At 41.4% G+C, this 115343-nt stretch carries 113 protein-coding genes and 3 tRNA genes (2 of these 116 running past the window's edge); 42 read left to right on the top strand and 74 right to left on the bottom strand.

Translation table 11 applies throughout. The annotated features are described in order from the left end of the window. A protein-coding gene (gene nhaD, locus C727_RS0108215; RefSeq protein WP_017445148.1) for a sodium:proton antiporter NhaD crosses the window boundary here: on the top strand, positions 1 to 218 show its 3' end. The gene continues 1240 nt to the left of window position 1, outside the view; only the last 218 of its 1458 coding nucleotides appear in the window; its start codon lies beyond the left edge, outside the window; its stop codon occupies positions 216 to 218. 51 nt (positions 219 to 269) lie between these two features. On the opposite strand, the gene C727_RS0108210 is transcribed toward nhaD, so the two are convergent. Continuing rightward, positions 270 to 1460 carry an MFS transporter gene (locus C727_RS0108210; RefSeq protein WP_017445147.1) on the bottom strand — a complete coding sequence of 397 codons (1191 nt, stop codon included), beginning with the start codon at positions 1458 to 1460 and terminating at the stop codon, positions 270 to 272. Positions 1461 to 1697: 237 nt separating this feature from the next. Here C727_RS0108210 and C727_RS0108205 point away from each other — a divergent pair, with 237 nt between their 5' ends. Beyond that, on the top strand, positions 1698 to 2075 hold the full coding sequence (locus tag C727_RS0108205) for a hypothetical protein (RefSeq protein WP_017445146.1): 378 nt from the start codon (positions 1698 to 1700) through the stop codon (positions 2073 to 2075). Beyond that, positions 2062 to 2856 carry a glutathione S-transferase family protein gene (locus tag C727_RS0108200; RefSeq protein ID WP_017445145.1) on the top strand — a complete coding sequence of 265 codons (795 nt, stop codon included), beginning with the start codon at positions 2062 to 2064 and terminating at the stop codon, positions 2854 to 2856. Before C727_RS0108205 ends, C727_RS0108200 begins: the two co-directional genes overlap by 14 nt. 69 nt (positions 2857 to 2925) lie before the next feature. On the opposite strand, the gene C727_RS0108195 is transcribed toward C727_RS0108200, so the two are convergent. The 7 genes from C727_RS0108195 to nudF all read right to left on the bottom strand — a co-directional run bounded on the left by C727_RS0108195 (position 2926) and on the right by nudF (position 9639). Next, on the bottom strand, positions 2926 to 4506 hold the full coding sequence (locus tag C727_RS0108195) for an FG-GAP repeat domain-containing protein (RefSeq protein WP_017445144.1): 1581 nt from the start codon (positions 4504 to 4506) through the stop codon (positions 2926 to 2928). A gap of 24 nt (positions 4507 to 4530) precedes the next feature. Beyond that, positions 4531 to 5166 (bottom strand): glutathione S-transferase family protein, encoded by a 636-nt coding sequence (locus C727_RS0108190; RefSeq protein ID WP_017445143.1) that lies wholly within the window; start codon positions 5164 to 5166, stop codon positions 4531 to 4533. A 176-nt stretch (positions 5167 to 5342) separates the two neighbouring features. Next, positions 5343 to 7235 carry a DNA topoisomerase IV subunit B gene (gene parE, locus C727_RS0108185; RefSeq protein ID WP_017445142.1) on the bottom strand — a complete coding sequence of 631 codons (1893 nt, stop codon included), beginning with the start codon at positions 7233 to 7235 and terminating at the stop codon, positions 5343 to 5345. 3 nt (positions 7236 to 7238) lie between these two features. Then, on the bottom strand, positions 7239 to 7820 hold the full coding sequence (locus tag C727_RS0108180; protein ID WP_026052631.1) for a YqiA/YcfP family alpha/beta fold hydrolase: 582 nt from the start codon (positions 7818 to 7820) through the stop codon (positions 7239 to 7241). A gap of 1 nt (position 7821) precedes the next feature. After that, positions 7822 to 8562 carry a metallophosphoesterase family protein gene (locus C727_RS0108175; RefSeq protein ID WP_017445140.1) on the bottom strand — a complete coding sequence of 247 codons (741 nt, stop codon included), beginning with the start codon at positions 8560 to 8562 and terminating at the stop codon, positions 7822 to 7824. Next, a complete protein-coding gene (locus C727_RS0108170; protein ID WP_017445139.1) occupies positions 8562 to 9002 on the bottom strand; it encodes a DUF1249 domain-containing protein in 441 nt (146 codons plus the stop codon). Before C727_RS0108170 ends, C727_RS0108175 begins: the two co-directional genes overlap by 1 nt. After that, complete coding sequence (nudF, locus tag C727_RS0108165; protein WP_017445138.1) at positions 8995 to 9639, bottom strand: ADP-ribose diphosphatase; 645 nt, start codon at positions 9637 to 9639, stop codon at positions 8995 to 8997. Before nudF ends, C727_RS0108170 begins: the two co-directional genes overlap by 8 nt. 92 nt (positions 9640 to 9731) lie before the next feature. On the opposite strand from nudF, the gene C727_RS0108160 reads away from it, so the two are divergent. After that, entirely contained in the window at positions 9732 to 11051 is a 1320-nt protein-coding gene (locus tag C727_RS0108160) for a TolC family outer membrane protein (protein WP_017445137.1), read from the top strand. A gap of 17 nt (positions 11052 to 11068) precedes the next feature. On the opposite strand, the gene htpX is transcribed toward C727_RS0108160, so the two are convergent. Next, positions 11069 to 11941, bottom strand: a complete 873-nt coding sequence (gene htpX, locus C727_RS0108155) for a protease HtpX (protein ID WP_017445136.1) — start codon at positions 11939 to 11941, stop codon at positions 11069 to 11071. 231 nt (positions 11942 to 12172) lie between these two features. On the opposite strand from htpX, the gene C727_RS0108150 reads away from it, so the two are divergent. Then, positions 12173 to 14077: a metallophosphoesterase gene (locus C727_RS0108150; protein ID WP_017445135.1), complete on the top strand. Its 1905-nt coding sequence runs from the start codon at positions 12173 to 12175 to the stop codon at positions 14075 to 14077. A 54-nt stretch (positions 14078 to 14131) separates the two neighbouring features. On the opposite strand, the gene C727_RS0108145 is transcribed toward C727_RS0108150, so the two are convergent. The 15 genes from C727_RS0108145 to hemA form a co-directional block, all read right to left on the bottom strand. Beyond that, positions 14132 to 14530: an META domain-containing protein gene (locus C727_RS0108145; RefSeq protein ID WP_017445134.1), complete on the bottom strand. Its 399-nt coding sequence runs from the start codon at positions 14528 to 14530 to the stop codon at positions 14132 to 14134. Between the two features lie 93 nt (positions 14531 to 14623). Continuing rightward, positions 14624 to 15124 carry a chalcone isomerase family protein gene (locus C727_RS18220; protein WP_017445133.1) on the bottom strand — a complete coding sequence of 167 codons (501 nt, stop codon included), beginning with the start codon at positions 15122 to 15124 and terminating at the stop codon, positions 14624 to 14626. Then, on the bottom strand, positions 15121 to 16365 hold the full coding sequence (locus C727_RS0108135; RefSeq protein WP_051008736.1) for an SAM-dependent methyltransferase: 1245 nt from the start codon (positions 16363 to 16365) through the stop codon (positions 15121 to 15123). The genes C727_RS18220 and C727_RS0108135 overlap by 4 nt, the downstream gene beginning before the upstream one ends. 1 nt (position 16366) lies before the next feature. Further along, positions 16367 to 17125, bottom strand: a complete 759-nt coding sequence (locus C727_RS0108130) for a DUF1365 domain-containing protein (protein ID WP_017445131.1) — start codon at positions 17123 to 17125, stop codon at positions 16367 to 16369. Next, entirely contained in the window at positions 17122 to 18372 is a 1251-nt protein-coding gene (locus C727_RS0108125; RefSeq protein ID WP_017445130.1) for an NAD(P)/FAD-dependent oxidoreductase, read from the bottom strand. The genes C727_RS0108130 and C727_RS0108125 overlap by 4 nt, the downstream gene beginning before the upstream one ends. Before the next feature lie 24 nt (positions 18373 to 18396). Then, positions 18397 to 19143 carry an SDR family NAD(P)-dependent oxidoreductase gene (locus tag C727_RS0108120; protein ID WP_040459253.1) on the bottom strand — a complete coding sequence of 249 codons (747 nt, stop codon included), beginning with the start codon at positions 19141 to 19143 and terminating at the stop codon, positions 18397 to 18399. A 1-nt stretch (position 19144) separates the two neighbouring features. Continuing rightward, a complete protein-coding gene (locus C727_RS0108115) occupies positions 19145 to 19579 on the bottom strand; it encodes a nuclear transport factor 2 family protein (protein WP_017445128.1) in 435 nt (144 codons plus the stop codon). Positions 19580 to 19586: 7 nt separating this feature from the next. After that, positions 19587 to 21038 carry a deoxyribodipyrimidine photo-lyase gene (gene phrB, locus C727_RS0108110; protein ID WP_017445127.1) on the bottom strand — a complete coding sequence of 484 codons (1452 nt, stop codon included), beginning with the start codon at positions 21036 to 21038 and terminating at the stop codon, positions 19587 to 19589. Continuing rightward, positions 21038 to 21991: a YbgA family protein gene (locus C727_RS0108105; RefSeq protein ID WP_017445126.1), complete on the bottom strand. Its 954-nt coding sequence runs from the start codon at positions 21989 to 21991 to the stop codon at positions 21038 to 21040. Before C727_RS0108105 ends, phrB begins: the two co-directional genes overlap by 1 nt. Before the next feature lie 110 nt (positions 21992 to 22101). Next, positions 22102 to 22650 carry an NAD(P)H nitroreductase gene (locus tag C727_RS0108100; protein WP_017445125.1) on the bottom strand — a complete coding sequence of 183 codons (549 nt, stop codon included), beginning with the start codon at positions 22648 to 22650 and terminating at the stop codon, positions 22102 to 22104. Between the two features lie 14 nt (positions 22651 to 22664). Further along, entirely contained in the window at positions 22665 to 23411 is a 747-nt protein-coding gene (locus C727_RS0108095) for a DUF2189 domain-containing protein (protein WP_017445124.1), read from the bottom strand. A gap of 10 nt (positions 23412 to 23421) precedes the next feature. Then, complete coding sequence (locus C727_RS0108090) at positions 23422 to 24189, bottom strand: tetratricopeptide repeat protein (protein ID WP_017445123.1); 768 nt, start codon at positions 24187 to 24189, stop codon at positions 23422 to 23424. Between the two features lie 48 nt (positions 24190 to 24237). After that, positions 24238 to 25077 carry a peptide chain release factor N(5)-glutamine methyltransferase gene (gene prmC, locus C727_RS0108085; protein ID WP_017445122.1) on the bottom strand — a complete coding sequence of 280 codons (840 nt, stop codon included), beginning with the start codon at positions 25075 to 25077 and terminating at the stop codon, positions 24238 to 24240. Next, positions 25077 to 26165: a peptide chain release factor 1 gene (gene prfA / locus C727_RS0108080; protein ID WP_017445121.1), complete on the bottom strand. Its 1089-nt coding sequence runs from the start codon at positions 26163 to 26165 to the stop codon at positions 25077 to 25079. The genes prmC and prfA overlap by 1 nt, the downstream gene beginning before the upstream one ends. Positions 26166 to 26175: 10 nt before the next feature. Continuing rightward, on the bottom strand, positions 26176 to 27429 hold the full coding sequence (gene hemA / locus C727_RS0108075) for a glutamyl-tRNA reductase (RefSeq protein WP_017445120.1): 1254 nt from the start codon (positions 27427 to 27429) through the stop codon (positions 26176 to 26178). 70 nt (positions 27430 to 27499) lie between these two features. Between hemA and lolB the strand changes: the two genes are divergently transcribed. From lolB to C727_RS0108060, 3 genes are read left to right on the top strand one after another with little or no spacing between them, the layout of a single operon-like run. After that, complete coding sequence (gene lolB / locus C727_RS0108070) at positions 27500 to 28096, top strand: lipoprotein insertase outer membrane protein LolB (protein ID WP_017445119.1); 597 nt, start codon at positions 27500 to 27502, stop codon at positions 28094 to 28096. Further along, positions 28093 to 28974 carry a 4-(cytidine 5'-diphospho)-2-C-methyl-D-erythritol kinase gene (gene ispE, locus C727_RS0108065; RefSeq protein WP_017445118.1) on the top strand — a complete coding sequence of 294 codons (882 nt, stop codon included), beginning with the start codon at positions 28093 to 28095 and terminating at the stop codon, positions 28972 to 28974. The genes lolB and ispE overlap by 4 nt, the downstream gene beginning before the upstream one ends. Before the next feature lie 42 nt (positions 28975 to 29016). Beyond that, on the top strand, positions 29017 to 29964 hold the full coding sequence (locus tag C727_RS0108060; RefSeq protein ID WP_026052628.1) for a ribose-phosphate pyrophosphokinase: 948 nt from the start codon (positions 29017 to 29019) through the stop codon (positions 29962 to 29964). A 50-nt stretch (positions 29965 to 30014) separates the two neighbouring features. On the opposite strand, the gene C727_RS0108055 is transcribed toward C727_RS0108060, so the two are convergent. Beyond that, positions 30015 to 30545, bottom strand: a complete 531-nt coding sequence (locus C727_RS0108055) for an outer membrane beta-barrel protein (protein ID WP_017445116.1) — start codon at positions 30543 to 30545, stop codon at positions 30015 to 30017. 232 nt (positions 30546 to 30777) lie between these two features. On the opposite strand from C727_RS0108055, the gene C727_RS0108045 reads away from it, so the two are divergent. Together C727_RS0108045 and C727_RS19890 are read left to right on the top strand one after the other, a co-directional pair. Continuing rightward, entirely contained in the window at positions 30778 to 31215 is a 438-nt protein-coding gene (locus C727_RS0108045; RefSeq protein ID WP_017445114.1) for an Rrf2 family transcriptional regulator, read from the top strand. 156 nt (positions 31216 to 31371) lie between these two features. Then, positions 31372 to 31497: a hypothetical protein gene (locus C727_RS19890; protein ID WP_017445113.1), complete on the top strand. Its 126-nt coding sequence runs from the start codon at positions 31372 to 31374 to the stop codon at positions 31495 to 31497. 98 nt (positions 31498 to 31595) lie between these two features. Here C727_RS19890 and tadA read toward each other — a convergent pair whose 3' ends face one another. The 11 genes from tadA to C727_RS0107985 all read right to left on the bottom strand — a co-directional run bounded on the left by tadA (position 31596) and on the right by C727_RS0107985 (position 45713). Further along, positions 31596 to 32129: a tRNA adenosine(34) deaminase TadA gene (gene tadA / locus C727_RS0108035; RefSeq protein ID WP_017445112.1), complete on the bottom strand. Its 534-nt coding sequence runs from the start codon at positions 32127 to 32129 to the stop codon at positions 31596 to 31598. Then, positions 32126 to 33829, bottom strand: a complete 1704-nt coding sequence (gene recJ, locus C727_RS0108030; protein WP_017445111.1) for a single-stranded-DNA-specific exonuclease RecJ — start codon at positions 33827 to 33829, stop codon at positions 32126 to 32128. The genes tadA and recJ overlap by 4 nt, the downstream gene beginning before the upstream one ends. 1 nt (position 33830) lies before the next feature. Then, positions 33831 to 34547, bottom strand: coding sequence for a bifunctional protein-disulfide isomerase/oxidoreductase DsbC (gene dsbC, locus C727_RS0108025; RefSeq protein WP_017445110.1), 717 nt, complete (start codon positions 34545 to 34547; stop codon positions 33831 to 33833). Between the two features lie 80 nt (positions 34548 to 34627). Then, positions 34628 to 36454: an ABC transporter ATP-binding protein gene (locus tag C727_RS0108020; protein ID WP_017445109.1), complete on the bottom strand. Its 1827-nt coding sequence runs from the start codon at positions 36452 to 36454 to the stop codon at positions 34628 to 34630. A 4-nt stretch (positions 36455 to 36458) separates the two neighbouring features. After that, on the bottom strand, positions 36459 to 36806 hold the full coding sequence (locus C727_RS0108015) for a HopJ type III effector protein (RefSeq protein WP_026052626.1): 348 nt from the start codon (positions 36804 to 36806) through the stop codon (positions 36459 to 36461). 118 nt (positions 36807 to 36924) lie between these two features. Continuing rightward, the gene (locus C727_RS19020; RefSeq protein ID WP_017445107.1) at positions 36925 to 38787 is read right to left on the bottom strand and encodes an endonuclease; all 1863 of its coding nucleotides are present in this window, start codon (positions 38785 to 38787) and stop codon (positions 36925 to 36927) included. A 90-nt stretch (positions 38788 to 38877) separates the two neighbouring features. Then, a complete protein-coding gene (locus tag C727_RS0108005) occupies positions 38878 to 41256 on the bottom strand; it encodes an efflux RND transporter permease subunit (protein ID WP_017445106.1) in 2379 nt (792 codons plus the stop codon). Between the two features lie 2 nt (positions 41257 to 41258). Continuing rightward, positions 41259 to 42101 carry an MlaA family lipoprotein gene (locus tag C727_RS0108000; protein WP_017445105.1) on the bottom strand — a complete coding sequence of 281 codons (843 nt, stop codon included), beginning with the start codon at positions 42099 to 42101 and terminating at the stop codon, positions 41259 to 41261. 141 nt (positions 42102 to 42242) lie between these two features. Further along, on the bottom strand, positions 42243 to 43466 hold the full coding sequence (locus C727_RS0107995; protein ID WP_017445104.1) for an MFS transporter: 1224 nt from the start codon (positions 43464 to 43466) through the stop codon (positions 42243 to 42245). Further along, the gene (locus C727_RS0107990) at positions 43463 to 44527 is read right to left on the bottom strand and encodes a sugar phosphate isomerase/epimerase family protein (protein WP_017445103.1); all 1065 of its coding nucleotides are present in this window, start codon (positions 44525 to 44527) and stop codon (positions 43463 to 43465) included. The genes C727_RS0107995 and C727_RS0107990 overlap by 4 nt, the downstream gene beginning before the upstream one ends. Positions 44528 to 44558: 31 nt before the next feature. Beyond that, on the bottom strand, positions 44559 to 45713 hold the full coding sequence (locus tag C727_RS0107985) for a Gfo/Idh/MocA family protein (protein WP_017445102.1): 1155 nt from the start codon (positions 45711 to 45713) through the stop codon (positions 44559 to 44561). A 128-nt stretch (positions 45714 to 45841) separates the two neighbouring features. On the opposite strand from C727_RS0107985, the gene C727_RS0107980 reads away from it, so the two are divergent. After that, on the top strand, positions 45842 to 46588 hold the full coding sequence (locus tag C727_RS0107980; RefSeq protein WP_017445101.1) for an AraC family transcriptional regulator: 747 nt from the start codon (positions 45842 to 45844) through the stop codon (positions 46586 to 46588). A 51-nt stretch (positions 46589 to 46639) separates the two neighbouring features. On the opposite strand, the gene C727_RS0107975 is transcribed toward C727_RS0107980, so the two are convergent. Then, positions 46640 to 46963, bottom strand: a complete 324-nt coding sequence (locus C727_RS0107975; RefSeq protein ID WP_017445100.1) for a metalloregulator ArsR/SmtB family transcription factor — start codon at positions 46961 to 46963, stop codon at positions 46640 to 46642. A gap of 96 nt (positions 46964 to 47059) precedes the next feature. On the opposite strand from C727_RS0107975, the gene C727_RS0107970 reads away from it, so the two are divergent. Genes C727_RS0107970 through C727_RS0107955 form a run of 4 tightly spaced genes read left to right on the top strand, consistent with a single transcriptional unit; the run spans position 47060 to position 50540 of the window. Beyond that, the gene (locus C727_RS0107970) at positions 47060 to 48004 is read left to right on the top strand and encodes a tetratricopeptide repeat protein (protein ID WP_017445099.1); all 945 of its coding nucleotides are present in this window, start codon (positions 47060 to 47062) and stop codon (positions 48002 to 48004) included. An 11-nt stretch (positions 48005 to 48015) separates the two neighbouring features. After that, positions 48016 to 48618 carry a PilZ domain-containing protein gene (locus C727_RS0107965; RefSeq protein ID WP_017445098.1) on the top strand — a complete coding sequence of 201 codons (603 nt, stop codon included), beginning with the start codon at positions 48016 to 48018 and terminating at the stop codon, positions 48616 to 48618. Further along, positions 48611 to 49654, top strand: coding sequence for an agmatine deiminase family protein (locus tag C727_RS0107960; RefSeq protein ID WP_017445097.1), 1044 nt, complete (start codon positions 48611 to 48613; stop codon positions 49652 to 49654). The genes C727_RS0107965 and C727_RS0107960 overlap by 8 nt, the downstream gene beginning before the upstream one ends. Before the next feature lies 1 nt (position 49655). Continuing rightward, the gene (locus C727_RS0107955) at positions 49656 to 50540 is read left to right on the top strand and encodes a carbon-nitrogen hydrolase (RefSeq protein ID WP_017445096.1); all 885 of its coding nucleotides are present in this window, start codon (positions 49656 to 49658) and stop codon (positions 50538 to 50540) included. Here C727_RS0107955 and C727_RS0107950 read toward each other — a convergent pair. Then, the gene (locus C727_RS0107950; protein ID WP_420196318.1) at positions 50537 to 52675 is read right to left on the bottom strand and encodes a TonB-dependent receptor; all 2139 of its coding nucleotides are present in this window, start codon (positions 52673 to 52675) and stop codon (positions 50537 to 50539) included. The two genes, C727_RS0107955 and C727_RS0107950, sit on opposite strands and share 4 nt — an antisense overlap. Positions 52676 to 52744: 69 nt before the next feature. Next, positions 52745 to 53818: a PepSY-associated TM helix domain-containing protein gene (locus tag C727_RS0107945; RefSeq protein WP_017445094.1), complete on the bottom strand. Its 1074-nt coding sequence runs from the start codon at positions 53816 to 53818 to the stop codon at positions 52745 to 52747. A 191-nt stretch (positions 53819 to 54009) separates the two neighbouring features. Between C727_RS0107945 and C727_RS0107940 the strand changes: the two genes are divergently transcribed. Next, on the top strand, positions 54010 to 56085 hold the full coding sequence (locus C727_RS0107940) for a TonB-dependent receptor (protein ID WP_017445093.1): 2076 nt from the start codon (positions 54010 to 54012) through the stop codon (positions 56083 to 56085). Positions 56086 to 56131: 46 nt separating this feature from the next. On the opposite strand, the gene C727_RS18210 is transcribed toward C727_RS0107940, so the two are convergent. Continuing rightward, positions 56132 to 57451, bottom strand: a complete 1320-nt coding sequence (locus C727_RS18210; RefSeq protein ID WP_017445092.1) for a DUF2254 domain-containing protein — start codon at positions 57449 to 57451, stop codon at positions 56132 to 56134. A 152-nt stretch (positions 57452 to 57603) separates the two neighbouring features. Between C727_RS18210 and C727_RS0107930 the strand changes: the two genes are divergently transcribed. Continuing rightward, on the top strand, positions 57604 to 59136 hold the full coding sequence (locus tag C727_RS0107930; RefSeq protein ID WP_017445091.1) for a tetratricopeptide repeat protein: 1533 nt from the start codon (positions 57604 to 57606) through the stop codon (positions 59134 to 59136). Here C727_RS0107930 and C727_RS0107925 read toward each other — a convergent pair. The 7 genes from C727_RS0107925 to dnaQ all read right to left on the bottom strand — a co-directional run bounded on the left by C727_RS0107925 (position 59128) and on the right by dnaQ (position 63080). Then, on the bottom strand, positions 59128 to 59715 hold the full coding sequence (locus tag C727_RS0107925) for a YqaA family protein (RefSeq protein WP_017445090.1): 588 nt from the start codon (positions 59713 to 59715) through the stop codon (positions 59128 to 59130). The two genes, C727_RS0107930 and C727_RS0107925, sit on opposite strands and share 9 nt — an antisense overlap. Positions 59716 to 59773: 58 nt before the next feature. Continuing rightward, the gene (locus C727_RS0107920) at positions 59774 to 60235 is read right to left on the bottom strand and encodes a carboxymuconolactone decarboxylase family protein (RefSeq protein WP_017445089.1); all 462 of its coding nucleotides are present in this window, start codon (positions 60233 to 60235) and stop codon (positions 59774 to 59776) included. A 188-nt stretch (positions 60236 to 60423) separates the two neighbouring features. Then, a tRNA-Asp gene (locus C727_RS0107915) sits at positions 60424 to 60500 on the bottom strand. Between the two features lie 33 nt (positions 60501 to 60533). Next, positions 60534 to 60610 (bottom strand) — tRNA-Asp (locus tag C727_RS0107910). Between the two features lie 50 nt (positions 60611 to 60660). Beyond that, positions 60661 to 60737 (bottom strand) — tRNA-Asp (locus C727_RS0107905). Between the two features lie 197 nt (positions 60738 to 60934). Further along, entirely contained in the window at positions 60935 to 62335 is a 1401-nt protein-coding gene (locus tag C727_RS18205; protein WP_017445088.1) for a TIGR03503 family protein, read from the bottom strand. Positions 62336 to 62351: 16 nt separating this feature from the next. Further along, positions 62352 to 63080, bottom strand: coding sequence for a DNA polymerase III subunit epsilon (gene dnaQ, locus C727_RS0107895; protein ID WP_017445087.1), 729 nt, complete (start codon positions 63078 to 63080; stop codon positions 62352 to 62354). A gap of 110 nt (positions 63081 to 63190) precedes the next feature. On the opposite strand from dnaQ, the gene rnhA reads away from it, so the two are divergent. After that, the gene (gene rnhA / locus C727_RS0107890; protein ID WP_017445086.1) at positions 63191 to 63655 is read left to right on the top strand and encodes a ribonuclease HI; all 465 of its coding nucleotides are present in this window, start codon (positions 63191 to 63193) and stop codon (positions 63653 to 63655) included. Here the strand turns inward: rnhA and C727_RS0107885 are convergent. Further along, positions 63652 to 64413: a class I SAM-dependent methyltransferase gene (locus C727_RS0107885; RefSeq protein WP_017445085.1), complete on the bottom strand. Its 762-nt coding sequence runs from the start codon at positions 64411 to 64413 to the stop codon at positions 63652 to 63654. The two genes, rnhA and C727_RS0107885, sit on opposite strands and share 4 nt — an antisense overlap. 47 nt (positions 64414 to 64460) lie before the next feature. On the opposite strand from C727_RS0107885, the gene gloB reads away from it, so the two are divergent. Both gloB and C727_RS0107875 read left to right on the top strand, forming a co-directional pair. Further along, positions 64461 to 65222, top strand: a complete 762-nt coding sequence (gene gloB / locus C727_RS0107880; RefSeq protein WP_026052620.1) for a hydroxyacylglutathione hydrolase — start codon at positions 64461 to 64463, stop codon at positions 65220 to 65222. Positions 65223 to 65288: 66 nt separating this feature from the next. Beyond that, positions 65289 to 66878 (top strand): LysM peptidoglycan-binding domain-containing protein, encoded by a 1590-nt coding sequence (locus C727_RS0107875; protein ID WP_017445083.1) that lies wholly within the window; start codon positions 65289 to 65291, stop codon positions 66876 to 66878. 52 nt (positions 66879 to 66930) lie between these two features. Here the strand turns inward: C727_RS0107875 and C727_RS0107870 are convergent, their stop codons facing one another. Further along, a complete protein-coding gene (locus C727_RS0107870; RefSeq protein ID WP_017445082.1) occupies positions 66931 to 68139 on the bottom strand; it encodes an ABC transporter permease in 1209 nt (402 codons plus the stop codon). A 1-nt stretch (position 68140) separates the two neighbouring features. Further along, on the bottom strand, positions 68141 to 68917 hold the full coding sequence (locus tag C727_RS0107865) for an ABC transporter ATP-binding protein (RefSeq protein ID WP_017445081.1): 777 nt from the start codon (positions 68915 to 68917) through the stop codon (positions 68141 to 68143). Between the two features lie 72 nt (positions 68918 to 68989). Here C727_RS0107865 and C727_RS0107860 point away from each other — a divergent pair, with 72 nt between their 5' ends. After that, complete coding sequence (locus tag C727_RS0107860; RefSeq protein WP_017445080.1) at positions 68990 to 69676, top strand: YIP1 family protein; 687 nt, start codon at positions 68990 to 68992, stop codon at positions 69674 to 69676. On the opposite strand, the gene C727_RS0107855 is transcribed toward C727_RS0107860, so the two are convergent. The 5 genes from C727_RS0107855 to C727_RS0107835 all read right to left on the bottom strand — a co-directional run bounded on the left by C727_RS0107855 (position 69673) and on the right by C727_RS0107835 (position 73924). Next, positions 69673 to 70113, bottom strand: coding sequence for an ATP-dependent zinc protease family protein (locus C727_RS0107855; RefSeq protein WP_017445079.1), 441 nt, complete (start codon positions 70111 to 70113; stop codon positions 69673 to 69675). The genes C727_RS0107860 and C727_RS0107855 overlap by 4 nt on opposite strands. Next, positions 70100 to 70642, bottom strand: coding sequence for a mechanosensitive ion channel family protein (locus C727_RS0107850; protein WP_017445078.1), 543 nt, complete (start codon positions 70640 to 70642; stop codon positions 70100 to 70102). The genes C727_RS0107855 and C727_RS0107850 overlap by 14 nt, the downstream gene beginning before the upstream one ends. A gap of 8 nt (positions 70643 to 70650) precedes the next feature. Then, entirely contained in the window at positions 70651 to 71664 is a 1014-nt protein-coding gene (locus tag C727_RS0107845) for a succinylglutamate desuccinylase/aspartoacylase family protein (RefSeq protein ID WP_017445077.1), read from the bottom strand. Then, positions 71664 to 72569: a 30S ribosomal protein S6--L-glutamate ligase gene (gene rimK, locus C727_RS0107840; RefSeq protein ID WP_017445076.1), complete on the bottom strand. Its 906-nt coding sequence runs from the start codon at positions 72567 to 72569 to the stop codon at positions 71664 to 71666. The genes C727_RS0107845 and rimK overlap by 1 nt, the downstream gene beginning before the upstream one ends. A 107-nt stretch (positions 72570 to 72676) precedes the next feature. Then, on the bottom strand, positions 72677 to 73924 hold the full coding sequence (locus C727_RS0107835) for a valine--pyruvate transaminase (RefSeq protein ID WP_017445075.1): 1248 nt from the start codon (positions 73922 to 73924) through the stop codon (positions 72677 to 72679). 202 nt (positions 73925 to 74126) lie between these two features. On the opposite strand from C727_RS0107835, the gene purE reads away from it, so the two are divergent. The 12 genes from purE to C727_RS0107775 all read left to right on the top strand — a co-directional run bounded on the left by purE (position 74127) and on the right by C727_RS0107775 (position 81122). Beyond that, positions 74127 to 74621: a 5-(carboxyamino)imidazole ribonucleotide mutase gene (gene purE, locus C727_RS0107830; protein WP_017445074.1), complete on the top strand. Its 495-nt coding sequence runs from the start codon at positions 74127 to 74129 to the stop codon at positions 74619 to 74621. Next, entirely contained in the window at positions 74621 to 75706 is a 1086-nt protein-coding gene (purK, locus tag C727_RS0107825) for a 5-(carboxyamino)imidazole ribonucleotide synthase (RefSeq protein WP_017445073.1), read from the top strand. Before purE ends, purK begins: the two co-directional genes overlap by 1 nt. Positions 75707 to 75822: 116 nt before the next feature. After that, complete coding sequence (locus C727_RS0107820; RefSeq protein ID WP_017445072.1) at positions 75823 to 76224, top strand: acyl-CoA thioesterase; 402 nt, start codon at positions 75823 to 75825, stop codon at positions 76222 to 76224. 72 nt (positions 76225 to 76296) lie between these two features. Further along, positions 76297 to 76449, top strand: a complete 153-nt coding sequence (locus C727_RS19530; RefSeq protein WP_017445071.1) for a hypothetical protein — start codon at positions 76297 to 76299, stop codon at positions 76447 to 76449. 5 nt (positions 76450 to 76454) lie between these two features. After that, on the top strand, positions 76455 to 76763 hold the full coding sequence (locus tag C727_RS0107810) for a hypothetical protein (RefSeq protein WP_017445070.1): 309 nt from the start codon (positions 76455 to 76457) through the stop codon (positions 76761 to 76763). A 117-nt stretch (positions 76764 to 76880) separates the two neighbouring features. After that, on the top strand, positions 76881 to 77015 hold the full coding sequence (locus C727_RS19335) for a DUF3149 domain-containing protein (RefSeq protein ID WP_017445069.1): 135 nt from the start codon (positions 76881 to 76883) through the stop codon (positions 77013 to 77015). 71 nt (positions 77016 to 77086) lie between these two features. Then, positions 77087 to 77524: a YacL family protein gene (locus C727_RS0107800; protein ID WP_026052618.1), complete on the top strand. Its 438-nt coding sequence runs from the start codon at positions 77087 to 77089 to the stop codon at positions 77522 to 77524. Between the two features lie 14 nt (positions 77525 to 77538). Further along, positions 77539 to 77772 (top strand): hypothetical protein, encoded by a 234-nt coding sequence (locus tag C727_RS0107795; RefSeq protein WP_017445067.1) that lies wholly within the window; start codon positions 77539 to 77541, stop codon positions 77770 to 77772. Beyond that, positions 77773 to 78174, top strand: coding sequence for a hypothetical protein (locus C727_RS0107790; RefSeq protein ID WP_017445066.1), 402 nt, complete (start codon positions 77773 to 77775; stop codon positions 78172 to 78174). It begins immediately after the preceding gene. Next, entirely contained in the window at positions 78171 to 79178 is a 1008-nt protein-coding gene (locus C727_RS0107785) for a hydrolase (protein ID WP_017445065.1), read from the top strand. Before C727_RS0107790 ends, C727_RS0107785 begins: the two co-directional genes overlap by 4 nt. A 67-nt stretch (positions 79179 to 79245) precedes the next feature. Continuing rightward, positions 79246 to 79875, top strand: coding sequence for a uracil phosphoribosyltransferase (upp, locus tag C727_RS0107780; protein WP_017445064.1), 630 nt, complete (start codon positions 79246 to 79248; stop codon positions 79873 to 79875). After that, on the top strand, positions 79875 to 81122 hold the full coding sequence (locus C727_RS0107775; RefSeq protein ID WP_017445063.1) for a uracil-xanthine permease family protein: 1248 nt from the start codon (positions 79875 to 79877) through the stop codon (positions 81120 to 81122). The genes upp and C727_RS0107775 overlap by 1 nt, the downstream gene beginning before the upstream one ends. 71 nt (positions 81123 to 81193) lie before the next feature. Here C727_RS0107775 and grpE read toward each other — a convergent pair whose 3' ends face one another. After that, positions 81194 to 81823 carry a nucleotide exchange factor GrpE gene (grpE, locus tag C727_RS0107770; protein ID WP_017445062.1) on the bottom strand — a complete coding sequence of 210 codons (630 nt, stop codon included), beginning with the start codon at positions 81821 to 81823 and terminating at the stop codon, positions 81194 to 81196. Positions 81824 to 81991: 168 nt separating this feature from the next. Between grpE and nadK the strand changes: the two genes are divergently transcribed. Further along, positions 81992 to 82873, top strand: coding sequence for an NAD(+) kinase (nadK, locus tag C727_RS0107765; protein WP_026052617.1), 882 nt, complete (start codon positions 81992 to 81994; stop codon positions 82871 to 82873). Positions 82874 to 82887: 14 nt separating this feature from the next. On the opposite strand, the gene C727_RS0107760 is transcribed toward nadK, so the two are convergent. The 4 genes from C727_RS0107760 to C727_RS0107745 are packed head-to-tail and all read right to left on the bottom strand — an operon-like array spanning position 82888 to position 87925. After that, a complete protein-coding gene (locus tag C727_RS0107760) occupies positions 82888 to 85671 on the bottom strand; it encodes a DUF349 domain-containing protein (RefSeq protein ID WP_017445060.1) in 2784 nt (927 codons plus the stop codon). Next, positions 85661 to 85939, bottom strand: coding sequence for a YeaC family protein (locus tag C727_RS0107755; protein WP_017445059.1), 279 nt, complete (start codon positions 85937 to 85939; stop codon positions 85661 to 85663). Before C727_RS0107755 ends, C727_RS0107760 begins: the two co-directional genes overlap by 11 nt. Then, positions 85936 to 86262, bottom strand: coding sequence for a zinc ribbon domain-containing protein (locus tag C727_RS0107750; protein ID WP_017445058.1), 327 nt, complete (start codon positions 86260 to 86262; stop codon positions 85936 to 85938). Before C727_RS0107750 ends, C727_RS0107755 begins: the two co-directional genes overlap by 4 nt. A 7-nt stretch (positions 86263 to 86269) precedes the next feature. Next, positions 86270 to 87925, bottom strand: a complete 1656-nt coding sequence (locus tag C727_RS0107745; RefSeq protein WP_017445057.1) for an alanine/glycine:cation symporter family protein — start codon at positions 87923 to 87925, stop codon at positions 86270 to 86272. Positions 87926 to 88046: 121 nt separating this feature from the next. On the opposite strand from C727_RS0107745, the gene C727_RS0107740 reads away from it, so the two are divergent. The 4 genes from C727_RS0107740 to C727_RS0107725 all read left to right on the top strand — a co-directional run bounded on the left by C727_RS0107740 (position 88047) and on the right by C727_RS0107725 (position 95152). After that, positions 88047 to 89708 carry a GGDEF domain-containing protein gene (locus C727_RS0107740; RefSeq protein WP_017445056.1) on the top strand — a complete coding sequence of 554 codons (1662 nt, stop codon included), beginning with the start codon at positions 88047 to 88049 and terminating at the stop codon, positions 89706 to 89708. 78 nt (positions 89709 to 89786) lie between these two features. Beyond that, positions 89787 to 90941 carry a chorismate mutase gene (locus C727_RS0107735; protein ID WP_017445055.1) on the top strand — a complete coding sequence of 385 codons (1155 nt, stop codon included), beginning with the start codon at positions 89787 to 89789 and terminating at the stop codon, positions 90939 to 90941. A gap of 24 nt (positions 90942 to 90965) precedes the next feature. Further along, the gene (locus C727_RS0107730; RefSeq protein ID WP_017445054.1) at positions 90966 to 92081 is read left to right on the top strand and encodes an efflux RND transporter periplasmic adaptor subunit; all 1116 of its coding nucleotides are present in this window, start codon (positions 90966 to 90968) and stop codon (positions 92079 to 92081) included. Between the two features lie 11 nt (positions 92082 to 92092). Next, positions 92093 to 95152, top strand: coding sequence for an efflux RND transporter permease subunit (locus C727_RS0107725; RefSeq protein WP_017445053.1), 3060 nt, complete (start codon positions 92093 to 92095; stop codon positions 95150 to 95152). On the opposite strand, the gene C727_RS19015 is transcribed toward C727_RS0107725, so the two are convergent. Both C727_RS19015 and C727_RS0107715 read right to left on the bottom strand, forming a co-directional pair. Continuing rightward, on the bottom strand, positions 95134 to 95823 hold the full coding sequence (locus C727_RS19015; RefSeq protein WP_017445052.1) for an SIMPL domain-containing protein: 690 nt from the start codon (positions 95821 to 95823) through the stop codon (positions 95134 to 95136). The two genes, C727_RS0107725 and C727_RS19015, sit on opposite strands and share 19 nt — an antisense overlap. 61 nt (positions 95824 to 95884) lie before the next feature. After that, positions 95885 to 96355, bottom strand: a complete 471-nt coding sequence (locus C727_RS0107715; protein ID WP_026052616.1) for a DUF4442 domain-containing protein — start codon at positions 96353 to 96355, stop codon at positions 95885 to 95887. Between the two features lie 73 nt (positions 96356 to 96428). Here C727_RS0107715 and fur point away from each other — a divergent pair, with 73 nt between their 5' ends. Continuing rightward, positions 96429 to 96860 carry a ferric iron uptake transcriptional regulator gene (fur, locus tag C727_RS0107710; protein WP_017445050.1) on the top strand — a complete coding sequence of 144 codons (432 nt, stop codon included), beginning with the start codon at positions 96429 to 96431 and terminating at the stop codon, positions 96858 to 96860. 88 nt (positions 96861 to 96948) lie between these two features. Here the strand turns inward: fur and C727_RS0107705 are convergent, their stop codons facing one another. From C727_RS0107705 to C727_RS0107675, 7 genes are all read right to left on the bottom strand, one after another. Further along, positions 96949 to 97917: a PstS family phosphate ABC transporter substrate-binding protein gene (locus C727_RS0107705; RefSeq protein WP_017445049.1), complete on the bottom strand. Its 969-nt coding sequence runs from the start codon at positions 97915 to 97917 to the stop codon at positions 96949 to 96951. A gap of 118 nt (positions 97918 to 98035) precedes the next feature. Then, positions 98036 to 98749 (bottom strand): phosphate signaling complex protein PhoU, encoded by a 714-nt coding sequence (phoU, locus tag C727_RS0107700; RefSeq protein ID WP_017445048.1) that lies wholly within the window; start codon positions 98747 to 98749, stop codon positions 98036 to 98038. A 34-nt stretch (positions 98750 to 98783) separates the two neighbouring features. Then, complete coding sequence (gene pstB, locus C727_RS0107695; RefSeq protein WP_026052614.1) at positions 98784 to 99605, bottom strand: phosphate ABC transporter ATP-binding protein PstB; 822 nt, start codon at positions 99603 to 99605, stop codon at positions 98784 to 98786. Positions 99606 to 99620: 15 nt separating this feature from the next. After that, positions 99621 to 101168 carry a phosphate ABC transporter permease PstA gene (gene pstA / locus C727_RS0107690; RefSeq protein ID WP_017445046.1) on the bottom strand — a complete coding sequence of 516 codons (1548 nt, stop codon included), beginning with the start codon at positions 101166 to 101168 and terminating at the stop codon, positions 99621 to 99623. Beyond that, positions 101165 to 103363, bottom strand: coding sequence for an ABC transporter permease subunit (locus tag C727_RS0107685; RefSeq protein WP_017445045.1), 2199 nt, complete (start codon positions 103361 to 103363; stop codon positions 101165 to 101167). The genes pstA and C727_RS0107685 overlap by 4 nt, the downstream gene beginning before the upstream one ends. A gap of 114 nt (positions 103364 to 103477) precedes the next feature. After that, positions 103478 to 104755, bottom strand: coding sequence for an inorganic phosphate transporter (locus tag C727_RS0107680; protein WP_017445044.1), 1278 nt, complete (start codon positions 104753 to 104755; stop codon positions 103478 to 103480). 12 nt (positions 104756 to 104767) lie between these two features. Beyond that, on the bottom strand, positions 104768 to 105445 hold the full coding sequence (locus tag C727_RS0107675; protein ID WP_017445043.1) for a TIGR00153 family protein: 678 nt from the start codon (positions 105443 to 105445) through the stop codon (positions 104768 to 104770). A 402-nt stretch (positions 105446 to 105847) separates the two neighbouring features. Between C727_RS0107675 and ppk1 the strand changes: the two genes are divergently transcribed. Together ppk1 and ppx are read left to right on the top strand one after the other, a co-directional pair. Further along, a complete protein-coding gene (ppk1, locus tag C727_RS0107665) occupies positions 105848 to 107929 on the top strand; it encodes a polyphosphate kinase 1 (protein WP_017445041.1) in 2082 nt (693 codons plus the stop codon). Between the two features lie 24 nt (positions 107930 to 107953). After that, the gene (gene ppx / locus C727_RS0107660) at positions 107954 to 109465 is read left to right on the top strand and encodes an exopolyphosphatase (RefSeq protein ID WP_017445040.1); all 1512 of its coding nucleotides are present in this window, start codon (positions 107954 to 107956) and stop codon (positions 109463 to 109465) included. On the opposite strand, the gene phoR is transcribed toward ppx, so the two are convergent. From phoR to C727_RS0107635, 5 genes are all read right to left on the bottom strand, one after another. Then, a complete protein-coding gene (phoR, locus tag C727_RS0107655; RefSeq protein ID WP_017445039.1) occupies positions 109452 to 110789 on the bottom strand; it encodes a phosphate regulon sensor histidine kinase PhoR in 1338 nt (445 codons plus the stop codon). The two genes, ppx and phoR, sit on opposite strands and share 14 nt — an antisense overlap. Positions 110790 to 110792: 3 nt before the next feature. Beyond that, positions 110793 to 111482 carry a phosphate regulon transcriptional regulator PhoB gene (phoB, locus tag C727_RS0107650; protein WP_017445038.1) on the bottom strand — a complete coding sequence of 230 codons (690 nt, stop codon included), beginning with the start codon at positions 111480 to 111482 and terminating at the stop codon, positions 110793 to 110795. A gap of 220 nt (positions 111483 to 111702) precedes the next feature. Next, entirely contained in the window at positions 111703 to 113157 is a 1455-nt protein-coding gene (gene der / locus C727_RS0107645; RefSeq protein ID WP_017445037.1) for a ribosome biogenesis GTPase Der, read from the bottom strand. 73 nt (positions 113158 to 113230) lie between these two features. After that, on the bottom strand, positions 113231 to 113959 hold the full coding sequence (locus tag C727_RS0107640) for a UDP-2,3-diacylglucosamine diphosphatase (RefSeq protein WP_017445036.1): 729 nt from the start codon (positions 113957 to 113959) through the stop codon (positions 113231 to 113233). Positions 113960 to 113965: 6 nt separating this feature from the next. Next, on the bottom strand, positions 113966 to 114457 hold the full coding sequence (locus C727_RS0107635) for a peptidylprolyl isomerase (protein ID WP_017445035.1): 492 nt from the start codon (positions 114455 to 114457) through the stop codon (positions 113966 to 113968). A 143-nt stretch (positions 114458 to 114600) separates the two neighbouring features. Between C727_RS0107635 and cysS the strand changes: the two genes are divergently transcribed. Then, positions 114601 to 115343, top strand: partial view of a cysteine--tRNA ligase gene (gene cysS, locus C727_RS0107630; RefSeq protein ID WP_017445034.1) — the 5' portion only. 640 nt of this gene lie beyond the right edge of the window; the window shows 743 of its 1383 coding nt (coding positions 1–743); it begins with the start codon at positions 114601 to 114603; its stop codon lies off the right edge, out of view.

Genomic DNA, 115343 nt, shown 5'->3' with positions numbered 1-115343 from the left:
GCATGAACCCGGCAATGGATATTAACCAATGGCTACTGGTGACTATGACTGCCGGTGTCGGTGGTAGTTTATTATCTGTCGGCTCGGCAGCTGGGGTCGCTTTGATGGGGCAATCAAAAGGCAATTATTCGTTTTTTGGCCACTTAAAATGGAGCTGGGCGATTGCGCTTGGTTATATCGCTTCAATTTTATGTCATTTATGGCTTAATGGTACCTAATCCCTAGATCAATTATTTCAACATCAAAAAGGCAGCTTTGCGCTGCCTTTTTTATTGCTCCGCGAGTATTGTGGGTTTTCTCATCTGTAAATAACTGCAAAACCACATAAACAAACCACCAGCAAACAAAGCAGCAGCAACATAGCCCGTTTGATTGAAGCCTGCACCAGCACTTAGCGCCATCCCACCTACCCAAGGACCAATTGCGTTGGCAGTATTAAACGAGCATTGCACTAGTGCCCCTATCATAGAGTGGGCCTGAGGCGCTACATCCATTAACATAGATTGAATTACTGCGGCTATGCCAACACTGCCACCAAGTAAAAAGACAGTAATATATAATAACCAAATGTTGTATGCGCTGTAGACATATATCACAGCAAAAATGATCGAACAGGCGAGTGCCCCTCCGGTTGTATAAATAGGATGACGATCAGCCAGCTGACCACATATCCAATTCCCGACTGTCATCCCGACACCAAACATCACCATGGCCACAGAGATACTCTCAGCAGAGGTCTGAGTGACATTTAAGATAGTATCGGCTAAATAAGTATAGATACAAAAAACCCCACCAAATCCGACAATCACTATCGCTAAAATGGTCCAAACCAACTTATTTCCCAGCACATTAATCTGATCGCTAAATTTATCAACGTTTTCGATCGCGCGCGCCGGAACAAAAAGATAAATGAGTAGGCTAGTCAACACAGACAGCACTGACGCCGCTGCCATAATTGTCTGCCAACCGAGATATTGGCCAACCAAAGTTGCACTTGGTACCCCCACAATAGTGGCTATCGTTAAACCAAAAAAGATCTTTGCCATATTGCTAGCACGTTTATGCTTAGGTGCTAACTCAGCAGCCAGCAACAAACCAGTGCCAAAATATGCGCCATGCGGCAAACCGCTGATAAATCGATAAATGCTCAACTCAGTAATAGAACCCGCTAACGCACTTAAACCATTGCCAATACACATTAATAGGGTAAATATGATGAGTGCATTACGACGTTTTATTTTATTAGTCATTAACATTAACAAGGGGGCACCAACAACAACCCCAAGCGCGTATGCACTGATCACTTGCCCTGCTATTGCTGGTGTGACTTGATAACTTTGCGCGATTAACGGCAATAAGGGCATACTTGAAAATTCAGTCAATCCTAAAATAAAAGTACCGATCGCAATCATAAAAATCGCGAAATTTGTGCTAGCAACAGGGGTATTCAATTGCCTCATAACCGTATCTACCTCAATAAAACACATTTTTAATTGGGGCATATTTTACGTTATCGTATTTAGTCAGGTTAACTAAGGGAGAGTATAGCATTACAAAAAGCCGCTTTTGCATCATTATCAAATGTTTGATTTTCTGTTAGCGATTTTGCATAAATTCATATAAAACCACTATACTCATAGAGATTGACGGCGTTTGAAGGTATCAATCCTTGTTTTTAATAAAACAAAAGGTTAATTATGAACCCTCAACGCTCGCTTAAATGTCGGTTATTAGAAATATTAGCTTGGTTTATAACCTTACTTGGCCTGCTAACTTTAGTTACCCCGCTACCTGGCACTGTTATCCTGTTAGCAACCGGTCTATCTTTGTTAATCTACGCCAGCCCCAAAATGCGCCTTTGTATTCAATGGGCTCGCAGCCGCTTGCCTTGGGTACACCGCTCGTTTAATTGGTTACAAAATAAAATTGGCAACAAAATTAAAGTGCTTGGTGAAACGCTAGCCAAAACCCAACCCTTACCCGACACCACGGACAAATCACTTAGCCATAGCGAGTATGTCCGCTTTCATCTTAAACACGAACAAAGGGAAAACAAAGCAAATGACAAACAATGAGCCTGTTACACTTTATGCTTATGTGACTAGCCCTTACGCGATGAAGGTTCACAGCTTTTTATTGTATAAACAGATCCCGTTTCAGGTATATTACGTGAACCCAACCCACCCAGAGCGTGAATTACCATTTGGTCGCAGCATTCCCGTGCTTAAAATAGGGCAAAAAGCACGCAACGACTCGACGCCAATTGGATTATGGCTTGATCAATGTATCTCAGAGCGGCCACTCATGCCAGCACAAGTCGCTGTTAAAAATCGGGTTTTAACGATTGACCAGTGGGTTAGCGAGCACTTGATCCCATCAATATTTTTTAGTGTATACCCTAAGTTTTTTCAGCCTAGCAGCTTGCGGCAATGTTGGCCGGCCGCTATGCAATTAGGTCGTTGTGTCGCGCAAACAACTCACCATGGTTTTCCAGCTGGCCTTAGATACCTGTGGCCACTATTGTTAAACCGTGCGGCTTTTATTCGTCGGTTAATAGAGCCTCTAGCGGCAAAAAAAACAGCGTCAGAGCACAGGAAGTCAGTCTTATTAACGCTAGAAAACAAACTACAAAGTAAATCATTTTTAGCTGATACAGAGCATCCCACACTGGCTGATTTATCTGCATGGTCACAAATCGTAGGGCCCTACCAACTAAATTTGTATCATATGGATGATTTTTTAAACTTTTCCAATATCAGGTTATGGGTAAAAAGAGTGGCCGCCTATTTACCAGCAGATACAAACAAACCGCCACTGGTGCCGGCAATTCTAAACCCAAGAGAACTGCATTTTTGATATCACTATATTGACTCTATTAAGCCATCTATTCACCGGACAGTGTAATAGATGGCGTTAAGATACTCTTTAGTTTAAATACAAGATTGCATTTGTTTTTGGGGAGGGGAAAGTTTTGACACTGCCATCAACTTTAATGACTTGAATACTGGCAACTTCACGCCCTGCTGGCACAGCAAAAAACACATTCGGGCTAGAATCGGTCCCCATGCCTTGACCTGAAGTTACTTGTTTTGTAATCACCTCACCATCGGCAAACGTTGCTTTTATTTCGGCACCAAGATAGTCAGCTCGGTCTGGTACTAATACTTTGATAGCATCCACTTGACTCTGATTAATAAACCCTCGAACTTTGCCAGCCATATTCAACCAAAATACATCCGGCCGATTATCATTGTTTATATCAGCGATAAGTGCCGATTGACCGTAATTTAGATTATTCAGTCCTAATTCATCCATATGATAAAAACCATTTTGTTCATTTCCGGTTAACCGAATAAAAGCTTTGCCAGGTAATTTATTTACTTTATGACCAGGCCACTTAATATAGTTTTGTGCGACCAGTAAATCTAACTCTCCATCCAGATTAACATCTTCAAAAACGCCGCCCCACGCAAAACCATATCCATCAAGTTTGTATTTTTTAGTAGCATCACTAAATCGCATATCCCCATCATTTTGTAATAACAGCCATTCAAGTTTGATGACCTGTTGCTCTGTCAGATCACCTCGTACTAAAGACTCTGGTATTGACGAACCAATATTAGAGATATACAAATCTTGATCGCCATCCTTGTCGATATCTCCTATACCTAATCCCATCCAATACCCTAAACCACTTTCATAAGTCGTTTTAGTGAACCTTAAAGCGCCTTGATTTTTAAAAATTTCTACGGTGCCAGTATTATTTGCAACCACTAAATCTTGTAAACGATCACCATCTAAATCCACAAAACCGGACACAAACGTATTTTGGCTGCCTTGGGTGCCTGTTTGAACCGTGACGTCCTTAAAACGGCCATCACCTAAATTTAATAACATTAAGTTGGGTTTTGCATGGTCAGGATCGTTAAACGTTGCAGTGACAAAGTTGGCCGCATCAACAAAGTTACTCACGTACAAATCAGGCAAGCCATCTTTATTAATGTCTGCTGTTGCTATCGCATTCGCAAAACTATTTTTGGGCATAACTACATTGATTTTTTGAGCAACAAAACGACCGTTTTTATTATGATACAACCAAGGACCATCTTGCTGAGCGGTCACTAAGTCAGTCGCCCCATCATTGTCTATATCAATGGCTAGCGCACCAAACACTGCTTCTGTGGTTTTTAAATTCACTTGCTCAGCTATGTTAACCATAGCACCTTGTTTAAATTGGAATAATGCGCTGTTTTGCCCTTTTGAACCAGAAACAAAAATTTCCATCGCACCATCACTATCAACATCAATCGCAGCACCACCTAAAAAAGGAAAACGCCCCTCCGCTGGCTGATGAGTAAAATTCATTTGAATTTCTTTAAATGGTTGCACTTGGGGCGGGTTGCTCGCGACTCTAATCCGTTCTTCAGCGTCTAAAAAACCAGAAAAATAAAGCACAACTAGACTAATAACAACCAATATACTGCCAACAATAATGACTTTTTTCATGATTGGATCCTGTACGAAAAATAATTAATAAAGAGATTGACTCAGTTCGGCAAGTACAGCATTGCCTTGTTGAACACCCGGACGTTGCCGGATTTGATTTAACCAACCTTGTAAAAATGGATAATTTTGAACATGTTGCGGGTGACTTTGGGTAAATCCTTTCATTGCCGAGGATGCCCATGGATAACACATAATATCGGCAATAGAATACTCCTTGCCGGCAAGATAAGGCTGCTCTTTTAGGGTACACTCCATTACCGCAAGCAAACGAAAACTTTCGCAGAGAAAGTGCTTTTCGCTATACGCTTGTTTATCTTTCAGCGACTTAAAATGATTGTATTGGCCCAACATAGGGCCTAATCCCCCCGCTTGCCAAAACAACCAACTAAGGATTTCTTGTTTTTGTGATTGTTGAAAAAATTGCCCCGATTTTTCAGCTAAATAAATTAACCCTGCGCCAGATTCAAATACACGTTGACCCGTTTCATGATCAAAAAGTGCTGGGATACGACCATTAGGATTAATTTTTAAAAATTCAGGCTGTTTTTGTTCGCTTTTACGGATATTAATAGGTTTTAGCTGGTACGCTAAACCTGTTTCAGCGAACATAATAGAAAGTTTACGGCCGTTTGGGGTATTCCATGTGTAAAAATCTATCATAAATCTGCTCCGGAGCACGCATTGAAAAACGCAATGCTGGCCGTGCTCCTGACGCCAGTTTTAGAAATAAGTCATAAGCCATTGCGTATTACCCAGTTGAATCAGGAAAAACAGCTTAATTCCTATACACAGTGTGGCTGATATTTTTAAAACTGCCAGATTTATATCAAAGTTTATTAAACCAGTATCTCGGCTTGATCGCCTTTACTCTCTAACCAAGCTTTACGATCTGAGCTGCGCTTTTTGGCCAGCAACATATCCATTAACTCTTGTGTCGACTCATTTTCATCAATCGTTAAGCGGACCAAACGCCTTGTATTAGGGTCCATAGTGGTTTCTCGTAGCTGCAAAGGATTCATTTCCCCTAAGCCTTTAAAACGCTGCACATTAATTTTACCGCGTTTCTTTTCAGCTTCAATGCGATCCAAAATCCCATTTTTTTCATCCTCGTCTAACGCATAAAAAACTTCTTTACCAACATCAATTCGGTACAGCGGTGGCATAGCAACATAAACATGCCCGTTTTCAACTAGCGGTCTAAAATGACGGGTAAACAGTGCACATAACAGCGTCGCGATATGAAGCCCATCCGAGTCGGCATCAGCCAAAATACACACCTTGTTGTAACGTAAACCAGATAAATCTGGACTGTCCGGATCCAGCCCGATTGCAACTGAAATATCGTGAATTTCTTGCGATGATAAAATCTGACCAGATTCAACTTCCCAAGTATTTAAGATTTTGCCGCGCAGCGGCATAATGGCCTGAAACTCTCTATCTCTTGCTTGTTTGGCACTGCCACCAGCCGAGTCACCTTCTACTAAAAAAAGTTCTGAACGTAACGACTCTTGCGAGGTACAATCAGTCAACTTACCAGGCAGTGCAGGACCTTGGGTGATCTTTTTGCGCACCACTTTTTTAGCCGCGCGCATTCGCTTTTGTGCATTAGCGATAAAACTTTCAACTAATTGTTCGGCAATATCCGTATGTTCATTCAGCCACAAGCTAAACGCATCTTTCACGACACCTGATACAAACGCAGAACATTGCCTGGAAGACAGCCTTTCTTTAGTTTGACCGGCAAATTGAGGATCCTGCATTTTTACAGACAAAATGTAACTGCAGCGCTCCCAAACATCGTCTGGCGTTAATTTAACGCCACGAGGGATCAAATTTCTAAACTCACAAAACTCTCTGACTGCATCTAACAAACCTTGCCGCAAACCATTTACGTGAGTCCCGCCCTGAGCGGTTGGGATAAGATTGACATAACTTTCATAGAGACCTTCTCCCCCTTCAACCAACCAAGTAACGGCCCACTCAGCGCTTTCGGTTTTACTTTTAAACTCTCCGACAAAAGGCGTTTTGGGCAAACTTTCAAAACCTTCTACCGATTGCATTAAATAGTCTTGCAGGCCATCCTGATAGCACCATTTATGTGTTTCGTTTGTGACTTTGTCCTGAAATTCAATTTCAAGGCCAGGGCAAAGCACAGCTTTAGCTTTTAGCACATGTTTTAGCTTGGCTGAGCTAAATTTTGCAGAATCAAAAAATTCTGCATCGGGCCAAAAGTGCACTGAGGTGCCTGTATTTCTTTTGCCGCAAGTGCCTATTTCACTAAGATCTGAAACTTTATCGCCGTTTTCAAACGCAATTTGATAAACAACACCATTTCTTTTTACCGTCACTTCAACTCGCGTGGATAACGCATTAACAACCGAAACCCCAACACCATGCAGACCGCCTGAAAATTCATAGTTTTTATTAGAGAATTTGCCGCCTGCGTGCAGCTTAGTTAGAATCAGCTCTACCCCTGGTACCCCTTGCTCTGGGTGGATATCAACTGGCATCCCACGGCCATTGTCGGAAACTTCGAGGGATTGGTCTGGGTGCAAAATAACTTTGATTTGACTGGCATGACCGCCCATCGCCTCATCAACTGAGTTATCTATTACTTCTTGCCCTAAATGATTCGGGCGTGTGGTATCTGTATACATGCCCGGTCGACGACGGACAGGTTCTAAGCCACTTAATACTTCAATTGCCTGTGCATTATATTCTTGTGTCATACTTTAGCTCGATTTAGACAATAAAAATTGACTGATTTTAGGTAAATAATCCTGGTAATTAATAAAAGCGTGGTCACCGTCTGGGATCACTTGCATACTGCAGCCCTGATATTTTTGTTCGGCTTCACGATAATCCAATGTTTGGTCGCCAGTTTGCAATAAAACCATTAGCGTTTGCAAATTAGGTAAACAATCAAACTGTTTTAACGACTGATTATAATCCTCGGTAACGAAAAAGGTTTGTTTAGTGTAAGGGTTGGTATGCTGACCTAAATACTCATTTAATAATCGCCAAGGGTAAGCGGCTGGATTTATCAACACTGCCGGCAAATTATTCTGCCGGGCACACCAAGCCGCTAAAAAGCCTCCTAGAGAACTGCCGATAAATCCTATCAGCTGATTTTTATGTTTGTGAAGTAGTGCTTCTAGTTGTGCTCTGATCGCATTGGGCTCATTTGCTAGCTGCGGAATAATTAACTTAATATCAGGATAATGGGTGTAAAACCACTGTTTAGTTAGCTCAGCCTTCATCGACTGTGGTGAGCTTAAAAAACCATGTAAATATATAATCTTTTTTGTTGTCATATTATAACCAGCGCACGCTTGTTTGTATTCTGCCATCAGCCTGACACTTGATCACTTGATAACCAAAATCTGGCAGATAGTTTTTATCTCCTTGGTGATCAAATTGCACTGAACTGGCAGGGCAGGCAAACCAAGCAATACCATCGGTTAAACCTTGTTGATAGGCATGTACATGGCCATGAAAAAGCCCTTTAAAATTTTCTATTTTGGCGATTGCCTGGCGCAGCTCTAAAGCGTTGTTTAACGGGTAATTATCGATAAAGCTTTTAAACTCAGCGATATGATGATGCACAAAGAGCGCCAGGTGAGCACTATGATCAGCCTGTTCTAACCGTTTATTTAAAACTGTGCAATCCACGCTTCCAGCACCTCGCCCCTCTTCAAGGTAACTGTCTAACAATAAAAACTGCCAACCTGAAGCACTGAAGTGATCACTATCAACAAACAATTCAGAACGTTTCAACGCAGCGATTTCAGCAGGCAAATCATGATTACCAGGCAATAAAAATTTTTTTTGTGGTAATTTTGCGTTAGCGACTATATTGGCAAAAAGCTGATAACTTTCAGCAGTTTCTTGCTGCACTATATCACCGGTAAAAACAATAAAATCCGGCGTATTTGGCAAGTTTTTTATGTCAGCCAATACTTTTTGCAAACGTTCAGCCGGATTAATTTGGCAAAATAAGGCCTCTGGTTCCGCCATCAAATGACAATCAGTTACTTGAGCAATAGTCACAGACATTAACTAAATACCTGATCTGGTAAGGCCATACCGTGCTCGTGGCAATAACTTAACCAATCGTATAAAAATTGGTTTATTTGCATTTTTTCGTCTGGTTGATGCATATGCGGATTAGGATAAATATAACTCGGTTGAATACGGGTCATATTTTGACTGGCAATCACTTCAGCCATTTTTGCGTCATGATACACTCGAATGCGCACTTTGGGTTGCATGATATCCGGCATGCTATTAGATAATTGGCGCATTTCAATCTCATTCGTGAAACGACTACTATGCTGAACACGAATTTGAAAAACCGCTTGTGGGCCAGTTTCAAAGGCTTCAATATGATCTAATCGCCAATTACTAACTAAACCGCTAAGCAAAAAATAATTTTGCTCACATACTCGGTTCATTAATGCGATATCTGGAATGTATTTTTTTGCGACTTTATTCACTCTTCTCTCGCCATTGTTGACGTACTTTAACAAAGTTTAACTTCAGCCACTGCAGTGCAATCAGTGGTGAGGCGTTTTCAATAAGTCCTTCATCCAACCATTGCATAACCATTTGACTGTCAAAAGCATGTACCCTGATATCTTCGTGCTCTTCCGGCAAACCGCATATTTCAGAGGCCTCATCGGCATTGACCCGGCCGATAAAAACATGGATTCGCTCACTGGTACCGCCACAACTCGTTAAATAGCTTTGCACAGGTATCATAGCCTGCAATTGCATGCCAGTTTCTTCTAATGTTTCTCGCTCCGCCACTGCCTGGATGCTTTCGCCGGGTTCAATCATGCCGCCAACAAATTCAAAAGACCAAGGATGGTTTGCATTTTCGATACAACCAATGCGAATTTGTTCCAACATTATTATTTTATCAGCGACTGGGTCAAACGGTAATACCACCACTGCATCTCCGCGCTGGAATAATTCGCGCTGAACTTCCTGTGACCAACCGCCAGCAAACAAGCGATGTTTAAAAGTAATCAAAGAAATTTTAAAAAATCGTGAAAATAACTCTTTTTTCGCCGTTATTTGCAAATCTTTTTGACTAAAACTGTAAGGTAGTTTTGATTTTTTTATTGGCATGGTTATCCTATCGCACAGAGTTTTGCATATCATGAGTATACCATGTGGTTATACTCGGGTGATTGTCTTTTTAAAATAAGGATACAGCTTTAATGAAAAGCCCAGTTAAAAGTTTAGCACTTATTGTGGCTGGACTATGTTTCAGCACCCAGCTCAAAGCCGCCGATTTAGTTCAAGTTTACCAACTGGCAAAAGAGCAAGACCCACTCATAAAACAAGCTGAGGCGGAATTTAGAGCCGCTGAGCAGTTAGACGATTTATCTCGGTCCGCCCTATTACCGCAAATCAATGGCAGCTTGAGTTATTCAGATGACAATTTGCAAAACCAACAGCAAACCGCTGCAACTATAGGTTTGGTGCAAAGCATTTACCAGCATGACAATTGGTTAAACTTGAGTAAAGCTGACAAACAAATTGCACAAAGTCGTTATGTGCTGCAATTAAACCAATATGATTTAATAAACAGAGTTGTAAATGCCTATTTAGATCTCTTGTTGGCACAAGACAATTTAACCTTTGTGCAGGCTGAAAAAGAAGCCATTCAGCGAGAGCTTGAACGAACCAGAGAACAGCTCAAAGTGGGTATTGCAGCCGTCACTAACCTGCATGAAGCCCAAGCTCAGTTTGACGCTTCGGTAGCCGAAGAAATAAGCGCCGAGAACGAAATCGAATTAGCACGTGAGAACCTTCGTGAAATTACCGGCCAATATTATATCGAAATAGATCCATTAAAAACCGATGATTTTACGCCGCCCAAAATAGATCCTCAGGCAGTCACCGACTGGCTCAAGTTAGCCGAAACCAGTAATCCCCAAATCCAACAACAAAAATTAGCAATGCAAATTGCCAAAACTGAGATAGACATTGCTGAAGCAGGTCATTTACCAAACGCTAATTTTTCTGCCAATTATTCATGGGCGGATACCGAAGGGCAAGTGGTTAACTCACAAACTGGTGCCATGCAAACTTTAAATACCCAGCGTGATGGTTTGGCTTGGACAGTCTCTGTCGATATTCCTATTTATACCGGTGGTCGGGTCACAGCTGCCAGTAAACAAGCAGCTGCACAATATGTTATTTCGGCGCAGGGTTTGCAGCAAATTCACCGCGGCGTGATTAAAAATGTGCGCAGTGCTTATAACAATGTTAAAGCGGCAAACGCACGTATTGATGCGCTCAAACAATCGGTCATTTCTGCCGAAAGCGCACTGGATGCAACACAAGCTGGCTTTAGAGTGGGCACCCGCACCATCGTCGATGTCCTCAATAGCACACAGGTGTTATATAGTGCCCGCAGCAGTTTAGCAGCCGCCCGTTATGACTATATTCGGGCGATTGTTGCACTAAAAAGTGCCTCTGGCCGGCTAACCGACGATGATATATTAGCCATTAATAGTTTAACCGACCAATAAATCACAAAATTATCCAGTTATCGGGTGCTTTTTAGCGCCCGAATACGTTGATCTAGTGGTGGGTGGCTCGCTAACAAGTTCATTAGTTTGCCCTTGCCATTGATGCCAAACGCCATCATACTGCCTTCTAATCGGCTTTCTTGGCTTTGTTTGAGCTTTTCTAACGCACTGATCATAGAAGGCTGTCCCGCTAATTTTGCACCGCCCGCATCCGCTCTAAATTCGCGCCGGCGTGAAAACCATGCCACTATCATACTGGCTAATATGCCTAATAAAATTTCTAATATAAAAACAGTGACAAAATAACCTACGCCGCCTAAACCAGAATTTTGATCATTCCCACGCGAGGCATTATTAATAATACCAGCGATCACTCGGGCTAAAAATATAACAAACGTATTTACAACACCTTGAATCAAAGTCAAGGTCACCATATCGCCGTTAGCAATATGGCTAACTTCATGGCCGAGTACAGCTTCAACCTGCTGCTGATTCATATTATTTAACAGCCCGGTACTCACTGCCACCAAGGCTTCATTTTTATTCGCACCCGTCGCAAAAGCATTCATTTCGGGCGAATCAAAAATAGCCACTTCTGGCATCCCAATACCTGCCGCTTTTGCCTGTCTGGCCACTGTATCTAACAGCCATTGTTCGGTTCCAGTGGTGGCCCTTTCGATAACTCTAGCACCGGTTGAGCGTTTTGCGATCCATTTAGACATTAACAAGCTAATAAAAGCGCCACCAAAACCAAAAATGGCTGCAAATACCAACAAACCTGACATGTTCTGGGTCGATAAACCAAACAGATTAAAAATAATGCTCATGGATATACCTAAGGTCACCATGATGGCTAAATTGGTTAACAAAAATAATATGATTCGTTGCATTGAGTTGCTCCTAGATAGAAACCGACAAAGACATAATATGTCTAATTTAGGGAAATACAATAGTTAAAAATTAAATTTTTTTACTTTGATTTTTAGTCAGCTAAGCGTCATTAGATAGTAAACAAAGTTTCATTAATAAACCTTAATCTAGAGACTGTCATTTTAACTTTGCTTAACTGAAACCGACCAGGCTTTTAATTTAAAAATACCCCCCCTGAGGAGGAAAGAATAATGAACACCCGACAGTTTCTAATACTTTTAACGGCTTTTATATTATCGGCGTGCAATCTTAGTATTGAGGTTGACAACACTCAAAACCCACAGCCGTCTAACCCTGAACATAGTTTATTAACTGAACCCTTTTTACAAAAACCAAGCTCTGACTCTGTCAACGTGGTTTGGTTTACCAACTTCAAAGGCAAACAACATCAACTTATTTATGCAGGATCACAGGTGGTTGATGCGACAACCACTAAACTTACACGTATGATGGAAGATGCTGACTCACGGCAATTAGGAAAAGAATACAAAAACGCCACGTTTCGAACGGTTTACCGCCACGAGGCAGTCGCGAGTGATTTAACGGCTGGTCAACGGGAAACTTATTTTGTTCGTAGCATAGATCAAGCGGGCCAAACATTTGCCAGCGGGAGTTATTCACTTACACCTGCCCCCGCTTCCGGCAGCAGCCTAAAAATATTATTAACCTCAGACCTGCAATCGAAGAAAAACGTCGTTGCTAATTACCAAAAAGTTGTTGAAACCATTGGCCACCCCGATGCTGTTTTATTTGCCGGTGACTTTGTTAATATACCTGATCGCGCTTCTGAATGGTTTGACCAAGCCAAAAACGACGCGCCTGCCTTTTTTCCAGCTTTACAAGGCCGTTACCAACAGTATATGCCTGAATCAGAGTATACGGGCGGCGCGATTCTTCAGTATGCACCTTTATTTGGCACCATTGGTAACCATGAAGTCATGGGCCGCTTTCAGCCATCTGAAGATTATAAAATTAATGCAGCCTTTAATGACCCTCAGCCTAAATGGTATGCTGAAATTGCCTATCAGAATCTTAAAGAGCAAATCAACCCAACAAATGATCCCTTGGTTAAAAAAACCTGGATTCAGGATCAATCGCACAACCAAATGAGTTTTTTAGATATTTTTAGCTTTCCCGATGACGGTCCAGCAGGTGAGTCTTATTATGCAACTCAGTTTGGCGATGTTTTTATCATTTCAATGAATGTTTCCAGAATTTGGCGCGCTTGGTCAGTCAGTGGCAATAATAAAAGCAAGTTTGTAGAACAGCTAAGCCAATTGAAAAACCCAGAACAATGGGGGTTTGGTGAGTTTTTATTTGAGCGTTTTGATAAAGGATCAACTCAATATAACTGGCTCGTCGAAACACTTAACTCAGACGCGTTTCAAAACTCAAAATACAAGGTTTTAATGGCTCACCAAAGTGTTTTTGGTTTAGGCGACAATAGTGTGCCTGTGTTAACTAACCCTATTATGCAATTAGTAGAAACAAGTGCCCAGGGTGAAGAAACTATTACTGAATTATCCATGCCGATAAGTCAGCAACAATGGCAAGAACAAGTGGTAGCTAAGTTAGATAAGCTGTCTGAAATCCGCTACCAATACCCACTCAACAAAGATATCTGGTTAAACGATATTGAACCTCTGCTCATTGAAAAGGGTGTTGATTTAGTGCATGTCGGCCACTCACACGTATGGAACCGAGCTAAAGTAGATTCATTAAATTATCTAGAAACTTCGAATGTGGGTAACTCATATGGCGCATACTTTGATGATACCAGTGGGGTCTATCAAAAAAATGTTCGCAGTAGTTATGCTGATTTTTGGCAAGCACTCGAACAAAACAATCCTCATTGGTTAAAATCAGATTATCCAGCCAGTGGCGACCCACACGAGCGCGCAATGCAATACCCAAGCCTGTTTAGCCCTATGGATGCTGAAAACAATGACTATCCAAATTTACCTTTTGTGGCGTCTAACCAGTTAACCGTATTTTCTATTTTAGATACAGCCTCTGGCACCGTTAAAAGCTATGTATTTGATGTTGCGGATAGCGATTCAGAGGTAAAACTTTTTGACGAATTTAAGTTAAATTAAAACCGACACCCATCCACTAAAATGGCTTGCAAACAAACTGCAAGCCATTATTTTTTATTCGGCAGAAGACATAACAAATAAGGCATTCCCATCGGCATCATAAGCCAACATTTGACCCGCTTGTTCTTTAAATTCTACGCTATTTTCAAGTGCTTTTAAAAACTTAGTTTCTTGTTCCATCACTGGCCCAACACAGGCACGTTTAGTGCTTGCCAACTGGCCAACATCGAGCTTACCGTCGGTGAAACGATAGCTTCCTGTATATTGATTACATCCACTATTGCCAAAAACCCGTTCATCTTCAGCAAACTCTAAGGTAATTTTACTTTCTTTTAGCAAAGAGTCGCCTAAAAGGCTATCCAATTGCCAAGCACCTTGTGGTGGTTCATTGCTACAAGCCATTAAAAAGCTGGCTGATAAACCTATCCATGTAAATCGAAAAGTTTTTAACATAGTTTAGTTCCATAAGAAGTTTATTATTGGTGAGCGTATCAAAACGCTGCTTCTATACAAGTGCCGGTAACAATTCCTTACGTTAGTCTGAGTTTAAGGCGATAGGTTCAATAATTGTTTTCTGATCGATTGATATTCAGCTTCAGGCCCTATCCAAATCGACAAAAATTGGGGGCCAAAATCCGGGTCATCAACTTGTCCTATGCGTTTACCGTTGTGGTAAAAAACACTCTGACCTTGAGGGTTTAAATGGCAAACTAACGTATCACCTTTATCGATGTCCGGCCACATGTTTTCCAGTTGCGCTAACCAAACGTTATTGAGTGGATGTAGGAGCGACATCCGTTGCCACTGTGAAGCGGTTTCTTTGACTAAAGCGCGTTTCGAAAAATCACGCAAGTAGGTGAGTTTAAGTGCTTGTTCGTTTTGACTGCGAAAATACCAAGCGTCATAAATATCCCAAAATAACACTGATAGGCGCGCATTTCCTAACGCTGGCTGAGTTTTCCAAAACGGCTGCTCTGCCGCAGCCTGAAAGGTACCAAGAGACGCACTCAACAAAAATACACTAACCAAAAAAGTCAGTTTGTTCATTCTACAGTTGCTCTATACAAAGGTTTATCTGCCACAAAATGAACAGTGGAGATCACACGTTCGCGAAAACCGCCTTCGCAATAAGCTAAATAAAATAACCACATGCGAATAAATCTTTGTTCGAAACCTAATTTGCGGACGGCTTCAATTTGGCTGACAAAAGCCGTTCGCCAATCGGCCAGAGTGTCGGCATAGTGTAAACCTATATCAGTCACCTCAGAGACCAACATGTCGGTATGCCCAGCTGTCTGTGCCATCATCACCTGCAAAGAAGGCAAAGCACCACCAGGAAAAATATACTTTTGAATAAAATCAACATTATTTAAATAATAATCGTATCTTTGATCTTTTATCGTAATGGCTTGCAACAACATGCGGCCATCATCTTTGAGCAAACTCGAACATTTAGAAAAATAATCACTGTAGTATTCAGCACCAACGGCTTCAATCATCTCAATGCTCACCAATCTATCGTACTGACCGGTGAGATCCCTATAATCTTGTTTGAGTACACTAACCTGCTGTGTTAATCCGGCTTTTTTGACCTGCGCGCAAGCATATTCATACTGCCGCTGAGATAAAGTGGTCGTGGTCACCTTACAGCCATAATGCTTAGCCGCATAAATAGCCATTGCTCCCCACCCTGTACCAATTTCAATTAAATGATGTTCGGCTTTCAAATCCAGCTTTTGACAAATTAACGCTAGTTTATATTGTGATGCCTCTGCTAAACTAGCGTCTTGAGTGGGGTAAACCGCAGCTGAATACATCAATGAAGGATCCAAAAACAGCTGATAAAAATCATTGCCCAGATCATAATGCGCTGAAATATTTCTTTTAGCGTTTATTTTAGTATTTCGATTAAACCAGTGGCCGATACGGCGCAACGGGCCTGAAAACCGTGCGAGACCTGAATCAATTTGGTCGCAAAGTGCCTGATTTTTAGCAAACAACTGAACCGCTTTTGTTAAGTCTGGCGATGACCAAAGCCCTTCCATGTAGGCCTCACCAGCACCGAGACTGCCGCCCAAAATGATACGTGAATAAAAGCTGATATCATTGATGATGATTTCCGCATGAAGATCCTGAGACTCATCACCAAAATAGAACACCTCACCCGCTTCTTTAACTTTTAAAAAACCAGACGGCAACTCAACCAACCTGTCTAAAATTTGACTTCGGCAATATTTTTGCCAGAGACTGGCTTGCGAAAGTCGACTGCCTATTTGCGCTTCGGCCATTTTATTTTTCACTCTTTTTATACGCTTTGTGATACCCGTAAAACGGGTTGCCTTTTACCCATGTCTTACATGCCTGCCAGTAAATGGCACACAAGATAGATACGCTCATGACAGGGAATCTGATCAAGAGTGAGAGGTAATTTTTTTGATTCAAAGGCTTTTTTGTTAACTGCATTCCGGCGGCAAAATATTTTTTGTGCTGGGCATAATTTGCAACTTCAATACTCAAATGTTCGCAAGGCGAGTTAAACTGCCACTGATACATAGTTTTTTGATGATTGAACGGAGACACCTGAAATGTTTTGGTGTGAGCGAAACGGCCATTCGTATTTTTTAATAAATAAAAATGTTTTTCATTCCAGGGTGTATTACTGACTTCTGCTAATAGATAAGCAAGTTCGCCATTGCGGCTGAAGATATAATACAAATTTAACGGGCTGAAATAGCAGCCTAAATAGCGTAGATGTCCCAAATAATATATTTTTTCATCACCCTGTAATTCGCCGCCTAAAGATTTGGTTTTTGCCATGACCGCTTTTTTAACATCTTTTTCGTCATTAAAATGGTCGGTTAATTTAAATCGTCCCCAGCTTATCCCTTTGGATGAAAACCCAAATAACTGACGATTGAGTAATTCAAACTCATCCAGATCTAACCAGAGCATAAAAAATTTATAAAAAAATTGATGAGGTTTAGGTGACCAGCGCCTGTGCCAAGTTTTTCCATAGTAGATTGCACTGTTAAAATTAGACTGGCTCATAGCGGCTCGATTCCCATCGCCCGCACAATATCCAGCGCACTTGTTAATCCGTCTTCATGAAAACCATTGTACCAGTAGGCACCAGCATACCAAGTGTTGTTAAGCCCGTTAATTTGGTTACGTTTTTGCTGCGCAAGAATACTCTCGTTACTATAAACAGGATGCGCGTACTCAAATTTTGCCAAGATTGATTCAGTTTTAATCTGAGCTGTTTGGTTTAACGTCACACAAAAGGTGTGTTCGCTTTTGATATTCTGCAAAATATTCATGTTATAAGTCAACGTAGGAAAATCTGGATCTGCTGCAGTCAGTGCATAATTCCAAGCTGCCCAAGCCCGTTTTCGCTGCGGCAACAAAGCTGTATCCGTATGTAATATCACCTGATTTTTCTGATACGGCAAGGCTGACAAAATCGCTTGTTCCGACACACTCGGATCCGCTAACAAAGACAATGCTTGGTCAGAATGACAAGCGAAAATTACTTGGTCATAACTTTGTTGATGATCAGAAAATTGAAGAACCACCTGATTTTGCTCTCTTTTTACCGATAATATGTGACTGTTTAAACGTACATTTTTTTCTATCGCTGGGCGCATCGCATCGATATATCTTTGTGAGCCACCTTTAATCACTTTCCACTGCGGCCGCTCGGAAATATTTAACAAACCGTGATTATTAAAAAAGCGCATAAAAAAATGCAGTGGGAAAGCCTGCATGGCCGTTAATCCCGAAGACCATATGGCCGCGCCCATCGCTAAAATATAGTTACGTGCAAAATAGTCTGAAAAACGGTATTTTTTTAGAAAATCCCCCAGAGACAAATTTAGATCAGGATCTTGGTTCGCTAATAAGCTTTTACCCGTTTTATTAAATCGGGTAATTTCATATAAAAAATGATAAAACTTGGGGCTGGCTAATTGTCGTCTTTGTGCAAATAGAGTATTTAAATTATGCCCGTTATATTCCAATCCGGTTTCACTATTTTTAACACTGAAGCTCATTTCAGTATCTTCAGCTGTGACACCTAAATGATCAATAAATCGATTAAAATTAGGATAAGTCCAATCATTAAAAACAATAAACCCTGTGTCTATCGCATACTGTTTTCCGGCAAACTCAAATTCGTGCGTTGCTGTATGCCCCCCTAACCTGGTGTCCTTCTCAAACAGTGTGACTTGATGTTGTTTATTTAGTGCCCAGCATGCAAACAGCCCAGAGATACCTGAACCGATAATCGCTATTTTCATAATGTGTGCTCAATAAAAAACCAGCTACTTTTTGGCTAGCTTGCGGGAAAGGAAGTGCTGCAGTTGGATCGGCAGACAATGAATTATTTTTAATGGCCATGCTAGGCGTCTTGGGAACGCGATATGCATTTTACGTTTATCTAAACCATTTTTTATACGGACTGCGGCTTGCTCTGCCGAAATCTGCCCTGGCATTGCAAAGCTATTTTGACGCGTCAGCGGCGTATCTACAAAGCCGGGTTCGATTAAACAAACATCAATTTGGTCGCCATAATCTACTCTCAGGGAATCGGTAATATAAGCCACCGCTGCTTTGCTGCCAGCATACCCTTCGGCGAGTGTAAATGGCATTTGACTCGCTAGGCTGCCGACAACCGCCAAACAAGCTTTTTTTTCTGACTGTTGACGGCAAAGCTGGGGTAATAAAGCTTCTATGCAATTAAGTGTCGTGGTTAAGTTAACATGTATATTTTTTTCTATTGTGTCAGCAGAAAATTTATTTTCTTCCAAATAGATGCAGCCACCTGCTGCCAAAATTACTAGATTGAGCGTCACGTCTAACTGCTGCAACCTTTTAGTTAACCTATCTATTTCATTTTTATTCGCTAAATCACAGGCAATGGTATCTATGCCCTTTTGATCTAGCTCGAATAATTTATCGGGATTGCGGCCCACCGCAATGACATTAAAACCTTGGCGATGGTATAAATAGGCTAATGCTTGACCTATACCAGACGTTGCACCCGTTATCAGAACGGTTTGATTTATCATGTTAATACTTTGCCGCTTTGTTTTTAACATATCTTGAAATACGTCTAACAACCGGCAATTGATCAAACAAAAACTGGCTTAAATCGAAATAATCTCTGTGAAAAACGACTTTGTCACCCTCAAAAATAAGTTTGCTGATGCCATCAACAGCTATTTGTTTTCCATTATTTAAACTTTTGTGCTTGATCCTCATGGTCCATTCAATTACCGCAGTATCTTGGATTTCGACTACCGATCCTTGGCTAAATTCGCTACTAATCGTATTTTTATACATATAAGCGAAATACCGTCTGAGCTGATCACGCCCTTGAATATGATGGAGTGGATCAATAAACTCTATGTGGTCTGAATAAATCAAATTGAGTTGTTCCAGTGTTTCGTAACTTAATGATTGATAAACAGAAAAAAAATAATTCACTCGATGACTCTGAACCATAGTGGCCTCATTTTAATGTTTTGTTGAGCGCGTCTTTATATATTTTTAAGGTTTTTTCACGGGCCTCTTTGTGAACCACTATCTCAGCCGGATAGGTTTTGCCGGCAAATTCTGATTTATAAGAGGCGGGTTGGTGGATGTATTTATCAGGTACTTCTGCCAGTTCTGGACAAAACCGGCGAATAAAGCGGCCTCTCGGGTCGAACCGCTCGCTTTGCGTGGTCGGATTAAAAATTCTAAAATAGGGTGCTGCGTCATACCCTGATGAAGCGCTCCATTGCCAACCACCGTTATTTGCAGCAAAATCAGCATCTACTAAGTTTTGTAAAAAATAAGCTTCGCCCCAACGCCAGTCAATTTGCAAATCCTTTACTAAAAAGCTAGCAGCTATCATTCTTAATCTATTATGCATCCACCCCGTCTCATTCAACTGACGCATGGCGGCATCTACTATAGGATAGCCTGTTTGGCCGTCACACCAAGCCTTAAAGTCCGCAGAGTTATAACGCCATTTAATATTGTTATATTCCGCTTTGACTGCTTGGCCCATACTAATAGTGTCATTCAGCGCAACCCAGTGGCGATAAAATTCTCGCCACACTAACTCACTTAGCCAAACCGCGGGCCCTGAATCAGGCTGCCATACCCTATCTCCTTGCTCTAATAACAATCGATTCAGGACTTGTCGTGGTGATAATATGCCAAGACTGAAAGCGGCTGACAAACGGCTAGTTTGTTCCAGTGCTGGAAAATCCCTCTGTTTTTGATAATCTGCAACTTGTTCACGGCAAAAACATGCAGCCTGCTGTAAAACAGCTTCTTGTTCTGCTGACCAGTTTGCAAGCTGCTGTGCGTACTTTTTAGCGGGATCACTAAATTCATTTAATGGGTAGCTTGCCGCTACCGCTTCGGCTTGCTGGCAAGCCGCATGACTTTGGGGTTTAGGTTTAGCATAACATTGAGGCCAATTTTGATTCAGTTGCTTAAGCCACTGTTTTTTAAATGGCGTAAACACTTGATACATGTCACCATCTGCTTTAACCACTTCATCAGGTGCAAAAATAACCGAGTCATGGTGCTCGTGCGGAACCACCTGATACCTATGAGCTAGAACTTTAATCTGCTCGTCTCTGCGGCGTTCATTCAACTCATAATCACAACTATAATGCAAATGCTCGAATTGAGTGTTTGACAGCCACTTTTCGAGTGCTTTGTTTGCAGCGCTAAAGGTTTGTTCTTCACTAATTATGAGCGGTATTTTAAGTTGTTTTAATTCGAGTTTTAAAGCTTGTAAACGCCGCCAGATGAAGCCCAATTTATAATTGCCTAACTCATGTTGCCGCCATTGTTTGCTGCAAGCCTGAAAAAGAGCAATCACAGGCTGTCCGCTTGCTAGTGCCTTGTCCAGACCAGCATGATCATAGGTTCGTAAATCGTTTCTATAAATGACTAAGTGCATTAACCGTTTAACCCCATATCTAACGGATAAGGGTTAAAATACGTTTGTTGCTCTAAATAATTGTTTGGATAATTTTTTAAAAAGTGTTTAATTAAAGTCAATGGGGCGAGTAAAGGCACTAAGCCTCGTTTATATTGTATAATTAACGCGGTCAGTTCTGCTTTATCATCAGTGCTCAACTGCTTTTTAAAATACCCTTGAATATGCTGCATCACATTGCAATGACGTTTACGAGTAGCAATATTTTTCATCGCTAGCATTAACGTACTAAAATATTCTGTTTTTAGCTCATCAAGTGGTGCTTTAGAATGGTTGGCAACCACTTTACCTAAACTTTTATAAGCTTGATAACTATGTGCCATAATCTGATACTTTCGTCGTGAGTGAAAGTCAATAAGGTCTTTAATTTCATCTGAGCCCGCCACATTCTCTTGCCAGTCTTTGTGCGTATATACACGCTCGATAAAATTCTCTCTTAATGGTAAATCATTCAACCGGCCGTCTTCTTCCACCGGTAAATTTGGATGTTGTTCCATTAGGGTTTGGGTAAAAATACCCACCCCATTTTTATGCTGTTGGTGACCATCAACATCAAAAACTTTTAGTCTTTCCATGCCACAACTGGGGGATTTAGAGGTGACAATAAAACCGTTTAAATGCGCCATATGTTGACATTTATGAAGACTAAACTGACGCATTGTTTCGGTGTAGTCATTCAGACCCGTTTTACTATCACGTAAATAGGTTTGACCGTTTTCTTCCACTAAACGGATCGTCGGCCGGGGAACCGGCAGGCCGATGCCTACCTCCGGGCAAATTCTGTGGTAATTGGCATACTGATTAAGAACTTTATTGGCAAATATAAGATTTTTGTGCCCGCCATCAAAACGAACATTGTCACCTAACAAACAAGCACTAATGCCTATGTCGACTTTATTAAAATTATTATTCATAGCAACCTCTTGGTATCTCCTGCTTTAACGAATTAAAAGTTAGCACAGATCAAATCCAAAAAGGTTATTTTTAGGTGATGGTCAAAAACAAAATCTTTAAAAAGAAGGGATCACCAATATTGAATATAGTTTTTTACATCTGGACGAGATTTTTCTGGTACTTCGCCAATGGCACTACCTAAGTATAAAAAACCAACAATATGTTCATTTTCAGACAGTTTTAGCTGTTGCTTAACGTGGGCGTTATAACTGTACGCACCTGATCGCCAAATCCCTTGAAATCCTTGCGCAACCGCAGCCATTTGCATTGCATGGGCTGCGCAGCCCGCGGTTAACCTCTGTTCACTTTCTGGAATTTTATGGTCTGGGGTCAAACTCACAACAACCGCAATCACTAAAGGTGCCCGTTGAGGCATCTGTTTAGCTTTTTCTATTTGCTCACAATCCGCCTGTTCTGCTTCAGCCGCTTCGGCAAAAATTTCGCCAAGATCGGTTAACGCTTTATCTTTAAAAACAATAAACCTGTATGGGGTTAAAGCGCCATGATCAGGCACTGCGACTGCCGCTTTAAAAATATTATCTAATGCTTCGCCAGTAGGCGCAGGTTCGGCTAATTTATTGTATGACGTTCGATTTAATAAAAGTTGTAATGCCTGCATGCTAACTTCCTTTTTTATACATAAAAACTGTCTTCTGCTGATTTTTCATAGGGTACCTTAAATTGCTCGCGGCAATAAAAAATATCACTGACCAAATAATAAATTGTCGCATGTAAGATAGGTATGAATACCAGCAAACCAAGAAACATTGGAATACTGGCCAACATAGCAGCAAACAAGGTGACTAAGGTAAATATCAATAAACCAGGTAAATTTGCCAAGCCGCCTTGAATTGCAAGTTTAAAAGCTGGCCAACATTTAAGGTCATAAAGCATGATAATGCCAGCGGTTAGCACCACTAACACAAAAAACGGCAAATACACCAGCCCAGCCACTTGCATAAAATACAGCCACTGCTGAGTATCAGCCAACGCAGATAAATCAATCCCAGTAATTGAGCCGGTTATCAAAACACAAATGATAGAAAATGCAAAGTTTATAACAAACAGCTGCAAAAGCGGTCCCAACCTATGTTTAAAACCAGCAAATAATAATTCAGCTTTAAAATCTTGTTCGCGATCGCTATGATGCGCTATCGCAAACACACCCGGCAATAATAGACTTAACACTATTTCACCAATAAAAGGAATTAGGGTTGCAAGGAGCGCCATCACCCAAGCAGCAATACTTATGCTGATCCAATTAAATTTGTCTGCTTTGAATAAGTTAAAACCCGCTTTATACCAATCAAACACTCTTTTAGGTGATTGTTTGCGGATAATAACTTGTTTATTTTGTTTATCTAAATTTACCGGCTGCATGACATCCTGCTTAATGTATTGGCTGAGTATTTCGGTTGATATTTTCTAATTGTAACTGAATAATTTGTGCACTCGGATCGCTTGGGCATTTTTGCACAAAAAATTTATAGTCTTCAACCGCAAACGCGTCGCAGTCTAATTGCTGCAATAAAAAACCACGATCGCGTCGTTCGTAAGGGTTATCAGGTTCTTGGGCAACTAATAAATCTGTAATTGCCAATGCTTTTGCATAGTCTTCAGCATCAATGCAGGCAGCTTTGTATAAGGATAATAAAAGGAGTACGATTGAATTTGCTTGCGGTACTTCGATTTTTTTATCTTTGCGCACTTTCCCTAAATAGGCTTCAACCTGGGCCCACTCTAGGCTTTGTCCTTGGCTTGCTTCAATAAAAACGTATTGGTTTTCGCCCATATCAATTCGCAGCAAAAGCTTTTGACCTGCAATAACAGGATCAGCAGCTAACCCAATTGAACGTAAACAATCGCTTAAAATCACTGTCATAACAGGGGCTGTACCAGTATGACTTGTTACGGCTTGAAGCAAATCAAAAGCCGCAAGTGTTTTATCACGTGGCGGCAAACTAAATAGTTGCTCAGTATAAAAGTATTCAAGAACCTGTTGAATTTTATCTACGTCTTTAATTTTGCCTGCGCAAATAGATTGCACGCCTTTTTTTAGCGATTCAAAAGCCGAAGTTGCTTGCGACAGTTCATGGCCTGAGTACAACTTTTGCGCCAAAGTTAAATAAGTATCAATGATATAAACTGGTGTTTTCAATGTTTTTCATCCAAACTAGCTTGCTCATTAGCCATATATGGGTGAACTTTATTTTTTCAATTGCCCGACTGTCACTCTTGCTTGCCCGGCCAGGTCTCGGTGGCTTGCGATATCAGTATAACCAGCTTCTTGCAAAATCTGTTGAACCTGATCACTTTGTGAATAACCATGTTCAAACAACAAATACCCTTTGCATTTTAAATAAGACCGGGCTTCGCGGGCTATTTGAATAAAATCGGCTAACCCGTGCTCATGGGCCACTAATGCTGATTTGGGTTCAAATCTTACATCCCCCTGTGATAAATGCGGATCGTCTGCGTCAATATAAGGGGGATTGCTAACGATGAAATGGTATGTCTGGCTCGCCAGCGGCTTGAACCAACTCCCTTGATAAATATTTATTGGCAGCTTAAGGGCTTTTGAATTTTCTCGGGCCAACTCTGCAGCTTCGGCATTAAACTCAACTGCATCAATTTCCCAGTCCGGTAATTCCGATTTTAACGCTAAAGCTATCGCGCCTGTCCCTGTGCCCAAATCTAATAAAACACCATTTTTTTGTGGTGTTTGGCTAATCAAGGCTAACGTACATGCGACCAAAGTTTCAGTATCAGGACGAGGGATAAGGGTACTAGCATTAACTTTTAAGTTGAGCCCCCAAAATTCACGATACCCTAAAATATGCGCAATCGGCTCACCTTGTAGACGCCTTTTAAGTAAGCTTTGATAAGCTGCTTCCTGTTGCAAGCTTAACGGTTTATCTGGCCATGTTAATAAATAACTCCGGTCCGCTTTTTGCAAAACCGCTAATAACAAAAGCTGTGCATCTAAAATGGCCGAGTCGGATTGAATTTGCCGACTCGCCAGCCGCCAAGCTTGCTCAATTTGCATTAATTATCCTGTGCCAGGGCCGCTAGTTGATCGGCTTGGTGTTCTTGTACTAGTGGATCAATCACTACGTCTAAATCACCTTCCATCACTTCATTTAAGCGATACAAAGTTAGATTAATACGGTGATCGGTGATCCGGCTTTGCGGGTAATTATAAGTGCGAATACGCTCTGAACGGTCACCACTGCCTATGATACTTCTTCTGGTATCCGCTTCTTGACTACGGCGTTTTTCGTCTTCGGCCGCTTGTAACCGAGCGACCAAAACTGACATAGCTTTGGCTTTATTTTTATGCTGTGAGCGCTCATCCTGACATTCAACCACAACACCAGTGGGTAAGTGAGTAATGCGAACCGCCGAATCCGTTTTATTTACGTGCTGACCACCAGCCCCAGAAGCACGGTAAGTATCAATTCTAAGTTCGGCTGGGTTAATTTCGATCGCTTCCGATTCTGGGATTTCGGGTAAAATGGCAACTGTACATGCTGACGTATGGATGCGCCCTTGTGACTCAGTCTCAGGCACTCGCTGCACGCGGTGACCACCCGACTCAAACTTAAGCTGGCCATACGCACCGTCTCCTGTGATGCGCGCAACCACTTCTTTGTAACCGCCTTGTTCACTTTCATTTGCATTAACCAACTCAATGCGCCAACCGCGGCGCTCGCAATAGCGTGAATACATACGGAAAAGATCACCGGCAAAAATCCCAGCTTCATCGCCGCCAGCACCCGCTCGGATCTCAACAAAACAGTTGCGCTCGTCGTTGGGATCACGCGGCAATAATAAAATCTGCAATTCGTCTTTTATGCGCTCAAGGCCTTCTTTAATCGACTTGATCTCTTCTTGTGCCATTTCTTTCATTTCGGCGTCATCTTCTGACAGCATTTCTTCAGCGGCCGCCATATCTGCTTGCATCTGCTGGTAGTTTTGAAAGCTCTTTACAACTTCTTCTAACTGACTGTACTCTTTTGACAAGGCTCGGAATTTATCCTGGTTTGAGATCACTTCACTATCACCCAGTAAAGCCTGCACTTCTTCGTAGCGCTCTACAAGCGCTTCAAGTTTTCGTAAAATGGATTCTTTCATAATGTCCTGTTTAGTCTGACTCTATGCCAAAATGCTCGGCAAGAAATTCTATATTCGTTTGATCTTGATTTCGGGCCGCTTGTCGCAACGCCATTGTTGGCGGATGGACTAGCTGATTGGTTAATTTATTTGCAAGCTCGGTTATAACTTTTTCTGGGTCAACCCCGCGGGCCAGTTGACGCAATGCTTTCGCTTCTAAACCGGCACGTATCTCGTCAGCTTGATGACGGTAGTTTTTAACATAGTCGAGCGCTGCACGGGAGCTTAACCAAGCTCTAAATTGCTCAGCTTCTTGTGCGATAATTAACTCTGCTTGTGCGGCCGCTTGTTCACGCTTTTGCTGATTTTTTTGTACTATCGATTGCAGATCATCAACCGTATATAAGTATACGTTATCAACGTCGTTTACCCGTGTTTCTATGTCTCTGGGCACTGCAAGGTCTACCATAAACATAGGACGGTTTCGACGCTTTTCCATTGCATTTTCAACCATACCTTTACCAATCAGGGGCAAAGTACTGGCGGTTGAACTGACCACAATGTCAACGTCTTCCATTAACTCTGGGATTGCTGATAAAGTGGCTGTTTCGGCGTTAAAACTTTCCGCGAGCAATTTCGCCCGCTGCAAGCTACGATTGGCCACTATCATTTGAGTCACACCTGCTTCGCTTAGGTGGCGTGCAACCAATTCCGTGGTTTCACCCGCCCCCACCAGTAATACTTTAACTTTCTGTAAGTCGGCAAAAATATGTTTACTTAAACTCACCGCAGCAAATGCAACCGAAACCGCCGACTCACCAATACCAGTTTCTGTGCGAACACGTTTAGCGACCGAAAAACTATGCTCAAATAAACGCGACAAACTGGTGCCCAAAGCTTCCAACTGGCGGGCCTGTGCAAACGATTGTTTAAGTTGCCCTAAAATCTGCGGTTCACCTAATACCATAGAGTCAAGCCCGCAAGCCACTCGCATCAAATGCTCAGTGGTATCGGATTGATAAAAATATAAACAATCCTCTAATTCGTTTGTTTCCATACCATGAAACTCAGTCAGCCAGTCGATGGCGTTAGCTTTGTCGAGGGCTTCGGCGTTAAGATAAATTTCAGTTCTGTTGCAGGTAGAAACGATAACAACTTCCAACGCGCCAAATCTAGCGCCCAAAGAGTCCGCTGCTTCTGCAATTCTGTCTGATGAAAACGCTATTTTCTCCCGTACGCTAACCGGAGCTGTTTTATAGCTAATGCCGAAAGAAAATAAAGCCATTGATTATGTTGAGTTTGCCTGTAGATTCAGTTTAAGATAATTTGTTAATTTTACGAGATGGACGGTCAGATTGAAAGCTTTTCACATACCCATTCGCACTTTAATCTTATTGATCGCTGTTTTTCTGAGCGCCTGTAGTAGTTTGCCCGATTCATCTAATGACACCCAAATCACAGATATCAGACAAATCAATCAGTTTCACCTAACTGGAAAAATAGCTTTTATTAACCCACAAAAACGCCACTCTGCAAACTTATATTGGCGACAAGTGCAAAATAACTATGATATCCGTTTAACCACGTTATTAGGCATTTCGCTGGCTAAAATAGAGGGTGGACGCCAACAAATTAAAATTCAAGCCGACGGTGAAACTTATCAATCAAATGCGCCCAATCGTTTAGTTGAAAATGTCATCGGCTGGCCGATTCCGGTTGATCAACTCGCCAACTGGGTGCTCGGACGCCATCAAGGTGTTGTTATGAGTGTTGATCAAGATAAACGTGCAAAAAAAGTTTTGGTTCGCATTAATGCAGATGAAGAATGGATGCTGACCTATCATGATTATAAAAAAATTGGCAACATTGAACTCCCCGGTAGAATTGAATGTGAACGCTATCAAAATCGGCTTATTTTAAAAATAAATCAATGGAGCGAACTAAGCCAATGAAATCTCAGTACGTGTGTCTGTCCCCTGCCAAAATCAACTGGTTTTTGCACATCACCAAAAAAAGAGCTGATGGTTATCATGATTTAAGCACTTTGTTTCAGTTTGTCAGCCTCGCCGATGAATTGATTTTTAATCCCGAACAATCTGGCAAAATTAATTTAACCGGTGATCTTAGCGGCACCAGTGTCAATGACAACCTGGTTTACCGAGCCGCAAAATTAATTAAACCTTTCGCCCAAAATACCCATGCAGGTGTTTCTATAAATATCAAAAAAGTGATCCCACAGGGCGCTGGTTTAGGGGGGGGATCATCAAATGCAGCAAGCGTTTTGTTAATGTTGAACCAAATCTGGCAAGCACATTTGTCGATAGATAAACTGGCCGAGCTTGGACAAACATTAGGTGCCGATGTGCCTGTTTTTGTTCGTGGGGAAACTGCATTCGCAACAGGAACTGGCGACATATTAACACCTGCAAATATAACCAGCCAATGGCTGGTATTAGCGATTGATAAAAAATGCCATATCAGTACCGCAAAAATGTTTGCCGCGGAAAATCTAAATCGCAGTAGCACTATTGTGCATCCAGATCAGTATTCGTTCGCAAATAGCCACAATGATTTTGAGCCGATTGCACGGACTTTGTATCCATCGGTTGCCAAAACCTTAGACTGGTTGGTAGAATACGCGCCAGCTAGACTGACTGGCACAGGTGCATGCTGTTTTGCTGTTTGTGAGAGCCAACAACACGCGCAAAAAATAGCCGATAGTACGCCACAAGGATTAACCTCTTATGTTGTGCAAACCTTGCCATCGTCACCTGTCCATAAACAAATTATGGAAGAATTTTCGTCATTAACTGAACCTGACTACAGTTAATAATTATGTATAACTTAGTAAAATCACCTGAGGTCCATCACTGTGCCTGACATGAAAATCTTCACCGGAAATGCTACTCCAGAATTGGCGCAACGCATTGCCAACCGTTTATATACCCGTTTAGGATCCTCTGTTTGTGGCCGTTTTAGTGATGGTGAAATCAGCGTCCAAATTAATGAAAACGTGCGGGGTGCTGACGTTTTTATTATTCAATCAACGTGCGCGCCAACCAATGACAATCTAATGGAATTGATTGTGATGATAGATGCCTTACGCCGTGCATCTGCAGGTCGTATCACTGCGGTTATCCCTTATTTTGGTTATGCGCGCCAAGACCGACGCGTCCGCTCTGCCCGAGTACCTATCACAGCTAAAGTCGTTGCAGACTTCTTATCAAACGTTGGTGTGGACCGCGTTTTGACTGTTGATTTACACGCTGAACAGATTCAGGGCTTTTTTGACGTACCTGTAGATAACGTATTTGGCAGCCCAATTTTAATTGAACATATGCGTGAGCAAAAATTTGATAACCCTGTTGTTGTATCTCCAGATATCGGCGGTGTTGTCAGAGCTCGAGCAATTGCCAAACAGTTCGATGACTGTGATTTAGCGATTATCGATAAACGACGACCTCGTGCGAACGTTGCTCAAGTTATGCACCTGATTGGTGAAGTTGAAAACCGTGACTGTATCATTGTCGATGATATGATAGATACGGGTGGTACCTTGTGTAAAGCAGCGGCAGCATTAAAAGAAAAAGGCGCACGCCAAGTTTTTGCTTACGCGACTCACCCTGTATTTTCGGGCAATGCAGTTGAAAACATCAGTCAATCTCAAATCGATAAATTAATTGTGACCGACAGTATCCCTCTATCGACTGAAATGCGCGCGGTGGATAAAGTTGAACAGTTGACCCTAAGCTCTATGCTAGCGGAAGCAATTCGCCGCGTCAGCAATGAAGAGTCTATTTCTGCAATGTTTGAAAGCTAAAACGAATCAACACAAGCAGATAAGGCTGCTGCCTTATCTGCTTATTGTATTTAGAAACCAAACTTTAGACCAATACTGGCCACTTCAACCTCATCAATTTCTTCGTACTTTAATTCAACCGCTGATGCCGACGTAAACTGCATGCCGATACCCGCGCCTAAACCTGCTTCCCAATCGTCATCGTCCTGACCATCCCATTCTATCGTATTGCCGGCAAAATCATATTCGTACTCGGCTTGAGAATAAGAAGGGGCAACAAATGCGTAAAATCCTGAGTCAGTTTCAAATTGAGCCCGTAAAGCAACTGCTTTATACATGTCTAACTCAACTTCTGTGTCTGTATCTCCAATCACCAGATTGTCGTTACCAACCCCTGTTCCTAAACGAACTTCCGGCATAATAGAAAAACCGTTTTGAATTGGCATCTTGTAACCCAAACTCGCGGTAACCGCGTCAACGCTTACATCCGAGTCTTCAACGTCATTAGAAAAATAAGTATAATCTATCCCACCGACCCAAGCGGCGCTCGCAGAAAATGAACTTAACGCTAATACTAAAGAAGCCATCGTTTTATTAAGCATATAATATCCTTACCTTGGTTAATCAAAGAGTTAAACAATGAATTTAAACCAGTTTTTTGCTGGTTTCGATATTTTCAACGTGCACCAAAATGAATCAGATCAATTTTTTTTGCATGGAAAAGTAAAAAGTTAACAAGGTCACATTTTTAAACGACGACCAGACTCAGCTAATCGTTGCAAAATATTTAAGACCTGCTATTTTGTAAGCTACTAGTAGTAGTTAAGTAGACTTATGCAAATAACGCTTTTTACCGATTATTCTTTGCGAACTTTGATTTTTTTAGCGGAGAAGCCAACAGGTTTTAAAATTTCTCTTGGCCAACTAGCAGAATTTTTTAATATGAATCTGCATCATTTGCAAAAAGTCAGTCAAAAATTGGTGCAACTCGGATATCTTGATTCTGTTCGCGGGAAACAGGGCGGAATAAGTTTATTGATCGATCCTCACGCACTCACTATTGGTGAGGTCGTGCGCAATATGGAACCCTCGTTAGAACCGGTGGATTGTGACAATAACGGCTGTCCAATTACCACTTCGTGTCAATTGCGCAGCCTATTTTATGATGCTGCTCAAGCATTTTTAACGAAACTTGATCAAAAAACGTTGGCGCAGGTCGCTTACAAAGGACCTGGCAATGTAAGTGATCTTTTAACGTTAGACGTCGTATAGTTAAACAAATTAAACAGATTATTATAGTTTGAGCTTTTATTAATTTGTGATAACTTACTAACAAGAGTGTAACCTAAATGACATATCCCCATCATGCGAATGTCATTATATAGTGTTTTAATCTCTAGGATTTAATTTAAACAAAAGGAGTCTCTAATGAAAAGAAGACGTATTAATACAAATTCAGGTCGTCGTAAACTGATGCTGAAAAAAATTCACAATAAAGTAATTTCTCGTCGCAAATCTTATGCGAATATTCAAATGGAGGAAGCTGTTGTATAGTTTCCTCAGCCTCCCCTCTTTAACCCTCTCCGAACATGCCACTGAGTCAACTGTTAAACCTCATATAATATATTACTGAATATCCGATTTGTTGGTCTTCATTTTAACATGATGTTTGCGGCTGTTTCAGCGTCGAGCACTTTTTGCTGCTGCTTTTTAGCTTTAATTTGTTGACGTCTATAGGCAAAAAAATCGGACAACTTTTGGCCGCATTGCTCAGCCAAAATGCCTCGCGTAAACGCAATTTTATGGTTCATCGACGAGTGTTGCAACAGGTTCAAAGCAGAGCCACAAGCGCCTGTTTTTAGATCGCTTGCACCGACCACCAGCCGCTGGATACGACTATGCACCAACATGCCACTGCACATAGCGCAGGGCTCCAAAGTAACATATAAAGTACAACCCAATAAGCGATAGTTTTTTAGCATCTGACCGGCTCGCCGGATCGCCAAAACTTCTGCATGAGCGGACGGGTCATGTAAACTAATCGTCTGGTTAAAGGCTTGACTGACTAATTCATTGTCTTTAACCACTACAGCCCCTACTGGAACTTCGCCTGCGTCCCAAGCCATTTGGGCGCAATCTAATGCTTGTTGCATCCAGTATTCGTCTATCAAGTTCTGCTCTGTCATACAGGTAACGCCGCCTCAACCAATAACTGAACTGATTTTTGCCCTCTAAACTCATTAATGTCCAGCGTAAAAGCAACATGCGCTTGCTCAGCACTGCTATGCCAAATGTCCGGATTATAATTAAACCAAATGGCATCAAATAAGTCACCCGATGGGTGTTGCAACACCAGCTTTAGATGTTTATCTTGCAAAACTCTGTCCTGAACCACCTTAAATGTGTCATCAAAAACAGGTTTTTCAAATGCTTGACCCCAAGGCATCGCACTTTTTAATATTTGAGCTAATTCTAACGTATAGTCGGCTGCTTTAAGTGGGCCATCTGACCAACAAACATCATCGAATACGCTGGCATCTGCTACTTGGTCAACAGTTTTTTCAAATGCATTTTTAAAGTGTTCAAAATCTGCTTCGCTAATCGTCAAACCAGCCGCCATGGCGTGGCCACCAAATTTATGAATTAAACCCGGCTTTTCGGTATTAATACGCTCTAATAAGTCGCGTATATGGATGCCTTTAATGGAACGACAAGAACCTTTAATCAACCCATTGTCATCAGCAGCGAATACAGCAACCGGCCTGTGGTATCTTTCTTTTAAACGCCCGGCCAAAATACCAATTACGCCTTGATGCCAGTCGTTTTGGTACATAGCGATAGCACTGGGCAAACGAGTCAATTGAATGTTTTGTAAACTTTTCAACGCTTCTTGCTGCATGCTGCTTTCAATGGCTTTGCGTTCATGGTTTAAATTATCAAGTGAGGCCGCCAACCGAAATGCTTGTTGATAATCGTTGCTTAATAAACAATGAATGCCAACTGAGATATCATCTAACCGGCCCGCCGCATTTAACCTAGGTGCAACAGCAAAACCAAAGTCTGCTGATACCAGTTGACGCGGATCTCTTTTACTCACATCCAAAAGTGCCCGAATCCCTGGCCTGACATAACCACTGCGGATGCGATTGATGCCTTGCTGGACCAATATCCGATTAATATCATCTAATGGCACAACATCAGCCACTGTGCCTAACGCAACTAAATCTAACAAGCTGGCTAAATTAGGCTCTTGCAGGCCACGCTCGGTAAAATAATTTCGCTGACGTAAATAACTACGTAATGCCATCATCAAATAAAAAGCAACCCCAACTCCGGCAATGCATTTGCTTGGGAACTGACAATCTTTCCTATTGGGATTCACGATAGCATCTGCTTCAGGTAAACAGTCACCGGGCAAATGGTGATCAGTAATAATGACCTGCATGCCCAGCTCTTTTGCCCGCTGCACGCCAGAATGACAAGAAATACCGTTATCTACAGTGACAATCAATTGGGCCCCTTGTTGATGGGCAATGTCCACCAAAGGCACGGATAAACCGTAACCAAACTCAAATCGGTTGGGTACTAAAAAGTCGAGTGCTTGCGAGCCCATTTGCTGCAAGGCTTCAAGGCAAAGTGCAGTACTGGTGGCACCGTCGGCATCAAAATCGCCAACAATCAAAATTTTTTTTTGGCTCAGCAATGCTTGGTATAAACAGTCACAGGCTTTATCTAAATCAGCAAGTTTGGGAGGACTCAAACGTTTTAGGGTAAGCTCTGTTTCTTCATCTTGTAAACCCCGATGCGCTAATACTCTTTGCAAAATCGGATGAAATGCAGGGCTGGACACTCTTTGTCCAGCCAGTTGACGTCTTACTATACGCATTTTAGCCTTGTAATATTTTTAACATATCAGCGGGTGGCCGATAACCCGGCACCAGCTGACCATCTTGCAATAATACCGCGGGTGTGCCACTGACCCCAACTTGTTGACCAAACTCGTATTGATCTTTGACTGGGTTTTTACATTGTTTTTGTTTTACGTCGCCATGTAACTTAGCATCGGTTAACGCTTGTTGCTCGTCGTCCGCACACCAAACGCTGACCATATCACTAAAAGATTTACTATTAATACCATTACGTGGAAACGCTAAATAATTAACCGTAATGCCAAGCGCATTGTATTCTTCGATTTGTTTATGCATTTTTCGGCAATAACCACAGGTAATGTCAGTAAATACATTAATCTGATATTTTTCATCTTTCGCTTTATAACTAATCATTTGGCCAGAAAAATCTTTTAACCCTTGCTTGCGCACATCGGTTAAAATATTTTCCGAATAATTGGCCATGCCTTTATCCATATCATACATCTGACCATGAATAAAAAAGCTGCCATCATTGCTCACATAAAACAAACCACGATTGGTTAACACCGCTGACAAGCCTGAAACCGGTGATGGCAATATTTTTTCAACCGCCAAACCCACTCGCTCTTCAACGGCTTGTTTAATTTTTTCGTTTGAGTCTGCGGCAGACACAATAAAAGCGCTGCTTAATAAACTGGCGGCCAGTGCGGTTTTACGCCAAAAATTTTTAATCATAATTCATCCACTATTAATTCTACGTTTACGACCTTAATAAGACCTTGTTAATACTTAAAAAGTTACAACTTTATTTGGTTTTATTCAGTGCCAATAAAACCACCTGTCTGATGCGACCATAATTGAGCATAAATCCCGCCTTTGTCGAGCAATTCTTGATGAGTCCCCTGCTCAGCAATTTTTCCTTGATCTAAAACAATTAGACGGTCCATCGCTGCGATCGTAGATAATCTGTGTGCAATTGCAATGACAGTTTTACCTTCCATTAACTGATACAGGCTGGTTTGAATCGCTGCTTCAACTTCTGAATCTAATGCTGAAGTCGCTTCATCAAGCACTAGTATTGGCGCATCTTTTAATAACACCCGCGCTATCGCAATGCGCTGGCGTTGTCCACCACTCAGTTTAACGCCACGCTCACCAACTTGAGCATCATAACCAACACGCCCTTTTAAATCGGATAAGGTTTCAATAAATTGGTGTGCTTCAGCTTGTTTGGCCGCTGTTATAAGCTCAGCTTCGCTGGCGTTATTCCGCCCATATAAAATATTTTCTCGCACCGAACGATGCAGCAAAGATGTATCTTGGGTGACCATGCCGATTTGTGCACGCAAACTTTCTTGCTGAACTTGACTGATATCTTGCCCATCAATTTTAATGCTGCCAGCTTGAATATCAAAAAAGCGCAATAACAAATTAACCAGGGTTGATTTGCCGGCTCCAGATCGACCAACAATGCCAACCTTTTCGCCAGCTTTAATGTTCAAATTTAGCCGATTAAAAACGTCAATATCACCATACCTAAAAGACACTTGATTAAACTCAATCGCACCTTTTTCAATTTTAAGAGGCGAGGCCTGTGGTTTATCTTGGACGTCGCGTGTTTGACTCAAAGTATGCATGCCGTCAGTGGCTGTCCCTATGTTTTCAAATAGCGAACTCACTTCCCACATGATCCACTGAGACATACCATTTAGGCGCAGCGACAAACTCACAGCCACCGCAATTGCACCAACACTAATTAAACTTAAATTCCACAACCAAATCGACATAGCACCAATGACAAATAACAACAAATAATTGCTAATCTGCACCAATGAAATCATCCCGGTTGCCAATCGCATTTGACGATACACTGTGGTTAAAAAACCTTGCATGCCAGCGCGAGCATAGTCAGCTTCTTGTTTAGTATGGGCAAACAATTTAACTGTGTTGATATTGGTATAACTATCAACAATACGCCCTGTCATGTCTGCTCTTGCATCCGCTTGTTGCATCGAAGCCTGTTTTAATTTAGGGATAAAAAACAATTGAATGCCGATATAAAGAACTAACCAAACTAAAATAGGGAGCACTAACCGCCAATCAGCTTGCGCTATCAAAACCAACATGCTGACAAAGTAGATAATAATGTATACAAATACATCTAAAAGTTTCATGACACTTTCTCGAACTGCCAACGCAGTCTGCATCACTTTAGTTGAAATACGGCCGGCAAAATCATTTTGAAAAAAACCGACACTTTGCCCCAACATATATTTATGTGATAGCCAACGTATCCTCATCGGGTAGTTCCCCAGCAAGGTTTGATGCACAATCACAGCGTGAAAAAATATTACCAAAGGGGCAATGACAAGCACCAACAAAGCCACCCCAATCAGCTCGTTTTGAAACTGGTTAAAAAAGGTTTCTGGGGTGTTTTGGGTCAGCTTGTCAACCAAATCACCTAAATAAGCCATCAAATAGGCTTCGATAATGGCCAACCCCGCGGTCAAAGTGGCCATTAAGAACAAGTATTTTTCACAGCCTTTGGTGTAGTGCCGGCAAAAAGCAAACAAGGTTTTTGGTGGCGTAGAAGCAGTTTCTTCAGGGAAAGCAGCAACTAGACCTTCAAAAAATTTAAACATAGGGTTATTTTTCCTGCAGGGCGACTGCTGAAAAATCCACGCCTTGCCAACCGGTTTGCATAAAGTTACGGATATTTTGATGATCACTGCCGTTTGGGTTCTGAAGTACATCTTGACGGTAATAATCGCCGAATAAATGGAGTGTTTGAGCTTCGTTTAATTGATGTAATTTGGCAAACGATAGAATTTTACAAGACCCTTGGTTTTGCTCTGCTGTATTTTCTAAATCGCCATTTTTAAATGCCTGTGGAGTAAATACATACTCACTTTCGATCACTTCAATCACTTGTTTAAACTGAATGCTAGCTGGATTTTGTTTAATTTGTTTCAGTAAGGCTGGTAACAACGACATATCACACTCAAAAGATAACTTAAAAAGCTGATTATAGCCTGAAAAAGGGCTTAAGATCATGTGAAATTGTCAGGTATCTGGCGCAAAGTTTAGCTTTTACGCCAGCTACCTAAGATCGTTATTTTAAGCGGCGGTTGAACATTAAAATGATAAAAAAGAGTATAAAAGCAAAACTACTACTGCCAGATCTGATGCTGTATTGCTCTGTATCTGATTGATCTGTATTTTGCTCGTTTTCAGCCTTGTCATTTTCTACGACTGTAATTGCGACTGTTTTATCAAGCTTAGTATGACCGTAATCCAGTACTAACAAAAAAGTTAACGTTTGCGCGTCCATTGGGGCCTTAAAATAAAGCGCCGATAGCTCAGGTTTAAAGCTCACCTGACTGCCACCAATTTGTTGCCAGTGATACTTAATCTGTGTACCTACAGGGTGTTGTTTAGGTCTAGCGTCCAAGTTGACGTACTCACCTGCATTTACTCTGATCTCATGGTTAAAAACAATATCGGGCAGTTGATTGTCAGTTTCTGAATCACATTCGTGGGCGTATACAAGATTTGCAAATTCTGGATAATCAATAAAAGGGTTACGATTGCCTTGGTATTCGTAAATGACCTTGTTGCGATTTTGCTCAAAACTATCCACAACATCTTGATTATGCCAAGCCAATAAGGTGCAAAGTCGACCCACTTTTGTATCAGACAGTTGACTAAGATCGTCTATTAATTGCAAATCGGGTGTTAAATCCGAACTATCCCCTTGGTAGCGCGTATCCATGTAAAACAGGATACGAGCAATATCTCCTTTGACCTCATCTCTGGGGGCAAAAGTTTGCGCGTCTAGATTAATTGAGTTTGTACTCGCTTCGTCTAATGGCACGCCGCCAAGCGCAAAATCAAAATGAGCGCGCGCTGCGTTAACACTGACGTCTGCCGGTTTTAAATGATGCAGATCAGTAAAAGCATAAGCTTCGTCCGTGGTTAACCCTCTACTTCTTGGCCAAATATGTTCGCGATTCCAAGCGTCCTGATCGCTAGACTGAGCCCCACTGGCATTATTGGCTTTTGGCACTGACCAGCCTGTATAAACCTCAATAATATTGTTACTGTTGACTGGGTCCTGGTCCGATTCGGTTAACACCGTCCAGACTTGTGCATAGGTCAGCTTTTTATGTGAACGGCTAATAATCTGATTTAACGTCTGTTTTAGTCCAGCCTTGTCAGCAGAGAGCGCATCGGCATAATAATCACTCATCACTAATTGGCTATTATCGAGAATTTTGTCTACCTCTGGGCAGTTTAAACACACAGCTGGCTGTGATGAATCGCCGCTGCCATTACCTTCCCCAGATTCGCCGCCGTTATCCGTGTTACCGCTATCTGACGAGCATGCCCCTTCTCCGGGACATCCCAAACCATCGAAGGTATTCTGAGCAAACGTTTTCCACTGTAAGGGACTGTTTGGAAATACAGCTTGTGCGTTTTCATCGCCGCTAGAAATAGAATCCAACCGGCGAATGGTTTTATCGCGGGTTGAAAAGTCAGCGTCGTTTATGCTCTGCCATGCTGAACCTGGATCTACCCCGAATTGACCAATTCGATCAACGATAGTGCCATCTTTAACTAATGTTAACGCATCGTCACCATTAAAAAAGGTTACGCTGGATGAGATGCTGAAATCACTAGTGCCCTGAAATTCTGCATCAGCACTTGAATTATAAATGACTAAACTGGCCCCTGCAGGTAAAACAAACCCGGTCAAGTCCAAGCTGTTAGTATTTTCGGTTGTACCGTTTGAATGTAAACGCACCTGGTATTTTTGCGCGCCTAAATCAACTTGGCTACTGCCTAAATTAGAAATTTCGATTGCTTTATTATGTCCACTGCCTTCAACGTATTCGGTAAATATAACCTCTGCTTGTGCCACCGAACCAAAACCGGCTGCTATCAAACAACTGAATAATAATTTTTTAAGTTTCATCCTGTATCCCAACCTTGTTATTCATCAGCCAGATACTGCAATGAGATGATGAATAACAAGTGACATCTGAACGAAATTTTTGCGACACCTTTATTTTGCGCGGACAAACTTTTTAAGCATTGCAGGCAATATACAAATATCTGTTAAAAGCGCTAATATCATCGCAAAGCCAGTGAGTACGCCAAATAAGACGCTGGGGACGAAGTCGGAAAAAAACAAAGAAAAAAAACCGAGCACAATAACAAGTGTTGTGTAAAAGAGCGCATAACCAACCGTCTGGTTGGTACTTTTAATGAGATCATTGCTCCCTTGCTTCATTTCATGTTGATATCTGTGAATATAATGAATGGTGTCATCTACCGATATCCCCATTGCAATAGCCCCTATGGTTAATGTCATTAAATCCAACGGGATCTCCATGAACCCCATAAAACCTAAAATAGCGCCAGTGGTTATTAAATTTGGCACCAGCGCAATTAAAGCAATTCGAAACGACCGGAAAATAAGGTATAACACCACCAGCATAACAAGGTAAACTAACCCTAGGGTATTGATTTGAGAATCTATTAAACGAGAAAGAATATCCTGATATAAAATAAACAAATTAGTCAGTTGATAATCTTCAGCCGCAATGCCAGCATCAGCCAACTTTTGTTTTATATCGGCAACCAACTGCTCGCGATTCAATCCTTCGGTTGAATCTTTTACCCGACTACTGATCCGTATTTGTTGATCATCAATCGAAAAATAGGCATTAAATATCTGGTTTTTAAGGTCGTCATCTAACGTATTGTAGAGTGCTGTAATTTCATATTCGGTCGCCGGCTTACCACGCACCACTTGGGCAATTCGTAAAAAATCAGCAATTGAAGTAACGCTACCTATGGCTGGATCTGATGCCATAATATCATGGAGCTTTTGTACCTGCTGGGCGTTTGCAGCTGAAATGATTAAGTCGGGTTTTGCCTGCTGCTCAGGCAAATCATAAATTAAATCAAACGGAGTAGAACCACCAAATTCCTGATCGATATAAGTGAGTTCCTGATAGACCTCGGTTGATTCGTCAAAATAATTTAAAAAACTGTTTTCTGCCGTTAATTTAAGCGCGCCGATCATACTTACCGCTAATATACCAACCCCGAGCAGAATAAAACTTTTACTAAAACGATTACTGGCGTTTGCTAAGCCAGTTAAAAACGCATGAATTAAGCTATGTCGAACGATTTTTTGTTTGTCATTAAAAACTAAACTACATATTGCCGGAAAAAAAACTAAACTAATCAACAATGATACAGACATGGCAATCACCATCATATAACCAAAACTGATCACAGGTTGAATACCACTAAAGATTAAAGAAGCAAACCCTATCATGGTGGTTAATGCAGCATAAAAACATGGTTTAGCTTTATCTCGCAAAGTTTGCTGCATTAATTGTGCATGATTAATATCTTTTGCCTGTTCAGAGTTTTCCTGATATTGAACCAATATATGAATAATTACCGCCAATGTTAAAATAATTTGCAAGGCAATCACATTGGCTGAAATAACCGTTACTTTAAGACCTAAAATAGCCAATAAACCTAAGGTACAAATCACCGCCACAGCACAAGAGAGCATAGGTAGCAACGCAAAACGTATACTGCGAAACAGAACTAATAAAACTAACGTTACAACAATGACAATGGCACTACCAAATATCACCAAATCACTAGAGATAATTTTTAATAATTGGTGTCCCAGCAAATTAGCCCCACCAAGGTAAAACTCACCTTTGTCTTGATATGGGGTTAGTATTTCACGAATTTGGCGGATCTCTTCGCTACGCGTTTGATCAACTTGTTGGCTAATCTGCTTTCGCTGCTCAGTCAGCTCATCAAGTTCGTTTTGCTGATCTGCGGACAGCTCCCCTGTTAGCATTTTTTTTTGAATAGAGACAATTTTTTTGTCTAGTTTGCTAATTTCTGGATTGTTTTTAAAAACGATTTGCATCGACAGTGCATCATGCGCTGGATTAACTAATAAACCTTCGTATAAAGGGTGTTTTTGCAAAGTTAACCGCATGGTATTTGCATTGTATCTGGCATTTTGCCAGCTCAAATCATCGGCATTAAAGCTATCGGATAAACTAATATCGCCGGCAGCAAACAAGGGGACATTGGTAATGTTAGTGACACTCTTCACCCGCCCCAGTTGTTTAAATTTATTTGAGATCTCTACTAACAGGTTTAATACTTCAGCGCTATAAATATCCTCTGCTTTAGGTTTAAAAGCCACTAAAATAAATTCTTCCGGCGCATACTTCTGATTTGCTTGTTGGGTGCGAATATAATGTTTATTATCTTTGACCAATAAAGTATCAGCCGATGCATCCATCTCAAAATTTTGGCTTTGGTACCCTAAATAAACACTACCAAAGAAAAAAACCAATACGATAAATAACGCCATTTTTGGCTGAGTGATTTGCATTTTTATTCCTCTTGCTGATTATTTTTTTCAGCCTCTTGACGACGTTTAGCTGCTTGATCTCGCTGGATCTGCTGTAAATAAAAGTTGCGTACAAACGTATAAGGATCTTTTTTCTGCTCAGTTAAATCTGGGTACTTTTTAAGATATTCTTTGTTATCATCAAAACCCTCCCAAATAAGTAATATTCGACCTGCCGTTTCTTCATCTGTGTTATTGAGTGGGTGTAAAAAAAAGTCTGAACCAAACGCAAGTGTATCTCGCACATCACTGGGACCGATAAAAGGCAAAACAATATAAGCACCATAGTCCATGCCATAAAAGGCCAGCGTATCGGCTAAATCGACTTCGTTGGGAGCAAGACCAAACCAGCTGTCAGCAGTATCAAACAAGCCTAATAACCCCAATGTTGTATTTATGCCAAAGCGGGCCAAGCTAATACCAGAGTCTTTAATTTTACCTTGGGCAATATTATTTAAAAACGAAATGGGTTCGCGTAAATTATCAAAAAAATTTTCTACACTGTCATCAATTGTTTGAGGCACCACATAGGTATAACCTTCCGCAAGTGGTATTAAAAAATATCGGTATACATAATCATTAAAAACAAAGATCGGACGGTTAATGCTTTCAAGCGGATCATAATAGTCTTCGTAAGCGACGACGGCTGGCTGGTCTAAAGGTTTTTCGTAAGGCCCGAGTTGCTCTTGTGGTGACTTTGTTGAAGATTGTGTTTGTGAGGCTGAATTATTTTGCGAGTGACTAGATAATGTTTGCTCATCGGGCACAGATGAACAGCCAGAGGCTAGTGCAACAAACAAAGTGAGTATAATTGTTATTTGTTTCATGACTGCTTTCCTTATCCATTTGACTGCTGTTTACGTCTTAAATATAGCCTAAGATCAATCAAATAAGCGGACACAGTTAACAAACTAACAAGGCAAAAATAGAAGGGCACCAAAACATTTTGTCACCCTTCTATGGCCGCTTTAAGCGGCTGATTTTTCTTGCGCTTTACGGTTTTGTTTTTTGGTATATACAAACAAACCTGTGAAAGCAATAATTAAAATAAGTGGGAAAATCGTTAAGTTGGCTAATGTAATTTGACCAGCAAAAATATCCGCCGCTGGGCCGGTTAAGTTTTGCTCCGCCGCTTGCGCACGACCAGCATCAATCCAACTACCGATAACCGGATTCCATAACCCAGTTGCAAACATACCTACGCCACCGATAAGCGACATCCCTAATGCACCGGTTCTTGGTTGATATTCAGCAATAAAACCTATCATAGTGGGCCAAAAATAAGTCACACCAATTGCAAACAATAGCGCTGCAAAATAAATCATACCGCCACTGGCGATACTCATTAAATAAATACCAATGCTTGACAGTATTGCAGACATTAATAAGATGCCGGCTGGGTGTAAACTATGTACCAGGGGTCCAGCAAAATAACGCCCGACAGCCATAACACCTGTGATCATTGCCATGATAACCATAGGCGCAACACCGCTGGCACCTAAAATACGCTCGATCCACTGTTGTGTGCCAAGTTCAGTTGTTGCCGTTAATGACATGCAAATTAACATAAAAATAAACAACGGTGAGGCTAATGCTTTGACATTATGAGCAGTTGAGTTATCTACATGATCTGAGGGTGGAAAGGTTTGAGTAAACATCATATAACCATAAATCAAGGTAGGTAATAACATCACGGCAATTTGCATTTGCCAGCCCATATCAAAACTTGTCATACCTTGAGAGACCAGTGCACCAATCACAATGCCGCCCGGGAACCAAACGTGAAAACGGTTTAACATAGTCGTTTTATTGGTATGATAGATGTTAGCGATCAGTGGGTTGCAACCTGCTTCAACGGAACCATTGGCAAAACCAACCAAAAAGCTAGAAATTAATAATAACCAAAAACCATCAGCTGCAATGGTCAAAATTAACCCTAATAAATGGCCAACAAATGCAATCATTAGCAGCTTTTTAGCTCCGATCCAGTTATACAATAAACCGCCAAACATGGTGGCTACAGGAAAGCCAAAAAACGCCATCGCATTGATCCAGCCCAGCTCGGTATCTGTTAAGCCAAAGCTATCCCCTAATTGGCCTAATACACCAGCCCGAATAGCAAAGGTCATAGCCGTCACTACCAGCGCAATGCAACTGGCGGTAAATAGACGTGAACCTTGAGTTTGTGTCATTTTGTGGCTCCTAGTCCTAAAATGCTGCGGTTAAGATCGGTATCGGCTGCAACAGAAGCAAAATCGTCAAAGGCTTTTTCTGCTCGTTCGATAAGGTGAGCTTGAATAAATGGTGCCCCTTCACGTGCGCCCTGCTCTGGGTGTTTTAAACAACACTCCCACTCAAGCACCGCCCAACCGGTGAAACCATATTGAGTTAACTTGCTGAAGATAGCGCTAAAATTAATTTGCCCATCTCCTAAAGACCGGAATCGCCCCGGACGATCGACCCAATCGGCGTATCCCCCGTAAACACCGGCGCGGCCAGTCGCGTTAAACTCGGCATCTTTTACGTGAAAAGCTTTAATGCGCTCATGATAAATATCAATAAAGGCTAAATAATCAAGCTGCTGTAAAATGAAGTGGCTTGGATCGTATAAAATATTCGCTCTAGGGTGATTGTTGGTGGCTGCTAAAAAGCGCTCAAATGTAATGCCATCATGTAAATCTTCGCCAGGGTGTAATTCATAACAAACGTCTACACCAGCATCATCAAAAGCATCTAAAATGGGTAACCATATCTCAGCCAGTGCTTTAAAACCTTCATCAACTAAACCAGCTGGACGTTGTGGCCAAGGGTAAACCGTTTGCCACAATAAAGCGCCACTAAAAGTTGCATGTGCAGTTAAACCTAAATTTTGACTTGCTTTGGCCGCATACAATAGCTGTTGTTTAGCCCAAGCTTGCCGTTGCTCCGGTTTGCCGTGTAATTCTGGCGGTGCAAAACCATCAAACATGGTATCATAACAAGGGTGAACGGCCACCAACTGCCCTTGTAAGTGAGTCGATAGCTCACTAATGGTTAAACCTGCATCGGCGACAATTTTCTGCACTTGTTCACAATAGCTTTTACTTTCTGCCGCTTGTTTAAGGTCGAATAAACGCGCATCCCAAGTGGGTATTTGAATGGCCTTATAGCCCATATTTGCCGCCCATTTGCAAATTGACGGTAAACTATTAAATGGTGCTTCGTCGCCGGCAAATTGAGCTAAAAATATGCCTGGCCCTTTTATTTGACTCATAGACATTCCTCTTTGTTGTGCTTATAAATTCTTATTGGGTTTTAAAATCGTGCCATTTTAAATCAGACTGACTACTATTAACGGCCTGCTCGATAAATGCCATCCCTCGGACAGCTTCTTTAATGCCCGGCATATCCGCTGCCACTTCATCGGGCTGAGTACCGGCTTCGAGAGCGCGTATTTGACCGACAAAGTTGCGATACAAATTCGCAAAAGCTTCTAGATAACCTTCGGGGTGACCAGCAGGCGTTCTTAAGTTGGCCAAGGTTATATCTGCCAACTGCCCCCAACCGGCCCGATGTATTTGGGCAGCATGCTCATTACTGCGTTGGATCAGCGTATTAGGTTCTTGCTGCGCCCACTCTAACCCACCTTTTTCACCATAAACTCGAATACGTAGGTTATTTTCTTCGCCAACAGAAATTTGGCTAGCCATTAATACACCCCGAGCGCCATTTTCAAATCTTAATAAAACAGTCCCATCATCATCTAACTCACGGCCTTCAACGATAGAATTTAAATCTGCACATATCTGGCTGATCTGATCGCCACAAACATACTCCGCTAAATTGGCAGCATGAACTCCAATATCACCCATGCAACAACTGATGCCCGCCTGTTCAGGATCTAAACGCCACAATGCCTGTTTGTTATCTTCCGCTGGTGGTTCAGCTAACCAGCCCTGCGGATATTCCACAACCACTTTGCGAACTCGACCTATTTCACCGGTCGCTACACGATATTTAGCTTCTTTTACCATAGGGTAAGCCGTGTAGGTGTGGGTTAGTCCATATAAACAACCACTAGATTCTACTATGTCTCTTAATTCTAGGGCTTGCTGATAAGTGAACGTAGCAGGTTTGTCTGAAATCACATGAAATCCATGTTGCAGTGCCATTTTAGCGACCGGAAAGTGCAAATGGTTCGGCGTGACTATTGCCACAAATTGCATTCTTTTGTCTTTGGGCAATTTAGCTTCTTCGGCAAATAGTTTTTCGTAACTATCGTAACAGCGCGCTGGGTCTAAAAATAAAGCCTCTCCCGAACGTTTGCTGCGTTCTGCATCGCGGCTAAATGCACCACAGACTAATTCGATCTGACCATCTAAATTAGCTGCTAACCTGTGCACGACACCAATAAAAGCCCCTTGGCCACCACCGACCATGCCCATTTTTACTTTTTTCATCTAAACTAGCCTCTGTTGGTTAACCTTATGTTAAGCATATTAGTTTAGACTGTTGACTTGTAGTTATAAAAAAATCGGTGTTTAATAGGACAAATTCGGCGCGTAAGAATAATTAAATCGTTTTACCTATGAAAAAAAAGATCACCAGCAGCGAAGCAGAGACGTTTTTAAAGGTCTGTGGCAGCCAACAATTAATCCATATGTTTGATATCTTACCTGACATTTTATTCTGGATAAAAAACCAACATAGCCAAATTATGTACGCAAACCAGTCATTTTGTGAGCACATCGGCGTTTCAACCCCAGAGCAAGCCATTGGCGTAACAGATTTTGATTTTGCCCCACCGCATTTAGCTCGGCAATTTGTTCAGGATGACCAAAGAGTAATGGCTGGCAACAATGTGGATGATAGACTAGAAATGAACATTACCAGTCAGGGGACACTGAGCTGGTTTACCACTTCTAAAAGACCTTTATATAACGACCAGGGTGGTATTATCGGCTCGTACGGAACTTCTCGCCACTTAGAAAAAACGTCGCTGGCTTTTACTGGCATGCAGGCATTAAAAACACCCGTTGAATACATTCGAAGTCATTTCATGAAAGATATCTGTGTGGTTGAATTGGCCGCAATAGCCCATTTATCAGTCAGTGCACTAGAGCGCCGTTTTAAAAAGTATTTACATAAAACACCAAAACAGTTCATCAACGAAATCAGATTGGAGCATGCAAGAAAATTACTCGTTGAAACCACTTTGCCCGTCGCTCTGGTAGCAAATGAAAGCGGTTTTAGTGATCCGAGTTATTTTACCCGGCAGTTTTCACGTTTATTTGGCGTTAAACCCTCTGAATTCAGGCGCAGCTATCAAGCATAAACCTGAGCGTTTTAAAACGACTAAGCTGTCTTTAAATACATACTCATTGGCTCAATCGCAACAGTTGGCAGAGCCAGTCAACTGCATACTTTCGGAAAAATATTCTTGATTATTGAGCGCTGTCGTTTTAATCACTTCATAAACCCAAGCCGGTAAACTTGGGTTTAACCGATAATAAACCCATTTACCGCGACGTTCGTCTGTCAGCAGCTCACATTTTCTTAACTCAGCCAAATGACGAGACACCTTAGGTTGGCTTAGCTGTAGTCCTTGCGTTAAATCGCATACACACATGGAGTCGGTTTGACATAACAAAAGAACAATTTTCAGCCGAGTATCATCGGCCAAACATTTAAATAACGGCAGTGGAAGCACCTAACCTCTCCATATTTTAATACTCTATCTCTATCAATTTACTGCTGGCTCAGGGTAATATAACCAGATTCTTTATTAAACTACCCCAGAAACTCGATGTCAGCAAGCTTGCACGAATATCATTGGATTACTATTCAAGAAGCCTCCAGTATTACCGGCGCTTCGTTGGCTATTATTCAAGATACCGTCCATAAATACAGCCACAATCCGAACAAATTAAAAACTCAGTATATCGATGGCGATCTATACGTTGATAAAAACCAAATCATTAATTTATTTCCAGCTTCTGCCAATGTTATTGAGAAAGAACGGGTGCCAGCCACTTTGTTTAAATGGTTTGATGAATTAAGACGCACCTATGAAGCCAGTATCAACGCAATGTTTAATAGAGTAGAAACACTCAAACAAGCGCATACTGACGAATTAAAACAACAATACGACGCCCAACTTAAACATCTACAGTCGCATATTAAAAAGCTCGAACAAGACGCTCAATTTTATCAGCAACAGCTTAGTGAGCAGCAACAAACCATTAAACAGTTAAATGAGCGCTATGATACTGTGATGCACGCTCTGGCCAGCCAGCACAGAGCACCATTGCCGAGTAAGGATATTACCCCAGTTGCAGATAAAATTGAATCCATGCAGGTACCAACCGCCGACAAAACAGACAAACCCAAAATTCAAGCAGCCAATACTCAACTGGCGCAAGATATTCAAAAGGCGTTAAATCACGCGTTAAAATCACGTGAGCAACAAGATTATATCTCTGCGGCTGATTATTTTGAACAAGCCGCTCTGCTTGGCTGCACGCAAGCCATGGGCGCGTTAGGGCGCGCCTATTTTATTGCTGAAGGGGTTGCCAAAGATATTGAAAAAGGATTAGCTTGGCTACTGCTTGCGGCCGAACATGGTTTTGTACCCGCGCAGCAGAAACTCCCGCCATTGCAAAACAAATATCCACAAGCTTATCAGGATGCGTTAGAGCAAGTCGAAATCATTAAAATCCAAATAGAGATTCAACAAAGCGATTATTACTAAAGGTTTAAATTATGACTCCGGAAGAAAAACAAACCCTGTTTGACGAATTTTTTACCTTGCCAATGCAGGTCACCATAAACTTGCAACCACTTTCCGCTGATCAAGAAGAACCCGATGTCGAGGCATTATCAGAAGAGATCCCCTACCCTTTTAAACTCGCGAGTCAATTTAAACAAATGGAACAAGGCTTTTCGGCTAGCCAACAAAAAGTCCAGAATTTAAACGAGGATGTTTTTGCCTATCTAAATATGCAAAACCGAAAAATAGATTTAGTGCTCTCGTTTTTATTGATGCAAGAAAATAACAATCAAGCTCGGTATCTGACCGAAACATTTGGCGCCGGCGGTTTAACCCTAATCACAGATAAAAATTGGTCGCTTGAACAAATTTTTCAGCTTAAAATATTCATCCCTGAAGAAGCCAGTGCAGTATACTGTTACGCACGTATTGTTGATAAACAAAGCGCAGCATCCGGGTTTATTTACAAACTGGTTTATAGCCAGATTTTAGAGGCCGACCGCGAGGTTCTCGTGCGGGCGGCACTGCATGAACAAAGCAAACAATTAAGAGCACTCGCCAAAAAGCGTGCGGAAAAAAACAACACTCATGAATGAACAAAAAAAATTTTTACCTGAATGGTATCCACAAGATGCCATTATGCTCACTTGGCCACACAAAAATAGTGATTGGGCCGATAATTTAACCTCAGTAGAAAAAGTTTATTTTGAATTAGTTAAAACAATTGCTGAGGTGGAAAAAGTTGTCATTATTTTTCAAGACGCAAAACATCAAAATCACATTATTGAACAACTGACTCCCATTCCCCAACTAGACAAACAAATAATCTGGGTGCAAGCGGCTGCCAATGATACCTGGGCACGCGATCACGGCCCTATCTGTGTGCAAGACCCCGAGCAAAACATCATTGCATATAATTTTATTTTTAACGGCTGGGGCAATAAATTTGATGCTGAGTTAGATAATCAAATAAACCAAAACTTGTTTTTGCAACTCAAAACTAAACATCACAACATACCTCTAGTTTTAGAAGGTGGTAGTATAGAAACAGACGGTGATGGCACCTTATTAACCACTAAAGCCTGCTTGTTAAACCCAAACCGCAACCCTGAAATCACAGCTGATGAGCTCGAACAACAATTAAAAAGCTTATTTTCTGTTGAGCAGATTTTATGGCTTGCTAATGGTGAACTTGCTGGCGACGATACAGATGCCCACATAGATACGCTAGCCAGATTTGCACCCGGTCACACTATCATCTATCAAGGATGCCAAGATCCTCACGACCATCATTATTCTGCGTTGCAAAAAATGGCGCATCAATTAACAGACTTTCGTGATATCCATCAACAGCCATACCAGCTATTTGAGTTGCCATGGCCATCCGCACAATATAATAACGAGCAACAAAGGTTACCGGCAACATACGCTAACTTTCTGTTTATTAATCAAAAAGTTTTATTACCCGTATACGGCGTTGAGCAGGATCAGGCGGCCATTGAGGTGATGCAAAACGCATTGCCTAATCATCAAATTGTAGCGATAAACTGTCGCCCAATCATTGAACAATTTGGCAGTTTACATTGTCTGACAATGCAGTTGCCACAAGGATTTTTATCTTCAGAGGTCTAATATGAGCGTTATCAAAACAGCATTATTACAACATGCAAACACCGTAGATTGTGAGCATAACTTCAATAAAACACTTGCTGGAATACGCACCGCGGCCGAAAAGGGCTGTCAGTTGATTGTTTTACAAGAATTGCATAAATCCCTCTATTTTTGCCAAAGTGAGGATGTAAATCAATTTGATCTCGCTGAACCCATTCCCGGGCCATCAACTGAGCAACTATCCCAGCTTGCTGCTGAACTCGGTATTGTGATTGTTAGTTCGCTCTTTGAAAAACGTGCTACCGGCCTATATCACAATACAGCCGTGGTCCTAGACACTGATGGCAGTATTGCCGGCAAATATCGTAAAATGCATATCCCTGATGATCCTGGGTTTTACGAAAAATTTTATTTTACGCCAGGCGATCTTGGTTTTATCCCAATCAAAACCAGCTTAGGGACATTAGGCGTACTTGTATGCTGGGATCAATGGTTTCCAGAAGCCGCTCGTTTAATGGCGATGGCTGGTGCCGAGCTGTTAATTTATCCAACGGCAATTGGTTGGGATCCTAATGATGATGACGCCGAACAAGAACGACAACTAGATGCCTGGGTGATCAGTCAAAGAGCACATGCCGTCGCAAACGGTATTCCGGTTATATCTTGTAACCGAGTCGGTTTTGAAGCTTCACCGGATGAAGAAGGTGCGGGCATACGCTTTTGGGGGAATAGTTTTGTCGCCGGCCCACAGGGTGAGATACTGGCCCATGCGGGCGACAGCGAAGAAGAAATCTTAATCGCTGAAATAGATTTGGCACGCAGTGAATCTGTCCGCCGGATCTGGCCTTACCTGCGAGACCGACGGATAGACAGTTATCAAGATTTAACTCGTTTATACCGAGATTAAAACTGGTATTGAACGCCTAGATTGACGGTCGTGCCAAGTCCTTTGACATTATAACCACCGTAAGTATAAGCTTGCGCACGACTTGGGTAATAATCAGCATTAAATAAATTTTCAATGCCGACAAAGGTTTGCCAAGCAGCTGTTAGTTGATATTTTGCGTTGACATTTACCAGGTCATAAGCACTAACGGGACCCTGATCGCCGACATAATTACCATCCTCATCTGGCGCAAAACGTTTGCGGCTATCAACATATACATAGTTAATATTAACTGACGTATCTTGATACGGGGTCCAGTTTAAATGAAGCGTCGTTTTGGCAGGAGAGATATATTTACCACCAAGATACAGGTTATTTTCTGTATCTTTACCTTCGCTAATACTATAAGTTGAAACGAGTCTAAGCTGTTCGTTAATTTGCCAGTTAAATAATGCCTCAAAGCCCCAAATTTTCTGTGGCGCACGAACTGGCATATAAACCCCTGTTGTTTCATCAAAACTATTGGTTGTTCCAAGTTCTGAAGTACTTTTAAATATCGCGGTCTCAACTCGAATGTTCTGATTTATTTGCGACGTAAAACCAATTTCATAATTGTCGATAATTGAAGCTTCAGTGCGTATATCAGCAATATCAAACACAGTTGCAGTTCTTAATAAGCGACCTATATCAGAGATATCAGCGCCTTGCGAATAACTGACAAATGGCTGAAAGTATGGCAAGTATGTTATTTTAACGGCTGCATTATAAGTTGTCGCTTGGTAGTTCAACTCATCTCCTTTTACCGAAAAAACCTCTGAGCACTGATCTTCCGAACGACATAATTTAAGGGTGCTATAATCATCTACTTGTAAATCGATATTTTCGTTTCTCACACCCGCTTTGATAATAATATTGTCATCATATAGCCATTTAGTTTGCACAAAACCAGCAACATTTTCCATGTCCATTTCAGGTACCCATATACGGCCATCCACTAGCGGTTGTGAGGTTACGTCATTTAAAAAGTCGACCCCATAAATCAAGTGAGCTTGCCAATGCTCGTTTAAACTTATATTTGTATTAAAAGTGCCTCGTAGACCTTTTTTTTCAGATTTGATAATGGACTGACCACCGTTATAACCCTCATCCGGGTTAGCTAACACAGGCGAAAAGAAAAACACATTATTAATATCTTGCTGATAATAATCTAACGTCATTTGAGTATTCGCAAAAACATCATAATCCGTATATTTGACGGTGAAGTTGGTATTACCATCAGGACCCTGCGGCTCACCACGCTTTTGAAGGTCTTCACTGGCATGGATCGCGTAACTTTTTTGACCGGTATTTAGATCACCAAACACATCAGCCAAATCTGTTTCTTGCTGTGAGCTGTAATAATTAAAACTCATCTGCAATTGTTTATCAGCATCAAACTGATAGCCCAGCTTAGTGAAGTAGTTTTGTGTGACAGTATCAGATAGACCATATTGCAAACCCAGAATATCGCCTTCTGCATCACGTTGAACACCATTTTCTTCGTAACTGGCCGCGAATAAATAGCTGAACTTACCCTCTCGGCCGTTTAGCATAGCTTCGGTGCGAACACCAGCAGACTCAGCCACCTTGACCGCGCTAAATCGACTCGACAAACTGACCTCGCCTTCTACCCCTGATCGCGCAGCACGTTTGGTTATATAGTTGATAATACCACCGGCCGCGCCATTACCATAAATTGAAGTGGCCCCTTTGATGATTTCAATTCTTTCTATCACACTTGGGTCTAACGTTTTAACCCCTAGCGAGCCGTTGCGTAATGGCGTGGATTGAGGCACACCGTCTATCATCACTAACGGACTACGACCCCGTAACGTTTGCCCTGTGTTACTAGAGCTGCCTGTATCTGGCGCCATACCAGGCACAAACATTGACAACATGCTTTGTAATTCGGGCGTTACCTTAAGATATTCTGCAACCTGCTCTGGACCAATCACAGTAATAGACGCAGGGACTTCATCAATACTTTCAATCACACGACTGCCAGAAACTACAATATTTTCCATCGGCGCTTCATTGGCCATGGTAGATGCGCTAAATGCGCTGAAAAGACTCGCAGAAATCGCGGTATAAATAAACGAATGCATATTTTTCATTATCTTTCTCCTAAAATCGCCGCTATCCTAATGAGAGCCAACAATTAAATCAAATGAAAATGATTATTAAGTTTATTTACACAATTTGTGTCTTTTGAGCCAAAAATAACAGCCCGTATAAATAAACAAAATTGGGCTTAGGGCAATCATCAACCATACAACCTCTAATAAGGGTCCCGCAAAACCACCAATATGAAATTTATACCTAAAGTTCCAAACTTGCGTCGCAAAAGAGGCCTGACTCATATCCTGCAACTGCAATACTTCGGCCGAATAAGGATTTAACCACACATAACTATAAGCGTAAGTTTCTCCGGGCATTCTAATTCGATAACGAACCACAGCATTGTCATCAGTTGAAAAATAAATCCGTCTTAATTCAGCTTCTGGCAATGCAGCCAGCGCCTTTTTATAGACTTTTTGCTGATCAATTGGCAAAGATTGAGGTTCGAGTTTAGGGGTTGTTAAGCGCGATTCAATTTGGCCTGGACTCAGCACATTGACTAACCAGCTGGTCGGCGTGGACCAATTAAATGCGATGCCAGAAAATGCGATTAATACGAGCGGTAGTGCTAAAAAAACACCAAACGTTTGATGCAACTGATAATAAAACATTCTTCTTTGCGCTGAGGGTTTTATTTTTAATCGTTTTAACCGATTTTTAGGTTTTACCCACAAATAAAAACCCAATAAAACCTCAATGATCAAAAATAGTGAAATAACAGATACCCAGTTTCGCAGTGGCGTATTGCCCTCTTCATCCATCCACCATAACCAGCGGTGCAATGCCATGCTAAAACCATATAGAGTTTGATAATAATCGTATTCGTATAACACCTCTCCAGTATAAGGATTTACATTCACATAGCGACCGCTGGTCAGTCTTGCCGCCCAAGCATGATCTGGCGTTTTCTCAACGGTGATAAAAGCAAGCTTGTCTTGAGTCGTGTGCTCTACATGGCTCACTAACCGATTCATATCGACAGTGCCTTGACTGGATTCAAGCAGCCAATGTTCAGGCCAAATTAAACGCTGAATATCTTGTGCGTATATTAATAGTGCGCCAGACAAACTAGTGATTAATAAAAAAATGGCTGCGATACAAGCCAGTGTTAAATGAAAACGTCGCCAGAAATGTTTAAACACAGGAAAAACTCGTAAATTAATAAATACAAATGAAACTAATTCCTATTATCTCAGCTAACTTAAATAAAAAAAACCTTAACCGGGAAATAACTATGCCATGTTTCCATAATATAACCTGAGTTTATTGAACCTAGCGTAATATCAATATATGATAATAAAAATAATTATTATTTAAACAATTGGAGTTATGCATGAAACCCTCTCTCATTTTACCTTGCTTAGCAAGCGTCCCTTTTTTGCTGCAGGCCGAGCAAACTGACACCGAAATAGAACGCATAGCCGTTACCGCAACCCGAGCTGAAGTCCCTGTTTCTAGTGTCCCTGCAACCGTTTCTGTCATTTCTGCTGAACAAATAAAATCGCAACTTTCATTCACCCAAGATATCTCTAAAATTATCGGTAATCTAATACCGGCGTTCTCGCCTAGCCGAGAAAAAATGTCCAATGCTGGCGAAAAACTACGGGGTCGCGATCCCTTATATATGATTGATGGTGTGCCCCAATCGAACCCACTGCGAAATGGACTGCGCGCTGGTCGCACTATTGATCCAGCGATGATTGAAAGAATTGAAGTCATTCATGGCTCTAATGCTATTCAAGGCATGGGTGCCAGTGGCGGGATCATTAATATTATTACCAAATCTGCCGGTGAACAGACTCACAGTGTTTCTGCCGGTTTTAGTACCGGCATGGGCAGTGATACCAGCAGCTATAGAGCAAGTTATCTTTATCGACAAGGCGAGCAAGATGCTGGTTTGGTAGCTGGGATCAGCTATCAGGATAATGGGGTTTACCGCGATGGCAACGGTGATCTTGTCGGTGTTGATACCACGCAAGGTGATACAATGGACGCTCAGTCCATTGATTTGTTTTTTAAATATGCATTAAAACTTGATGCCGATAAAACACTCAAGCTTATGGTTAACCATTATAATATCCAAGGTAATGGCAATTACACCATGATTAATGGTGATGTAGAAAAAAATATACCAGCAACCAGCCAAAAAGGCGACTGGCCAGGCGATTCGCCGCGCAACAAAGTGACCACAGCCTCAGCCGATTATCAAGACGCAGAATTTTTTGGCGGTCAATTAAGCTGGCAGTTATTTTACCAAAACTTCGCAGCCTTATATGGGGCAACTGATTCAACCACTTTCCAAGACCCTCAATTTGGTGATGAGACTATTTTTGATCAATCACAAAACCGCTCAACCAAATTAGGTAGCCGTATCACTTGGTTCAAATCTAACATAAATAACAGCCAATTAGATTTGATTACCGGGATCGATGCGATGTCGGATGAAACCTATCAAGAACTTGCTATAACAGACCGCATGTGGGTGCCAAAAACCCGTTTTGACAATATTGCGCCTTTTGCTCAACTAAGATACCAAGGCTTACAAGACTTCACTTTCAGTTATGGTGCACGGTATGAGTACGGCAAACTCAATGTTGACGACTTTACCACCTTGTATCGTTACAACAGCGCCTTTGTTCAAGGCGGTGAACCTAGCTTTAACGAGCTGTTACATAACTTGGGTGTTGTTTGGCAAGCCAATAAAGCGCTGCGTTTGTATAGCAGTTATAGCGAGGGTTTTAGTATGCCTGATGTTGGGCGTGTGTTACGGGGAATTGATGAGTCTGGCTTAGCGGTCGAAGACTTTTTAGACTTGCAACCTGTTATTTCAGACAATACCGAAATCGGAATTGAATACAGTGCAGCTCAGTGGCAAGTTCGTGCCAGTTACTTTGAGTCTGATTCCGATCTAGGGTCTCGTTTATCACTGAACCAAGATGGTATCTACCTAGTTAGACGTGAAAAAACCGAAATTTCCGGTTTCGAAGCTGATCTACAATGGTATTTAAACAATGAAACAACCTTAGGTGCAGCTTATTCTAATCCTAAAGGCCGCTACGATAGTGATGGCGATGAAAAAGTTGATAGTGACTTATCGGGCAGCAATATAGCACCCGAACGAATCAATCTATACTGGCAACAGTCGTGGAGCGACCGAATTAACGCACGTTTGCAGGTAAACAGATTTTTAGACACAGAATTTGATGCCAGTGCCGACTTTGATGGCTATACAACGTTAGATTTAGCGGTCAACTTGGCGACCAATCAATACGGTCAGTTTTCTATTGGTATCGATAACCTAACAGATAACCAGTATATTTCTTATTATGGTCAGACCACAGCCAATCCAGTGCGCTACTTTGCGGGCCGCGGCCGCCATATCAACGTTAATTGGCAGCATAATTTTTAACGAATGCACCATCATCAGTTGTGCACCACAGCCAGCTGATGATTGCCTATCGAAACATTAATTGATGTTTACTCTGATAGTAGAGCTGTTTCAGCTGTTGTTTTTGCCCTTCACTGAAGTCAGCTTTACTTGTGAGAGATAAAACTAAGTCTATTAATTGCTCCAAGGTGCGTTGCGCATCACTTTGTTCAACTTTAACAGCCAGTTGTTGGATGCACGTTAATATATGCAAACTGACCGCATAATGATTCGCCCCAGCCTGAATGATTTGCTCGTATGATGCTAATAAAATATCACTATAACTGAGCACTGGTCGCACTACACATAACCGCTTTGGCTGCTGCGCCGTTAATTGAGTCGACATCGGCTGCTTATTCGCTAACAAACACATGGCAGCCGTCAGCCTGTCTAAACAAGTCATCGCCGTGTATGGGTCGTTAATGCCTGGGGATAAAGCTCTTAAGGCTATCTCAACCAGTTGTCTGACCGCAAACTCGCCGTCTTGCTCAGATGTCCTTTGACCACCGGTAATAATGGCTTTTTGCGCTTGTTTTATAACTCGTTTAGGCAAGTGTTCTAACGGCTTGCCGCAGCCGAAATAAAAAATATCTTGCCCTTGCGAAACAAAATCACCCGGTTTAGGCACCACCTCTATGATGGTCCCCGTATCCAACGCCAACTTGATTAATGCTTGGTAATCTATCGCCTGGACATAACCTGACTTAGGCTGATCAATGGCATACATAGCTTGGCAGGGTCGATAAAAGACAGTTTCCGCCTTTTCTCCTTTTTCCGGAAAAAACTGGTGAATGTTTTTATTTAACTCATGATGAACTGATTCTATTACCCGGTCGGCCTGAATATTAGTAGCAATATGATGAATAAAATAGACAAGTACCCCAACATTAAATAGCGCAAAAATAATCGCTAATGTAACCGACAGATTCGGCACAAAGGCATAGTCGGCCGATTCATAGATCCGGCTTAACACTAACAAGCAATAAACGTAAGTGGACAGAAAACATCCTAGGACTAACTGGTTTCCTCTATCCTGCATAAAGTTTCGAAGTAACCTTGGGCCAAATTGTGACGACGCTAACGTCAGCGAAACGATAGTGATAGAAAAAGCTATCCCAGTGACCGTGATCATAGCACCAGCGATGGTGGATAAAACACTTCTGGCCCCATCAACACCATAACTTAACAACGCTGGTAAACCATGGTTTATCGATTGAAAAAAAGCATTATTTCTTTCCGCCACAGGTAAAAAGATAGCCGTTAATAAAGCCGCTAAAACCAACAAGCTAGGTAAAAACCAAAAGCTGCTTTTTAACGCATACCAAAGGTTTAATAAGCGAATAGACATAATGAATCCTTTTTAATCTTTTTTAGTGTCAGATAATTGCCCGAAACACAACTTTATACGAACCGAATGTAAAACAAGTGTAAACAAAAGTGTAAAAAAGCAAATTCCATTCGATAATAGTTTATAAATAATTTATCTTCAGGATAATTAAAATGACCAATAAAATGAAACGTCTGAGCCAAATCGTTAGTTTTTCCTTGTGTATCTCAGGGATTAATATGCTACACGCCAATATTTTTAAAGGGGATAAGTTTTATGCTGAAAAAAATTATCCGATGGCATTAGAAGAGTATAAAAAATCGGCAGAAATCGGCAGCCCGCCTGCGTACTATCAGCTTGGCACCATGTATTATAAAGGACAAGGTGTTAAAAAAAATAATATTAATGCCCTTATTTGGTTTTCATTGGCGGCCGAATACCAGTTTAACGATTCAGAATCTGCACTCAGCCAAATGTTAGCAGCGCTACCAGAAGAACAAAGGCTTTATGTTGAGCAACTGGTCGCAGCCTTTCAAAAGCGCTTCGGCAAACAAGTTATTCAATCCAAATATTACCCTGAATTAATCACTGCAAATTTAGCGTCTAAAATTACTTTTGGTGGCCAAGGAGAGCTAGCCACTCAATACGAAACCTTAAATGAAATCTTTGCCATGCAAACTGATATTGAGATTGAGACGGACAGTTTTGATTTTGGCGGTTCTAGCGGTTTTGGCGAAGCAGACTTTAACGACGGCTTTAGTGATACAGGAGATACCAATAGCCCAGATCCCCTAGATAATTTATTTAATCGACCTTATTTACTCATTGCAGACTATGATGTTGCCCCCGATGGCTCAGTACGTAATATAGTGCCAGTGCAAAGCATTGGATTTACGCGGCGAGCTGAAGAAGAATTACAAACGTTGACACTCCCTAAACCGAACTTTAACGGCCAGTTTGTAAACTTTGTTAATCGCACAGGCATGGGTTTTGCCAATTATGATAAGTTTCAAATGGCTGATGAGATGCCCGCATTTTACGACCGTATGCGGCGCATTGCGCGCAAAACTAAAAACAGTGACAAAGCTGAAGATATTTATAAATATGCTATGGTGTTAAAGCTTTTTCCTTGGATCCGCCAAGAAGAAGGCGAAGCAATGAAAAAACTAGAACAAGCGGCTAACCTTGAACACCCGCGTGCTCAATACGAATATGGCTTGACCTTGTATCGTGAACAAAACAATGTAGCAAAAGGTATTCATTGGATATCCTCCGCGGCAAAATATGGCCTCGATACCGCAGAATACCGTTTAGGACATATTTTACATACCAGCCCGTATGTTGTGAATGATGAAAAAAAGGCGCTTTTTTGGTATCAATTGGCGGCTGAAAAAAATCATCAGCCAGCTATGTTAAAATCCGCTGAACTTAAACTACTTGCCAATGACCCATCGCTGCACGACCAAAAAGGCGCCATTGATCTATTAGCCGCCGTTGCAAACGATCAAAACTATAATCCAAGCTATCACTATCTTTATGCTGTCTCGCGCATTAAAGGTGAGTATCGGAACTTTAGAGAAGTCGTTCAACATATGCGCCGTGCAATTGATTTAGGCGAAGATTTAAACTGGGATGTCTCAGCTTGGGAAAAACAGTTAGACAGTTGGACAACAGGCCGCGTCACTATCAGCCAAGAGTCATCTTAACTGCTGACTAAGCCACCACAGCAGCAAAATCGCAGCCGCTAATCCAAACACAGCTTTCCAGCGGTATTTTGCAATCAGGCGTTCAGCCTGATTGCCTGCTAAATAAACCACTAAAGCTAATCCAAAATATCTTAACGACCTTGCGATTAAAGTCGCCAAAATAAACATTGCCAGCGAATACTGAGTCGCACCAGCAGCCAACATAGCAATTTGGAAAGGGATAGGAATAATACCCACCATAAGTACAAACCAAAACCCTTGGTTTTGCATTTTTTGTTTAATAGTTTCAAATGTTTGTTGATCGCTAAACAAACTAATTAATTGCTCACCAAAACTATCAAATAGAAAATATCCGGCGAAATATCCGGTCAGAGCACCAAGAATACATCCTAGGGTCGCTAACAAGGCGAGCAACCACAATTTATCTCGTTTTGCCTGCATAAGCGGCACTAAAATGGCTTCAAGTGGGATAGGAACAATAAGAGATTCTAAAAAAGATGAGAGCGTCAAAGCTTGGTACATATGTTTAGATTCAATAAATTGACGCGTTTTATGTTTAAGCGTTTTAGTCAGTTCCATTTGGCTATCCAATAACAAGTACAATTATTATTACAGCATCAAAAGGAACTGAGATCAGTTATTCTGGCGTTGGTTCTTGACCTTGAGCAAGTTTTAGCCGAGTCCATAAATTCATATTAATCACGATGGCGGCTATTTCAAAAATTTCATCCTGTTCAAAAAAGTTCAATGCCTGCTCATGGATCTTTTGAAAATCAGCATGCCGGCCATCACTTAATATGTCTGAGTAAAATAAAGCGGCCTGTTCAGCACGGCTAAACAACTGGCTGTTTTGATACGCATTAATATGGTGTATTTTCACCTCATTAATCCCGGCCTCGATGGCCGCTTTACTGTGCAAAATTTGACAGTAAGCGCACTGATTATAATGCGAAACTCTAAGTCTAATTAACTGAGCAAGCTGTTTATCTAGTTTTAAATCTGCGGTATAGCCATACGCTTTGGCTAGCTGCATCGCAATGTGATTAAATGGAGTGTCACTTGGGTCAAAGCGTTTATTAATAAACTGGTAGGTATTCAAACTCTGGCTCCTTAAATTTGCTTAAAATTTAACAGCAGGTTTGAGTAAAGCGCACAAAGCTAAATAACGCCAACCGATTTTAGATTCAATCAGAGAGTTCATAAAAAATAGATTTAAATGTTGGTTTTTTTGTAACAGTGAGGTTTAAACTAAGCGCTTGATAACTGAAAGATGAATTTATAGAGATATGGCGGAGTGGACGGGACTCGAACCCGCGACCCCCGGCGTGACAGGCCGGTATTCTAACCAACTGAACTACCACTCCGCAGTAGTATAATATACGATAAACAGAGTAAAATGGCGGAGTGGACGGGACTCGAACCCGCGACCCCCGGCGTGACAGGCCGGTATTCTAACCAACTGAACTACCACTCCGCAGTGGTATTACTAATTTTTAATCTGTAAATCTATTAATTATCTGATAGTGGCGGAGTGGACGGGACTCGAACCCGCGACCCCCGGCGTGACAGGCCGGTATTCTAACCAACTGAACTACCACTCCGCAGTGGTATAAACAAGTCTGTATAAAGCAAACTGAGTGCTGATTTTTAAAATCATACAGCAGTGACAGCTAATACAAATGTTCTACTTATTTATCAGATATTTAATTTGCCCTTTCGAGTTGTTCCCCGTCAGAAGCGGGCGCAATAATAAGGACTGAGTGCCAATGAGTCAACTAATTTTTTAAAAAAAATTAAATTAAATTTCTTCTGGCATACGCAAGTCTACTATCTCATCAGTTTCTGTATGTTTTTCATTCGATTTGGCTTTTTTACGCATTTTAAAGATCTTTTTGGCTCGAGACCAGACTGAAGAAAAAGACAGTCCCTTTTTAACAACCAACCAAAAAGCTAATAAACAAAGGCTCAAAACCAACAAATTTCCCAAAATAACAAATGTTAATAAACTAGAGTTGGAAAGACGACTATCTTGCGGCTCAAGAATTTCATCTGTCGCTATGCCATTTATTTCATCAGCATTCTCTATTTTTTCCGCCTCCACAATCACAGGTTCAGGCGCTTCAATTACAAATGCTTGTTCAGGGACATCCAAAATTAAATCGCGACCGTCAGTGGTTTTTCCAAATGCATCTAGTTTTATGCGGTAATTCCCTTGCTGATAATTGTATAACTGCATTTCATGCTGATTTGTTTGTGGTTCTGAGATGGCAAAAGACTCGGAATCACCGTTTGGATAATAGACAGTGCCATTGAATACAAAAGTAGAAAAGTCGATTAACTCGGAATCAGCCGTTATATTCAACGTATGCTGTTGGTTATTTTCTTCGGCGGGTATAAATTCCAGTTTAAATGGTAGTGGATGAATCATCACGGGCGGCAACGAAAACTCGCGATTAAATAATGCCAAGTCGACAAATAATTCAGGTCGCCATTCGCCCGGTGTCAGCGCCAGTTTAAAAGTGCCGGTAAAGACCCCATCCTTACGGTGTTGATCATACCCTAACCCATCATCTTCAAAACTGGCCACTCTAACAGGTTGCGATGAAAAATTATCATACTCATCATTGTGGGTGCTCACCATAGTCACTGACATTCGCACCACATCACTAAAACCTTGATAAGGGATCTCTTTTCCAGCATTGTTGATTTTGGCAGTTAACGATAAGTTTTCGCCAACAAACAAATCATGCGGTATTTTTTCGGCGGTCAAATGGACGTCTGACATCACCATAATTTCGCTTTTATCCGTTAATGAAGCGACCACCTGCCATGGGCCCGGCATGGGTTTTTGTAAACGAACCATGTCGTAATGAGTATCATAAAACCAATCGCCCTGCTCTGGCGGCATGGTGGCTGCGTACAACTTACTGCCATCAGGCTTAATTAAAATGCTAGGTGCTGTCGTACCATCGCGAAATAAAACCAATACAAGTTCATCTACGTACTCATCGATGCGGAAACGGTTCTCGACTAATTTAATACGCGACAAATGCTCTGGTTTTTGAATAATGTCTAATTTGCTAAAATCTAACTTTTTATCGTCGATGACAGTTAAGTTAACAGTATCCTCTTCTGCCGCATTGAGTGCAAAAATGCTGAGCGCCAATAACCCACTGCAAGCTCCGATAAATTTAGTCAAATCGACACCTCTTGATTTAATCTTGTTGACTATCAGCCCGCCACAAACATTGACCCGCTGCTTTTTCCACTATATCTAACCTTCTTTCATGCTCTAACAGTTCTTCGGCAGAGGCACGTAAAACCTTTAGCGGTTTTCGCTGTTGATCTAAGCGAATAATGTCGCTCACTTGCCCTTCTTGGCCACCGTCAGATGATAAATTCAGATCAGTTTGCCCCCCTGTCATCATCAAATACACATCGGCGAGTATCTCAGCATCTAATAAAGCGCCATGTAGTTCTCGATGCGAATTATCGACTCCAAAACGGTCACAAAGGACATCTAGATTATTTCGTTTACCTGGAAACATTTCCCTTGCAAGCTGCAAAGAGTCGGTAATGGTGCAGATAGAAGCTGTTTTTAGGTCTTTACCCAACAACTCAAATTCGTAGTCCATAAACCCAACATCAAAAGGTGCATTATGGATGACTAATTCGGCACCACGAATAAACTCAATAAATTCGTCTGCAATTTCAGCAAATTCAGGTTTATCCGCCAACTGTTCATTCGTAATGCCATGCACTTGAATCGCTTCTTCTTCTATTTCTCTGTCGGGACGAATATAAACATGATAGTGACGTCCAGTCAGTCGTCTATTAACCACCTCGACACAGCCAATTTCAATGATCCTATGATTTAGGTAAACCGGACCACCAGCCTGGTTCATACCTGTCGTTTCTGTATCTAAAACAATTTGTCTGCTCATCGTTTACCTGTTGACTGATTAGAATTTTGGATATTTTACCGTAAAACGGCTTATCACTGTACATCTGTGCCGGCTAACGTACAATTTAATAAAAAATTATTTGGATACTCATGAAACAAGTCGAAATATTTACCGATGGTTCTTGCCTTGGCAACCCTGGCCCTGGTGGCTATGGCGCTGTCTTAAAATACAAAGGGGTACAAAAAACTTTAAACCAAGGCTACCGGCTAACAACCAATAATCGCATGGAATTACTAGCGGCTATCGTTGCATTAGAAACCCTTAAACAAGCTTGCCAGGTTGAACTCACAACCGATAGTCAATATGTCAAAAATGGCATAAATCAATGGTTATCAAACTGGAAAAAGAGAAACTGGAAAACTGCCGATAAAAAACCGGTCAAAAATGTTGATTTGTGGCAACGTTTAGACAAAGCCTGTCAACCTCATAAAATTAATTGGCATTGGGTAAAAGGCCATAGTGGACACCCTGAAAACGAGCTTTGTGACCAATTAGCAAGAACGGCTGCAACCAGTCAAACATTGATAGAAGATACTGGTTATCAGGCGAGTTAACGGCGGCAGACTGTTTTACCTGACCGGGCACCACCGCCAATACTCACATTACCAATAGGTGCAAGCGCTGGTTTTACTTTCCATTTAGGTTTTATGGGTGTTAATGGCAGCTCGCGTTTTCTGGCGACTAATAAATAAACAGAACCAAAACGGGTTAGATACTGATGGGTAAAAGACGGCATCCAGCGATTTTTACATCCGGCTGGCTGACGCCCAGGCAGATTATAAATAAACCTATGATCTTGCACCACTTCGCAACCTAATAGAGACAACCAGTCACCAATTCTAGCCGGTGGGAAAAACCTGGCTTGTCGAATTGGATCGGCTTTATTGCCCGGCCATAATTTATATAAACCCGCGATACTGAACGGGTTAAAACCGCTAATAAATAGATATCCATCGGCCATTAATACCCGATGCGCTTCGCGCAATACTTGATGTGGATCATGTGTATAATCCAAAGTATGGGCTAATAATATTGCATCAGCCGATTGGCTTTTAAAAGGTAAATGATGGATATCTGTTATAACCCCCTGACGAGCCCCTTCTGCAGCCACGTTAACCTGATGTTTAATGGTGCAGGCCTGGGTGTCTATTTCACTACTTAATTGACCCACTTTTAAAAAATGGTAACCAAACACTTTTGGCAACCATTGATTTAAATGTCGCTCAATTTGTTTACGAATAAAACCACCTTGTGGAATTTCGTGCCAACTGGCCGGTGCGCCCATCAAAATGTCTTGCAAAGCGGGTTTCATTCGTTCAGGATTTCCTCATGTTTTTTCACAATGACTATTGCTATCTTATGCTATCCATTAATCCAATACCAATTCTCAACGATAACTATATCTGGCACGTAACAAATGGTCATGCTCACCTTGTCGTAGACCCAGGTGATGCTAATGCAGTAAGAAACGCTTTGGCCGGTGCCAAGTTAGATTATATCTTAATCACTCACCATCACTGGGATCATACGCAAGGTGTAGAGCAATTAAAACAAAGCTACCCAGAAGTACAAATCTATGGTCCAGCCAATAGCCCCTTTAAAGTTATAGACCATGCACTTAATGATGGTGAGCAAATTCATTTATCGGCACTGGATCTCAAGCTAACGATTATTGCCGTTCCAGGTCACACGTTAGACCACATTGCCTACGTTAGTGACCACTGGGTATTTTGTGGTGACACCTTATTTTCAATCGGTTGTGGTCGTATGTTTGAAGGTGATGCGTACACTTATCAACATAGTTTAGAAACACTCGCGACACTACCAGGGTCATTATTATTATTTCCCACCCACGAATATACCCTAGCTAATTTAGAGTTTGCACGTTCAATTTTACCAGATGATGAAAATTTAATGATATGGCAACAAGAGGTCAGTCAACTGCGCAAACAAAATAAAGCCAGCTTACCAGTCAAATTGAAAGATGAAATTACGCGCAACCCATTTTTACGGGTTGCTGACCCACAATTCCAAAAAATGCTAGCACAATTGAGCCAACAAAAAATAGATAATAAAGTTGACGCATTCGCCGTTTTGAGAGCTTTAAAAGACAAATTTTAAGCAAAAAATTGCTTTACTGAGCATGAATCAGTAACATTCTGTCGCTTAATTCAGACAGGGTAAATTATGATTCGACGCTATTTTCCAATTTTTGTTCTAACCGCATTGGCTGGATGTCAAAGCACATCAGAAACCATGGTCAGTGAGACAACAGAGGATCGTTTGAACAGTGCCAATGATCAGTTTATTGCCGCAGAATTTAGTAGTCTTGAATTGATCCCAGATACCACGATTGCTGAAGCAGAAAGTGAATCAGCCACTGGCAATAAAATTTACGGTAATTTGTGGAAGCGTATTCAAAGCCAACTGACGATGGATATTCCCGAAAATCGCCGTTTAACGATTCAGCGAAACTGGTTTATCAAACATCCGAGTTATCTCAAACGAGTTGCCAAGCGTGCAGAGCCATTTTTATACTTCATTGTAGAAGAAATAGAAAAACGTGAAATGCCAATGGAATTAGCGCTGTTGCCAATTGTTGAAAGCGCGTTTAATCCGATGGCTTATTCGCCTTATCACGCAGCCGGATTATGGCAGTTTGTGCCTGGTACAGCTGATTATTATGGATTAAAACGGAATTGGTGGTATGACGGCCGGCGCGATGTCATTGAATCAACACGCGCCGCTCTGGATTATCTAGAAAAACTACATCAACAATTTGATGGTAACTGGCTTCATGCGTTAGCCGCTTATAATTCAGGTGAAGGTCGTGTTGCTCGTGCCATTAAGCGCAACTTTAACAGTGGTGAAAACATTGATTATTGGTCACTTGATCTACCACGCGAAACAGATGCTTATGTGCCAAAACTGTTAGCCTTGGCTGATTTAATCAAAAATCCAACAAAATACGGAGCAGAGTTGCCTGTTATCGCAAACGCGCAAACGGTTGAGGTTGTAGATGTTGAAAACCAAATCGATTTATCCATCGCTGCACAGATGGCCTCAATTGACTTAGCCGCATTAAAATCCCTCAACCCTGGGTACGCGCGCTGGTCGACTTCACCGGAAGGTCCGCACACGTTATTGTTACCATTAAAAAATGCTGAAACATTACGCGCAGCCTTAGCTGACGCTCAACCCAACGATCTAATTAAATGGTTTGAATATAAAGTTAAAGCAGGTGATAGCCTAGGCCTGATTGCGCAAAAATACAACACCAGTCTGCATACGTTAAAAACGACCAACAAAATTAAAGGAAATTTAATTCGAGTCGGAGATCGTTTATTAATCCCAACAGGTGCAGCGCAAACTAACCAGCTGGCACAATCAAACGAGCCAAGTGCCGAGCAGGCCAACGAGTTGATTCAGACAGAAATTAACTATGAGGTAAAATCGGGGGATACCTTGTGGGATATCAGCCGCGCGTTTAATGTCACCAGCCGACAAATTCAACAATGGAATCATTTAACGGAAAAGCAAAACATTCATCCGGGGCAAAAGCTGGTAATTAAACGCCAGCCTAATACTCAGGTGGTGGCAACAAACAAAATAAAAAAAGTAAATTATAAAGTTCGCAGAGGTGACTCTTTAGCTCGTATCGCCGATAAATTTAATGTAACCATCTCGGATATTGAAAATTGGAACAAAATCAGCCGTAAAAAGTTTTTGCAGCCGGGTCAAACACTCGCACTGCATGTAGACATCAACAATATTTAACTCAAACACTCATCGCCCCCAGCTTAACCAACGCAGGGGGCTTTAAAAAACATTATCTAAATAATACAGCCTCGCGTTTAAACCAATAAATGCAAAACATTAACATGCACAATGCTAAACCCAACTGACTCAACCAGATAGTACTTAACATTAAATAATCCGCTTGCCCTTTCAAAATCTCTTTAATTGACAAAGCAACATTGCTGATCGGCACTATCGCCCATCCCCAATTCAGCTGTATACCAGGTAACATAGCCGCAATTAATGGCGCAAAAATTAAAAAGCTCAGGGGCGCCATAAAGTTTTGTGCTTCTTTATAGTTTTTTGCATAAACTGCTATCGTCAAAACAAGGGCAGAGACAAATAATGCAACAGGAATGAGCATAACGGCAGACACAAACAAGCTTAAAATCCCAAAAGTTTCTCCTAATTGAACAATCGCTTGCACTGCAAAACCTTGGGCAAAAATAAATCCCCATAATAACAAACTGAGCAAGGTCACCAAAACACAGGCCATAGAGGCCGTAAATACGGTCAAAAATTTCCCTAAGACTAACTGACTAGCAGCAACAGGTGCGATAATCAAAGACTCTAAAGTCCCCCGCTCTTTTTCTCCGGCTGCTAAGTCAATTGCCGGATAGATGGCACCCATTAAACATAAAGGCAGTAAAATATAAGGAATAAAACCTCCCAGCAGGCTGCCCATTGTTTCACGCTTGGGTGCTAGGTTATTTTGCTCTAAAACAACCGGTTTTAAAATCGCCGCCTGTTGCTCGTCATTTAATCCCAAACCTTGCAATCTAGCTGTGGTGATCTGCTGTTGAATCTCTCGCAATATACTATTTACACGACGAAGCGGTGCATTGAGTCCGTCGGCATTGTAATAATACATTTTCCAATGGACTTGTTGCTGGGTATCTTCCGCTATTTGCCCGCTATCACCTAAGCTTAACCAAAAATCTATTTGCCCGTCTTGCAGCGCCCGCTTCAGCTCTGCTTGATCATTCGTTATTAAATCACGCTTAAGATTAAAATGCTCAGATGCTTGCAATTTGAGAACTAAAGGGTTGTCATACGCAGCTTGATCAACGTAAAAATTCAATATTCGAGTATTAGAATCCTGAATGCTTTTAGTGGCAAAAAATGCCAGCGCACCAAAAATAGCTGGAAAAATAACGAGCGGCAGTAATACCATAAACATCAGCGTTTTTTTCTCTCGCAATAACTCAAGCAGTTCCTTTTTATAAATTGCCACTATCATGTTAATCTCCAATCATGGCCAACACTGCGTGTGCTAAGCTTGTTTGTCCGGTCTGCGAAAGTAAAACGGCTTCACTGTCATTAAAAACCACTTGCCCTTGCCGTAAAATACAAATCCGTTGGCATAGCTGATTGACTTCAGCCATATCATGAGTAGAAAAAATAATGCCTTTGCCCGCCGCTCGTTGCTCAGCAATAAAGTTTAAAATTAGTCCTCTCGCTTTTATATCAAGCCCGGTGGTCGGTTCATCTAAAATCAAAAATTGAGGATCGTGCAACAGAGCTCGCGCAATCGATACCCTTTGTTTCATTCCGGTGGAATAGTCACCAAAACGCCGCTTTAAAAAGTTTTGCATGGCTAATTGTTCGCTCAGATGAGCAATACGTTCGCTCTGCTGCTTTGCATCTAAACCGTACAATTTAGCAAAATAACGCAAATTTTCTTCACCGCTTAAACGTTCATACAAACCTGTGGTGCCAGATAAAAAACCTATTTGTCGACGATACGCCATCAAATTTTTTTGAGCATCTGCCTGATTGCATTGAATACGACCTTTTTGTGCTTTAAGGGCAGTTGAGAGCACGCGAAGTAAACTGGTTTTACCCGCGCCATTCGCGCCTAACAAAGCCACAACTTCGCCTGCTTGACAAGTCAGACTAACGCCATCTAATACTTTAAAACGACGCCCGCAAATACGTGGATCCTGCCGCTTGAACTGTTGCATTTGTTTTGCATTTTTTAATACAAATGATTTTTCAATGCCACGTACAGATAACATATTCATTCCTTGCATAATTTGGATAAACACTATGGTAAACTGTCCCAGTCTGCTCACACAAGCTTAACTAAAATGAATCAATATATCATTCTACTCGGCGACCTCATAAGCCGCCCTAAATACGCGTTTAATCAGATTGAACAACAAACCTTATCTGCTTGGTTTCCATTTTTTATTGTTAACCTTAGTCTACTGATTTTTTGGAGCCTATATTTTTCTATGATAGATACCCAATGGCTTATCAATATGACCTTATCAGAATCCTTGCCGCAAGCCAGTGAACAGGAGCGGCAAGCATTAGCGCGAGAAATGACGCCAGAAGTGATAAAATATTCAAGTGTGTTTGGTAGCCAGTTAATGCTTATGTTGCAAGGCTTGTTAGCAGCGGCTTATCTAAATATCGCGACCAAACTAGATACAGAAAATACAGACAGTTTTAAAAACTGGTACGGATTTTATTGGTGGTTACAGATACCTGTAATTTTTCAACTCGGGCTGGCGATTATCGTTTTACTGTTTAGCGAAGATGGTCAAGCCTCGTTGTACCAATTGCAAATCACCTCGCTCAACCAACTCCTTAACTTGGCGCCTGGGCAGCCCTTGTATTCATTTGCAGCCAGTTTTGATTTTTTCAGCCTGTGGACTTTTGTTCTGTTATTTTATGGTTTATCAATTAAAACTCAGCTAAAAACGGCAACCATCGGCTACATATGTTTTATCCCTGTGCTCATGATGATCGCGTTTAGCCTGTTATTTTAATCAATTTCATTGCTGCAAATAAAGGTTTGTGACGGGTCAACTAGCAGTTGATCTGCCATCCCCTGACGACCCAACAGCATTAAATAATTCATTTCTGAACGGTCTGTAAGCGTAATTAAAATCGGCCAACTACGTGGTCCCATCACTAAGGTTGTGGTGATCACATACCTTTGTTCTCGGGCACCGTTTGAGCTCTTAACCCAACGTACGTCTTTAAGAGGCGCTTTACTGCGCACCACTTCTTCAACATGATAAAGGTCCGGATGAATATCGAACTCAATCCAAGGTTTGCCCCGGTAGGTAATAGTTTGCACATTGTCCACGTGCAAAGACGATGTTTGAGCCCCTGTATCAACCCGTACTTTAATATCTGAAATACCTAAATCTGGCAAACTGCAGACTTCCAATGCCCCAACTAACATTTTATCGGTTTGCATCTCTGTTATTTTCCTCTGTGGTCACAATGGTATCCGTCTGGGTCGGATTAAGCGGCTCTATCATAACAGCTTTCTGAAATACTAAACTATTTGGATAAGTGGCGATTCTACCCGATGGATTTTTTAAGATCACATGAAATAAAGTGATTTCGGATATTTTTCCGCTCACGCTGTTTTCACCATCAACAATAGTCACTGTATCGCCAACCCGGTATGGAAAAAAGAAATAAACCATCACACTGGCTGTAACATTACTTAGTATTGACCACTGAGCAAAAAACGCCACCCCAATTACCGCAAACGCAGAGGAAAAGAAAATAGCCAAATGACTATAATCAATGCCCAATACTATGCTAATCAGCATAAATGTCACGACAGCCAAAGCGAGCGTGATCACCATTTTGACATAATGAATGCGCTTTTCGTCAATTTGTTTTTCTTGGCCAATACGCTCTACCAATGCACGGCTGGTATTTTTTAAAAACCAAAAACCCACTAGTGCCAACAGTGAAAACAAAAAACTACTCATAATACATCCTAAATATTGTTGCTTGGCAAATATGTATCGGCCAACATTTCCACCTCGTCACCCACATCATTAATTTTAGAAAAAGCCGCGATATGATACATAGCTTCCCCTTCATGAACCAAAGGAATATTTGATTTGCCAATTACAATGCCAGCAAAAGGTGCATGCAAAGGCACAACTTCATTACCCATTGGGTTGCCTATCTCAGCAATCAACTGGTTTTTTTCAACCATATCACCTAAACCGACCCGCTCCCTGACAATACCACTGCTAACCGCTCTCACCCAACGGCTGCTTTTAGCTATATAGGGTTCAAGCGCTTTTCGCCGGCTTGATTTACGTATCATGCCAAGTGCTGCCATGACATTTAAAATACCGGCAACACCTGCGCGAATTGACAGTTCATCAAACCTTAATGCTTCCCCTGCTTCGTATAATAAAACTCGGCACCCCATATGGCCGGCAGATTCACGTAACGAACCATCTCTAATATCTGCATTTAACAATACCGGAACACCAAACGACTTGGCCAATTCCATGGTTTTTTCATCGGCTAAATCGGCTCTGATTTGCGGTAAATTTGAGCGGTGAATCGCCCCTGTATGCAAATCAATACCATAATCACAGTGACAAACAATCTGTTGAAGAAATAAATGCGCTAGCCGCCCAGCTAGACTTCCTTTTGCAGAACCGGGAAACGAACGGTTGAGGTCCCGTCGATCAGGTAAGTAGCGGCTTTGATTGAGTACCCCCAATACATTTAAAATAGGTACCACTATCAAAGTACCTTTTAACGCATTAATGCTGCGACTTTTTAACAGCCGACGGGCAATTTCTATGCCATTTAGCTCGTCGCCATGAATAGCAGCACTAATAAATACACAAGGCCCTGGTCGTCGCCCACGGATGACTTTAACTTCAACAAAGGCCTCTAAGTCAGTGTATAACCGGGCGGCAGGAATATCGATTGTTTTTTGCTCGCCGGGTTTAACACTTACCCCAGCAATTACTATGTCTTTCATCAGCCTTTACCTTTGGTACGGGTCGCATTTGGCCGGGCGTTTTTTTCTAAGTGCTGAATAACCAGATCTGCAACATCTTTGCCTGTGGCTGTTTCTATGCCTTCTAGACCGGGTGACGAGTTAACCTCCATGACAACTGGGCCTCGGCTAGAGCGTAAAATATCTACCCCACACAGTCTTAGCCCCATGACCTTGGCGGCATTAATAGCCGTCGCCCGTTCTTCTTTGCTTAGTCGAACAATTTCAGCTGTGCCGCCACGGTGTAAGTTTGAGCGAAACTCACCGGCAGCCGCTTGTCGCTTCATTGCAGCAACAACTTTGTCGCCAATAACTAAACAGCGTATGTCGGCTCCCCCGGCTTCTTTAATAAACTCTTGCACCAAAATATTGGCTTTTAATCCCATAAAAGCTTCAATAATACTTTCCGCTGCTTTTTCGGTGTCGGCTAAAACAACCCCAATACCTTGGGTTCCTTCAAGCAGTTTGATAACCACAGGTGCGCCACCAACATTTTCAATTAAATCAGAAATATTGTCGGGATGTTTTGCAAAACCAGTTTTAGGCAAACCTATGCCTTTGCGCGATAATAATTGCAAAGATCTTAATTTATCTCGTGAGCGACTGATCGCAACCGATTCGTTAATCGAAAACGTGCCCATCATTTCAAATTGACGAACAACTGCCGTACCGTAAAAAGTAATGGACGCACCAATACGCGGAATAATAGCATCGTATGCGGGAAGTTGACGTCCCTCGTATCGTACTGACGGGTTGTTACTTGTAATATCCATATAACAATGCAGCGTATCTATCACGTCAATTTGATGGCCACGGGCGAGTGCAGCTTCTTTTAAACGCCGAGTTGAATATAAATTTTCATTTCTGGATAAGATGGCAATTTTCATGCTTGAAGCCTTAAGAAGTTGACCGTTAAAAACGGCGCTATATTTACACTAAATAAAAAAACTACAAGTAGTTTATATAGAACAAAAAAGCATAAAAACAAAGCAGGTTAATAATATTTTTCCACAGTATTTTTTATGATCCGAATCGCGCTTTGGATCACACTCTCCTCTTGACAATATGATAAACGCAGACATTGTTGTTTATGCGCGTAATCATCTTTAATCGCAAAAAAGAAAGGCGCACCGTCCATCACTAAAACGCCTTGCTGTTTCAATATTTGATAAAGTTCCGAACTGGTTATTTTTAATTTTGGCAACCATAACCAAATAAAAAAGGCCCCTTGAGCCAGATGAATTCGGTAGTCTAAATGACTGAATTCGGCTTTGATTAGAGCAATGATAAAATCTCGCTTTTTACGGTAATAGGGTTGCACTATTTGTTGGCACACAATATCCAAAGCCTGGTGCTCAAGTAATTCATTGAGCAATACCATACCAGTGCTGGCGGTGGCTAGATTCATCACAGTGGTTGCTTGCACAAAATCTTTAATCAATTTTGTATTGCCAAGAATGATACCCGTGCGGCAGGCAGGTAATCCCAACTTCGATAAACTGAACACATAAACTGCATTTTTAAGCCATGGTAACTTCTGAGGTTCATAAACAATGCCCGGAAAAGGCGAGCCATAAGCACAATCGATAATCAAAGGTATTTGATGTGCTTCAGCAAGGGCATCTAATCTGGCCAACTCTTGATGACTGACTAAATTACCACTTGGATTCGCTGGTGACGAAATACAAAGCGCTGCGATATTATTGCTAATCACTAGTTTGTCAAAATCGATATGATATTTAAACTCATGCTCACCTATAAGCTCTATTTTAGGGGTCACCGCCGTAAAATACTCATCCCCCAAGGCTTGATCAGCATATCCCAAATATTCAGGCGCCATCGGAAATAACAATTGCCGCTTTTGTTCATCACATTGACCTGCGAGCATATTGATTAGCGCAAAAAATATCGACTGGCTGCCATTGGCTAACGCTAAATTATCTTCCGATACCGGCCAGCCTAACTGTTTAAAATAAACGGCCAGTTGTCTTCTGACTGCTAAATCACCTTGGGGGGATTGGTAAACACCCAACAATTTATGCAGTTTTTCCGGTGACTGAAGCACATTGCTTAAATAGCTATGCATTTTAGCTTTAAATTCGGGAATGTCGGCTGGATTGCCCCCTCCCAAAAATAATATATCCGGGTTTTCATTTAACGCATCACCCAGATCTTGCATCAAATCAACAATCCCAGATGACTGGCAAAGTTGTTGTCCTAAGTTTGAATAGACTTTACGCACCTTTTTATTAACGCCTCTTTAAATTACATGTTATTATTGTTTGCCTGTTAACAAAGTAATATGACATTCATCCCCGCGCCGGATAACACTTCAGATGCCTATCGTTCAACCATAGCCAAAGCTGTGGCTGGCCAGCTTTTTCTGTTGAGTCGGCAAATGTCATTAGATTTATATAACCCATCAAGGTTATCAGGAGTTTAGAGTGAAAGCGAAAGTTGCCATAATAATGGGCTCAAAAAGTGACTGGAGCACCATGAAAAATGCTGCAGATATTCTCGATAAATTAGAAGTGAGCTACGAGGTAGAAGTAGTATCTGCCCACCGCACCCCAGATAAGCTGATCAGTTTTTCTGCTACGGCCGTAGATAATGGATATCAAGTGATTATTGCCGGTGCTGGTGGCGCGGCACACTTGCCTGGCATGGTTGCATCAAAAACACGTTTACCCGTGTTGGGTGTACCCGTGCAAAGTAAAGCGTTAAACGGTATGGACAGCTTGTTATCGATTGCGCAAATGCCAAAGGGTGTCGCAGTTGGGACCCTTGCAATAGGTGAAGCGGGCGCTTTTAATGCTGGGTTATATGCTGCTCAGATTTTAGCAAATCAAGATGCAGCATTAGCTGACCGCATCGAAGCATTCCGCAGTGAACAAACCGAAACCGTATTAAATAATCCGGATCCAAGAGAAGAAAGCTAATGAGTCATTATTTTGATCAAACAGTCTGGGTATTAGGCGCTGGTCAATTGGGTGCCATGTTACAACATGCGGCTGTGCCACTGGGGATCAATGTCAAACCTGTCGACATAGATGCTGCACAGACCCCAACATTAGGTCATGCCGATGTGGTCACAGCCGAACGCGAGCAATGGCCAGAGACACAAGTGACTAAAGTCCTATCTGAACATAACAATTTTACCAATAAAGATTTTTTTGCGACGATTGCCGACCGCTATAAACAAAAAAGCTTATTAGACAAACTTGAATTAGCGACTGCGCCTTGGCAGTTAGTTGAGACAGAAACATCAGCGGCGCAACTACATGAGAATTTAGGTGACAAAGTTTTATTAAAACGCCGCACAGGTGGTTATGACGGTCGTGGACAATACTGGTTAAAAGCCGAAGATGCGATTCAGGTTCCTGCTGGTTGGCATCAAGAATCCATCGCCGAACAGGCGATAGACTTTGACGAAGAAGTGTCATTAATCGGGGTTCGCGATAAATCAGGCAACTGTTTTTTCTACCCATTAACACTCAATTTGCACCAAGATGGTATTTTAACTGCATCCGTCAGCCCATTGATCCGCTTGGAGCAGTATCAGCCAGCCGCTGAGCAGATGTTGACAAAATTGATGGAAGCCGTTGATTATGTTGGTGTGATGGCGATGGAATGTTTCCGAGTGGGTGGTAAATTATTGATTAACGAAATCGCACCTCGTGTTCATAACTCAGGCCACTGGACTCAAGCTGGCAGTAATATCAGCCAATTTGAAAGCCATATTCGCTGTGTCGCTGGTTTACCCATGATTCAGCCAAGCGTGCGCAACAATAACTTTATGATCAACTTAATCGGTTGTGATTTGGATGCGCGTTGGTTAGCAGTTGAAGGTTCTGAGCTATATTGGTATCAAAAAGAAGTGCGTCCAGGTCGTAAAGTTGGCCATATTAACTTTAGTAAAGTCGCTCAACCTGACATTAAAGTCGCATTAGAACAAATAGAAGGTTTGTTACCTGAACGCTACCAGAATACGATTAGCTGGTTGCGACAACAATTATTGGATTAATTTTAACTGCAAGGATGCAATGCTCCCCCTTTTTTCCTAAACTGATCATCTAAGGCACGATCTGTGCATATTAATCATTAAATTAATAAAACGACAATCATGCAACGGAGCATATTATGTACGAAACTGATGCCAACGGAGAACTCATCTTACGAACCCAAGCCATGCCAGCAGATACCAATGCAAACGGTGATATTTTTGGCGGCTGGATAATGTCACAAATGGATATTGCCGGTGGTATGATGGCTAAAGCCATAGCTAAAAGCAGGACGGTAACCGTCGCCGTTGATTCAATCCGCTTTATCGCACCAGTTCATGTTGGCGACATTTTTAGTTGTTACGGTGAGGTGGTCAAAATAGGCAATACCTCAATGAAGCTAAAATTAGAGGTTTGGGTGGAACCCGTTTTACGCCGAAACTTACCGTCTAAAGAAAGCTTTTTAGTTTGTGAAGGCATATTTACCTATGTTGCAATTGATGATGTCGGTCAGAAACATAAGGTCATTCGCGATCAATAAAACAACGCTAACAGACAGGGAACTTTTTACTGACGTTCCTGTCTGATTATTTTACGTTTTAAGGGGATTATTATGCTGGAGAAAAAAGAGCTAATCGCAGAACCCTTAGCAGATGAAGCCGTCGCCGAATTATTAGTACTGTTGGAGCGATTATTAATCGAAGATCCAGATCGGGCGCTTGCCACTCAAGCCAATTTAACCGCTAACGATTTAGCAGCTGGTTAGACAAAATGACTCATCTCAACGTAAAAGCTTACCAGAAATCACAATTTGACGGTTTAAATGACCATCAACGACTACTCTATCTTATCAACCAGTCAATATTAGCCTGCCAGCAACAAGCTACTGGCCAGTTAAATAAATCTTTATTATTGCTTAACCTCAGTATCGATGAAACGCAATGGCCCGAACTCGCCAGTGCTTTAAATAAATTCTACCAGCACGCTTTTTACCTCGCTGAGCAACAAGATTTTACTGAATTACAGCCTCTGCTAGTCAAGTTTTTTAACCTTTGGCAACGGACGAACCATCAAGTTTGATCTATATCAAAGCGGCGCTACTTGCATGGTAAGTAGTTGCCAAATGTTGATCTATCGCAAATATTATCCTAGTGGCTTTGGCTAGAGTAGCACTCTATCTATCAGTTGGAGCTATCTATGAGTCCTTTAAAAATGTTATTACAAGATCCCATTGTATTAGGCGCTTTATTCGGTGTTTTTATTGTGCTTGGTTTGTGTGGATTTTACACTTGGCTAATTTTTAGCAAGATCAAAGAGTCATCAGCAAAATAACATAAACAGGCGACAAATCTGGTCCAAATGTGCTAAATTTGCCGATTATTAGCAGACAAAAGGTTAGCACATTGGAATACGATTTTTTCCTCTCAGCAGAAGGTCAATACGAAGCCAGTTTTTCACTCGAACAAGAGGCTTTTACCCAATGGTTTAATCAGGAATTAGGCACTGATAAAAATAAAATCATTGACCTGCTCAATATTATTACCCAAATTAGAAAAAAAGATCTACAACATCACCAGATCCAAGGTCAGTTTCATTTAATGACCTTAAATCGTGATGAAGTCACCTTGCAAGACCAGGGTTTGCCCGTTGATGCTAAACTGTATGCCAAACCGACTCATTCAGCCGACCAAGACGATCTGCCCGACTACACAGAAAACGACGGTGAGCTTGAACAAAATGATGATCAGAACCGTCTAAGCGAAGAAGCGTTAATATGCGGCTGTGGATTAGATGATTTTGAATATGCATTAAACGCTTGGCTCAAATTTATCTCAGAATAATAAGGTAAAACTGAATGAAGGTGCCTGGTATTAGTCATGTTAAAGCGCGTATGGATAAACGCATACGAGAATCTGCTATACAGGCAGCCCAAAGTCGTATTATTTTGGCTGGCCGCAAAGCAACCGATTTAACAGAAGATGAATTAGAAATTTTGGTTAAAGAAGAAGAAGATAGAATCCGTGGTCAAATCAAAGAAAAAGGCCTTTTTGCAGTCGCCGCTGCACTTGGTTTAGGTTGGTGGCTGTAAATGCTTAATCCGTTGATTCGATTAACATTTCTAGCCACCATTTGGAAAAAATATCAGGTTAATATTAAACAACTGCTATTAACCCTAGTATTATTGATTTTAGTGCATTTAATTTATCTTGATGCGACAGAATACCTACGCACAACCGAATCTAATACTTATTTGTTATCCGCATTAATCATAAAATGGTTGTTGAACTTCTTAATAGTGGCTATTTGCTGGCTGCGGATTAAACAGCACTACAAAACTAAACAGCAAGGCTCATTACCAAAAGCGCAAGTCAAAACAAAAACAAGCGCTGATAACAACTCAGCTATTGATCCATTTGCCCGTATCCGAGAAAAAAAGACCCTGCGCTCGCGTGGAGATATTTTGATAGATAACAAACCGAAACAAAAATGATAATAGAAAGTCGTTTTAAACCTGCCTGGTGGATGACTAATAGACACTTGCAAACGGGCTGGCAAAAAATACATAGACGCAAACTCATCTGCCCGACCATTCAGCAAAGATTAGAATTGGCCGATGGCGATTTTATTGACATTCATTGGTCTGAAAAGCCGAAAAAACATTATAGCTCACCTTTGGTAATAGTTTTGCACGGTTTAGAAGGCTCAGTGCGTAGCACCTATGCACGAGGCATGATGAATGCAGTGCGCCAGCAGGGCTGGATTGGTGTATTAATGCATTTTAGATCTTGTGGTGGCATCGCCAACAGGCTTGCACGTGCCTATCATTCAGGCGATACCGAAGATCTTAATTTTTTAATAACCTATTTAAGACAAAAATACCCTAATGCACCTTGTTATGCGGTTGGCTTTTCACTCGGTGCGAATGTACTGGTCAAGTTTAATGGCGAGCAAGCGAAAGATAACCCGCTCAGTGCCAGTGTCGCTATATGCCCCCCCCTGGACCTAGCTGCCAGTTGTTTGCATATCCAACGCGGTTTTGCCAAAGTATACCAAAAATACCTCCTAGATATGATGTTAGACAATTTAGCCCGCAAAATGCAATCGGTTGATCTTTCCCTTTATTTAGGTAAAAAACCGGAAAAATTCAACAAAATCAGAACCATTTGGCAATTTGACCAAACCATTACCGCGCCGCTTCACGGCTACCGCAGTGCACAAGACTATTACCAGAAATGCAGTGGACGCCAATTTTTAAAGCAGGTACAAAAACCTCTTTTAGTCATTCATGCTGCTGATGACCCTTTTTTATCACCCGACAGTGTGCCTCAAGCACACGAATTATCATCGCATGTTACCTTTGAACTTAGTCAGAAAGGCGGTCATGTTGGATTTATCAGTGGTCCATCACCCAGGCAGGTTGAATACTGGTTAGAAACACGTACGCTTGAATATTTTAGGCAAATATTAGCAGCCAATAAGCCGTTAACAGACTAATTTGATCGTCCCCGCTGACATCAAAATAAGGTATAATTAATAAAACTTTTTAGATAAGCAAAAGATTATGAGCATTAAAGTAATAAAACACCCATTGGTACAACATAAATTAGGCTTAATGAGAGCACATGGCATAAGCACAAAAAGCTTTCGCGAATTAGCATCCGAAGTGGGTGCTTTATTAACCTATGAAGCGACCAAAGCCCTGCCGATGGAATCAGTAGAGATCACCGCATGGGATGAATCTAAATTACAAGTTGAGCATATCAAAGGAAAAAAGATCACCGTTGTGCCTATTTTACGTGCCGGTTTAGGTATGATGGATGGCGTCACCCAACTCATTCCAGCCGCCAAAGTCAGTGTTGTTGGTTTGCAACGAAACGAAGAAACATTAGAACCTGTGCCCTACTTTGAAAAACTGGTCGGTAACATAGATGAGCGAATTAGTTTAGTGATCGATCCTATGTTAGCAACTGGCGGTTCTATGATTGCCACCATAGACATGTTGAAAAAAGCAGGCTGTACCGACATTAAAGTGATTGTTTTGGTTGCAGCCCCGGAAGGGGTTGAAAAAACTTTAAATGCACATCCGGATATCGAAATATTTACCGCTGCATTAGATAGCCATTTAGACGAGAATGGATATATTGTGCCAGGATTAGGAGATGCTGGTGATAAAATTTTTGGTACCGTCTAATGAGCCAGCAAAAAGAATTATTTAAAAATATTTTAACCGGCAGCCAAATGCTTTTTGTTGCATTTGGCGCCTTGGTATTAGTTCCGCTGTTAACAGGGTTAGATGCCAATGTTGCTTTATTTACCGCTGGTGCTGGTACCTTGGTTTTTCAATGGATCACTAAAGGTCAAGTTCCCGTATTTCTAGCATCTTCTTTTGCCTTTATTGCCCCTATTATCGCTAGTAAAGAGTTATACGGAACCGCTGCGACCATGGGCGGCTTATTGTGTGCAGGGCTCGCTTATATACTGCTCAGCCAGCTTGTACGCTTAAAAGGCGTGGAAGTTTTACATAAAATTTTACCCCCTGTCGTCGTCGGCCCTGTCATTATGGTCATAGGTTTGGCGTTAGCCCCCGTGGCTGTCAACATGGCATTAGGCAAAAGTGGTGATGGTTCGATCCAGCTGGTTGCTGAAAATACTGCCATTTTGCTGTCTATGTCTGCATTAATTGCGACTGTGGTCGTGGCCATCTGGGCCCGTGGTTTAATGCGTTTATTACCTGTATTATGTGGCATTATTACTGGTTATTTGGTGGCTTTGTTGGCTGGGGTCATTGATTTTACTGCGGTTTATAACGCCCCTGTGATAGCTGCACCGGCTTTTATCTGGCCTGAATTTAAGTGGCAAGCCATCCTATTTATTTTGCCCGTTGCCATTGCGCCAGCTATTGAACATATTGGCGACATGATGGCCATTAGCCAAGTCGCCGGCAAAGACTTTTTGAAAAAACCAGGTTTACATCGAACATTAATGGGTGACGGAGTCGCAACCTCTTTAGCCTCAGCTTTGGGTGGCCCACCAAATACCACTTATTCAGAAGTGACAGGCGCTGTTATGTTAACCCGTAATTTTAATCCTAAGGTTATGTTCTGGGCAGCAATTTTTGCCGTTTTGATGGCATTTATTGGGAAGATTGGTGCGATATTGCAAAGTATTCCGTCTCCTGTGATGGGCGGAATTATGATGTTATTATTTGGCTCTATTGCCGTAGTAGGATTAAATACGTTAGCGCGTGCCAACATCAACCTGACCGCACCGCGTAATTTAACCATTGTTGCATTAATTTTAGTATTTGGTATTGGCGGTATGCAATTAGGGGGCAGTGCCTTTAGCCTGCAAGGCGTTAGTTTATGTGCCATTATCGGGATTATTTTAAACGCTGTGTTACCAGCCACAAAAACTACCGCTCACGAAGCGGCTAAATAACCCATCAATTTATTAATTTACCTAAGCAACACCCCCTGTTGCTTAGGTAAAAACTTGGTCTATCCCTTTATTTAAGCTTTAGTATCAACACCACCACCGGCAGCAACCATTACCATTGCCGGACGTAACAATCGTCCATTTAAGGTATACCCTTTTTGAAGACAATTGATGATTTTATTCGGCTCTACCTCTGGATCTGGGATCATTGACATTGCCTGGTGTAATTCAGGGTTTAGTGCATCGCCTTTTTCTGGGGAAACAATTTCCATACCGAATTTGGCAATAGTACTTTCAAAGCTCTTTAAGGTGAGTTCTATGCCTTCGATCAAGGGCTTTAATTGCTCATTGTCACTATCAGCCGCTTGCAATGCTCGTTCAAGGTTATCTGCAACTGGTAATAATTCTGACGAGAATTTTTCCAATGCAAATTTATGCGCCTTTTCAACATCTAAAGTGGCTCGGCGGCGAACATTTTCTACTTCTGCTTTAGCCCGAATGACTGAATCTTTTTGTTCTTCAACAGTTCGTTCAGCCGCTGCCAGTTGGCTCTGTAAGGTTTCAATCAACTGATCTTTTTCGTTTTCTGCTTGCTCGGCTTGTTCGGCCTGCTCAGCTGAAGTTTCCAGTTCACCTTCTGCAACTACTTCTGGCTCTGTTTGTTGGGTTTCTTCATTCTGAACATCTTGCTGTTCTTTAGTCATATTTGGGTTACTCCAAGATTCACGTAATATTGCCTCCATGCAATATAAGGCTTAATTACTATGATTCAAGTCTGATTCTGGCGAAAAGCTGTATTATTCAACTTCACATTTTTTCATTATTTGTTAATCTGCCCATAAAGAAATTAATAGACTCACAGCAAGGCTCGTATCAGCATGATTTTTAAAAAAATTGGATTGGTTGGCAAACCTAACCATGCAGACACTCTGACCACTGTCTCTGGCCTTATTGAGTTTCTAACAACAGCTGGCTGCGAAGTGTATGTAGAGCAGAAAGTTGCACGCAATTTATCAAACGATAAGATCAACGAACTAAGTTTGGTTGAACTCGGCGAAGCATGCGATTTAGCCATAGTCGTCGGTGGCGATGGCAATATGTTAGGTGCGGCGCGAGTCCTGTCTCGTTATGATACCAAAGTCATTGGAATTAACCGGGGAAACTTGGGCTTTTTGACCGATATTCACCCAGATGCATGTGAGACTGTGTTAAAACACGTGTTAAATGGCTCCTACACAACTGAAAAAAGGTTTTTACTCGAGGTTCAAGTTCATCGACATGGCGAACTTAAAAGCGTCAACAGCGCCGTGAATGAGGCAGTTTTACACTCTGACAAAGTCGCCCATATGATTGAGTTTGAGGTTTATATAAACGACAAATTTGTATTTAGCCAACGTGCTGATGGCTTAATTATGTCAACCCCAACTGGCTCCACTGCATATTCGTTGTCTGGTGGTGGCCCAATCCTGACTCCTAATCTGAATGCGATTAGTTTATTACCCATGTTTCCACATTCACTTTCAAACCGACCTATAGTGGTTGATGCAGATGCTAAAGTCAGATTGGCAATGCCATCCCGATCACAAGCTCAATTGGGTGTCACATGTGATGGCCATGTAACCCTGCCAGTATTACCAGGTGATGAGTTACGCATTCATAAACACCCTGACCAATTAAAGCTGATCCACCCCAAAGATTATAACTATTTTAACGTTTTACGCCGTAAATTAAATTGGGGCAGCAAGCTATATTAAGATCTTAAAGTGGCTTAAAGCCGCTTTAAGATCACTTTAAGTCGGTTAAATAACTGGCTTTGCTCAGCGAGCATAGGACCTGCACTAAGCCAATTTATTAATAAGTGTTCGCTGGTTAACTCGTCCCCTTGATTTAATTTATCTGACAACATTGCCACTTGCAGTGCCATTCGACGATCTTTGTCTGCTGCTGGACTATCAGTTTGAGTTAAGATCTCAAGTTTGATAGTTGCATCATGGCGACTGCGCATATCTGTCTTTGCTGGTTGCTGCATCGCACTAATGGCTTTATGCCAGCGCGGATTTATCTCGGTTAACGGTAACTCATCTGACGGCTCTCTCAATAACTGCTCCAACACCGCGACCAAGTGTTCATATTCAGCAGCTTTGCGAGCCTCCGACAATGATTTTTTAGCCGCTAAAATTTGTCCTTCTATTTCGCTTTGCTGACGCTGAATTTTGCGCTTTTGTGCAGGTGTTAAATCAGCTAAATCAAGTGCCTTCACCGCTTTCATGGACACATCTAGTGTTTTTTCGTCCTGTGCATCCGACAAGCTTTGAGTTAAAGCCTCTAGCTCGTTTTGACGCATTTCGTAAACACTATTTTGCTGCGCTTGTTGGCTTTCAAATTCAGTTTGTAATTGATTAAAAACCTGATCATTAATCTGACGGAATTTTTGCCATAATTGATTGTCTTCGCGCGGACCTGCAAAACCAATTTGTTTCCATGCTTTTTGAAGGTCTTTTAAGCGGGCCGATGCTTGCTCCAAATCCCCTTCACGAACCGCTTCTGCTTGCTCGATAAGTGCTTGTTTAGCTGCACTATTTTGTTTATAAAAATCATTCAATATCTGTTTTAATGGTTTTAGACGAGCAAAATATTGCTCACTGACCGCCAAATAATCTTTGCGCTCGACTGGACCTGCTGATTTCCATGCCTGTTGTACTTGAGTTAGAGATTTTCGTAACTGCTTATAATCTTGTTGTTGATTAAAAGCCGCCTCGATATTGGTTAACTGACTAATTAATTTTTCACGTTCAATTAGGTTTTTTTGGCGCTGTGCATCCAGTTCTGCAAATTTTTCGCGGCAAGGGGCAAATGCCAACTCAGCAGCTTCATCAAATGCTTGATTTAAATGTTGGTTTTCATCGCCGTCAACATTACCTAATAAACGCCAAGTTTGACGCATTTGTTTAATTTTTCGTGCTCTTGCAAGAACATCTTCATCGGTTTCAGCGGCCACCGATTGCATTTCGGCAAGCAATTCACGTTTACGCGGCAAACCTATATAAGCTTTCCAGTCTGTTAGCTCTTCGATTTGCTCGTTCATACGCTGATAATCTCGCTCAACCTTTTGTTGGCTTAACTCACTCAGGTCGGAAAAACCAGCGCTGATCTTTTTAAACAAACCGAACGCCATATTAAAATGCCCTTCACGTATCAAGCGTTCTAATTCTCGCATTTGACCACGTATTTGTCGTAATTGACTGTTCTGCTGCTGTTCAATTTGTTTAAGCGCCTGCTGCCATTGCTGAATTAAGATGCCGCTGCTTTGTTCCAATGCAAGTGGCAATTTAAATATTAATCCATGTTGTAGACTTCGCCACTTCTTAGACCAATTTGCATAAAACTCAGCCGCTTGTGGATAGGCTTCGGAATTGTCAGGTATAGGTTGTTCGTTCAACTGAGCGATGAGTCTTGTTGCTTGGCTGATTTGCTCTGCGTATTCGGGTAAACGTTCTGATTTGGCTTTTAATTGATTCAACTGATTGAATAATTTTTCAATTTGACTGCCACCGCTATGATCTAACTGCAATTTAGTGATGCTTGCACTTATTTTTTTATTTATTGCATCAGTATCTTGTATGTTTTCTCCGTGATGCTCACCGTTTATCGCCTCGGCTAAAGTCGTTTCTATCTGTTTAATGTCAGAGCTCACCTCAGCAATCAACTGCTGCTTAGCTTGAGCAGCTTGCTGCTCGGCGAGTTGCGCTTCATAAGTTTTTTTTAATTGAGCAAGTTTAGCTTCTACTTTAGGGTAAATTTGCTGATATTTTTGCTCATAAATCGTTTGTTGTTCGGCCGGTAAAATCGCAAATGCTTGAACTAACTGCTGCCATTGTGTGGTTAAGGCTTCAACTTCACCTTTAACGTTTAAATAATCTGTTTTATCCCGAAGTGATAATAACTTACTCAGTACTAACGTTGTTTCTTGCTGTAATTTAGTCACTTGTTCAGCGGCTTGTCTGGCCTCATCTAAACGAGCTTGCGCTAACTGAACAACAGCTGATGATTGGGCCTTTTGTACTATTTTTTCTAATTGTTTTTGTTCACAATCAAGCTTTTTAAAAGCATCAACCGCTATCTTTGCATCAGTGTCGCGCATCACTATTTCTAATAAAATACTTTGCCGCGTAACCCGCTCCAACGCTTGTGATCTCAACACAGGATCTCGGCTCAAGCGCAAAACATCTTCAACCAATTGCATATCCGAACTGTGTTGCAAGCACGCGAGTTTATCATCCTGTGAGACGGACAAGGTTTCACCAACCAGTGCGGCTTTTACTTTTTCGTAAGCCACTTTTTTCAAAAATGCATCTTTTTCTGTTTGATGCGCTCGTAACCAATCAGCAAATGATGACAATTTTTCTAATGCTTGGCGACGTATATCTCGCTCTAGGTCTTGCTCTGCGATTTGTCGAATAATATTTTTGTCTTCCAGTTGAGACAAAGCTTTTTGACGCACTTTTGCGTCTGAGTGTTGCCATTTAGGGGTAAATAATTGTTTAAATATCATCACTTTTAAACCGAATAATCGTCTGTTCTGTCAGCTCTTGTTTAAATTGAGCACGGCTTTTTTGATTGAGGTTGCCATTCGCTGCCAGCGTAAAATGCTCATCGCTGTCTAGATGTTTCGCCTGCCATGCCATAACAATTTGCAAGCTATGCTCTAATTGTGCTTGCGTTAACGGTTGTCCGTCTTTCCACTTTCCGGTTTCAACCGCTTCTAACATAGATAAATAGACAGATTCAGGCATCTGTTCTACCATTTTTATTAAATTCACTTACCCGATCTCCGAAACATTAAAATCCGAATTCGACTAACTAAATACCAAAAAACCCCTATTCCAGCGATCACTTGAGCGGCAATTTTATCGTTACTCATACCATCTTCAGCGTACCAACTAGAGTAGGCTAACCCGCCAATAAATAAAATAAGCCCTAAAAACGACTGAGTAATTAACGATGAACTTTTTTTTATTCGGTTGATACGCCGTTGGGTTTCTAGTTTTTCCGGATCAGCCACCATCAGGTGCTCACAATGCGGACATTGATCCGCTTTATCGGAAATCTTTTTATCACACTTAGGACAATGGGTTAATGCCATATACTCTCTATTGTTCCTCTTTGTTATGCTTATGGTACGCGGTTTGCGTCTGTCTCATCTCTCGACTTAGACACAAGATCGCCAAAATGTTCGGTAATGTCATAAACACTATCGTTATTGCTGCCAAATTCCAAATAAAAGTAGTATCTAAAATAGCGGCTAAAAAAAAGCCCAGCACATAACAGCCACGATATAAAACGACTGAGCGGCTGCCAAATAAAAATACCATTGCCCTGTCGCCGTAATAACTCCAAGAAATCGAACTGGAAAAAGCAAATAATAATATACAGATGGCCACTACATATTCACCAAAACCAGTTAACCAACCTTGATTAAAAGCGACCGCTGTCAGTGCCGTTGAATGCAAAAGCGACAACCCTGAGACCTGAACATCACTATCGACTAACTTACCATCGATGATCTGAACTGAGCCTGAATACGGAGCGCCATTATGCGTAATTTGTACTTGTTCAGCAATTGATCGTGCGTTAATTATAGTGACTTTTTCATTTGTTAAAGCGCCGCCGTCAACGTTAAGTTGGCCACTATAAAGTCGAATATCATGGTCATTTTGCTTGTTTAACCATTTTGATAAAGCTTGCTGTTCAGACTTGTTAGGTGATTGATATTGGCCTTCAATGACGTACATATCTGCACGGTCGAATGTATTTAAATGTTTTTGCTGCCAACTCCCAGTTGCTAAAATCACTAAGCCAGTTAGCGTGCATAGAATTAAAGTATCAATAAAAGGCTCTAACAAAGCAACTGCGCCCTCTTCTATTGGTTGTTTAGTGCGCGCGCTGGCGTGAGCGATTGCGGATGACCCCGCCCCTGCTTCATTTGAAAACAGACCACGATTCACACCACGACTAAAGGCATACGCAAAGCTGGCGCCTAAAAAACCACCGGTTGCTGCTGTGCCAGTAAAAGCGCTGGCAAAAACAATCTGCAACGATGGCAAAATATTTTCATAATGACTGACAATTATCAACAGAGAAGCCATCACGTACACACCAGCCATTAAAGGAACAATTTTAGAGGTCACCTGTGCAATGCGTTTGATCCCGCCTAAAATTACAAACCCCAATAAGCTAGCCAATACCAAACCTGTGACATAATTAGGGATCGCAAACGTTGTCTCCATTGCCAAAGCAATATTGTTAATCTGTGGCATTGAACCCGTGCCAAATGAGCTAATGACAACTGCCAGAGCAAAAATCGCCGCGAGCTTAGGTGACTTAAGTCGATCACGCATATAATACATAGGTCCACCAGACACACTGCCATCAGCCAGTCGTTCGCGATATTTATGCGACAGACTAACTTCAACGTATTTTGTTGCCATGCCCAAAAAAGCTGTCACCCACATCCAGAATAAAGCCGCAGGTCCTCCTAAATAGATTGCCAGCGCAACCCCACCTATGTTGCCGGTACCAACCGTCCCAGATAAAGCAGTACTAAGCGCTTGAAAATGGCTAGTTTCACCAGGACCGCTTGAATTTTTGCTGAACAACCTACGGCAGCCGAGCCGAAACAATTTAAACTGTGGAAACGAAAGATAAATGGTGAAAAAGAGCCCGGTGGCTAACAATAGATACGGAAAATACCAGGCACTGCCTAAATATTGATCCAATAATAGTAAAAACTGGTTAATTTCCTGCATATGCGCTCTACCTATTTTTAGGTTTATATTTGCAAATTTTTTTTTATTGCTAGACTATAAATAGTTTGAGTATTTCAGCTGCACTGGTTGAGTATTCATTTTTCTTGCCTGGGGTCAGTCAGTGTCTGAGCATAACATAAAATTACAACAATTAATGACATCAAGATTTAAACTCATTATTTTTATGGTCATCTGCTTATTAACTGTAAGCAGTCCTCTATCTGCCCTTGACAAAGTGTCACTGCAACTACGCTGGTCACATCAGTTCCAATTTGCCGGTTATTATATGGCACTGCACAAAGGTTATTATCAGGCAGCAAAAATAGACGTTAGTTTGATCGAAGGAGGTGCTAACAGCCAAGCCCCTTTAGAGTCAATTTTACAAGGCGATGCGGATTTTGCAGTCAGCAGTTCAGCCGTGGTGATTTACCACATGCAAAAAAAACCTGTTGTTGCACTTGCAGCTATTATGCAGACCTCACCAGTTACATGGATCACATTAAGCGAACGAAAATTGTCAACGCCACACGACCTAATTGGCCGCAATTTACCCATTTTACCGCCACCTGAAAGTGCTGCTTTAATGGCAATTTTTAACCGCGAAGGTATTCAACTTTCAGATATTAACTTTCAGCCTACGCGAGCCACATTAAAAGATTTAATCTCTGGCAAAGTTGATGCTATCAATGGATACATCTCTAATGAACCCTATCGGCTTAAAAACATGGGCTATGAGGTGACCCTGATAGAACCTAAAGATTATGGCGTAAATTTTTATAGTGATGTATTAATTACTCGGCATTCACTCGCCCGCAGTAATCCTAAACTGGTCAAACGTTTTAAACAAGCTTCGTTAAAAGGGTGGCAGTATGCATTGCAAAATATCGATGAAAGTATTCGCCTAATTCAGCAATATTATGCCCCTGAAAAAACCTATCAAGAACTTAAATATGAAGCTCAAACGTTAAAAGCGCTAATTATGCCCGACTTGGTTGAGCTGGGTCATATGAATCCTGGCCGCTGGCAAACAATAGCTGAAAACTATCGGGCACTGGGTATGGCCAAAGGGCAACTCGACCTAAATGGTTTTTTATTCGATGAGCCCAGTCGGTTTGATAATTGGGTGATTCACGTGGGTATTATTTCCGCGGCACTCATTATCATGTTAAGTGTCATTGCGTCTCGGTTTATCTATTTATCAACCAGCTTACGACGGGAAATTAAACGACGTGAATTTGTAGAAAAGCGTTTAATTTCCGTTAACAACGAATTAAAAGCGCAATCGTCGACCGATCCACTGACGCAAATTTACAATCGTCGGGCATTTTTTGAAAAAGCACAAACTTTATTGCACTTTTCCGAACGGAAAGGTTTTAAAACCAGTTTATTTATGTTGGATATTGATCATTTTAAACGCATCAATGATAGGTTTGGCCATCAGGCCGGTGATCAGATTTTAATACAATTCTGCGTCCTGATTAAAAATGAAGTCATCAGAGATCATGATGTGTTTGCCCGCTTAGGAGGTGAAGAATTTTGTATCTTAATGTTAGACTGCTCTCTCAGCGGCGCTGAGCAGTTTGCACAGCGGTTAATTGAGAAGCTATCAACCACTCAACTTAAAGTCGAAGGTAAAGGTTATATCACCATTTCGGCGAGTATCGGCATTAGTGATACCGACTATGGTTTAGAACAAGCGCTCAAACAAGCCGATATCGCTTTGTATCAGGCAAAAGACGCAGGGCGAGCCACTTACACTATCTATGACGCAAATCAGTCTTAAATGTAATTATTAATTTATCTAATGGCGTTAATTCGCTATAGTATCGCCATTCGGCAGCCGTCCAATTATATATAGAGCATGGATAAAATAGATTTAAATCTCATTAGAAAACAAATTACCGAGTTAGACGAAACCTTATTAAAATTACTTGCTCAACGCCGTCAATTAAGTTTGCAGGTCGTCAAAAGTAAAATACAGGATTTAAAACCGGTTCGCGATCACTACCGCGAGAGTTTATTGTTAGAAAATTTAGTCGAAAAAGGTCGCAAACTGGACTTATCAGGTGATTACATTCACCGTGTCTACCGCAATATCATCGAAGACTCAGTCGAACTACAACAAGATTTTTTACTTAAGCTCGATAATCCTAAGTTGAAAAACGGCCAATATAAAATTGCGTATTTAGGCAGCCCGGGGTCATATAGTTACAACGCTGTCGATAAATATTTAACCTCTATCAACGGTGAGTTAATCGATGTTGGTTGCAAAACCTTCGATGAAATTTTTGCCGCGGTCGAAAATAAACAAGCAGAAATAGGCTTATTGCCAATTGAAAATACTTCATCAGGCAGTATTAACGAAGTTTATGATTTATTGCAAACAACGCGCCTAAAGATCATAGACGAAGTGTATATTCCAGTTCGCCACAGCCTATTAGGTAAACCAGGTAGCAAGATTGAAGACATACACACTATATATGCGCACCACCAACCTATTGCCCAATGCAGTGAATTTTTAGCCAGCTTACCAGGCGTCAAGCTTAAAAATATGGATAGTACGTCAAGTGCGCTCGCTTATGTTAGTCAATTAGAGGATCCCAACGTGGCTGTTTTGGGCAGTATAGAAGCAGGTAAAGTTCATCAGCTCACGCCATTGCAAAATAATATTGCGAACCAAAAAATAAACCAAACGCGTTTTATTGTCGTAGCTAAAGAGGGCATTCAGGTACCCTTAGGTTGTGCAGCTAAAACGTCGCTTGTTATTTCTGTCGGTCAGCGCCCTGGTGCACTTGTTGATGCGCTGGCGATTTTAAAAGATCACCAAATAAATATGTGTAAAATCGAGTCTCGACCCATCCAAGGCAAACCTTGGGAAGAGATGTTTTATATTGATGTCACGGAAAACCTGCGTAAAGAAAAATTACAAAATGCTTTACAGGTATTAAAAGCTAATGTTCATCATTATAGTGAATTGGGCTGCTATGTAAGACGTTCAATTCCAGAAGAAGCATAACGGCTAACAGGAGAACACCAGCCGATGAAAACTAAACTTTTAACCGGTTGGCTCGTTTTAAGCTGGTTATCGCTATCCGCGTGTAGCCAGCCAGAAAATACTCATGAAAAAATTATCCGCAGTATTGCTTGGCAACAAGTAGATACCAGCCCTAAACAGCAAATCCGTCGTGTCCCCGGCACCCTCAAGGCTGTAGACAGTGCCCCATTAAGTTTTCAAGTGGGTGGCAAAATAGAAGATATTGATGTCGAAGTGGGTGATACGGTCAAACCCGGTCAAACGCTTGCCGAGCTTGAGCTCAGCCCCTATGAATTAGCGCTGCAAGCTGCAGAGGGTGAGCTAAATAAAGCATTAGCCAGCTACCGCGAAGCACAAGCTGAATATAAGCGATTTCAGCAGTTGTTAGACAAACAGCTGGTTTCTGAATCCCAATACGACAATGCCAAAGCACAAGCAGAAAGTGCTGAATCCAGCGTTTCTGTCGCCCGAACCCAATTAAAAATTGCCCGCAAAGATTTAACCGATGCAACATTAAAGGCCCCCTACGCAGGCCGAATAACAGAACGTTCAGCAGAGCCTTCTCAACAAGTTCAAAGCGGGCAGAATATTTTAAAAATAGAAAGCTTACATGGATTAGAAATTTCTATTCTGGTTCCGGAAACATTGGTAGGCCAGATAGAATATGGTCAAGTGTTTAACTTTAATGCATCCGCCTATCCAGATAAAAAACTGCAGGCAAGAGTCACAGAAATATCCAGTACGGCCAGTCAAGCTAACGCTTTTCCAGTGACCCTAACTTTGTTAGAGCAATTTGAGCCACTAAAAGCCGGTATGTCAGTGGAAGTAGAATTAGTTTATAACCTGACAGACATCACTCAGTCTTCTCGTGGCGAAACGGTTTTAATTCCGGTGAGTAGTATTTTAACCGGCAAAAATAATACCGCTTGGGTTTATATTTATCAAAAAGATAGTCACACACTACGTAAGCAGCAAGTCTCTGTAACAGAAGTTATCGGTAATTACGCGCTCATTGAAAACGGACTCACCCCAGGTGAAATTATTGCAACGGCTGGCGTCTCGTTTTTACAGCACGGCCAACAAGTTCGTCTAATGGAACAAAAAATACAAATTTATAATTAGTAGCTGACATTATGAATATTGCTCTGCAGGCCCACAGGTACCGTAAACCGGTATTAATGATCATCATGATTTTATTGTTGTTCGGACTTTTCAGTTATTACAACTTACCGGCAAGAGAAGACCCTGAAATAACAATACGTGAAGCGATTGTATCGACGGCTTATCCCGGCATGTCAGCTGAACGTGTCGAAAATTTGATCACAAAAAAAATTGAAGAAGAAATACGCCAGATACCACAACTCGAGAGAGTAAGGTCGACCTCGTCTACCGGATTATCATTAATTCATGTTGAAATTGCCGATCGCTATTTTGAGTTAGAAAATATTTGGCAAGATTTACGTAACAAGGTCTCTGCCGCGCGCGCCAAACTACCTGAGGGCACAGGCCCAAGTTTTGTTAATGACGATTTTGGTGATGTGGCAATTATCACCTTAGCATTAACCTCTGATGGTTTTTCAATGGCACAGATGAAAGACATTTCAGAGCACATCAGAGATTCTTTATATGGTGTTGAAGGGACCAACAAAATTGAATTGTTGGGTATTCAACAAGAGCGCATATATATTGAAGTCGCCAATGCCAAGCTGGCTCAACTCGGCATCGCCCCACAGCAGATCGCAGCAGTGTTGCAAAACCAAAATATTATCCGCCCAGGTGGCCGCATTGAAACCGAACACAGGTCCTACACAGTAGAGCCAACCGGTAATTACGACTCTATCGAAACGATAGAAAATACCCTAATCAATATCCCTGGTTTATCACAACCCTTATTGTTAAAAGACATCGCGACAGTCAGCCGTGGCTATATAGACCCGCCAGAAAAAATTGCGTATTACAACGGCGAACGAGCAATCGTATTTGCCATCTCTATGTTAAGTGGCTATAACGTCTTAGAGTATAGTCCGCGCATGAAACGCAAAATTGAAGCTGTGCAAGAGAGCCTTCCAATTGGTTATCAATTAAATATTGCGACCTATCAGGCGGATCAGGTTAACGCAACCGTCGATGGTGTTTCGATCAACGTTTTGCAAACGCTCAGCATCGTTTTGATTGTAGTAATGATTTTTCTGGGCATGCGAACTGGCCTTATCGTGGGCAGTTTAGTTCCAAGTGTGATGCTGATCACCCTAGCCATTATGAACTTTTATGGTTTAAGTTTAGAACGCATGAGTTTAGCCACTTTAATCATTGCGTTAGGCCTTTTAGTCGACAATGCAATTGTTATTGCTGAGGATTTTAAAAGTCGACTCGAACAAGGCATGGATCGAATGCAAGCGCTAAAAACAGGGCCATCTGAGCTCGCGATCCCGTTATTAAGCTCCTCGTTCACGACTATTTTATTTTTTTTACCGCTGATGTTGGCGCAGCACGTCGCTGGAGAGTATACCCGCTCCATTTCTTTGGTCATTTTAATTAGCTTACTCACGAGCTGGGTTTTAGCACTGACTTTGACTCCGATTTTGTGTTTTTATTTTTTAAAAGCGGATAACTCAGGCAACGCTGATTCAGCGCTTAATAAATTACAAAGTTTCTATCCCAATATTTTAAAATTTAGCTTACGACATAAAAAAACGACTTTGGCTGTCTCATTTATTGCACTGTTAATCTCTGTCGGTGCTATGAGCTTAGTTAAACAGCAATTTTTTCCTGATTCAGATCGCACCCAAGTCCTCGTTTATTTTGACTTAGAGCCTAGCGCAACCGGTAACGTGACTCAGCGCTCGTTAGAATCTGTTTTTGCATGGTTAGAGGGCAACCCAGACTTTGCTTCGGTTGAGTCATATGCAGCCTATGTGGGCTTTGGTGGGCCTAGGTTTGTACTTTCTTTAACACCGATTGACCCAGCCGCCCATAAAGGTTTTATGGTATTAAACGTAGACAAATTGGCGAACATGGATTCTGTTATCCAAGCGCTTCAGGTTGGCTTAAACGGGCAGTTTCCGCAACTTAGGGCACGCGTAAAACGCATGTTTTTAGGCCCATCGGACGCTTCAGAGATCAAAATTCAAGTCAAAGGCCCTGACTCAGAAGTGATATATCAAAAAGCGCAGGAAATAAAACAACTATTAGGCAGTGTTGAAAATACCATTGATATCCGTGATGATTGGGAAAGCCGAGTCACTGCCATTCAAGTAGAAGTTGACCAGCAACGTGCGAGGCGAGCTGGAGTGACGTCAAATGATATTGCCCAGACGTTAGCCGCCTATTTTAGTGGCGCACAGGTTACTGAGTTTCGGCAGCAAGATACCATTATCCCAGTGATTTACCGCGCGACTGAAGCTGAGCGTACGAATATAGACAGGTTACGTACAACCAGTGTTTATGCATCAAAACAAAACACTTATGTTCCTCTGATGCAAATAGCAGACTTTTCGAGCGAAAGTCACTTTTCACAAATTCATCGAGAAAACTTATTCAAAACCGTTTCGATTGAAGCACGTAATTTAAGTATCACGGCGGAAGATCTGAAATCAGTCATTGATGAAGAACTGCAATCTTTAGCAGCCGACTTGCCGGCCAACCACTGGGTTGAATATGATGGTGTGATAGAAGAGTCTGCCGAAGCCCAACAAGCACTTGCTGCAAATATGCCTTTGGTATTGGCGGGTGTACTCGTATTATTGGTCATCCAATTTAATTCATTCCGTCGTCCGTTAATTATAGTGATCACGATACCACTTGCTTTTATTGGCGCTGTTGTGGGTTTATTAGTGATGCAAGCTCCTTTTGGTTTTATGGTCTCGCTGGGATTATATAGTTTAGCGGGTATTATTATTAATAATGCAATCGTATTAATAGACCGAATAGATATCTTACGTAAACAAGGAGAGGACATACATAGCGCTGTTTATAATGCCTGTTTAAGCCGTTTACGACCAGTCTGTATGACCACTGTCACAACAGTCTTAGGACTACTGCCGCTAATCATCGCACACGACCCACTATTTTATGGCTTAGCGAGCGTTTTAGCGTTTGGCTTGGGCATAGGCACCTTGCTCACCCTCTGCGTAGTGCCTGCCGTTTATTTACTACTTTTTAAAGCCGATACAAATCAAGGTGCAAGCGCGTAAGTGACTTGCACTGTCGCGGTCAACTGACTTTGTCCAGGTTGGCTGACCCCGCCATCTGCCATCATCATTTTAGCTTCAACTGGATAATGATTGCGCCCGCCTTGTTCAATAATTTCTATGACAGATCCCAACTCCCTGCCACTGCTTTTAGCTAAACGAAGTGCCTTCTGTTGGGCTTGCTGCACAGCTTTTTCAAGTGCTGTCAAATATAGATTCTGGCTGTTAGAAACGTGACTACGAATATCACCGACTCGAGTGACCCCAAGTTTTAACGATTTATCAATCACGCGGTCAAAAATCGCCCAATCTCGAATTTCTAACTCTATCGTCCGGCTAACCCGAAAACCTGATTGAACTCTCTCCTTTTCTATCTGTTTATAAACTGGATAGATATTGATTTGGTAGCTGCTAATATCCTGCTCTGCAACACCCGCTTGGGATAACATATCAAGCAAATTCTGACTTGCTTCATCTACTTTTTGTTTTGCGGCTGAAACTTCCTCATCTTCCTGTTCAATATACAAATTAACGCTTATTCTGTCGGCCACTGCATAAGCTGCCGCTGATGCTTGCACTATGATACGCTCGGCTGATTGAGCGGTATGTTGCTCAGCCTGCAGCGGTACAGACGACAGCCAGAACAAACTGGCTACTAATGCGATCTTTTTCATTCTCTATCCTTAATTGACATAAACTCTGTTCATTAGAGGCAGAAGTCTGGTATGGGTTCCATTACGGACGAAACTCAGGTTTTAATCGAACGTATAGCGTTCTTTGGACCTCTGCAACTATTTGCCCTTTTTTATCACAGACTCTGAGCACAAACTTAGGGAAGTACTTTTCACCATTCGCAGTATGGGTTTTAATCGTTTGAATATCAGTGTCTGTTAATCTGGCTTCAACTGATAAACAACTATAACCAGGCGCGATGAAATTTACATCGGCAAATTTGTCCCAAACATAGTATTTCTCTCCGAGTGCCCCTATCAATAATATACTGTAGAGCGGATCTGTCATGCTCATGATACTGCCGCCAAACTGACTCCTATTAACATTTAAGTTGATTCGCCAATGTTTTAGCTCGGCTTTTAAATATCGATAATCTTTTTGCAGTTGAATAATGCGGATACCCGCAAATAAAAAAGGTGGCCAAATATTCATTCCAAAACGAATTAAGCCCGGTTTTTTAAATAGTTTTTGCATATCTGCCATTTTAAGTTTTAAATTAGGGCTATCATCATTATAATCTAGCCAAATTTATTAAGTATGCGAAATTATGTCTGAGCAAAATACTGAATTAAAAAAAGCAGGTCTTAAAGTGACACTGCCGAGAATAAAAATTCTCGAAATCCTTCAGCAACCAGAGAATCAGCATATCAGTGCTGAAGATCTTTACAAACTTTTATTAGATTTAGGTGAAGAGATAGGTTTAGCCACTGTATATCGAGTGTTAAACCAATTTGACGATGCGGGTATTGTCAACCGCCATCACTTTGAAGGTGGGAAATCTGTTTTTGAACTAAGTCAGAAAAAACATCATGATCACCTAGTTTGTTTAAAGTGTGGCAAAGTCGTTGAGTTTATTGACGATGTTATCGAAGATCGCCAAGAATCTGTTGCCAAAGAACATGGCATGCGACTGACCAACCACAGTTTATATTTATATGGTTATTGTCAGGACGATAGCGAGTGTGGCAATAACGACTAAGCTTGAATAGCTTTTTTGCTTTGAGTTTTCCGCAACGGATAATTCAAACAAACATAATGAAGTGAAAAAGCAGGTTTTGCCCGCTTTTTTACTCTAACCCGAGTTTGGCTAAATCTTCTTTTACCAATTCCAACGGAAGTGGTATGTAACCATCTTTCTGCACAATGAACTGACCTTGATAAGATAATACCATTTTAATAAATTCGGCCACTAATGGATCTAGCGCTTGGCCTGGCTTTTTGTTTACATATAAATATAAAAAGCGTGCTAACGGGTAACGACCATTAATCGCATTATCCATAGTGGCAGCAATATAATCATCCCCCGACTGAGCCAGAGGCAATACACGGACGCCCGAAGTTCGGTAACCTATTCCTGAATAACCAATTGAATTGAGTGATGTTGATACCGACTGTACCACTGAGGCAGAACCAGGTTGTTCATTCACATTATTTCTAAAGTCACCACGACATAGCGCTGATAATTTAAAATACCCGTAGGTGCCGCTCACCGAATTACGGCCAAATATCTGAATGTCTCTTTTTTCCCAATCTCCACTCAAGCCAAGCTCCCCCCAGTGGCGGGCTGAACGATTCGCACCACATTTTAGCGTAGACGAAAAAATAGCATCGACTTGTTTTATCGTAAGCCCTTTAATCGGGTTGTCTTTATTAACAAATACGGATAATGCATCAATTGCGACGCGGATCGCAATCGGACGATAGCCAAAACGATGGTAAAAAGCTTGTAACTCTTTATCTTTCATTTTTCGGCTCATCGGCCCAAGTTGTGCTGTGCCTTCGGTAAGTGCCGGCGGGGCTGTTGATGAGCCGGCCGTTTGCAATTGCATTACCACGTTGGGGTGATCTTGATTAAACCGCTCTGCCCAAAAGGCCATCAGATTGGCCAAACTATCAGATCCGACGGAAGATAGCTTGCCCGAAACTAGCCTGTCAGCTTGGTATTGAGGTAAACGTGTATCTAATTCATAAGCCTTTACCGGCCACAATAGTATTTGCAGTGCCAAGATACCTAAAAAAGCGAAACGGCTCGTCATTTAAATCCCACTTACGGTTTTGAAATCCGCTATGGTATTACAGATACATGACAAAAGCATGACAGGTCATTAAAATTAATGCGCCAGATGACAAGTTTAACGATATAAAAACTGCAACTTAACCTTTCGGTTTAAGCATGGCTTCGATTTGTTCAGTACTGCTATGCCGAACATCTTTACCTTTAATCAAATAGATAACATGTTCACTAATATTTTGGCAACGGTCTCCAATTCGCTCTAATGAGCGAGTCGACCAAACCACATCCATAATCCTTGGGATAGCACGGGGGTCTTCCATCATGTGGGTCATCAGCTGGCGGGTAATGGCTTCGTACGCCACATCAATTTTTTTATCTTGTTTATAAACTTCATAAGCCGCCAAACTATCCATTCGAGCTAGGGAATCCAGCGCACCTTTAAACATTTTCAGCACTTGTTGACCCATATGATCCAGATCAACTAAAAATCTCTGTTCAGAGTTATTGAATTGCTCTAAAGCAGCTTTAACTAAACGACAGGTTTCATCACCAATGCGCTCTAAATCGGCAATAATTTTAACTATCGCCAAAACAATACGTAAATCAATCGCCGCCGGTTGACGTTTAGCAATCAAGCGAGCACATTCTTGATCTATCATAATCTCATAGGCATTAATTTTATAATCTTCCTGAATGACCTTATGAGCGAGCTTTTCGTCTTCATTGCTAATTGCCTGTAACGCTTGGTTTAATTGTTTTTCAACAATCCCTCCCATATCCAGCACATGGGAAACCATACTTTCGAGTTCGCGCCCAAACTGTCCAGAAATATGATTATCAATTTTAAGATCCATAATGCCTCAATTTAAACAAATATAATCTACACGATTAGCCATAACGTCCAGTAATATAATCTTCGGTTTTTTTCTTGCTTGGCGTGGTAAACAGTTGGTTGGTATCTGTATACTCTATCAGCTCACCCATGAACATAAAAGCTGTGTAATCAGAAACGCGTGCTGCTTGCTGCATATTATGGGTGACTATGACCACTGTATAAGTAGATTTTAGTTCATTTATTAATTCTTCGATAGTTAAAGTGCTTATCGGATCTAACGCTGAGGTCGGTTCGTCTAATAATAAAACGCTCGGTTCTACCGCAATGGCGCGTGCTATGACTAATCTCTGTTGTTGGCCACCAGATAAATTGAGCGCGCTTTCATCTAATCTGTCTTTTACCTCATCCCATAAAGCCGCTTTGCGCAACGCATCTTCGGCGGCACTGTCTAAACGCCGTTTATTATTGACCCCTCTGACCCGCAAGCCATAAATGACGTTTTCAAAAATACTCTTGGGAAATGGGTTTGGACTTTGAAACACCATGCCGATCATACGCCTAAGCGTTGCCACATCTACATTTGGCTGCATTATATTTTGACCAGCAAACAAAATCTCACCTTGCGTGCGACAATCTGGCAACAAATCATTCATGCGATTAATACTTCGTAACAAGGTTGATTTACCGCATCCTGACGGCCCTATGAGGGCGGTCACCTTATTTTTAGGAATTTTCATATTAATATCGAATAAGGCTTGCTGTTGACCGTAAAATAAACAATAGTTGTTGATGGCAAGTTCGGTTTCTGTATCGCTCAATTCATCTGGTGCAGTTAGATAACTGGCGCTTTGCATACTAGGAGAAAATGAAATCACTAAACCTCACCTTAATTAACGCTTAGTATAATGATATTTATAATTTAGGCGGTTACGTAAAGACACCGCAGCTAAATTTAAAAATACCACAATCAATATTAATAAAAAGGCCGTCGCAAACACCATTGGCCGGACCGCTTCTATTTGGCTACTTTGAAAGCCCAAGTCATAAATATGAAAACCTAAATGCATAAACTGGCGATCTAAATGCAGGTAAGGGAACACATTGTCTAGCGGCAATGTAGGGGCCATTTTAACGACCCCAACTAACATCAGAGGTGCAACTTCCCCCGCTGCCCGCGCAACAGCCAGGATAAGCCCAGTCATTATTGCCGGACTCGCCATTGGCAAAATCACACGCCAGATAGTTTCTGAGCGGTTTGCCCCCAGTGCGTAACTGCCTTCACGTATTGATACCGGAATACGGCTTAAACCTTCTTCTGTCGTGACTATTACAATGGGTAAGGTCAAAATAGCCAAAGTTAAAGCGGACCATAAAATTCCGGGTGAGCCAAACGTTGGTGATGGCAGTTGCTCGGAGAAAAATATCTCATCTATACCCGTTCCGACAAAATATACAAAAAAGCCCAAACCAAACACGCCATAAACAATTGATGGCACCCCTGCAAGGTTGATAACGGCTATTCTTATTATTCGAGTGAGCCAATTATTGCCGGCATACTCATGTAAATAAATTGCAGCGATCACGCCCATTGGCGCTACCAATAACGACATTAAAAGAACCATTAACACAGTGCCGAAAATAGCTGGAAATACCCCACCACGCGTATTAGCCTCACGCGGATAATCGCTAACAAAGTCAATGAAACGCTGCACAAAAAACTTGCTTTTTTGCCAAAAATTCATCTGGTTTGGCCAATAAAGTGTCGCTAATTCTTGAGCTTTAATTTCTACTTGTTGGCCATATATGTTTGTTACCAACAAATTCTTTTGCTGCATTTTTTGCTGCAAGGCGCTGATCTCGGCTTCAACGTCTGCAAGTGAATCGCGTATTGACGGCAAATCCGGACCCGCTTGGTCGACTTGATCCAATAAACGGCTCAGTTTGCCCCGCCTGAGCTCTGCGACTCTGTCTTGCAACTGATTAATTTGTTCAAGCTTGGCCAGAAGTTTAGCCTGAGACGTCTGATAAGCATAAACAAAAAGTGGACTCGCATTTAACCGCTCTACAACCATAATATCTTTATCCAAGCGCATGCTTTTTATTTCGTTAAGTTCAATCCAAAGATATTTAGAACGCGCTAAGTTCGATGTGGTATGCCGTAATAAAATGCGCTGTGCGGCAGATTCTCGGTCATTTAAGGCTTGATAGCTGTCTTCCTGCGCCAATATTTGACCGACATATTGACTCTGCCCTGCAATTGGCTGCTGTAAAACAATCGTCTGAACGGGTGACGGTAAAAAATAACTTAAACCTCGAGCAGAAATCATGCCCACCAAAATAAAAACAGTCAGTAGACAAATACTGACCGCTGCTGCTGTTAACCACACGCCTGGCACCATTTTTTGGAGTGATTTATTTACAACCAATTGATGCTTCATAGGCGACTGTACCTCTGCCGTAAATGATGACGCACCAGGTCGGCCAACGTATTAAAGAAAAATGAAAAGACCAGCAATACTAGCGCAGATAAAAATAAAATGCGGTAATGACTACTATCTGAATCGGCTTCAGGCAACTCGATCGCTATGTTAGCCGCTAAAGTACGCATTCCTTCCAAAATAGACCAATCCATAATTGGGGTATTACCAGTTGCCATCAGTACTATCATAGTTTCACCCACAGCTCTGCTAAACCCTAACATCATAGCCGAAAAAATTCCCGGACTTGCAATCAATAAAACAACACGACACATGGTCTGCCAACGGGTTGCCCCTAAGGCTAACGAGGCTTCGGTAAAGCGTTTAGGTACTGCATAAATAGCATCTTCGGCAATGGTGAACACCGTAGGGATCACGGCAAAACCCATTGCAATAGCAACCACAAGTGCATTTCTCTGCTCATAATCCCAACCTAATTCAGTATTGATAAATAGCCGTACATTGCCGTTAAACAGCCAAACGTTAAACTGCTCCGCTGTAGCAAATACTAAACAAGAAAATACCATCAATACTGGCATAAGCAGCAGCACTGGGCTAATTAGTTGAATCTTGGTAGGTAAAAGATGTTTTATTTTAAACCAAACGGCCGCAGCGGATAACACCACCAAAGGGGCTAAAAAAAACAAGAGTATTAAGCTAAACAAATAAGATTCTATCAAGGGGGCTAACCACAAACCGGCCATAAAACCTAAGATCACTGTTGGCAAGGCTTCCATGGTTTCAATGACAGGTTTTACTTTTGCCCGCATGGTGCTCGACATAAAAAAAGCGGTATAAATTGCGGCCGCTATCGCTAGCGGAATAGAAAACAACATACCATAGAGGGCCGATTTAACAGTACCAAGGGTCAGCGGCATTAAACTAAACTTGGCTTCAAACTCATCTGAGTATGCGCCTGACTGCCAAACATAATCAGGCTCGGGGTAATTTTCATACCAGATCTTTTGCCATAATGAAGTAAAATTGACTTCCGGATGAGGGTTGTCGATTTGATATACAAATACCCGTTCTGAACTGCTTAAAACCAGCTTACGACCGGTAAAGCTAAAGTCGGCTTCACTGATCTCTGTTTTACTAGGTATATCAGTGAGGTGAACTTCGGCCAGCAGATTTTCACTGGTGCTATGGAAGAGCTTGAGTGTGGGTGTTTGCAACGCTGAAAAAACGGCAAACACACGGCGAAAATGCTCGGTAAAGATAAGGCTATTTTGCAAACTGTCAAACGCTCGTACCTGCACATAAGCCCGTCCGTTTGCATTGTTCGCCTCAAACCATTGCTCAACTTTACCTGGATATTGCAATAATAAAGAGCTTGCGCCTGGCAGCAGCAGACTGGCTTTTGGCTCCGCCGTTAGTGGCGCACTCGCAATTAGCTTGATGTTTGCTAAATCTAAACTGTCAAAAACCAAAATTTGTTTTAATGTGACTACAAAAATCCGTGCTGCGTGGGAACCTACGTGAATCGCTTGTATCTCAGCTTGTTTGGGTATCACTAAGTTTTGCTCTAGTTTGTCCCAATTATCCTGTTCTGACAATAAATGTTGTTTTAAGCGATATGCTACGGTTTTAATAGTGTTTTTATGTTGCCATGCGAACAAAACTTGATCTTTTGCTTCATTCACCGTGAAAGATATGTGATCTAAAGCCTCCGACTCAGTCGTTAATTGCTCAAAAGATGCCAGCTCTTTCAGCTCTATTTGATGACTATCTGGTGTTATCACTTGATATATAGTCAACTGCTGCTCAGCCGTTAACGCAGCAATTAGATTTTTGTTATTTTCTGCAACAATTAAGCGACTATCAGACGCAAATTGCTCAATTTTGTTTTCAGCAACTAAGCGACCACTCGCTACCTCATAAGCTTTTAACTCGCCACTTTTATTTAATAACCAAATATGATTTTCCTGCTGATAAAAGCCACTGCTGATAATTTGGCCAAGATCATTGCTTATACTTGTTTTAAACTCTACTTCAACGGGCTCAAAAACCGGTTTAACGACATAAAAAAGATAACAAAATAAAACCAACAGCGTCAGCAACACAGAAACCCCACCTAAGGTCACTATGATATATAAAAGTTTATCTTTTATTTGCCGCCAGTTTAAAGCGGAACTATTAAGGTGTTTATTTTGCATAGAAAGTAGATGCGAACACTAACGAAGAACAAGCATAGCTGTCAGTGTATATTAAATGTTAAAAAACGCCACTCTCGAGCAGCGTTTTTGATGGTTATCTCAGTACTTTGACAATCACACTACTATAGCTTGCAAGATATAGAAAGAAATGACTGCTAATAAAGCTCCTGCCGGCAGAGTGACGACCCAAGATATGATAATGTTTCGGATCACTCCCATATTTAATGCAGCAACCCCGCGTGCAAGTCCTACCCCTAATACGGCACCTACCAAAGTTTGGGTGGTTGAAATAGGTAAACCTGTACCTGAAGCTATGACCACAGTTGACGCCGCGGCAAGTTCTGCCGCAAAACCTCGGCTTGGTGTTAAGTGTGTTATACCTTGGCCTATGGTTGCCATAACTCTATGACCAAATAACGCTAAACCACAAACGATACCAAAAGCACCTAACGGTAAAATCCACCAAGCTAACACGGCTTTGGAACCAATTTCGCCACCACTTTCAACCACGCTCACTACCGCAGCTAGCGGGCCGATAGCGTTGGCAACATCGTTTGAGCCATGTGCAAAAGCCATACAACAAGCGGTCACTATCATCAGTAAAGCAAAAATCTTTTCGACGCTCGAAAATTGGTTTTCTTTCGGTTGATCGTCTGAAATTTTTAAACGGCTGATTAATATATAACCTATGATGGCAACAACAATAGAAATCGCGATGGCTAACATAAATTCCTGCGCGGTTGACAGAGACGCAGATAAATCGGCAAATACGTGTTTTAAACCTTTTTTGATGGTTACAAGAGAAAGAACAAATCCAGCAAATGCCATATAAAAAGGGACATAGCGTTTAGCATATTTAATCGGGTTGTCGGTATCAAAGATCAGCTTTTGAGCACTCATAAATATTAAATATGCCAAAACGCCTGAAATCAATGGTGTTACAATCCAGCTTCCAACGATACCACCAACCTGTCCCCAGTGCACAGCTTCGGTACCAGCGCTAACAACTGAAAAACCTATGATAGCGCCAATAATCGAGTGGGTCGTTGAGACCGGCCAGCCAAAATATGATGCAACTGCTAACCAAATTCCGGCCGCCAGCAAAGAAGAAATCATACCAAGTACAAATAACTCAGGAATTGCTTCAAATGGGCCAGCATCTATGATGCCTTTTCTTATTGTGGAGGTCACTTCGCCACCGGCTAAATAAGCGCCGGCAAATTCAAAAATCATTGCAATAATAATTGCTTGTTTAATTGTTAGAGCTTTTGAACCAACGGATGTTCCCATTGCATTAGCAACATCGTTTGCACCTATACCCCAAGCCATCACAAAACCGACAACGCCGGCCAGGATGATTAACATTAACCCATACGTATCTAAAATATCCATTGCAACCCTTTATTATTTTGCCAGCAATAGTTCTAAGCGACTTGCAACTGCACCGGCAGAGTCCGCTAAGTCACCAATCCAGTCAACTATGTGATATATAAAAATGACATCAACCGGATTCAAACTAGATTCAATTTCAAAAACTTCTTTGCGCACTTGTATTTGCAAACGATCTGTATCAGCTTCTATTTCGTCTACTTCATGAATGAGCCGTTCAACTAAGTCAACTTCGCGGCCTCGAAAGCCTGTTTCTAACAACTCATCTAATTCATTTATTGCAGTTCTTGACAGCTTAACCGCATCTAAACTACGACTTAAAAACGCTTTAAATGTTGTTTGTGCTGACTCAGGTATGACAAGCTTACGGCCTATGATTCGGCCAGCAATATCTTGTGCTATGTTCGCAATTTTATCTTGTTTAACGAGCAGATTTAGGAGGTCTGAACGATCAACGGGTAAAAACAGTCCTTTCGGTAAGTGACTTCTGAGATCTTGTTTAATACTGTCGGCTTTGCGCTCTAGCTCGCTAATTTCTTTCTGAACCTTTTCGGCTGCTTCCCAATCACCATTAAAGCAGGCTGTAAAAAAATCTTCGAGTTTTAAACTGGTATCAGCTGCAACAACGATATGAGCCTCTAAAGCTTTAAATGGTGAGCGGGCAAATAATCCTAAAAACGTGTTTGTTGACATTAGTTGTTCCTCAGCGAATATAAAATCCTTATATTTTCGCAGCTTTTGTCTCTAACAGCCATTTATTTAGTAAATTTAACCAAATAAATGCAATGCAAATTAATGCCGCCAAGTTATCAAATTTAAATGTCAGTTTTGTTACAACAGTCATTTTGTAGAGCGTTTTTTTAATTAAATTTTTAGCCGCTAGGAATTCAGCTGATATATATTGTGCGTCATTGTTTTGTCACTTAAAAAATGTAATATATAAGCTTTTAAATAGAGCAAGGGAAACGGATTTACAACGCTATTAAGGCACCCGTCTAGGCAAACAAAAACCTCAACTGAAGAAATATGTTTGCCACAAAACTGAAATATTCAGTGTATTTAATAGATGTTTAAAATCAATTCGACGAATATATTATGGCAAAAGAACAATTATTTTTTGAAAAAGAACTCAGTTGGCTTTCGTTTAATGAGCGTGTTTTACAAGAAGCAGCAGATAGCTCTGTTCCTGTTGTAGAAAGAGTAAGATTTTTAGGTATTTTTTCAAATAACCTAGATGAATTTTTCCGCGTCCGAGTTGCCGATGTTCGTCGTAAAGCTCTTATCGAAAAGGAGCATGGTGAAACCCCAGTATCAGCTAAATTATTGGTTAAAATGCAAGATAAGGTTTTACAATTGCAGAGCCAATTTGACGCCATTTATAAAGATGTAACTCGCCAATTATCTAAACATAAGATCTATTTTGTCGAGCCTGATAAATTATCTGCTTTTCATATTGAGTGGTTGGAGCAATATTTTAAAGACAATGTATTAAAACATATTCGCCCTATCATCCCATCGTCAACTCGGCACCTGATTGATCTTTTAAACGACAATACAACCTATCTTGCCGTTCAAATATCGAATAACAATCAGCGCCAATATATCATCATAGATGTACCTACTGATGAGGTTTCTCGGTTTGTACTTTTGCCTGCAGAAAAAAGCAAAGTTAAAAAAGAAGTGATTTTGTTAGATGACATTATCACGCTAAACCTAAAAACCATCTTCCGAGGATTTTTTGAATTTGAAGACATCTGTGCATACTCATTTAAATTAACCCGAGATGCAGAATATTATATTGAAGATGAGATCGATCAAAGTTTAGTCGAACAAATGTCTGAAAGCTTAAAACAAAGATTTAGTTCAGATCCAACTCGAGTTGTCTACGATAGGGAAATGCCGCCAGAAATGCTGCAATTTTTGAAAAAACAATTGCATATTTCTGACACCAATGAAGGTCTATTGCCAGGCGGTCGTTATCGTAACTTTAAAGATTTTATTGGTTATCCAAACTTTGGGCGCAAGTACTTAGAAAATTCGTCATTGCCAGCCCTAACTAATCAGCAGTTTGCAAACCATGACAGTGCATTTGATGCAATCAGTGAAAAAGATATTTTATTATATTACCCGTATCACACCTTTGACCATTTTACTGAATTAGTTCGCCAAGCGGCATTTGACCCTGCTGTTACACATATACGCCTAAATATCTATCGTGTTGCTAAAAACTCTCGCATTATCCACTCATTAATGGACGCAGTTAAAAATGGCAAAAAAGTGTCTGTTGTGGTTGAGCTAAAAGCCCGCTTTGACGAAGAAAACAATATTGAATGGTCTCGCATCATGACAGACGCAGGGATCAAGGTTCAGTTTGGTATTCCAACACTCAAAATTCACTCTAAACTTTGTTTAATCCATCGTTTGGAAGGGAACGAAACGGTTCGGTATGCACATCTAGGAACAGGGAACTTCCACGAAAAAACAGCGAAAATTTATACAGACTTTAGTTTGTTCACGCGGCATGAAGAAATTACTCGGGAAGTAGAAAACGTATTTGATTTTATTCAACACAGTTATAAAAGATTTAAGTTCTATCATTTAATGGTTTCGCCAATAAATACACGCTTAGGCATCACCCAGATGATAGATCAAGAAATAAGCAATGCACGGCTTGGTAAAAAAGCTGAGATTTCAGTTAAAGTCAATAATTTGGTGGATGAACCTATTATTTTAAAGCTTTACGAAGCGAGCCAGGCTGGGGTCAAGATCCGCATGATTATCCGAGGTATGTGTGCACTCGTCCCAGGGGTTAAAGGGCTCAGTGAAAATATCGAAATAATCAGCATAGTCGACCGCTTCTTAGAACACCCTAGGGTGATGATTTTTGAAAATAATGGTGATAAAAAAGTATATATTTCATCAGCCGATTGGATGACCCGAAATATAGAACACCGAATAGAAGTGAGTTGCCCTATTTACGAAGAAACCTTAAAACAACGTATCATTGATATTTTTGAGCTACAATTTAAAGATACAACTAAAGCGCGACTTATCGACGCTGAGCAAACAAATCAATATGTTTCTCGCGGCAACCGTAAAAAATTACGCTCACAAGTTGAAATTTACAACTATTTAAAAAACGTTGAAAAAACTTATAAAAGCCCAGACAATAAATAGCTGGACCACCAAAAACGGAAACACATGTCTTTACAAGAAACTCAACAATGGCCGTCCGCGGAGACGGTCGCTGCACTCGACATAGGCTCCAATAGTTTTCATCTAATTGTTGCTCGAATTGTCGATGGATCTTTGCAAACTTTGCATAAAATTAAACATAGGGTCAGACTTGCAGAGGGGCTTAGTGAAGATAACCTGCTTGACGAAGCAGCGATGAGTCGTGGCCTAGAAACCCTAACTCAAATGGCTCAAACGCTTCAAGGTTTGCCACAAAGTTCAGTCAGAGTGGTTGCAACCTACACCCTACGCAAAGCCACCAATGCGAATGAGTTTTTGACACGGGCTTGGGAAGTGTTCCCTTATCCTATTGAGATCATTCCAGGTACCGAAGAAGCACGACTAATTTATCAAGGTGTCGCTCACACGGTCGCCGGAGATGACAACCGCCTTGTGATAGATATTGGTGGGGGGAGCACTGAGTTTATTATTGGCAAGCATTTTACCCCGCTTAGAGTTAACTCTCGCTCAATGGGCTGCGTAAGTTATACCCAGCAGTTTTTTGCCAAAGGAAAAATTACTGAACGTTGTTTCCAACGGGCCATCATTGCTGCAGAACAAGAATTAGAGCCGATTTCTGACGATTACAAAACAACCGGATGGCAAACTGTCCATGGAACGTCTGGCACAATTAAAGCCATTCGAGAAGCCATCCGCCAAAACGGCTGGAGCCAGGATCAGATCACAGCTAAGCACTTAGAAAAACTAAAACAAACGCTTATTAGTTATGGGCATGTGGATAAAATAGATATTCCGGGTGTTAGTGAGCATAGGCGACCAGTTTTAGCGGGTGGTTTAGCGGTATTGATCGCAGCGTTTGATAGCCTGGATATTAAAGCTATGGTGTATGAAGACGCTGCGCTTCGAGAAGGCGTTTTATACGAAATGGAAGATAGATTTCAACATCATGATATTCGCCAGCGCACTGTTGAAAGTTTACGTAGTAGGTATGCGATCGATCTAAAACAAGCAAACCGAGTGGGTGTTTCCGCCGCTTTTATTTACACCCAAGTCAAAAATGAATGGGGGTTTGACAGTGACGAATATAAACATTTGTTAGCTTGGGCAGCTTGTTTACACGAAATTGGTTTACACATTCATTCTACCGCGTACCACAAACACTCGGCTTATATTTTGCAATTTACCGATATGCCCGGTTTTAATACTGAGCAGCAATTATTGATCGCAAACTTGTGCCGTTTTCACCGTAAAAAACTCAAACTTAATGAATTAAGCAACTTCAACCTGTTTAAACAGAATCAAGTTGTGCGTTTGATTCGGGTCCTGAGAATCGCCTCGGTTTTAAACTTGCGCCGAATCGAAAATTATCTTCCAGGTTATGCGGTTAACGTATCAAAAGAAGACATTAAAATAGAGTTTCCAGATGGGTTTTTAGATCAACAACCCCTGCTAATGGCCGATCTAGAATTAGAATCCCAGATGCAAAGTGAAGCAGGTTTTAATTTTAATTTTTGCTGACCTCTTCAAAAACAACCATATCAGCCGGGAACGAAAATGAGAACCGGCTACCTTCACCTACCACACTACTTATTTCTAACTCACTTTTATGATGTGCTAAAACGTGTTTTACGATAGATAACCCTAACCCAGACCCCCCGGTAGCACGTGAGCGGGCTTTGTCTACTCTGTAAAATCGCTCAGTTAACCGATTTAAATGTTTTTCTTCAATACCATCTCCGTTATCTGATACTTTAAAACATGCCGTGCCTTTGTCTTTGCAGTAACACCATATAACGTCAATCTCTCCGCCAGCAGGCGTGTAACGAATTGCATTTTTGATCAAGTTAGTAAAAGCGCTACGAAGTTCTTCTTCAACACCAAAAATTTTTACTTGTGGGTGAATATCAAAGCGGATTTTATGACCTTTATCAGCATTTAACTGATTGGCTTCTTTTTCAATCAGGCTCATTAAATTAGGTACATCAACGACATGTTCAAAAATATTTTCTTCGTTCGCTTCGATACGGGATAAAACTAACAATTGATTCACCAGACTAAACATTCGAATGGTTTGATCTGACATCATATCTACAGCTTTTGTGCCCGGCAGTGCTTGCGCCATATCGGGATCTTGCATCATTTCCAAATAGCCCTGCAGAACTGTTAGCGGCGTACGTAGCTCGTGAGAAACATTTGCAATAAAGTCTTTACGCATCTGATTCAGGCGCTGCATCTGAGTCACATCACGTCCCAAAATCAAAATTTGACCCAGCGCGTAAGGCACCATACGGACCTCTATAATGCTATCACGCCGAGTCGGTGAAGGGATCAACACCGGCTCTTCTGGCAAAGTCTGGCTTTGAGCATGCAAATTAAAATGTTGAATAAACTCGGGATAACGCAACAGATGTGTAATCAAAACCCCATTATCGTCTGGCCACCGCAAACCAAACAACTGGCGGGCCAAGCGGTTACACCAGATAATTTGCCCTGAGCTTTCAACCACCACGGCAGCGTCGGGCAAGGCTTCGGCACCATCTCTAAACCGCTTTAACACTTGGCCTAGCTCTTTACGTCTTTGCCGGTTCTTTTTTTGCAACCGATAAATACCATCAAAAATCTCTGACCAAAGACCATTGCTTGACGGTGGATAAAGATTTTTTTTACTGCTTAGCCAGTCACTTAACTGTATTAAGTTATAGCTATACCAAAGCACCAATACCAATAGCACCAAACCAATACAGAGATACATTTGATCAATGATTAGACCCAATAAAGCCGCAAACCCTAATAAAAGGAGTAAGCGGTAAAAAACTCGGTAAAAATGTTTGGCTAACGGCATTGTTTATACTTTAGACGAAAAACGATAACCTGCGCCGCGCACAGTCTGGATCATTTTATCATGGCCATGTAGTGAGATAGCTTTACGCAAACGGCGGATATGTACATCTACCGTTCTATCTTCAACATATACGTTAGTTCCCCAGACATGATCTAATAATTGTTCTCGGCTGTAGACACGCTCTGGATGTGACATAAAAAAGTGCAACAACTTAAACTCTGTCGGCCCCATATCTAAACCATCTTCATTAGCAGACACGCGGTGAGAAACTGGATCTAAGTGTAATCCTTGGATCTTTATTGTTTCTTCTACACTGGTTGGCGCTGCACGTCGCATGACAGCTTTAATTCGCGCCAGCAATTCTTTTGGTGAAAAAGGTTTAGTCATATAATCGTCAGCACCGACTTCTAAACCTCGAATTTTATCTTCTTCTTCACCACGAGCGGTCAGCATTATAATTGGAATATTGCGGGTAAATTCATTTTGTTTTAGCTGCTTGGCTAATTGAATGCCACTACCACCAGGTAACATCCAGTCCAACAAAATTAAATCAGGGTAAGGTTCTGTGATTTTCTCAAGCGCTTCGCTAAAGGTTTCAGCTTCCAGTGTGTAATACCCTTTTTGTTCTAACGCAAATACCAACATATCTCGGATTGGCATTTCGTCTTCAACAACCAGAATTCGACTCGACATGATTTATCTCATTTAATTTATAAAACAATTATTTTGATTATCTGGCAATAGTTTGACATTTTTATTAAATACAAACGATAAAATCTAGTGGTTTTTTGAAAAAACAAAAAACACCCTAAAAAATACCATTTAAATTCAATTATTTATAAATTTAGGAGAGAAAATTTTATATGACACTTGGAATATAAATTTCATCAAAGTGTCATATAAACTGCATGTTTTATTTACGCTTATAATGTTTCATCATGCGTTTACGGTTACGCACTTGGCTTAGCGTTAGTTTGTTTTTGCGTCCTGCAAAGGGGTTGTTCCCTTCTTTAAACTCAATTTTGACAGGTGTTCCCATCAACTCCAGACTCCGGCGGAAATAATTCATCATATACCGCTTATAGGCATCAGGCAGATCATGAACTTGGTTGCCGTGAATAACTATGACAGGAGGGTTATGACCCCCTGCATGGGCATATTTTAATTTAACACGCCGGCCACGTACCAGAGGTGGTTGGTGCTCTTCTTGGGCGCTCTCCATAATTCGAGTTAACATGGAGGTTGTCAAACGACGCGTAGCGGATTGATAAGCTTCAATCACAGACTCAAACAAATGCCCAACCCCTGTACCATGTAGTGCAGAGATAAAGTGTAAGCGGGCAAAGTCTATAAAACCTAATCGGCGATCAATTTCAGATTTAATACGGTCTTTTACATCTGTATCCAATCCGTCCCATTTATTCACGGCCAGCACGATTGAACGCCCCGAGTTTAGGGTAAAACCTAATAAGCTGAGGTCTTGCTCACTTAAACCTTCACGCGCATCTATCACCAATAATACAACATTTGCGTCTTCGATCGCTTTAAGTGTTTTAATCACAGAAAACTTTTCAACGGTTTCGTGAATACTCTTGCGTCGCCTAACACCGGCTGTATCAATCAAAGTATAAGCCTGACCATCACGTTCCATCGGAATATAAATACTGTCTCGTGTAGTCCCTGGCATGTCAAAAACAATAACCCTTTCTTCGCCCAGAATCCGGTTGGTCAGCGTTGATTTACCAACATTAGGTTTACCCACAATGGCCAATTTTATCGGTTTGTCGTCATCATCGTCTTCAATTTGTGGTTCATCTTGTTCATCAAAATCGGCTGATTCGTCATCCGGTTCAGGCACATAAGCTTCTGGGAACTCGTCAATAATAGGTGCAAAGGTTTTTTCAATTAAACCTGTGATACCACGGCCATGAGCAGCGGCTATTTGGTGTACGTCACCAAGGGCCAACGCATAAAACTCAGCGGTTGCTGAATCTGCATCTATGCCATCTGTTTTATTTGCAACCAAGTACACTCGTTTGTTTATTTTACGTAAGTGCATCGCTAACATTTGGTCAGCAGCGGTCACCCCTGCCCTAGCATCCACCATAAACATGACGATATCAGCTTCGTCTATCGCGGCCATAGATTGACCGGCCATTTCTGCGTCAATGCCTTGCTCATCTCCCGTAATGCCGCCGGTATCAATCACAATAAATTGATAGGCACCATAACTGCCTTGGCCATATTGACGATCGCGAGTTAAACCGGGAAAGTTTGCCACTAAGGCGTCACGACTATGCGTAAATCGATTAAACAGCGTTGATTTTCCAACATTTGGACGTCCAACAAGGGCAATAACAGGGATCATGGTTTAACTCCACAGAAAAACGGGCATTTGCAAGGGATGCGGATTATATACGTTAGCGGGTACTGGATGCAATTTATAGTGGCTGAGTATGCAGATAAAAGCCACATTCATCAACTTCTAATACACTTGACTGATGATACCAATCACCTAAAACGATTCTGACACCACGTTGCGGTTCTAAATCATGTAAATGAATCCCAGGTCTATGAGTGTGACCATGGATCATAAGTTGAACGCTCACATCCTGCATTAACTTTTTCACAGCAGGCGGATTCACATCTAACAGATGCATATTGTTTTGATCAGCTTGTTTATTTTTGCTTTTTGCACGGCCAGCGCCAAAAATTTTATGCCGTGTATTTTTACTTAATAAACGGGTAAATACCCACTGCAACCACTTTAAACGTACCTTTTTTCGATACTTTTGGTAAGGCTCATCTTGGGTACACAGACTGTCACCATGCAATATGACAGCTGCTTGGCCGAACAATTCAATCACAGTATGCTCATCTAATAACTGCACACCTGTTTCTTTGGCAAACCTTTTACCAAGTAAAAAGTCGCGGTTACCGTGAATAAAATAAACAGGACATAAACTTTGCTGGATATGCTTTAACGCGGATTTGATAGGCTTTAACCATGTCGCGTTTTCATCATCGCCGACCCAGTACTCAAAAAAATCGCCTAAAATATAAATGGCACTGCTGTCATCCGGTAATTGATGGCAAAATTGCAAAAACGCCCGTGTCATATCCGGGCGCTCGGCACTCAAATGTAAGTCCGAAATAAAATATACTCGCATAGCGACCTATTCTACTTCAGTCTCTTCAATTTTAATGGCTTCTAAAGGGACATCCGAATGCATACCGTGATTGCCCGTTTTTACCGATTTAATTTTTTCAACAACGTCCATGCCTTCAATCACTTCGCCAAACACACAATAACCCCAACCGTCCATAGTTTCGCTGCGGAAATCTAAAAACGTATTATCTTTAACATTGATAAAAAACTGGCTGCTTGCTGAATGCGGATCCATCGTACGTGCCATGGCCAGAGTCCCTACTTTATTACTCAAACCATTGTTTGCTTCGTTTTTGATGGGTTCATGTCCTGATTTCTGTTCCATGTCTTCAGTCATGCCACCGCCTTGCACCATAAAATTATCAATAACACGGTGAAAAATAGTGCCATTGTAAAAACCTTCTTTGGCGTAACGCAAAAAGTTTGCTGCTGTCGCTGGCGCTTGTTCTTCAAACAAACGAATCTTAATATTACCTAAAGTCGTTTTAAAAATTATCATACGAGTGAATGCTCTTAATTAAAAACAGGTGGCTATTGTACTCACGCAAACCGCTCAGGGGAAATAAAAATCTAACTTTTGTCGAACGCAGTGTTAGAATAGCGGCCAAATTTTACTACAACCCTGATTGGATAATGTGAATAATGTTACAGATATATAATACGTTAAGTCGACAAAAAGAAACCTTTAACCCAATTGAAGCGGGTAAAATCAGTCTTTATGTTTGTGGTGTCACCGTATACGATCTGTGTCATATAGGCCACGCCCGCACCTATTTAGCATTTGATAATATGGTGCGTTATTTACGCTTTTCTGGCTATCAAGTGCATTATGTACGCAACATTACGGATGTGGATGATAAAATCATCAAGCGTGCATTAGCCAATAACGAAAGCTGTGAGCAACTAACCGAACGTACGATTTCGGATATGTATCAGGATTTTGATGCGTTAAACTTATTGCGTCCAGATACCGAGCCAAAAGTCACCGAGCATATGGATGCAGTGATAGAAATGATCCAAAGCCTACTGGATAAACACCACGCCTATATTGCAAGCAATGGCGACGTTATGTTTAGTGTGGCTAGTTTTCCTCAATATGGACAATTAAGTGGTCAAGACATCAGTCAACTTCAAGCGGGTGCGCGGGTAGATTTAGACACTGCAAAAGATAACCCGTTAGACTTTGTTCTGTGGAAAATGGCTAAAGCCGATGAACCTAGCTGGTCATCACCTTGGGGCAATGGTCGTCCGGGCTGGCACATTGAATGCTCGGCGATGAATAACCGAATTTTAGGTGCACACTTTGATATTCATGGCGGTGGTTCAGATTTATCATTTCCACATCATGAAAACGAAATTGCACAGTCCTGCTGCGCACTAGAAAC

The sequence above is a fragment of the Gayadomonas joobiniege G7 genome (assembly GCF_000300815.1).
GTDB lineage: Bacteria > Pseudomonadota > Gammaproteobacteria > Enterobacterales > Alteromonadaceae > Catenovulum > Catenovulum joobiniege.
The sequence above is the reverse complement of the archived record's forward strand: the minus strand, read 5'-3'. Positions and strand labels throughout refer to the sequence as shown.

Excerpts from the sequence above, each read along its gene's own strand:
- C727_RS0107745 (WP_017445057.1), bottom strand. The coding sequence starts at position 87,925 with ATGCAGGAAATTAACCAGTTTTTACTATTATTGGATCAATATTTAGGC.
- C727_RS0108020 (WP_017445109.1), bottom strand. The coding sequence starts at position 36,454 with ATGTTTAAATTTTTTGAAGGTCTAGTTGCTGCTTTCCCTGAAGAAACT.
- C727_RS0107970 (WP_017445099.1), top strand. The coding sequence starts at position 47,060 with ATGTCAGCAAGCTTGCACGAATATCATTGGATTACTATTCAAGAAGCC.
- C727_RS0107820 (WP_017445072.1), top strand. The coding sequence starts at position 75,823 with ATGTACGAAACTGATGCCAACGGAGAACTCATCTTACGAACCCAAGCC.
- C727_RS0107705 (WP_017445049.1), bottom strand. The coding sequence starts at position 97,917 with ATGACGAGCCGTTTCGCTTTTTTAGGTATCTTGGCACTGCAAATACTA.
- C727_RS0108175 (WP_017445140.1), bottom strand. The coding sequence starts at position 8,562 with ATGTCTGTGACTATTGCTCAAGTAACTGATTGTCATTTGATGGCGGAA.
- dsbC (WP_017445110.1), bottom strand. The coding sequence starts at position 34,547 with ATGATTAAAAATTTTTGGCGTAAAACCGCACTGGCCGCCAGTTTATTA.
- C727_RS0107985 (WP_017445102.1), bottom strand. The coding sequence starts at position 45,713 with ATGAAAAAAGTAAAAATGGGCATGGTCGGTGGTGGCCAAGGGGCTTTT.
- dnaQ (WP_017445087.1), bottom strand. The coding sequence starts at position 63,080 with ATGAGCAGACAAATTGTTTTAGATACAGAAACGACAGGTATGAACCAG.
- ispE (WP_017445118.1), top strand. The coding sequence starts at position 28,093 with ATGAAATCTCAGTACGTGTGTCTGTCCCCTGCCAAAATCAACTGGTTT.
- C727_RS0107925 (WP_017445090.1), bottom strand. The coding sequence starts at position 59,715 with ATGGAACTGACTAAAACGCTTAAACATAAAACGCGTCAATTTATTGAA.
- C727_RS0108195 (WP_017445144.1), bottom strand. The coding sequence starts at position 4,506 with ATGAAAAAAGTCATTATTGTTGGCAGTATATTGGTTGTTATTAGTCTA.
- C727_RS0108120 (WP_040459253.1), bottom strand. The coding sequence starts at position 19,143 with ATGATAAATCAAACCGTTCTGATAACGGGTGCAACGTCTGGTATAGGT.
- C727_RS0107960 (WP_017445097.1), top strand. The coding sequence starts at position 48,611 with ATGAATGAACAAAAAAAATTTTTACCTGAATGGTATCCACAAGATGCC.
- C727_RS0107850 (WP_017445078.1), bottom strand. The coding sequence starts at position 70,642 with ATGAGTAGTTTTTTGTTTTCACTGTTGGCACTAGTGGGTTTTTGGTTT.
- C727_RS0107715 (WP_026052616.1), bottom strand. The coding sequence starts at position 96,355 with ATGCAAAAACTATTTAAAAAACCGGGCTTAATTCGTTTTGGAATGAAT.
- grpE (WP_017445062.1), bottom strand. The coding sequence starts at position 81,823 with ATGACTAAAGAACAGCAAGATGTTCAGAATGAAGAAACCCAACAAACA.
- C727_RS0107860 (WP_017445080.1), top strand. The coding sequence starts at position 68,990 with ATGAATCAATATATCATTCTACTCGGCGACCTCATAAGCCGCCCTAAA.
- C727_RS0107955 (WP_017445096.1), top strand. The coding sequence starts at position 49,656 with ATGAGCGTTATCAAAACAGCATTATTACAACATGCAAACACCGTAGAT.
- C727_RS0108180 (WP_026052631.1), bottom strand. The coding sequence starts at position 7,820 with ATGACAACAAAAAAGATTATATATTTACATGGTTTTTTAAGCTCACCA.
- C727_RS0107680 (WP_017445044.1), bottom strand. The coding sequence starts at position 104,755 with ATGGATATTTTAGATACGTATGGGTTAATGTTAATCATCCTGGCCGGC.
- C727_RS0108135 (WP_051008736.1), bottom strand. The coding sequence starts at position 16,365 with ATGGCCGAAGCGCAAATAGGCAGTCGACTTTCGCAAGCCAGTCTCTGG.
- recJ (WP_017445111.1), bottom strand. The coding sequence starts at position 33,829 with ATGCGTATAGTAAGACGTCAACTGGCTGGACAAAGAGTGTCCAGCCCT.
- rimK (WP_017445076.1), bottom strand. The coding sequence starts at position 72,569 with ATGAAAATTGCCATCTTATCCAGAAATGAAAATTTATATTCAACTCGG.
- fur (WP_017445050.1), top strand. The coding sequence starts at position 96,429 with ATGTCTGAGCAAAATACTGAATTAAAAAAAGCAGGTCTTAAAGTGACA.
- parE (WP_017445142.1), bottom strand. The coding sequence starts at position 7,235 with ATGACACAAGAATATAATGCACAGGCAATTGAAGTATTAAGTGGCTTA.
- C727_RS0107730 (WP_017445054.1), top strand. The coding sequence starts at position 90,966 with ATGAAAACTAAACTTTTAACCGGTTGGCTCGTTTTAAGCTGGTTATCG.
- purK (WP_017445073.1), top strand. The coding sequence starts at position 74,621 with ATGAGTCATTATTTTGATCAAACAGTCTGGGTATTAGGCGCTGGTCAA.
- C727_RS0108205 (WP_017445146.1), top strand. The coding sequence starts at position 1,698 with ATGAACCCTCAACGCTCGCTTAAATGTCGGTTATTAGAAATATTAGCT.
- C727_RS0107845 (WP_017445077.1), bottom strand. The coding sequence starts at position 71,664 with ATGAAAGACATAGTAATTGCTGGGGTAAGTGTTAAACCCGGCGAGCAA.
- C727_RS0107930 (WP_017445091.1), top strand. The coding sequence starts at position 57,604 with ATGACCAATAAAATGAAACGTCTGAGCCAAATCGTTAGTTTTTCCTTG.
- C727_RS19530 (WP_017445071.1), top strand. The coding sequence starts at position 76,297 with ATGCTGGAGAAAAAAGAGCTAATCGCAGAACCCTTAGCAGATGAAGCC.
- C727_RS0107940 (WP_017445093.1), top strand. The coding sequence starts at position 54,010 with ATGAAACCCTCTCTCATTTTACCTTGCTTAGCAAGCGTCCCTTTTTTG.
- phoU (WP_017445048.1), bottom strand. The coding sequence starts at position 98,749 with ATGGATCTTAAAATTGATAATCATATTTCTGGACAGTTTGGGCGCGAA.
- C727_RS0108000 (WP_017445105.1), bottom strand. The coding sequence starts at position 42,101 with ATGAAACAAATAACAATTATACTCACTTTGTTTGTTGCACTAGCCTCT.
- C727_RS0108045 (WP_017445114.1), top strand. The coding sequence starts at position 30,778 with ATGCAAATAACGCTTTTTACCGATTATTCTTTGCGAACTTTGATTTTT.
- C727_RS0108005 (WP_017445106.1), bottom strand. The coding sequence starts at position 41,256 with ATGCAAATCACTCAGCCAAAAATGGCGTTATTTATCGTATTGGTTTTT.
- C727_RS19020 (WP_017445107.1), bottom strand. The coding sequence starts at position 38,787 with ATGAAACTTAAAAAATTATTATTCAGTTGTTTGATAGCAGCCGGTTTT.
- gloB (WP_026052620.1), top strand. The coding sequence starts at position 64,461 with ATGCTATCCATTAATCCAATACCAATTCTCAACGATAACTATATCTGG.
- C727_RS0108150 (WP_017445135.1), top strand. The coding sequence starts at position 12,173 with ATGAACACCCGACAGTTTCTAATACTTTTAACGGCTTTTATATTATCG.
- C727_RS0107685 (WP_017445045.1), bottom strand. The coding sequence starts at position 103,363 with ATGCAAAATAAACACCTTAATAGTTCCGCTTTAAACTGGCGGCAAATA.
- C727_RS0108015 (WP_026052626.1), bottom strand. The coding sequence starts at position 36,806 with ATGTCGTTGTTACCAGCCTTACTGAAACAAATTAAACAAAATCCAGCT.
- C727_RS0107750 (WP_017445058.1), bottom strand. The coding sequence starts at position 86,262 with ATGGCATTAACCCATTGTCCTAAGTGTGATAAAAAGATTTCCGATAAA.
- C727_RS0107735 (WP_017445055.1), top strand. The coding sequence starts at position 89,787 with ATGGATAAAATAGATTTAAATCTCATTAGAAAACAAATTACCGAGTTA.
- C727_RS0108055 (WP_017445116.1), bottom strand. The coding sequence starts at position 30,545 with ATGCTTAATAAAACGATGGCTTCTTTAGTATTAGCGTTAAGTTCATTT.
- phoB (WP_017445038.1), bottom strand. The coding sequence starts at position 111,482 with ATGTCGAGTCGAATTCTGGTTGTTGAAGACGAAATGCCAATCCGAGAT.
- C727_RS0107775 (WP_017445063.1), top strand. The coding sequence starts at position 79,875 with ATGAGCCAGCAAAAAGAATTATTTAAAAATATTTTAACCGGCAGCCAA.
- C727_RS19890 (WP_017445113.1), top strand. The coding sequence starts at position 31,372 with ATGAAAAGAAGACGTATTAATACAAATTCAGGTCGTCGTAAACTGATG.
- C727_RS0108145 (WP_017445134.1), bottom strand. The coding sequence starts at position 14,530 with ATGTTAAAAACTTTTCGATTTACATGGATAGGTTTATCAGCCAGCTTT.
- hemA (WP_017445120.1), bottom strand. The coding sequence starts at position 27,429 with ATGGCTTTATTTTCTTTCGGCATTAGCTATAAAACAGCTCCGGTTAGC.
- ppk1 (WP_017445041.1), top strand. The coding sequence starts at position 105,848 with ATGGCAAAAGAACAATTATTTTTTGAAAAAGAACTCAGTTGGCTTTCG.
- C727_RS0108125 (WP_017445130.1), bottom strand. The coding sequence starts at position 18,372 with ATGAAAATAGCGATTATCGGTTCAGGTATCTCTGGGCTGTTTGCATGC.
- C727_RS0107795 (WP_017445067.1), top strand. The coding sequence starts at position 77,539 with ATGAAGGTGCCTGGTATTAGTCATGTTAAAGCGCGTATGGATAAACGC.
- ppx (WP_017445040.1), top strand. The coding sequence starts at position 107,954 with ATGTCTTTACAAGAAACTCAACAATGGCCGTCCGCGGAGACGGTCGCT.
- C727_RS0108130 (WP_017445131.1), bottom strand. The coding sequence starts at position 17,125 with ATGAGCCAGTCTAATTTTAACAGTGCAATCTACTATGGAAAAACTTGG.
- C727_RS0107785 (WP_017445065.1), top strand. The coding sequence starts at position 78,171 with ATGATAATAGAAAGTCGTTTTAAACCTGCCTGGTGGATGACTAATAGA.
- C727_RS0108115 (WP_017445128.1), bottom strand. The coding sequence starts at position 19,579 with ATGGTTCAGAGTCATCGAGTGAATTATTTTTTTTCTGTTTATCAATCA.
- C727_RS0107810 (WP_017445070.1), top strand. The coding sequence starts at position 76,455 with ATGACTCATCTCAACGTAAAAGCTTACCAGAAATCACAATTTGACGGT.
- C727_RS0107675 (WP_017445043.1), bottom strand. The coding sequence starts at position 105,445 with ATGTCAACAAACACGTTTTTAGGATTATTTGCCCGCTCACCATTTAAA.
- nudF (WP_017445138.1), bottom strand. The coding sequence starts at position 9,639 with ATGCCAATAAAAAAATCAAAACTACCTTACAGTTTTAGTCAAAAAGAT.
- C727_RS19335 (WP_017445069.1), top strand. The coding sequence starts at position 76,881 with ATGAGTCCTTTAAAAATGTTATTACAAGATCCCATTGTATTAGGCGCT.
- htpX (WP_017445136.1), bottom strand. The coding sequence starts at position 11,941 with ATGCAACGAATCATATTATTTTTGTTAACCAATTTAGCCATCATGGTG.
- C727_RS0107875 (WP_017445083.1), top strand. The coding sequence starts at position 65,289 with ATGATTCGACGCTATTTTCCAATTTTTGTTCTAACCGCATTGGCTGGA.
- rnhA (WP_017445086.1), top strand. The coding sequence starts at position 63,191 with ATGAAACAAGTCGAAATATTTACCGATGGTTCTTGCCTTGGCAACCCT.
- prmC (WP_017445122.1), bottom strand. The coding sequence starts at position 25,077 with ATGCAAATTGAGCAAGCTTGGCGGCTGGCGAGTCGGCAAATTCAATCC.
- C727_RS0107760 (WP_017445060.1), bottom strand. The coding sequence starts at position 85,671 with ATGATATTTAAACAATTATTTACCCCTAAATGGCAACACTCAGACGCA.
- pstA (WP_017445046.1), bottom strand. The coding sequence starts at position 101,168 with ATGAAGCATCAATTGGTTGTAAATAAATCACTCCAAAAAATGGTGCCA.
- C727_RS0107865 (WP_017445081.1), bottom strand. The coding sequence starts at position 68,917 with ATGTTATCTGTACGTGGCATTGAAAAATCATTTGTATTAAAAAATGCA.
- prfA (WP_017445121.1), bottom strand. The coding sequence starts at position 26,165 with ATGAAAGAATCCATTTTACGAAAACTTGAAGCGCTTGTAGAGCGCTAC.
- der (WP_017445037.1), bottom strand. The coding sequence starts at position 113,157 with ATGATCCCTGTTATTGCCCTTGTTGGACGTCCAAATGTTGGAAAATCA.
- upp (WP_017445064.1), top strand. The coding sequence starts at position 79,246 with ATGAGCATTAAAGTAATAAAACACCCATTGGTACAACATAAATTAGGC.
- C727_RS0107635 (WP_017445035.1), bottom strand. The coding sequence starts at position 114,457 with ATGATAATTTTTAAAACGACTTTAGGTAATATTAAGATTCGTTTGTTT.
- tadA (WP_017445112.1), bottom strand. The coding sequence starts at position 32,129 with ATGACAGAGCAGAACTTGATAGACGAATACTGGATGCAACAAGCATTA.
- C727_RS0108200 (WP_017445145.1), top strand. The coding sequence starts at position 2,062 with ATGACAAACAATGAGCCTGTTACACTTTATGCTTATGTGACTAGCCCT.
- C727_RS0108190 (WP_017445143.1), bottom strand. The coding sequence starts at position 5,166 with ATGATAGATTTTTACACATGGAATACCCCAAACGGCCGTAAACTTTCT.
- C727_RS18220 (WP_017445133.1), bottom strand. The coding sequence starts at position 15,124 with ATGAACAAACTGACTTTTTTGGTTAGTGTATTTTTGTTGAGTGCGTCT.
- C727_RS0107995 (WP_017445104.1), bottom strand. The coding sequence starts at position 43,466 with ATGACACAAACTCAAGGTTCACGTCTATTTACCGCCAGTTGCATTGCG.
- C727_RS0107980 (WP_017445101.1), top strand. The coding sequence starts at position 45,842 with ATGAAAAAAAAGATCACCAGCAGCGAAGCAGAGACGTTTTTAAAGGTC.
- C727_RS0108160 (WP_017445137.1), top strand. The coding sequence starts at position 9,732 with ATGAAAAGCCCAGTTAAAAGTTTAGCACTTATTGTGGCTGGACTATGT.
- C727_RS0107885 (WP_017445085.1), bottom strand. The coding sequence starts at position 64,413 with ATGAAACCCGCTTTGCAAGACATTTTGATGGGCGCACCGGCCAGTTGG.
- C727_RS19015 (WP_017445052.1), bottom strand. The coding sequence starts at position 95,823 with ATGAAAAAGATCGCATTAGTAGCCAGTTTGTTCTGGCTGTCGTCTGTA.
- C727_RS0107790 (WP_017445066.1), top strand. The coding sequence starts at position 77,773 with ATGCTTAATCCGTTGATTCGATTAACATTTCTAGCCACCATTTGGAAA.
- C727_RS0107725 (WP_017445053.1), top strand. The coding sequence starts at position 92,093 with ATGAATATTGCTCTGCAGGCCCACAGGTACCGTAAACCGGTATTAATG.
- C727_RS0107870 (WP_017445082.1), bottom strand. The coding sequence starts at position 68,139 with ATGATAGTGGCAATTTATAAAAAGGAACTGCTTGAGTTATTGCGAGAG.
- C727_RS0107990 (WP_017445103.1), bottom strand. The coding sequence starts at position 44,527 with ATGAGTCAAATAAAAGGGCCAGGCATATTTTTAGCTCAATTTGCCGGC.
- C727_RS0108105 (WP_017445126.1), bottom strand. The coding sequence starts at position 21,991 with ATGAATAATAATTTTAATAAAGTCGACATAGGCATTAGTGCTTGTTTG.
- phoR (WP_017445039.1), bottom strand. The coding sequence starts at position 110,789 with ATGCCGTTAGCCAAACATTTTTACCGAGTTTTTTACCGCTTACTCCTT.
- C727_RS0108210 (WP_017445147.1), bottom strand. The coding sequence starts at position 1,460 with ATGAGGCAATTGAATACCCCTGTTGCTAGCACAAATTTCGCGATTTTT.
- C727_RS0107640 (WP_017445036.1), bottom strand. The coding sequence starts at position 113,959 with ATGCGAGTATATTTTATTTCGGACTTACATTTGAGTGCCGAGCGCCCG.
- phrB (WP_017445127.1), bottom strand. The coding sequence starts at position 21,038 with ATGCACTTAGTCATTTATAGAAACGATTTACGAACCTATGATCATGCT.
- C727_RS0108095 (WP_017445124.1), bottom strand. The coding sequence starts at position 23,411 with ATGCAGCCGGTAAATTTAGATAAACAAAATAAACAAGTTATTATCCGC.
- C727_RS18210 (WP_017445092.1), bottom strand. The coding sequence starts at position 57,451 with ATGTCTATTCGCTTATTAAACCTTTGGTATGCGTTAAAAAGCAGCTTT.
- C727_RS0108100 (WP_017445125.1), bottom strand. The coding sequence starts at position 22,650 with ATGCAGGCATTACAACTTTTATTAAATCGAACGTCATACAATAAATTA.
- C727_RS0107965 (WP_017445098.1), top strand. The coding sequence starts at position 48,016 with ATGACTCCGGAAGAAAAACAAACCCTGTTTGACGAATTTTTTACCTTG.
- C727_RS0107855 (WP_017445079.1), bottom strand. The coding sequence starts at position 70,113 with ATGCAAACCGATAAAATGTTAGTTGGGGCATTGGAAGTCTGCAGTTTG.